Below are 115,343 nucleotides of genomic sequence, written 5' to 3'. Positions count from 1 at the left end.
AAAAAAAGATGCCCGGACAGGCATCACTGGAAGGATTACGATTTGACAGGCGCCTGATCGTCTGCTTTCTGAAAAACCATTTGCATCAGATCATCCCGATGATAGCCGACAACCAGGCGTTCTCCGTCCGTAAGTATCGGCCTTTTCAGCAGCCTGGGTTCTTCAGAGAGAAGACGAAGCGCCCGGCTCAGGGGAAGATTATCCAGATCAAAATCGAGCTGCTTATACGTTGTGCTTCGGGTAGCGAGAATATCTTCCACTCCTGATTTCGACAACTTAATTAACTCCATCAGCTCGGCAACATTCGGCCGGTTGCGGAAAAGGTGCCGTTCTTCATAACTGACTGCATGATCCCTTAGCCAGCCCTTCGTTTTTCTGCACGATGTACAACTCGGATACGTATAGAAAATCAGCTTTTTCATCAGCTTCCCTCCTCGAAATGATAGAAACAGGCTTGCTTTACGAATTCCCCGATTTTTCTAAAATTAAACACATTTTTCTTCTTTCCTCGTCCTTTTTCTGTGCCCGATGTAAAAGGTTCTCCGATCAGAATGAATTCAGGTTTCCTGACGCAGCCGGACGTATTGACTGCTCCAAAAACCGTTCCTTTATCAGACCGTTTTATCGAATAAAATCCAGCCTGAAAAATCGATCAATTTCTGATCTCGGCAGGCAGTCACACGATATAAATGATAAAATATGATGATCCTTCTTATTCATCCAATCCGGCAAATAGCATTCCGTACCGATTACATGCATAATGATCGTTCCGCTGCCGTTGAAAACGGCACGATGTCTGTTAAAAAAATCTTTCTCAGTTCTGATTATTCACACTTATTTATTTTTTGACCGTTGGTCGATATTCGGTGCTTTGCCGATGATTTCTTGACTGTAACCGTTGATATCGGCCAGCTTACTAACGATAAGGCGTCAGTTATTGATGATAGGAGCAGCTTACCGCTGATTTTCCAACCTATATGAACGATTTCCGTCAGGATTTATCTGAATAGGCGACAGATATCGGCTGTTCAAATGTTAACGTCCGATCACATGGCTCAATAAAACCGGAAGAACGGGCTGCGTTCCGGCCATAGATATGAGTTGAAAGGATACCCATTTTATAAAATTCAATAAAATTTGTAAATCAAACATAACGAAAAGCTCTAAATTTTTTTATGGCAGTAAGTTCATCATGTGCCCAACGTTCAATGAGTGCCGGCCTTTCCATCGAAATTCAAAAATGTACCCTTAAGAACGTTCACTCCGCACTCTCCACATTCAATCGATAGCTAGGTTGGCATATCCCATTTTTCTGATTTTTATTGACGATAATTTTAAAATATTTTTTGTCGGATGGGCTCCATAACATTTTCAATAGATGAATGGAATCCAGATTTAATTTGCGGGCAATTTCGTCAGAATGGAGTGGTTTCTGTTCAGCATTCAAAAGCAAAATGATTTCTCTCAGTTCATTTTGATCATTGCAGGGTGCCAAATCAATCATCTCCTCATAGCGAATATCGCCTGTATTTGCTTAATTTAATGATAACTTTGCATCATTTTAAGGCCCTGAAAAAGGCCTATTTAAGTGATTCAAGTACTTATGATTCAGTCCTTTTTGATTAATCGCTTTAAAAGCTCCGCGAAGCTTTTCATAAAGCCTGTTTTGTTGCCGCCCGCGCGCTGATTTGCTTCTTCCAGTTATAGCTATGCCAGGCCCATCCGCCCGCATTTTAGATTTTCAATATCTTTCCGATAATAACAACAGTGGAGGTGAATATCTTGGACATTGCAGCTTTATCAACTAGCATGAGCCAAGCTTTACTTAGTCAGAATGTCGGAATTGATGTAGCCAAAATGACTTTGGATAATAAGCAACAGAATGCAGCTCAATTAACTAAAATGATACAGGCTTCAGATCCGAATCTAGGTAATTTTATCGACCTAAAAGGATAAATCAGTGAAGAAAATGTATTCTAACAGGATACATTTTCTTTTTTTCCCGGCACCAGAGCGAACATGGTCGCTTTGCGCCGCCGCAGCCAGCCGACAAAACAGGCACTATCATTCATCCATTTGTCCCCTTCATGATCGCCTGTCCGCTCATACAGTGTATTATCACGTGATAAGGAGGTGCTTTTCTTGGGATATGATGGCGGATACAGTGGCGGATACGGAGCCGGCAGCAGCTTTGCTCTAATTGTTGTGCTGTTCATTCTGTTAATTATTGTCGGAGCTTCTTTCGTTTATTAAAAACAAATTGCCGTATCCATTCATGCAAACCTCCTTTAAGGAGCATCCTGGCACCGGATGCTCCTTTTGGTTTGCTTTCCACCTTTTTTCTCTTTCCCCATCTAATTAATTTGCATTTTCACCCGCGCCTGTGCCATCCTGAGGATCGCCGGAATCTCTTTTGCTTTTCTATATAATCCCGTCGCGGTAAGGGCCAAGAAACAATATCTTAATCGATTCTCTTCGCGCAGTCCCCCGCTGAAACATCGCATATTTCATAATCCGGTCCAGTGCTATTCGTTCATAGCTTCCACAAATCAACACTGGCGCATCATAATCATTAATCACGCAATCACAATATCGAAGAGCAGGCTTCTTATCACGCTTCCGCGCCTTGAGATCGTGCTTCGGCGGCGGTTCATGCAGCCGCATCGGGCACTGCCCCTGCATGACGGAGTTGTCCGCCCCGTTCCGGCCGTGATAAAATAAATCAGTCAACATTCATTTTTGCTTATTGAAAAGTCACGGCCGACACTGGGGCTTTTCTATTTGTTTTCCGCACTTTTTTGCAGAATGCGTCACTTTGACCCTTGGCGCCCTTTTATCGGGGGTGAAAAAATACTTGGTTCATCTTCTCTTCACCGCGATTCCCAAAAGTCTTAAATGATCCAGTTGCCATCATCCGATTATGTTCCGCTTTATCTGCAAGCTCTTGGATTCGCTTATACGGCTGCACGAGAAAACAAATCGCAGACGTCCCGGAGCCGCCGAGCGCAGGCAAAAGGATGACTTGTCCAGTTTGGATTTATAAAAGTTAAAAATGTCAATCACGCCATAGACCAAAACTTTATTATCGAATTAAAAAAAGAAAGTGAATATCCCTCAACTCATGTATCCAGTCAGGCCGCGGCGTAAAAACGCTGTTGATTCTTCTGAAAAACGATCGTTTGGCCCGAACGGTGATTTATTCCGCTGAGAAAGGGAATATCCGGCATGGACAGGTGTTACCTGGCGGAAACAGCCGATCTTTTTCTTCGCCCTGCCGCGTACCGCTGTAAATCGTGGTGAAAATCGACAGTAACAGCCAAAAAATCAATGTTAAATGGACCGAAATCAATAAGTGTGAATAATTGGAACATCAAGATTGTACCTGATTGATTTAATTAATCGTGGCAAGCAGTTTATCAGCCGTTATTTTCGGCCTAAACTCTTGGTGGGGCGATACTCTGCCAAAATAGGGCGAATCGAGACCATTTCAGGGCGATCGTTCACTGTTGTAGGGCGATTCATTCTTTTTTCAGGGCGATAAACTCTTGGCGGGGCGATACTCCGCCAAAATAGGGCGAATCGGGACCATTTCGGGGCGATCGTTCGCTGCTGTAGAGCGATTCATTCTTTTTTCAGGGCGATAAACTCTTGACGGGGCGATACTCCGCCAAAATAGGGTGAATCGGGACCATTTCAGGGCGATCGTTCACTGCTGTAGGGCGATTCACTCTTTTTTCAGGGCGATTCACTCTTTTTTCAGGGCGATACTTACCGGCGGACCGGCCGTATGGATTGGATTCCAGTCCTTTATCAACCGTGGCAGGCAGTTGCCATTTGCCAGATCTGGAAGTTTACCGGCCGTTTTCGGGCTCTTTCCGGCCAGATCTGGAAGTTTATCGGCCGTTGCAAAAATTCATGGATCATGGAGCGTTCTCCGTCTTTCAAGAAATGGTTTCAGGAAGAATCGATCATCAATTGACGGAAGGACAACGAGCTAAAGGAATACTCGTAAAAAAGAATACAGTTCAGAGGATTAAAGCAGTCGGAGCTATGATAAATATGTAAGGAGGGAAAAAATAATTTTGAATAACCCGGCTCAAGAGATCTCTTCCCGCCTATCCGTTACCCTTGAAGATGTTGAAGACATAACGAATAGATATTTCGAAGAGGATGAAGCCGACAAGTTTAATCCCGTGGATATTCATCCTATTTTTTTGTTTCCGGACAGGATTTAGACTGGGAGAAATAATTGTGCTTAAGCGAAAGGATTATGACCAAGCGAACCGAATTATTAACATATCAAGAACACATGCAAGTCTGTCTCGGGAGTTTGAGTGAAGCCTGTTTTTGATTTCGACACAATAATCAGAAAAAGATCTTGTTAAAGCGGGGGAACAGAAGTGACGCAAGTGTTTCGCAAAGTAGACGGGTGGCTCGTCCTGATCGTTTGTCTGTCTCTGGTGCTTGACCTCTGGGGCGTCTGGACCATACAAATCGCCAACCCTTATTATACGGCGGCTATTACCAGTATGACCCGGAACTTTCATAATTTTTTCTTTGCCTCTTTTGATCCGGCCGGCTTTGTTACGGTGGACAAGCCGCCCCTGGCGTTCTGGATTCAAACGGTATCTGCTCTTGTCTTCGGCATTCACGGGTGGAGCGTCGTTCTCCCGCAGGCATTGGCCGAGGCGGGATCCGTGCTTCTCATCTATTTTTTGATTAAACCTTCCTTCGGCCGGTTCAGTGCACGTATCGCAGCGCTTCTCCTCGCCACAACCCCTGTGGCCGTCGCCGTTGCCCGGACGAACAATGTCGATTCCATTCTGATTCTCGTCCTCCTGATCGGGACGCTCTTTTTGTTCAAATCTGTTAAAACCAATAAAAACGGCTGGCTTTATGCCTCTTTTGCTATGCTCGGGCTCGGTTTCAATGTGAAAATGCTTCAGGCCTATATTGTCCTTCCGGCTTTTATTCTGTTTTATCTGGTCGCATCCAACGAAAACATGCGAAAAAGGCTGAGCAAGCTGACTGTCGCACTTGTGATTATGGTGCTGATCTCCTTTTCCTGGGCTTTTACTGTTGATCATATATCGAAATATGCCCGTCCCTACGTCGGCAGCAGCATGACGAATTCCGTAGCCGAGCTGGCTTTAGGATACAATGGATCCGAACGCTTTTTAGGCCAGTCGACCGGTCTCGGATCCGCAAAGCCGGCAGCAGCATCAACGCCGGTCAGCCGAATTTTAAGTTTTCCGCGGCTGTTGCGTGTCGGCTACGGAACACAGATCAGCTGGTTTCTTCCCTTTGTTTTTTTCGGTATGCCGGCACTTTATCTGACTCTTAAAGAAAAAGATCATAAAACATGGTTCAAAAGCAAAAAAGGACGGGAAACCGTATTTTGGGCGGCTTCATTCATTCCTGCTTTTATATTTTTTAATCTCGCGGGATTTTTCCACCGTTATTATTTCATTATGCTCGCGCCGTCCATTTCCGCTTTAAGCGGCATCGGATGGAAAACGATGAAGCAGCTTTATGAAGAAAAAAGGAATCGCTCGGCCTGGTTCTTTCCACTGTCCATTCTGACAACCGCGCTCCTGCAGAGCCTGTTCGTCGGGTACTATTTTAAACTGCCGGGAATGCTCATGGCGGCGGCAGGAATCATGATATCGTACGCTCTGTATAAGCGGAAAAAAAGCGGCCGGATCCACAGGCCCGGCCGCTTCCCGATAGCGGCTCTTATCGGGTTTCTTGTCTTCTTTCCGCTTTGCTGGGCTGTGACGCCTATTCTATTCGGCGGCAACAACGCCCTTCCCGAAGCCGGGCCTCAGCTTTCGCTTAAAAAAACGGCAAGCGGCTTATCCAATAACCATATCGACCCCGGATTAATCCGTTACCTGAACAAACATGAGTCCGGAACGACTTACCTGTTTGGAACAACGGATGCGCCGACAGCCGCCCCATACATTATAAAAACGGGAAAGGCCGTCATGGCAATCGGCGGTTACAACGGAACCGACCCGATATTAAGCCCGGGCAGGCTGACCCAGCTCGTCAAAAAAGGACAGATTCATTATTTTTATCTTCCGGCAAACAACAGAGCGCAGCAGACTCCGATCATTAAATGGATCGAGAAGAACGGCCGGCTGATTCCGACCTCAATGTGGGAAGATTCAGCAGTCACCGTGAAAAAGAGCCGCGGCCGGGGACTCGGTTCCAGTACGACAGGCCTGCTCTATCAGCTGGCTCCGGAAAACGCGCCGGACGGCGGAGCGGCGAAGCAGGCGGCTCGTTAAAACCGGTGCCGGCGTTTTTCGGGGCCTGAAAAAAAGACCGAAGTGTCTGTTCTTCGGTCTTTTTTCATAAAATACGCCATCTTTTTTCTGAAATAGCAGGCCCGGATTAATAACCGAGTTTTCGGTTAACGACATTGACAAGCGGCTTCCCGTCCCGGTAATTTCTGAGATTCCGGCTGATCAAAGCAGCCAGTTTTTCCAGCCTTTCCGGAGAAAGGCCGAGAGAGTGGGACGTAATCACGATGTTCGGCAGATCCCATAATTCACTCGTTTTCGGCAGAGGTTCTTCATAAGTGACGTCAAGGCCCGCGCCCCCGAGCCTCCCGTTTCTGAGCGCAAGAGCCAGGGCCCGTTCATCGACTGTCTGTCCCCTGCCTACATTAATAAAAAAGGCACCCGGCTTCATGCAGGAAAGCCGTTCGGAATCAAACAGCCCTTCCGTTTCATCCGTCTGAGGGAGCACATTAACAACAAAATCACTCTTGCCCAACACCTGATTCATCTCATCCATTCCATAAAGCGCGTCGACAAAATCCGGTTTGTCATGAACGTGCCGCCTGACTCCGATGACATGCGCTCCGAATGCTTTCAGACGAACAGCAGCTTCCGAACCGATGTCGCCAAGTCCGATGATTCCCACCGTCGCCCCCTCGATCAGAACAGGGCGTTCGTACGGCTGCCAGATATGTTTCGCCGTCTGGCCTATATGTACAGGCAGTCCTCTGGCAAAGGCAAGAATTAATGCAAGAATATGTTCGGCACCCGATACACCATAGACACCGCTGGCATTCGTTATCACCACATGATCCGCCAGCAGCGGATGATCCGAATAATGATTCGCTCCCGCGCTCGGCAGCTGCAGCCAATGCAGATTGGGCATAACCCGGAGCATTTTGTCGCTCGGCCAGCCGATGAAAACATCGGGGTCGGCCAGCCGGCCTAACTCACCGTCGCCGTTTACTTCAACGAAATGAAAAACATCTGTGAATTCTTCTTTTATTTTCTCCCTTAAAGAATCCGGCAGATTAAATTTCTCATCGATTCCGAATACGACCTCTTTTTTGGCCATTGTTTGTTCTCCCTTCGCCTCGTTTTCCCGCTTGATTTCTTTTAAAACTCCTGTTCCTCGCGGCATTTCTTTGGTTTCCCGCTTCATTATAGAATATTTCACCGTTTCTAATCTATTAAAACGGACTCTTAAAAAGGAATTCGTGCCGCGGAGCGCTAAAAAGTTAAAAAAAAGGCGCCTGGCGGCGTCATAAACGTTTTTTCAAATCAACCCATCTAATAATAAGTTTCGGCAGATCTCTGAAAATACCGCTGTTAGATGAAGAAGCGGCGGAGGACAATCAATCTTCAAGCGTTGACAGGTCTCCTGTCGGCAAATTAAGTTCCCAGGCTTTCAGTACGCGGCGCATGATCTTCCCGCTGCGCGTTTTCGGCAGCTTATCCTTGAAGGCAATCTGCCTCGGCGCAGCATGGGCGGCCAGGCCGTTTTTTACAAAATGATAGATATCTTCTTTCAATTTTTCATTCGCTTCGAATCCTTCTCTCAAGGAGATAAAGGCCTTAATGATTTCGCCGCGGATCGGATCGGGGATACCAATCACTCCGGCCTCGGAAACTGCCGGATGTTCGACCAGCTTGCTTTCAACTTCAAAAGGACCGATCCGCTCCCCGCTCGTCATAATTACATCATCCACTCTTCCCTGGAACCAGAAGTAGCCGTCTTCATCCATATAGGCAGAGTCTCCGGATACATACCATCCGTTTGCCGTGAAATAGGAATCATATTTTTCCGGATTATTCCAGATCGCCCGCATCATGGACGGCCACCCTTTTTTGATCGCCAGATTGCCCATTGTATTCGGAGGAAGCTCCCGGCCGTTATCGTCGATGATGGCGGCAATAACCCCCGGAATCGGTTTTCCCATCGATCCGGCCTTGATATCGAGCGACGGATAATTGCAGATCAGCTGAGCCCCCGTTTCCGTCATCCACCACGTGTCATGAATCCGCTTTTTGTAGACTTCCCAACCCCATTTTACAACCTCCGGATTGAGCGGTTCCCCGACACTCAAAATATGGCGCAGACTCGACAGATCATGTTTTTCCGCCAAATCTTTTCCGGCGCTCATCAGCATGCGGAAGGCTGTCGGCGCACTGTACCAGACCGTCACTTTGTACTTCTCAATGGTTTGATACCAGTCCTCCGGGCTGAAGCGGCCGCCGCGGATGACATTGGTCGCTCCGTTCAGCCACGGCGCGAATACACCGTAGGATGTCCCGGTCACCCAGCCGGGATCGGCCGTGCACCAGTAAATATCGTCCTCCTTGAGATCGAGCACCCACCGGCCGGTCTGCGCATGCTGAACCATCGCCTGATGGACATGCAGGACGCCTTTCGGTTTTCCCGTCGATCCGGAAGTATAGTGCAGAATCAGACCGTCTTCCTTATCCATCCATTCAATGGAAAAAGGCTCATTTACACGGACCATGGCCTTGTTAAAATCAATAAAGTAGCCGTCTTCCTTGATTGAGTCGCCGAACAGGACAATGTGTTTAAGATGGGGAAGGGCTTTGTAGGGAACCCGGCTCAGAAGTTCCGGTGTCGTGCAGAGCACCTTCGCCTCACTGTCCTCAAGACGGTCTTTAACCGCCGCCTCCATGAATGCTTCGAACAGCGGACCGACAATCGCACCGGCTTTAATTGTTCCTAAAAACAGTTCATAGAGTTCCGGCGACCTCGGCATAAAAATAAAAACACGATCCCCTTTGTTGACTTCCGCTTCCTGTTTTAGAACAGCGGCGGCCTGATCGCTCAGAAGCTTCATTTCCGAAAAAGTAAAAGATTCATCCCTGTCCTGATCTGAATAATAAAGCGCAATTTTATCACCCTTGCCGTCCTCAACGTGCCGATCAATAGCTTCATAGGCAGCATTGATTTTTCCGGTCTTATACCAGCTGAAAAAAGTCTCCGCCTGGCGCCAGTCAAAAGTCTCCCGCAGCTTTTCAACATCATCAAGGACATGTGTTCCGTGGTCGGCCGGTAAGACAAAATGATCTAACATCTAGTTACCTCCAGTCGATATAATTGTCACAGAATTGTCACATTAAGCGCTTTCATCATTATACGATGGAATGTTCTTTTTATCAAAAAGAACGACTCAACGCGTCCGCCCATTTCGGGCACAGTCTTTCAAAAACCTGTTTAAAATTGACATAATTTATGAATCCGTATACAATTAATTCACTTAAATTAACAACCTAATCTTACTTGGTATTACATAGTCAGCTAGTTTGCATAGATAAGGAGAGAGGTTTGACGATGCCACTACAGTTCGTACAAAGAATTGCCCCGCAGGAATATGTCTCGGAAATAAATGCCTATGATCGGTTGGCTGACGGATTGAGGGCCCGTTTTATCAAACGCGTCCTTTTTCTGCACGGCACAAAGGCGCTGCAGAAAGCACGCCGCTATTTGCCCGATCTGTCAGAAGCGGGCATTGCAACGGTCGATGTACCGTTCGGGGGAGAATGTTCAAAAAACGAAATCAGCCGGGTAATCGGCATCATGAAAGAAGAACGGGTCGACGGGATCATCGGACTGGGCGGCGGAAAGGTCCTGGACACTGCTAAGGCTGCAGGCTATAAGGCCGGCTCGTTTCCCGTGATTCTCCTGCCGACCATGGCCAGCAATTGTGCGGCATGGTCTCCTCTGAGCGTCCTGTACACGGACAGCGGCGCCTCAATCGGCCATGAAATTTACCCCCATTCGTCAAGTCTCGTACTTGTCGAACCAAGAGTGATTCTCGATTCGCCGCTTGATTACTTTATCGCCGGCGTTGCCGATACCCTCGCAAAATGGTATGAATCGGATTTTCTGCTGACACACACAGCTAAAAATCGGCTGGCTCTGAGACTTTCCCGGGAAGCTGCCCGGCTGTGCCGCGATATCCCTTTGAAATTTGCCGAACAAGCGATCGATGACATGAAGAACGGCCGGCTGTCCGATGAATGGATCAACGTCATGGAAACAAACATAATGGCAGGCGGGCTGGTCGGAGGTTTCGGCGATGAATACGGCCGTGCAACGGCAGCTCACTCGATTCACGATGCCATCACGGCACGCCCGGAAACGCATCAGTTCCTGCACGGAATCAAGGTTGCTTACGGGATCATGGTTCAGCTGGTCATCGAAAATAAATGGGATGAAATGGAACGCCTTCTTCCCTTTTACAAATCTTTCAACCTTCCGATTTCACTAGCAGATCTCAATCTGGATTCGCTTTCACAAAGCGAGCTGCGGGTGATTGCAGACGAGACAGTCAGGCCAAAGGCCCTGATCCATCTTCATCCGCTGAACATCACTGCTCAGAATGTGCTGGATGCGATACTTCAACTTGAAGACTGGGCGGGAAAAAATCATTACAAAATCAGAGATTTATCCAATTAAGGAGCGCTTACAAAGAATTATGATCCGGGCGAATGTGAAATGCCCGGACCACAGTAAGCGGCTGTATTTTATGAAATGAAGGGGCATCGCGCCGTCGGAGATCGATCGGTGAGATGCCCCTGTGATTATCCCATCAAGATCCGGGGTCCCTCTGCACTGTCCTCCAGCCTCTCTTCAGATTTATCGAATCGTTCTGCCGTAAAAACATGAATAACACCGGGTGTGGAAGTCCTGTATGACTTTACGTGCTTGGCGGCTGGCTTCTAAAATAGAATGCACCGGAAAGCGAATGCTTTCCGATGCATTTTTACCAGACGGATCCCGCTATTGAGCGGCTCTTTTCTTAACCAAGCGGGAACCAGCCCGAAGGTTGAGTGATGATCTTCCAAAGACGATCGGGTACAACCAGTTCCTTTTGACGCGACGCAGAAAGGGTCACATCGATCTTATCAATCTGCTGATCGCGGACTTTCTGCGTCCAATCCGGATCCATGATGGCTTCGCGGCCGAGGGCTATGATATCGGCACCGTCCTTCAGACCGTTCACCGCTTCTTCGGGCAAATGAATGCCTCCGACCGCGACCAGCGGAACACGGCCGTGAATGTGCTCCGCCAATTCATGAACAATCGTTTCACTGCCCGCTTCACTGCCGTGCGGCGTTGTTTTGATATCCTGCTGCGAAGCATGAAGATAATGAACGCCCCGTTCGATCAGCCCGTCGACCAAATGCAGCGTGTCATCGACACTGTATCCGTAGGCACGATGAATTTCTTCAGGTGAGAAGCGATAGCCGACAATAAACGAATCGTCAGCGTATTTTTTGACGACCGACTGCACTTCTTCAAGAACGGCGAAAGGAAAACGGAGCCGTTTATCGAGCGTTCCGCCCCATTCATCGCTGCGCTGGTTAAAGTGTGCGGATACAAATTGCTGAATCAGATAATGATTCGCTCCATGAATCTCTATTCCGTCAAAACCGGCTCTGATGGCTTGTCTTGCGGCAAAACCGAATTCTTTGATAATCGTCTCGATTTGTTCCTCCGACAAGGCAACCGGTACTTCTTCAGGTTTTGAGAAGGACGGCACCGCACTCGCACTGACTGTCTGATCAAAGATGACAAGATTTTTATCCGCCTCGCTGCCGCCGTGCTGAATCTGCAGAATCGCTTTGCTTCCTCCGGATTTCATTGCTTCCGCCAGTTTTTTCAATCTCGGAAGCACGGCATCGTCGAAAGCAATAAACTGATGATCAAAGGCAAGCCCTGTCGGCGACACGGCAATGCAGGCCGAAACAAACAAAGAGGCCAGCGCCGCACGGCGTTTATAGTAGGCCAGCTCCTGGTCGGAAACGGTACCGTTCAGATTGCCCGACCAGGTCGTCATCGGTGCGATCGCGATCCGATTGGAAAGATGCACACCATTGGGCAGATCAAGCGGCTGAAATAATTCATTGTAAGATGACATCAATAACATTCCCTCTTCCCGAAGATGATCGATAGAAAAACTGCTCAAAGATTATTATAGATGAATCATCCACTCGGTAACAACGATATGCCCTGCTGCCGCCTTTAAAAGTCCCCTGTCCCGGCGCGAAAACAGCCGGGACTGTTTATTGAGCGATATCAAGCTCCACCGGACAATGATCGGATCCGGGGATATCGCTTAAAATTTTGGCGTCTTCCACCTTTGAAGTCAGGCGATCGGAAACAACAAAGTAGTCGATTCGCCATCCGATATTCCGCTTCCGTGCATTTCCCATGTAGGACCACCATGAATAAGCACCTTCCCGATCAGGATAAAGATACCTGAAACTATCGGAAAATCCCGCAGCCAGCAGCCGGGAAAAATCTTCTCTTTCTTCTGCCGTGAATCCGGCGTTTTTCATGTTGCTTTTCGGATTTCTCAGGTCAATTTTCTCGTGGGCGACGTTCAGATCCCCGCAAAAAATAACCGGTTTCCGGCTGTCCAGCCCGCAAATGAAATGGACAAAATCTTCTCCCCATTCAAGCCGATAGCCCAGCCGTTTCAGATCCCGGCGTGCATTCGGCGTGTAAACGGTGATCAAATAAAACGATTCATATTCCAGCGTGATGACGCGGCCCTCGTGATCATGCTTTTCAATCCCCATGCCGTAGACGACATTCAAAGGCTCTTCTCTGGTAAAAATGGCCGTGCCTGAGTAGCCCTTTCTTTCCGCATCATTCCAAAACTGATAATAGCCGGGCAGCTGCACGTCGACCTGATCGCGCTGCAGCTTTGTTTCCTGAATGCATAATGCATCCGCGCCCGTCTTCTCCAGCCACTCCGGCAGATCCATTTTTCTCTGCAGAGCGCGGAAGCCGTTGACATTCCAAGATAAAAATTTCAAATTCCAGTCTCTCCTCGCTTGGTCCATCTTTATCTGCCGCGATTCTATTGCATAGAATCGATTTCAATCCACGTACCTCAAGGTAAAAAAAACGGCTTCCCCCGCCGTCTCGACCTTCGAACCCTCTCGCCGGCCTTGATCCGTAAGCCGGCTCCGTCATTCGCTGATAAAAAAACTTGGCTGTTTTCTGTGAGATGTTTCACAAAAAGAATTTAATCATCCGTCCGAACTGAAACATTTCACAAGCACCGCATCATTTCGCAGAAAGCCGCCTGCTTATTTCCCGCTGAATTGTTCCGAGTAACTGTTCAGCAGACGATGTTTCGTATCCCATACCTTTCTGGACAGATCCACATAATAGTTATGCGGATTTTCAAAACGCAGCACTTCGGCCCATTGCCGTTCGACCTGTTCCCCCGCGATCTTTCGTATCTCCCGCACTGAAGGGCTCTTGTAGCAGAGCCGGCCGCCGTCGAAAATTTGTTCGCGCAGCAGTTCCACCTTATAGTTCGTCAAGGTTTTCTTTTTCCATGTATAGACGGGATCAAAAATGGTCAGGGACCGGCTGGCGTCCAGCGATTCATCATGATCGCAGATCAGATCGGCGATCGCTTTATCGGCCTCTTTTTCATAGATTCTGTAGATTTTTTTAAACCCGGGATTTGTAATCTTTTCTTCATTTTCACTGATTTTTATACGGGGAATAATTTTTCCGCCCTTTTCAACGGCAACCATTTTATAAACGCCGCCGAAAACCGGTTCGGACCTGGCCGTAATCAGCCGTTCACCGACACCGAAAGAATTAATCCGGGCACCCTCGGCAAGCACATCCTTGATAATATGCTCGTCCAGTGAATTTGAAATGACAATAATAGCATCCGGGAATCCGGCTTCATCCAAAGCTTTTCTGACCTTTCTTGTCAGATAAGTAATATCTCCGGAATCAATCCGGATACCAAGCGCCTTATGCCCCTTTTCTTTCAATTCGCGGAATACGGTGATCGCGTTCGGCAGCCCGGATTTCAACACATTATAAGTATCAATCAGAAGCAGGCACTGGTCCGGATAGGCATTCGCCCAGGCACGGAAAGACTCCAGCTCGCTATCAAACAGCTGGATCCAGCTGTGCGCCATCGTCCCTGAAACAGGAATATCAAACATCATTCCGGCCAGCGTATTAGCCGTGGCGGAGCAGCCCCCGATGACCGCGGCCCGTGCTCCGTAAATCGCGCCGTCATAACCCTGTGCCCGTCTGGATCCGAATTCCATCACCGGCCGCTTCCCGGCAACCCGGCAAATCCGATTCGCTTTCGTCGCAATCAGCGTCTGGTGATTGATGGTGACAAGCACCATTGTTTCCAGGAGCTGCGCCTGTATGACAGGGCCTCTGACCGTCACAAGCGGCTCATTCGGAAAAACCGGGTAACCTTCAGGAATCGCCCAGACATCACAGGAAAACTTGAAATTCGCAAGATAATCCAAAAATTTCTCAGAAAACTGGCCGGTCGACCTGAGATAATCGATATCAGCTTCCGTGAAATAAAGACTTTTTAAATAGTCGATCAGCTGATCGACGCCGGCCATGATACAATAGCCGCCGCCGTCAGGTACCCGGCGGAAATACATATCAAAATAGACGATCTGGTCGCCCACTCCTTCCTCCAGATAACTGTTTCCCATCGTGAGCTCATAGAAATCCACCAACATTGTCAGATCTCTGTCGTTTCTCACGTCAAACCTGCTCTCCATGTCGTATTTCCCCCAATATGGTCGGTTATATAAGTCAAACTTTGTTTTGAGTATACTATTGCCGGGCCGTCTTGTAAAACGGAAGGCACGCGCCGAATTCAATCATGTCTTTTCAATCTCATGATCGCTTGTGACAGGATCGCAGTCATTCAGGCCTCCGGCTCCCACTTCGAAAGAGAAAGCAGTATACTTAACTTATTATGAAAAGTGCTCTTTCATGGAGGAAAAATGAATGATTAAACTAATCGCTATTGATCTGGACGGAACCTTGCTGAATGATCAGAAAACCATTACAGCGAAAACGCAGGCTGTACTGAAAGAAGCCAAAAAACAGGGGGTCCGGGTGGTTCTGTGTTCGGGCAGGCCGCTGCTCGGCATCGCCCATTATTTGGATGAGTTGGGGCTGAGAGAAAACGGCGACTACGCCATTACCTACAACGGCGGCCTCGTACAGAAAACGGACACGGGAGAAGTTTTATCCGAGAAGATTCTGACCAAAAGCGACGTCGTTTCGCTCTATGACCTGAGCCGCGAGCTGGGTGTGCCGATGAACTTTATTGATCTGGAAAAAATATACAGCCCGGCGCCGCCCAAAGGGAGGCCTTCATTGTACGGAAATATCATGACGGCGCTTCCGTTCGTCCGTGTATCGATGAATACATTGCCGGACGATCTGAAAATCAACAAAGCGATTTTCTGTACCGATCAGCCGACCCTTGATCAGGCGATCAGCCGGATTCCCTCCTTTTTTACGGAGAGATACACCCTTATGAAATCGAGGCCGATCCTCCTGGAAATTATGAATAAAGAAGTCGATAAAGGCAAAGGTCTGCAGGCGCTCGGCCGCCGCCTCGGCATTCACGCCGATGAAATGATGGCGCTTGGCGACCAGGAAAACGATCTGGCTATGATTCGCTATGCAGGCCTGGGTGTGGCTATGGGAAATGCAATTGACCGTGTGAAAGCAACGGCTCAATTTATCACCGGAACCAATACGGAAGACGGCGTCGCTTACGCTGTCGAAAGATTCGTGCTGAACCGGTGAATCACTCGATTCAAGAAAAGCACCTCAATCAATAGAAGCGGCCGGCATGAGCATTTTCACTCATGCCGGCCGCTTCTATTCCCGATCTTGGTTTATCAGGCCAAAACTTTCTGATACTTTACGTAACATTGGAATAAAGCATCCCAGCTTTTTTTAAGTTTCATCCTTAATCGCATTGAAATCCATTGATGAACAATCCGGCGAAAGAGCTGGCTCAACAGTTTCTCAGATTCAAAAACAGGCGATCTGAAAATATGTCTCACCTCTTCAAATGGAACGGAACTGTCGTGACAACCACATCTTTGTGCAGAACCAGCCAGGTGCGGAGAATCAATGCGCTCTGATTGTGCAGCAGGTTGTGCCAGCCCTTCCTCATAATGAATTGGGGCAGCAGAATATGGATATAATCTTCTTTGCCCTTTTCAGCCTCCAGTTTGCGGATAAAAGACGCGATCGGTGCGAGCAGAGAGCGATACTGGCTTTTAAGCACGATCAGTTCGCACGGTGAGCCCCATTCCTGCCAGCGCTTCCGGACCTTTTCTATCGACGCATCGTCAAAGCCGACATAGACGGCAATGACATGGGTATCGAGACTCTTGGCAAACGACAGGGTATTATTGACCACACGATGGATACCGGAAATAAGGACAATCGAGGTGACTTTATGAGCGGCCGGGCGATCATTCACCAGGTCAATGCGAAGCTGCCCGGCGACTTCCCGATAGTGCCGCGATATAGTCAATGAAAAATGGACAAAAAGCGGCAGAATGACAGTAATCAGCCAGGCACCGCCCATAAACTTCGTCACTGCGAAAATGAGCGCAACCACCGCTGTCACGACGGCACCGAAGCCGTTAATCGCCCGGTATATCCTCCAATGGCGACGCCCTTTCACACGATTCCAGCGGCGGACAAGGCCCGTCTGGGCAATCGTAAAAGAAATAAATACGCCGATCGCATAAAGCGGGATCAGACTGTTTGTTTCAGAATGAAAGATGGCGACCAGCAGACCGGCAAGCGCCGCCACCATCAGGATGCCGTTGGAATAGGACAGGCGATCGCCGCGCTGTGCCAGCTTGCGCGGAAGATAGCCGTCTGAAGCAACGATCGCCGCCAGCTGTGAAAAACCATTAAATGCTGCATTGGCAGCCAGGATAAGAACCGCAAAGGTTGACCAGATAATCAGCTGGTAAACCCATCCATGCCCGAAAGTGACACCCGCCAGTTGCGACAGCATCGTATTGTTTGGATTAACGGATATGCCGCGGACATACAGATGATAGGCAAAGCCAAGCAGCGTCACGGCTTCGAGGATTCCCAGGGCCACATAGGTTTTTATCGCATTTTTTTGTTTGGGCACACGGAAAATCGGCAGTGAGTTGGAAATCGTATCGATGCCGGTCAGAGCCGAGCAAGTGGAACTGAACGCCTTTAAAACCAGCAGGACGGTCAGATCCTTCGGCACCGTTCCGAACGCAGGCGTTGCCGCCTGGACGAAGCCGTGCCGCACTTCATCGGCAAAGCCGAAAAAGATCAGGGTAAGCATGCCGGCCATGAATAAAAAGGTCGGCCAGGCGAGCAGACTGGCCGCCTCGGCAACGCCGCGCAGGTTGATAATGACCAGCGCGAGAATACAAATGAGAGCAAGCGTTGTCCGGTAAGGGGCAATCGCGGGATAAGCGGAGGCAACGGAGGCCATGGCCGCCGAGACAGAGACAGCCACCGTCAGTACATAATCGATAAGCAGCGCGCTGGATGACGTAACGGCCACCCACGGCTGCTTAAAATTGTTCTTCGCAATCGCATAGGCGCCGCCGCCGTTCGGATAGGCGATGACACCCATAATATAGGAGCTGATTAACATCGCAAGCAGCACGACCGTTGCAAGCGCCAGAGGAAGAATCAGCCACTTCGCCCCCGGACCCAGCTGAACGAGTTCGGTCATGCCTGACTCGGGTCCATACGCGACTGAGGAATACAGATCTGCAGACAAAACCGGCAGAGCGATCCACCATAATAACAGCGTACGGTTGGATCGTAACGCTTCACTCTTCATCGGCCGGCCGATCAGCAGGTGCTTCACAAAGTTAAAATGCGAAATGGCCTGCCAGCCTACAAAAGCGACAACGATAATCACAAAAATATTTAACCACTCAACCTCACCCATGAATACCTCACCTTTCCTTAATTCCCAAACTGTTTTCAAAGAGAGGCAAAAACCGCAGAGCACAGGCTCTGCGGTTTCATTCAGACTATACCAGCTGCCGCAACCTTCTCCTTGAACGCTGGCGAGGTTAGCTGACGGATTCGGGCATAAGAGTTGCCCTTCCCTGTAAAAGGATTCACCCCATGCGGCTTTCGCCGCCACTGGTTCCCCCGCTTCGTAATGAATTAAGCGATTTAAGATTTAAGCTATGATTAGATTATAGTCTAGCTTAGTTCCAAAAGTTTCGTTTGTAAAGAAAAAAAATTCCATTTCTATTTATAATTTTCCCCGAATAAAGCGGAAAAATGAGCGGAAAACAGAGACTTCCGAACAATATCCTTTTTTACTGAAGGTTTATAATTATTATTTATAACCAAATTATCAATTATAACATAATTAAATATTTTGCCCTATTGTCATGTAATTATTTTGATGGATGTGACAATTGGCCTGCTTATATAACATTTAATGCGGGGATTCCGATATATCAACTGACGGGGAGGTGAAAATATGCCAGTAAGCGGTGTTTCAAGCCCTTCTTCTTTTGCTGTTTATCAGCAATCTCAAACTCAGCGTTCGCAGCAGACTGCCGTACAGAACCAGGCTGTTTCTACAGACCAGGATCACGACAATGATAGTGACAAAGCGGGCAGCCGGGACATTGACAACAGCGGAACGACGGGAAAATTCATTGACGTACGTGCCTGATTTTTTTTTGAAACATCTGGATTTATGTCCGGGTGTTTTTTATTTTTCAGCTAAACAGTTCTGACAGCGCCGTTTCGGATCGTCTCCTGATTCTTTGCCTCCTTCTCGCTGCTTTGTAAAATATTTCTCCTTCTTTTTCTCCGATTCAACAAACAGGTACTGAAAAAAGATGCGGTTTCTGCATGATAATTTGTACAAACGTTAAATCTTGTCCCCTGGGGAACGTATATTTTAATAAATAGGTTTTTTCTGTCGAGCGCTTTTCCGCGGCCGACGCTTAGCAGAGAAGGGATCGGCCGTCACGTTATTGAAATAAAAATTAAGCAAAAAAATTCGCCTTTCACCAGCGTCAGCATGGAATGATTCAGCAAAGCCCAACCGGGTTCCTTTTTATCCGGAGAAACTCTCAGACCACATATAAAGGAGATAAATCAAATGGAAGAACAAGAACAGGAATACAAAGAAAAGCTGCCGATCGGATCCGAGCAGCTCAGGTCGTTTTATGGCCTCAGCTACAAAGAATTATTCAATGAGCTTGTCGCCTTTCATATGATCGATGAAACCGGCAGGCCGACAGAACTTGCGATCCAGAACGGCTGGATGAATCTGATCGAAATCGGGCAGGGCAGCAGCGATTCTTCAATCTGATTTTATATAAGCCGTTCAGTGCCCGGAATTCGCCGGTGCAGCGACAGTCGATCAGCCTCTCTCCTGCGCTTTGAAAAAAGGGCATTAAAAAGGCCGGTTCTGACGATACCGGCACGTGATTTCGATGATTTATTTAATAAGGCAAGGCGGATTCCCGATAGAAAATCATCCGTATCTGCCCCACACTTTCTCGGCTGCTGCATGTTCCCACGAATCATCCAGATCCGCGAGTTCTGTCCGGCCGTACTTGCGATCGAGTGCATTGCCGATAAGAAAATCAGCAATGGAAGGATTTTTCGGAAGAACGGGGCCGTGGAGATACGTTCCGATTAAATGTTTATAGACGAGCCCCTCTTTCTTATCCCTTTTGTTGTTTCCATAGCCTTTAATAACCGTACCGAGCGGTTCGTAAGGGTGGAAGGTCTGGCCCGCATGGTTCTCAAATCCGACCAGTCTACCAAACGTTTCCGACTCGATCAGGACGTCTCCGACCAGCCGGTTTTCCTTTGAAATCGTGTAAAAATCGACAATACCCAGCCCCTCAAGTTTCTCGCCGTTCAGCATCTGATAATAGTTGCCCAGAAACTGGTATCCGCCGCATACAGCCAGACAAGAGGTCCCGTCTTCTACAGCAGATTTGAAACCATCCCTGATCTTTTTTAATTCTTCCGTACAAAGAGCCTGTTCCCGGTCGCTCCCGCCGCCGATAAAAAGAATATCGGCCTGGGAGAGCGGAACGTCGCTCGCCTGATCAATTTTATTAATAGGTACGATGTTCAATGAGATTTCACGCCATTCGCACCTTTTCTTCAATGTTAGAATATTCCCCCGGTCGCCATAAAGGTTTAACTTATCCGGGAAGAAATGAAAAAGAGTCAGCGATTTCAATTTAAGAACTCCTTCTTATTGTGTAGCGGCGCTTGCCTCGCCCTCTGCCATCCGCTTTCCCCGGAATCACGTCTGATTGCGGACCATCCTTTTTTCCGGGACGGAAAGAGACTGATCGGACTGTGTCCTTAATTCCAGATAACTTCTGACATGTTCAAGCGGTGTATAGTTCGGCAGGTAGTAGGTCAGGGAAGCGGATTCGAGAGCCTGGTCGATTGCTTTTTTCAGATTGGGAATGATTCTGACCTTTTCTTCCCCGATCTCGGCGTATTTCAGCCTGATGGCCAGATCATACGCCCTCGTGCCGCTGCAAATAATCTGCCACACTTTCTCATTTCTGAATTTCTCAAAATCCACATCCCAGATCCAGGAAATATCCTCGCCGTCTGCTGCAAAATCGTTTAGAAAGAGCACAATTTGTTTTTTTTGAGGATCATCGTTGACCTCTGAAATCGTTATATTATAGCCGGCAGGATTTTTCACAAGGTTCAGTACTTGACGCGTATGATTGAACAGATACGTCGTCATTCTGCCGTTCCTGACGCTGTATGTCTCTAATCCCTCTCTGACAGCTTCAATAGGAATCCTGATTTCCTGGGCGACAGAAAAAGCCGCCAGTGCATTATAAATGTTGTGGACGCCTGAAAGACCGAGGATATAGTCCGATTGATTAATGGTCAGTTGATAGCCGTGTTCCGCTTTTCGGACGTTCTCCACCTCAAACTTCGGATCGTGTCTTTTAAAACCGCATTCACAGGAGTAGTAACCGAGCTGTCCGTAAAAAGTTTGCGAATAATGAAGCGGTCTGCCGCAATTCGGGCAATATTTTGAATCCGCCATACTGTTTTTTTCAAAATGAATCGCATCGGCACCGATGCCGAAGTATATTTTTTCATTCTTGAGATCGGAAAAACGGTTGACAAACGGATCATCGGCATTTAAAACAAGCTTGGCGTCGACTTTTTCAATCGCTTTATAAATTTTTTCAATCAATAAATCAATTTCTCCGTAGCGATCGAGCTGGTCTCTGAAAAAATTATTAATCACAATGATTTTGGGCGTAATTTCTTTCAGAAAAGGAACCATTGTCGCCTCATCGACTTCAACGATCGCCCACTTATCCTTCATTTTTCCGTTAAGCCCGGCGTCGTCAATAAATGCCGTCGTAATGCCCGACATGAGATTATTGCCTAAAGAGTTGTGGACCGACGGGATGTGCCCGGACTTAAAAATATTCGAAATCAAATTGCAGGTCGTGGTTTTTCCGTTCGTTCCGGTCACTGCAATCACATTCATTGTACTGGATAGCTTTTTCAAAATGCGGGGATCAATCATTCTTGCCAATTCTCCGGACAGGGTATTCCCATGTCCCTGATGCATCAGCTGGATAAACTTTTTTACCCCTCTGTTTGTCAATATTGCCATATACGTATTAATAGCCGGCAAAGGATGTCGACCTCCTCTCATCTGATCTCCGAAAATAAGATCGGCCCGGACAAATCTCAACAATTTGTCCCATTTTTTTAACAGACACATGTATAAAACGGTATCAATTGTTCCAGAATGGTTCTAATGAACGGCAGTGCCTTCAATGACACGTTTCAGGCGGCTTTTAAGTGTATATGCTTCAAGCCGAAACAAAAATACCAAAACATTTTCCGCCGTTTATAATCTGTATTTTTCTTAGTTTGAGAAATCGATTCATTTTTATGCCTGGTTTTTCCCCTGAAGTCCGTTCCGACATATGAATCTTAAATAGCACAAGCAGGCCGGCCTGTACGGATGAACAGATCGTTGCCGCAAAAAGCCTTACACATATTTCATTATCGTCCATGTCATTTACGGAGTCAATCGGCATCTGAAAGATTTTTGTCACTTTCTATCTAATTTCGTCCGCTTATACTGTATCCTTAAAAATCCTTAAAAATTTTCTTTTTTTGATACAAAAAGAGAGCGTCCGTTATAAAGCGGGCGCTCTCTCCTGACTGAAAATCAACTGTTTTATTGTGGAATGACAAGCTGCTGATTCGGATAAATCGTCGTTGAAGTCAGGTTGTTCGCCTGAATCAGCCGGCTGACGGTAATCCCGTGAGACGTAGCAATACCCCAGAGTGTGTCGTTCTTCTTAATTGTATATTTTTGCGCGGGATTCTGAAAAGACAGTTTCTGACCCGGATAGATCGTTGTCGATTTCAAATGATTAATCCACTGGATCTTCTGAATGCTGATGCCATTATCCCGCGAAATGGCCCAGAGCGTGTCTCCGGTACTGACGATATAAGTATTTTTAGCCGCTGTTTTCGTCGTGGAAACGGTTGTTCCGGTCGGAGCGGATGCCGTCGTGCTCGCTTTTGTGCTGCTTGCCGGCTGAGAAGAAGCGGACGACGATGCCGCAGCGGGAGCTGCGGTTGCCGCCGTGCTTTTCTGCGGAAGAGCCTGTCCCTTCAGATTCAGAGTTTGTCCGGCTTTGATGCTGTCTGAAGAAAGCCCGTTAATTGCTTTTAGATTGGAGACGGACACGTTCACTTTCAGGCTGATGGCCGATAAAGTGTCTCCCGTCTGTACTTTATAGGTCGACGCGCTTGCGGCAGATACTGACGATGTCTGCGTCTGCGCGGACGCCGGCTGCTGAGAAGAAGCGGACGTCTGAGCAGCAGAAGACGGCTGGGAAGCCGCTTTCGACTGAGTCGATGCCGCCGGAGCCGCTGTGCTGACCGATTTAACAGCCGGCTGAGCCGCTGCTGCCGCAGTAGTATTTGATGAACCGCTGCTGATCAGACGACGTGCGGTTATATATCTCGGCGCCCAGTAACTTGAAGCACCGCCCCCGAAAATCTGCGTTTCGCGGACGCCGACCTTTTCATTTTCAGAACTGATCATGTAGCCGCCGCCTACATAGATACCAACATGCGTAATACCGGGTGCATACGTACTGAAGAATACAAGATCGCCCGGCTGAAGGTTACTTTGGCTGACGTAGGTTCCGTAATTAGCCTGTGCCGCGGCGCTGTGCGGCAGGCTGATTCCGAACTGGCTGAATACCTTCATTGTAAACCCTGAGCAGTCATTTCCTCCCCAGACATACTTCTGTCCGATGTCCTGCTGAGCAACCGATACAGGGGTGGCAGCCAGGGCATAATGACCGCCAACTGTTCCTGATAAAACGAGACCGCCGACAATCGCAATAGGCAAAGCTGATTTTTTCATACAAAAACCCCTCCGAATTTTATGTTCCAAATTTCGCGTTATACTGCAACACCTGAACCGCTATGTAGTCATTCAGTTCGAATTTCATCGACGGATTAATAGTAACACATTTATCTGTTAATACCGATTACAACTCTTTAACAGTTAATTTATTATAAATTTATTGGTTTTGATATTTCAGAAAACAAGGCAGGAATAATAAGGAAAACGTGGTGTGAAAAGAATTCTTTATGTTAAATCCATTTTTGCAAGTGAAGAAAGATAGATTTCATTTTAAACATTGATCAATATTTATTTTTTCCTAATAATTCCATAGGTACACAAACAGCCTATTTTTCCGCCGATCTCCGATTCGACATTTTATCCGCAAAAGAAAAACGCCCTTCCGCTGTTTCTATTTTAAAACAGAAAACGGAAAGGCGTTCGTTGCATCATTGGCTGCCCTTATTAACAGCCCCAATATTCCGAGTAATTATTTGAACAGTGCTTCATCGCGGCCGGACGGCGAGGCTGCAAATAATCCCAGCTTTTTCAGCTGGCCGATCATGGCGACTTTCTCTTCGTCGTTCAGGCCTCCCGTAATTTGAACGACTGCCTGTTCATGTTCGGGAAAAATTTGTTCCATTAGTTTCCGGCCTTTCCCTGTAAGCGCCGCATAAGTGATCCGGCGGTCCTGCGGACAGGGTACTCTTTTTAACAATTTTTTCTTTTCCAGCTGATCGATGACATACGTCGTGCTGCTGCTGGCGATCAGAATTTTTCCGCCGATCTTCTGGATCGGCTGATCCCCTTTGTGAAAGAGCAGTTCGAGTACGCTGAACTCCGTCAGATTCAGTCCGTGCCGTTTAATATCCTCTTCGATCCGTTTCCTGACCGACTGTGTTGCCCGAGTCAAAACGACCCATAATTTTAATGCGGTATCCTTTTTATCTGGAATCCCTTTATTCGGCTCTTCATCCATTGTCCGTCGTCCTCACTTTTATCTCTAATTCGAGATAATTATATAATGAAACCGGTACAGAATCAAGTGATCGGTCATCGCGGGGTTGAGTGGCTGTGTTCGTCCGTATGTCAAATATCCAGAGGTTCCAGCCGTTCTTCAATGAATGCGCGGCGATCTTCCAGAAACGGCGGAAGAGAAAGGGTCTGTCCGAGTTCCGATTCCTTTTCATCTGTCGCAAAACCCGGCCCGTCCGTCGCAAATTCAAACAGGATACCGTTGAATTCCCGGACATACAGAGACTGGAAGTAAAACCTGTCGACAAAGCCCGAATTCGGCAGGCCCGTTTTTCCGATCGTACCGATCCACTCATCCAGAGCGTCCCGGTCGGCGACACGCCAGGCAAGATGATGGACACTGCCGTATCCCGGCATTTCCGGTGCATGAGCCGTGTCTTCCCGGACTATCAGCTGGGCTCCGTGCCCGCCTTCTCCCACTTCAAACAAAGTATCTTCACCTTCACGGGCTGCTTCCCGGAAATGGAGCACATCCTGCAGAAAGGTGCGGATTAACTCAAGCCGCGACACGGTAAGGGTTACCGTACCCAATCCATAAATCGCATGTTCAACCGGTACCGGTCCGTTTGTCCAGGGAATGCCGGGGATACCCGCATTCTTTTCGTCCGAAATCAATCGCAGCGGGGTACCGTCAAAGTCTTCAAACTCCAGGGCTTTGTGACCGAACAGCATCGTGATCTCCCGGTGGGCAACATGCAGCGCATCAAATCGCCGGGCCCAAAAAGCGAGCGAGCGGTCGGCGGGAACACGCAGAGAAACCCGGGATATTGAATTTGTCCCCTTCCTCGTCGGCTGCGTGCCCGGAAACTCGAAGAAGGTCAGGTCTGTTCCGGGACTTCCCTTCTGATCCGCATAAAACAGGTGGTAGACAGAAATGTCGTCCTGATTGACCGTTTTTTTAACTAATCTCATACCGAGCACCTTCGTGTAAAAGGCAACGTTTCTTTTGGCGCTGCTCGTCACCAAAGAGATGTGATGCAATCCAAGCAGCTGATTCATAGGGTTTCCCTCCTTCAGTCTATTCAATAGTGCATGCTTCGCTTTCTTGTCCCGCTCTTTTTTTAAACGGTCCTGAACGATCTTCGCTTTATGCGGAGTGACATTGTTTCCCTTTTCATCAATGACGGTGACATTGAGCAGATTTTGTCGGAAAGCCCCTCGGAAGATGCTCAGGTATTGCTAGGTATTGCTGCCTCAGCTCATCCCTTTTTTCCAATTCCCGGGCAGTCAGTGTCCTTTCTTTGGCGGCTCCGGCCAAATCGTTGATCTCTTTAAGGAGCTTTTTCATCGCCGGACCTCCGATAAAAGATTGAAACCACTTCGCCGATGCCTGCACTTCACTGTCTGTCAGCTGATGGCCTGAATGGGACCAATATGCCTGTACCGCAGCTTCAGCCTTTTCAAAACCGGCAATCATCCGCCTGGCAGACTCAGGCGGAACGAGCGGATCACTGCTTCCGGCCGCCGCAAAAATCGATCGCCCCTTTAAATCGTGAAAACTGTCCAGAGGGCGATAATCTGTCCCGCGAAACAGGATCGCCCCATCAAAGATCGGATTTATATGATGAAAATGGCTGACGATCATGTTCGCCCCGTTTGAGTAACCGACCGCGACAACCGGCCTCTTGTCAAATTGATGCTCCGCGGCAAAATCGGTCAGAAACCGATAAAGCCGATCCGTTTCTTCTGTTAAATCCGCCACATCAATCTGCCCGTCCGGATAGCGGTTAAAAAACCGGTTCATCCCGTTTTCGGTCCGATTGCCGCGGAGACTGAGCACTGCGGCTTCCGGAGCAACCGTCTCAGCCAGGGGCAGCAGCGAATATTCATCTCCGCCTGTCCCGTGCAATAAGACAAGAACAGGCGACAGCGCCGTTTTTCCTTCATTATAAATGTATCGATAAGTCACATGGTTCACCTCCCGATGATATTGTTATTCCTAATTCATATATCTCTATTTCGAGATAATGGTATCTCAATAGCTATTTTTTGTCAATCCTGTGAACTGGCGTCGGTAGTGAATCAGGTTATATTCAAGAATGAATCAACAGTCCTTCGTTAAGATCAGTGCTCATTCAAAAAAGAGCCGTTGATTCAGACAGCTGTTCCATGATTGACGCACAGATTTGATCAAAAAAATCCTTTACTGCTTCTCTATACCAAAGAAATGAACGGCTACGCAGTTAACGGAACCTGCGCAGCCTCCCGATCGAATTTAGAAAGCCGCATTCCAAGGGCAAACTGCACCGGATCAGATTGCAGCCGCACCGAACATGAGCGGTCGCTCCGAATCGGGTTAAAGGTGCTCCGAAACGTCGAAAAGTTGCTCCTAATTGCCAAAATGCCGCACCGAATTTTAAATTGAACCGGCTGAGTTAATATGACTAAAAAATCGATTCATTTCACCTGTCTTTTTAATTTTTTACTTCAATGCACCAGCCGATGCCGCCCAACATTCGCCTTCGGACTTGCTATCCGGTAATCCACTTCTTTGTAATTAATGAACAGCTATAGATCAGGTTATAATTAAAGGATCGGGCCGGCGCTTTATCATGAACCGGCCGCACATACTGTCATGGGCCGTGCTTCCTGCAAATCGAATGACCATTCCCGCGTGCCGATAACCCGGCTGCGGATGCCTTGGGCTTACGCGCCTTTTGAGCCCACGAAAACCGGCTTGCCATTCTGTCCGGGCAGTCCTTTTTGCTGCCCCGTCGATCCATGATTAACCCTATTTATTTGATTACAGCCTTAACACAGAAAAAACTTAAGCCCATTTTCATCTTTTTTCAGTAATTTTTCATATTTGACTGATATAATGAAGATGTTTGTGGAAAGTGAGGGTTTTTGCTGATTTTTGCAGAGCGGCGTTGCTGAATGATGGGTTTTTTATTTTCTCTGTCCGATTGACAACGCCCGTCTTTTAAAAAAATCGGCGGGAATGGACAACCCGGAAGCTCTTTTCGTTACATTCTGGTTAAAACGCCTGACGGCTGCCGCCGGCGTTAAAACTAACCCAATAGGAGTGCCGTGACATGAAGATTATCGTTGCAGGTGGAGACGGATTCTGCGGATGGCCGACCGCTCTTTATCTTTCGAAAAAGGGCCATGAAGTATCGATTATTGATAATTATTTCAGGAGAAAATGGGACAAAGAGCTGCATTCCAATTCACTGACTCCGATTCTGACATTAAAAGAGAGAGTCGCAAAATGGAAAGAACTCACCGGAAAAACCATCAGATTATATGAAGGGGATCTGAATCACTATGATTTTCTGAGCCAGGTTCTCAGGCAGGCTCGTCCCGATGCCTTCGTCCATTTTGCGGAGCAGCGCTCGGCGCCTTACTCTATGATCGATCGTGAACACGCTGTTTTTACACAGGTGAATAATGTGGCCGGTACGCTGAATGTGATTTACGGTATTAAGGAAATCGTTCCCGAGTGCCATTTGATCAAGCTGGGAACGATGGGCGAATACGGAAATCCGAATATCCCGATTGAAGAAGGTTATATCCGCATTCAGCACGAAGGGCGCGAAGATGTCCTGCCTTTCCCAAAACAGCCGGGTTCGATGTATCACCTGTCCAAAGTCCACGACAGCCATAATATCATGTTTGCCTGTAAAACGTTCGGAATCCGGGCAACCGATTTGAACCAGGGAATTGTGTATGGCCTGCACACCGATGAAACACTGATCGATCCTGCTCTGATCAACCGCCTTGATTATGACGGCGTATTCGGGACGGCTCTTAACCGTTTCATCATTCAAACCGCGATCGGACATCCGCTGACTGTCTACGGAAAAGGCGGACAGACCCGCGGGTTTCTCAACATCATGGATACGGTCCGCTGCATTGAAATCGCGACGGAAAATCCCGCAGATTTCGGCGAATTCCGTGTTTTTAACCAGTTTACCGAAGAATTCTCCGTTCTGGATCTGGCCCGGAGCGTCCAGCATGTCGCCGAAGAAGAAGGAATGCCTGTAAAAATCGATCATCTCAAAGACCCGCGCGTCGAGTTGGAAGAGCACTTCTTTCACGCGAAGAATACAAAACTACAGAAACTGGGATTGAAGCCTCACTTGCTGACCGATGAGGTCATTCGCAACATCCTGCATGCGGTCATCCAGTACAAAGAACGTGTAATCGCTGAGAACGTCCTGCCGACCATCACATGGCGATGAACCGGCGGGAGGATTCCAGGATGAAAATAGCGATCGTTACGGAAACTTTTCTCCCCTCCACGGACGGAATTGTGACCCGGCTGTGCGAAAGCGTCAGATGGCTTAAGGCTCAGGGACATCAGATTCTGATTATCGCTCCCGATCTGGGCGTGTCCGAGTATAATGGGATACCGGTCAAGGGAATTCCCGCTCACCGGCTGTTCTTTTACCGAACAAAAAAATTTGCCCTGCCGCATCCGCTCGTCAAAAAATACCTGGAATCTTTTCAGCCCGATATCGTTCATGTCGTGAATCCGGCTCTTCTCGGCCTGGCCGGCATTTTTTTTGCGAAGCGGCTCGGGCTTTCCTTAATTGCCTCCTATCACACGAATGTGGCCCGGTACATGGATTATTATCACCTGTCTCTTTTTAAGCCTTTAATCTGGCGATATTTCCGTGCCATGCACAATCAGGCGGAAATCAATCTGTGTACATCTCAGACTGTGAGAGAAGAGCTGGAAGAACGGAAATTCCGGAATGTCCGCCTTTGGAAACGGGGAGTGGATCTACAGAGGTTCCGCCCGGAAATGAAAAGTGCGGCCATGCGCAGCCGACTGACGGACGGACATCCGGATAAAACGCTGCTTCTTTATGTGGGAAGGCTGGCGGCCGAAAAGGAAATCGAAAAAGTCAGAGAAATTTTGGAGGCTTCTCCCGGCTTATGGCTGGCCCTCGTAGGGGACGGACCGTATCGGAAAGAGCTGGAAGCTTATTTCAGCCATTCCAATGTCACCTTCACCGGCTTTTTGCACGATCAGGCGCTGGCCGAAGCCTATGCTTCATCCGATCTGTTTGTGTTTCCGTCGACAACGGAAACGCTCGGTCTGGTTATCCTGGAAGCCATGGCTTCCGGCCTTCCGGTGGTTGCCGCGGACAGCGGCCCTTCGCGCGAGCAGATTGAAAACGGAAAAAGCGGCGTGCTTTATGATCCGGAACGCCCCGGCGATTTCCTTCAAAAAGTGTTGTCGATTGTTAACGACGCCGAATATCTCGAGACGATGAAAATAACGGCCAGGCAGGAAAGCATTCACCTGGGCTGGAATAAAGCGTCCGAACAGCTGCTCGGATTTTATAAACAAGTAGTGGATCGTGTGCCTCTGCACACGAATAAAAGAAAAATCATATGATTTAAAAGGTTTGTCGCATGGACGGTACTTTTCCAATTTGAATTGTCTCGGGTCCGAACCAGCGTGCCAGGAGAGGAGGCCCTTCCCTTGTTTCAGTTTACGCAGTTTGTGATCATCGGAATGACCAATGCCGTCGTCGATCTTGGCTCGATGAATCTGTTGCTTATTTGTTTCCCGACTAAGCTGCATCTTCTGCTGCTTTTATATAATTCAGCCGCCTATACTCTGACGATGATTAACAGTTACATTCTGAATTCACGAATCACCTTTAAAAAACATTCCGACCGGACGGCAATACAAAGATTTCATTACATTGTCCAGGTGGTGATCTGTTTTCTCGTGAGCAACGCCGTCTTCATCGGCAGTGTATTCGTTGCCGAGAGGCTCTTCGAAAGTGCGTGGCTCGCACAGAACATCTCAAAACTGATGTCAATGGTGTTGTCTTCCTTAACAAGTTTCTACCTGATGAAGTATTACGTTTTTCATAAAAGAAAATCAAAATCATTATGACAGGCCGGTCCCCTCTCCTCGTTCGAGAGGGATCGGCTTGTTGTTTACCTCCCCGATATATTTTATCCGACCTGGTCAATCACCCCGCTTTAATTAGTCAATTCTAATTAGCGTCTGTTTTCCATGACATCCGTTTCTCTCAGAGCTAAGCAATAGATAAATTCTATTGTACACAAAAAAAATCCAATTAGACTGCGCTGATTGGCGGGTTTACGATAAAGAGTGTTAGAGAAATGGTCGATCATTTCAATTAAACAAATCTAAATGAAGATTGATAGATCGCGAAGGAGAGTGGAAAAATGGATTGGGAAGAGATTTATCACAAGCGGACAATGACTGCGGAAGAAGCCGTCAGTCAAGCGGTCAAATCCGGGGATCATATTTTTGTCGCACAGTCCGTTGCTGAACCCTTTTCACTGACAGATGCTTTAGCGGCCGATTATAAGCGTTTGAAAGATGTTGAGATTTTTCAAAACAGGCCCATTAAAGATTCTTTTTTTATTACACCCGAATCGGAGGGACACATAAAGTATAATCTGATTTTTGTAGGCGGAACGACACGAAAAGCTGTCGTTGAAGGAAAAGCAGATTTCACGCCCATTTTTTATTATGAGCTCCCGGAACTATTTGATCATCAGTATCCCCTGGATGTTGCTTTTGTCCAGGTTTCCCGTCCTGATCAACACGGCCTCGTCAGTTTTGGAATTAACGTCGACTATCAACTGGCTGCCGCCAGAAAGGCACGGATCGTTGTCGCCGAAGTCAATGATCAAATGCCGTTCACCCTGGGCGATTCGACAATGCATATAAAGGATATCGATTATTTTGTTGAAACAAGCCGACCACTTCCAGAAGAACCGGCTGCTATCGCCGATGAAGTCGGAAAAGCAATTGGACGTAATGTTGCATCATTAATTGACAACGGCTGCAATCTTCAGTTCGGATACGGCGCCGTTCCTGAAGCAGCAATCGAATTTTTAAAAGATCGGAAAGACTTGGGGATCTATACCGAAATGTTTTCCGATCATACGCTTGAATTGATTGAATCCGGTGCCGTGACCAATAAATACAATCCCGTCCATCCAGGAAAGGTTATCTCTTCTGTTATTTTAGGCTCAAAAAAGCTCTACGATTTCGTCGATAAAAATAACGATGTATTCATGTATCCGGTTGAGTTCGTCAACAATCCGGTTAATCTGGCGAAAGTGCCTAAATTGATTTCTGTTAATGCCTGCGTCCAGGTTGACTTTATGGGCCAGGTCAATGCCGAGACCATCGGGCCTACCCAGATCAGCGGCATTGGGGGCCAGCTTGATTTTGTCCGGGGTGCTACAATGTCGCCGGGCGGAAAAGCGATCATTGTTTGTCCTTCTACTGCCAAAAAAGGTACAGTATCCCGTATTGTTCCGTCCCTCGATCCAGGTGCGGCCGTGACGACTTCCCGTCACGATGTCAATTATGTCGTGACCGAATACGGCATTGCGGAGCTTAAGGGCAAATCAATCCGGCAAAGGGCTGAAAGTTTAATAAAGATTGCCCATCCGAAATTCCGCAGCGAACTGGCCGAGGCTTTTGAAGCAAGATTTAAACAACCCTACAAGGCCATATAATGCCACCATAAGTGCTTATTAATAAAGAAGAATAAAAGAGCACCGCAACAATTACGCAGGCGAAAGTGATTGTCGCGGCGTTTCTTTGTCCGCAGTTTTCGATGCTTGGTTTTTACAATGCTTGTGGCTTACAAGAGGACGCAAAACAGACTCCTATCTTCCCACTTAAACATACTGTGAAATCAATTCAAACTCTATGTTCAGTAATTTATAAATAAAACCAGGAAGAAATATCCTGGAAAAAGTACGCATGAATTTACATTAAAAAATATCTGAAATTGAAAGAAGAAGGAATGTAAATTTCAGATAATCTTATAGCGATCCGACTCTTTTCCACCATTCATTAACGTTTCAGTCAGCCGATCCCCACTTCTTACCGATTGTCAGTACCTCTGTCCCTTCTTTCCAGTAAACCCTCTTTTTCCAATTTCGAAAGAATATCTCGATACAATTGATTTTTTTTTATTTTACATGTAGCTGACCGGGGCAACCGATCGATTATTTCAATGCGTTCCGGATATTTATACTTCGCAACTTTTAGTTTTTCAAAGAAATTCTGAATATCTTTCAGATTTAGCTTTTGGGTCGGATCATTCAGAACGACATAGGCGCAGGCACGCTCTCCCAACCGCCGATCGGGCATAGGAACGACACAGGCTTCATGGATATTCGGATGGCAGAGAAGTAAACCCTCGATTTCACTGCTGCTGATATTTTCACCGCCTCGTATAATAATATCCTTTTTTCTCCCTGTTATCTTTATATAACCGTCCTTATCCATCACGCAGAGATCGCCGCTATAATACCATCCCTCATCATCTAGTGCATGATTCGTTAGCTCCGGTTCATCTAAATAACCAACAAAAACATTGGGTCCCCGTGAAGCCTCTTCGCCTTGGATACCCACTGGAACGGTGTGGCGAAATGGATCAACGGCTTTAATTTCAACTCCCCGCATCGCCTTTCCGTCTGTATGGATAAATTTATCCATTGGTGCATCGATACCGACCGCTGTATGCGGTACACTTTCAGTCGAGCCGTATACGCTTATGACTTTCAGCCCTGCACCAAGCGCTTTTTTTATCACATAAGAATGGAGTGGCGAACCGCCGCATAAAAAGAATCTCAATGATGAAATATCATATCTCTTTTTCTCCAATGAACGGAGAATATCGTAAACAAATGGAGTAGCGCCAATGATGCAGGTACATTGATATCTTTCGATCAGTTTGAGACATGTATCAGCTTCGAAATGATCCTGAAGAATACACGTTGCACCTGTAAGCAAGCCGTTAACAAAAGCATGATGAAAACCTGTGGCATGCGCGATCGGTGCAGGCATCAGTAGACGATCGAATGAAGTGATATTGAATGAAGCCGAATAAGCGCGCTCGCTGGAAATAATATTATTATGTGTCAGCATCACACCTTTTGGCTCCCCTTCCGATCCGGAGGTAAACAACACAGCGGCCACATCATCGGCACTGACTGATGCACATTCATTCAGCGTATTGGAACAGGAAAGTATTTCTTCAAGGGTTGTCCCATATTCTTTTAGCAGATTATTTCCCTTATTGACAATCACAATGTCTTTCAGTTCCGGTATTTCTGGAATAATCTCATTCAACATCTTACTATAATAGAATTTTCGAAAGAAATAGGGAATAAACATCATCTTAGTCCTACATTTATTGAGAATATGCACCAGTTCATGTCCACGGTAATTAGGCAATATAGGATTAATAACGGCGCCTATTTTAAAGCAGGCAATGCCTATAATAAAGAACTCCGACCATGCCGGCAGCTGCACGGAAATAACATCCCCGGGTATGATACCTCTTTTCTTCATATAAGAGGCGAGTTTTCCCGCCAGATGATCAACTTCCTTAAACCTCTGACAGCTGCCTAGATTATCCCTCACGAATACCTTGTTTGGATATGCAGAAACTGCCATTTGCCAGTAATCATTCAGTGTCGCGTCGCCCCAATATCCATTTTTTCTGTATTCATCTCTTCTCAGATTATTGATTTTCACTTTCAACGATTTAGGCATAATAATCTGCCTCCTACAACTTGCTAAAAATCTCCTCGGCTCTTACCTGATAGAAGTTGATGCAAAACCGTATTTTGCTTTCAAGGCGAGATCCGATGCCTCTGGTACTAATTCTGTAACATCTCCGCCATATTTTGAAATTCCTTTTACAATAGTTGAGCTTAAAAAGGAATAAGTTTTGTCAGCCATCATAAAACAGGTCTCCACAGAATCCGACAAATGATTGTTCGTTTCTGCAATTTGTAATTCATATTCAAAATCAGAGATAGCGCGTAACCCGCGTAAAATAATGTGGATATTTTGTTCTCTCATAAAATCGACAAGTAATCCGTTGAAACTCATGATCACAACATTAGTCATTTCGGCGGTTGCCTGCTTCAGAAGAGTTATCCGTTCTTCCAATGTAAAAAGCGGTTTCTTGTTGCTGTTATTAAGAACAGCAACAACAAGTTGATCAAATATTTTCATCCCTCTTCGCATCATATCCAGATGACCATTGGTTACGGGGTCAAAACTGCCCGGATAAACCGCCCGTTTCTTCATCTTTTATGCTTCTCTCTATTTTCAATTTTTCGTCCAGATTTAATTCAATTTTGGTTTTTAGCTATTCTGTCCCACAGAACGTCTGAGCAATTTTCTGTACCGGTAATTAATAAACAAGCCGCAAAAAACGGCAATAATATTTATGATTAAAGAAAAAACAAAAACCGAATGAATCGTGCCATAACGGAGAATTATCCCGGTAATGAAAGGTATCCCCGCTTGAGCAATACCTGTCGCTGTATCGACTGCTCCAGTAACTTTTCCTTTAATATTCCAGAAAAACTGACAAATTACGGTCAAGCATAACTGAAAAATACCCGCTGTAAAAACACCGATAAAGAAAGCTGCTATCTGCGCTAAAAGGCTGTTTGTCGAACCCATTAAACCGATAGTCGCCAGAATGGATAATACCGGATAAGCGAGTAAAAAAGTCACTGGTTTAATCCCTTTTGCAAGTAAAAAAGTCATGCCAATAACTGAAAGAATAGCTCCGACATTATAAAAAGAAACCAATTTCAAGGATTCACTAAGACCCATTCCTATTATTTTTTGCCCGTAAGTCGGAAGCCAGGTCTGCATAAGATACAAAAGACCGGGCGCTGTAAAACCAATTAATATAAGCGAAGTCCCATCCAGCCAAAAATTAGGTTTCTTTACAAAATGGATATTAGGAGGAGATTCTGCAGATACCGCCGCTGAATTCTTATCCGGAAAAGAGGAGCGGAATAAAAAAACGGCAGAAATCAGAAAAACCAAGGCTATTGCAAAAAATGGAATGCCCAAGAATAAATGCCGATTATAACAGAACACCGTTACAAGCGGCAGGACAGAAGAACCAAAAGATACAATAAGCTTAAGTACAACCGTAGCGATTCCGGCATTATTCGGGAAAAATTCAATGAGGGACGGATACGTGCTCGTGTCCAGGCATCCTATCGAAAATCCGCCGAACAGTGAAAAAAACATCGCCATTTGGTAACTTGGGGATAATGGAACACCTACCAGAAAAACAATCATTAATAAACAACCTGCAATCATAATACGTTTTCTTCCTAAACGGTCCACGAGAATTCCATCAACAAAAACTGTGCACAACCGTCCTAATCCAAATAAAGCAATAAGAAAGCTGATATCTGTGCTGTCTACTTGAAACTGCTTACCCAAAAAGGACATATTCTGCGCAAGTATGATGTACGCCATGCCGTAAAGAAAATAGTCAAGATAACAAAGTGAAGCAGAACGGGCATACCTATGTTTCAAAATATTCATCTATCTTCACCTCTACAGAATTTAATTTGCAGATTCATTAACGAATAGCGTCTGTTGACGTTGTCATGCCTTATAAAAGATCCGATAATAAAAACGTTAAGTTGAATAAAGCTATCCGTTTATCCAACTTAACCATTCATTTTTGCATGCTGCGGATTTTGTTTCTTGTTAATTTCCACTAGTCGCTGTTTTTACTTTAGATGAAGATGAAAATCCGATCACTTTATGGCAGCGATAAGCAATAATCAGCGCAAGAACAAAGCCCGCGACAGAAATCCACATATCAAAAACCATGATGCTCGAGATATTTTTGTTTGACATTTGTCCGGTAATTAAGGGGATCGTGAAGGAAGCAATACTTCCTAAAGTATAGAAGACGCCTGTCATCGTCCCTTTTCCTTTCGGGAACACTTCCGCCATCAGAGTCAGTGCTAGCTGCATCACACCTCCGGCTGCCGAGAAGCCGATAACGAAGGAAAAGAGGGTGGTTACTACCGCCGTTGGATGCAGGACAAGGACAGTCAGAGCCAACATCGAAATAAAGGTGTACACAATCATTAAGTAAGTGGAGTGTATCCTTGTCGCAATTACTGCGGTCACAAATACACACACGATAGAACCAATCGCGTAATAACTCATCAGGGCATGCGCCGCGGTATCACCCATATGGGCAACACTGGAGCCATATTGAGTCAGCCACTGGCTGACTAGGTAAAAGGTTGCCTGAGAAATATAGCCATAGAGGCAGAAGGCGATTCCTTCTATATAAAACTTGGGTTTTCCGATAAACTGAATAGGCGATTTTTCGGCCGCTTTACCTGCCTCGTCTGACACTTGCATTGGCGGAAATTTACGCCTAAACAGATAAATCGCATTGAAGGCAAGAAGCACAATGCAAAGGATGAATGACCAGCCGAACCATAGATTAGCAGCAACAAGGAAGCTGATAATCAACGGCAGTAAAAATTGACCGGCGGAAACAAACGCTTTAATGAAAACATTGGCACTGCTTGCCGCATTAGGAAAGGATTCCATCAGAGCCGGATACGTTCCGCAGTCAAGGAATGAATTCGCAGCGCCGGCAAGAATTCCGAATACAAAGGCAATCCAAATGTTCGGACTGATCAAGACGCCGACAAAGAAAAGTACGTAGATCGAAGAACCTAGATAAACAAACGGTTTTCTGCCGAATTTATCAGACAAAATTCCGGCAAAGAAATAGACAACTAAACGTCCGATGCCTAAAGCCGAAATGACCGTCGCAACACCTGCTAAATTCGTGTTCCAATGCCTTGACAAAGCATCCATATTTTGCGCCAGAATGATGACACCCATTCCGTGAACAAGATAGTTGATATAGAGGCCGATAGCTGTCGGCATATACTTATTCTTCATTACTTTCCATCTCCTCAAGGGTGTTGACACAATTGAATTTATTAAGAACTCTGTAAACAGAAATGTTAAATTTTTTCTCTCATCGTGCTAAAATAAAATTGTACTGACAAATCATACTTTTAAAACAGCATCTTTTTGTTGCTGCTTTTTTTTACGCTTCTATCCGTGAAACGCAGACACCCAATGAAAAGTTCTTCAACTCCATCACGGGGTTTGGCTGGAAAATAAGGATTATCCATTTCCATACACTCAAGAAAAACAGAGGCGGGGTTTATTTAGCCAACCCGCTATGAACGATATCAAGTGCTTTTTTCAAGGAATCGACAGGAATTTGCCCCGGAGCAGATGCTTGATCACCTGAGCCGAAAGTCATAGACGATCCGAATATTTCTCCCGATATACGGCTGATCACTCCAAGCCCCCCCATCGACATTGTAAAGATAGGGCGATCCGCATAATTCTTCTTCATCTCGGCAGTCGCTTCAAGCAAAGTCAGTACATCCGTCTCCTGCTGAGGCATAACGGCAATCTTCGGAATGTCGGCGCCATATTCCTGCATTTTCCGCAAGCGAGCAACGATTTCATCTTTATTCGGGGTCTTCTGGAAATCATGATTCGACATCACAACATACACACCGTTTGCTTTTGCCGCTGCAACAATCTCTCTTACCTCTGTTTCTCCGGCAAAGAGTTCAACATCGACCAAGTCAATCTGATGCGTTTCAATAGCGGTCTTGTTAATAGCAACGTAATCTTCCTTACTGATTTCTTTGTAGCCGCCTTCTTGTTTGCTCCTGAACGTAAACAGCAACAGTTTATCTGTAGAGAGAGAATGCAGATAAGCAATGACTTCTTTTACTGCATCTGGATCGCCGAATTCCTCAAACGCATCGACGCGCCACTCAATGGCTTCGGGCTGCAATGATTTTGCGTGTTCAGCCTCCTCAAAAATTTTGTTTTTCGTTTTTCCGACTAAAGGAATAATAACTTTAGGTTTGCCCTTCCCAATCGTTGTTTTTTTAATCTGCAGTACTTTTTCACTCATTCTCTTGCCCCTCCATAAGATGTTTTCACTGTGTCAATTAAAAACCCATTTGCTGCTTGACCAAATCAATCGGCATTTCTTTCCCAAACCAAATCTCAAAAGCCTTAGCACCCTGAAACAGCATCATATTTAAGCCATTGATCGCTGCTTTACAGCCTGCTTCCTCCGCCAATTCCAACAGTTTCGTCTTGCGAGGGCTATAAATTGTATCAGAAACAACCAGATCTTTACGGAGCCAGCTTGCATCTGTAATCAAGCTTTTACCTTCAAGCGGATTCATTCCCACACCCGTCGCGTTAGTCAAAATATCACACGTGCTGATCTCCTCTTTCAATTTCTCTGTATCTTCCAGCGGATAAAAATGTGCTTTGCAGTTGATATTCTCCATCTCTTCGTTAATAACCCGGACGTTTCTCTTCGCATTTTCTGTAAATTGGTCCTCGCAGTTGAAAATTGAGATCTCGGCCAGGCCATCAAGGGCCGTCTGAATGGCAATGGCCGTGGCAGCTCCTCCCGCGCCGAGCAGTACCATTTTCTTATCTGTAATATCGACACCTGCTTCTTTTAAACCGCGGACATAACCAACACCATCCGTATTATGACCAATCAATTTCCCATTTTCATTAACAACCGTATTCACCGCTCCGTCAAATTTAGCCGCCGGTGACAATTCGTCCAGATAAGGAATAATCTTCATTTTGTTCGGCATTGAAACATTCCATCCGCGAAGGTTCAATGCACGGAAGCCTTTAATCACATCTTCCAGCTGCTCATTGCCGACTTCAAAAGCCATGTATGTGTAATTCAATCCCAGTTTCTTCATCGACATATTGTGCATCCGCGGTGACAGGGAATGGCCAATCGGTGTCGCAATCAGGCCAATTAGTTTAGTTCTTCCGTCAATTCTATCTTCATTAAATTTTTCCACAGCGCTTCAGACCCTTCATCGTATTTTTCATTTATTCTCAATTCCCCTGCAAAGCCTGCAATCTTAAAATCTATTTAGAACACAAGCTGTCTGACTTTGCGGCGGTAAGCCGTATAAATACCGGCAATTTGCATATAACGAGGTTTTATTGCCTCTGCCGAAGCCAAGGCAAAATAGGTGTTGTCGGCAGAAACCGGAACTTCGTCCGTATTCGCATCCGTGATCTGAAATCCGGCTAATTTGGCGACCCTTTCGATAAGAGAAAGATCAGTAACCTTTCCAGTAATATAGCAATCCGCCCGCAATTTTTTCAATGCGGATGCAATCACCAAGGCATTAGCCGCCTCCTCGCCACTTGTCTGAAAAAGCACGGCATCATCGGCCCCCATGGCAAAAGCTTCACGCAACTGGGTATCAGCCGTCTCGTCACCGACAGCAAACGCGATAACCGTTGCACCCGTTTTTTGTTTCTGCCGAAGAGCCGCTTCAATCGCTGCTCTATCGTTTTCACTGATATTCGTACAAGCAATACCGTCATTCTCGAGCTGCTCTTTTTCATCGAATGGCTTTAAATAGACAACGATATTCATCTGTTTAACTCCTTTCCAATCTGTTATAGTACAGGCAGGCCCCGACTGAGTAATCCGAGTCACAAAAGTCAACTTAAATCACGCATGAACCGATTCTTTTTTCTCCTCCGATTTTCTCGGCTTTCTTGTTTTTAATCCCATACCTCTGGAAATAACAATCTTTTGTACCTCATTTGTCCCTTCATAGATTTCCAGCAACTTGGCATCACGCATAAACTTCTCACCTATATAGCGATCGGTATAGCCAAACTGTCCCAGCAAATCTATACAGGCACTCGCGATGTCGTTCGCTGTTTTAGTGGCAAAATACTTTGCTTGAGAAGCTTCAAGATTGCAAGGAAGACCCTCATCCATCATAGAGGCAGCATTATAGGTTAATAATCGCGCACAATCCACCTGTGTCTGCATTTCAGCAAATTTAAACTGTACATTTTGATATCTTGCTAAAAGTTTACCGTTCCATGTAGTGGAATTAATAAATTTCTTGACTTCATCCAGCATGCCCTGAGCGTTTCCAATGGCCTCTCCGGCAACATCGACACGGCCTCCCTCGAGTCCGCCAAGTGCAACTTTCAGTCCGTCGCCTTCCTGCCCGAGAATATTATCTATCGGAATCTTCACATTATTAAGGATAATTTCACAGATAGATGCTTCTCTAAATCCCATCATTTTTTCTTTTTTTCCAATCGTTACTCCAGGCGTATGAACATCAAGAATAAAAGCAGATTTTCCCTTGCTTCCATAGATGGCCGGATCGGTAACTGCAACGAGAATAAAAATCTCTGCCGTTCCGCCGTTTGTCGCAAAACACTTCGTTCCATTTACCAAATAATAATTTCCCTGGCGGATTGCCGTTGTCCGGACACCATTACTGTCGGATCCGGCAGTCGGCTCGGTCATCGAAAATCCTCCCAGCTTTCTGCCCTCCCGCAGAAGTTGCGGCAAATAAGTTTCTTTCTGTTTCTTCGTTCCCCACTTTGCAATGGCGGCAATGGTCGCCTCATTATGGCCGGACAAAATGCCGGCGGTCGGTGTATCGACTTTAGCAAATTCCTCCATCGTCAGGACATATCCTAAATGATCGCCTCCTGATCCGCCAAGTTCCGGTGCCAAATGAAATCCCATAAATCCATTTTCAAAGAATTTTTTCAAAGTCTCATAGGGATAATGTTCTTCACGATCCAGTTCGGCTGCGATCGGCCTGATTTCGTTTTGCGCAAACTGTCTGAGCATCTGCCTTAACAGTTGATGCGTTTTTGAAAGTTTATAATACATCATACCCCTCCCTTTTTTGCTGATTCACATTTTTGCAAACGATTTCACGTTCCAGTATCTATTCCTGTTTAACGTGAGCACACCTGCACTCATAAACTTGTGAATCATCTTACATTTCAATTTTTATCTTTTTCACTAAGATTGTCTAATGCGTTTTTTTACTGAACCAATAAATTATCTACATATATCAATATCGTGAACTTCAAAGCAAGAAACTTATCAGCACGTTGCCCTATAAATAAAATAGCAAGAAGAACGGCCTGCACTTCAGGTGCCGGCTGAATCTATTTTTCGTCATTCCGTTTTTATGTTACTGGTTATCAATTAAAAAAGGCAGGATCTGTTTTTCACGTTCACAAGATTATAACTATTATTTGAACTTTAAAAGTACTTTTGTATGTTTGTGAATAAAGTCACATATTTATATAAATAATAAATTTATGTTTAATGGTAGTAAATAATAAATATTTTTTTAATGACAGTAAATAATAAATGTATCTTTAAGATTAATAATCAATAAACTTAGAAGAGCGTTGTAATCGCTTTCTTTTTCATTATTTGGGGGAGGGTAAATAATAATGAATCTGAATCAGTTAAAATACTTTAGTGTTTTAGCCCAAACGGAACATTTTACCCGTGCATCTGAAAAGTTATTTATTACCCAGCCGACTCTGACACATGCGATTAAAGAATTGGAAAAAGAAATGAATGTTTCTTTCTTTGATAAAGATGGCCGTAATATAAAATTGAACCGTTACGGCAAAGTGTTCTTGCAATATGTGAATGGTGCTCTCGAAACCCTTAAAAAGGGGGAAGGCGAGATGCAGAAACTATTAAATCCAGAACATGGAGTTGTAAATTTAGGCTTTCTGCCCTCGTTAGCAGAAGAGACAGTGCCAGCATTATTGGAGAAGTTCAAGAACGATGTGGTTCCTTCTAATATCAACTTTAATTTCTCTGAAGGGACAACAAAAGAGATCGCCAAAAAATTACTCGCCGGTGAAATTGATGTTGCGCTTTCTTCATCAATTTCGAACAATAGTGTTACAAGCATACCGATTTTTGAACAGGAATTGTTTTTGATTACGCCGGCCAGCCACCCGCTTGCTGATAAAAAGATTATTAATTTCAAAGAAATTGAAGAAGATCCGTTTATTATTTATAAGAAATCGAGCGGAATTCGTCCAATTGTAGAGGATATTCTGCAAAAAATCCATATTGAACCAAAGATCGCTTTCGAGCTTGAAAACGATGACACGATCTGCGGTTTTGTAGCAGCGAAACTGGGCATTGCCATCGTTCCTAAGATTTATGGCATCAATCATTACAACATTGTTCTTCACAAAATTCCGAAGAATTTATATCATCGTTACATCTATCTGAACTATTTGTCAAATAAAGCCCTTTCTCCTTCTGTTGATTTATTTCGAAAGTATGTAGAAAAGATAGCCTGCATTAAATCTACTGAGCAGAAGGTTAATTTACCCGTATAAATAAAAAAGCACGGACAATACCCTGATAGGCAATGGTCACGTGCTTTATCTCTCACTTTATTTTTCCGGACAAGAAGCGGGTTGGGCCGCTGCCAATCAGCCAAAACGGAACTCTACACCAAAAGTGCCGGCGGGAAATTCCCATTTATTAAGCACTGTCTTCCCGCATAAAACGCGGCACGTTCCACATTCTAGACATCCGGCGTAATCAAAGCGAAGAGTCCCGTCATCATTTAATTTGTATAAGGCCGCCGGACACGCATTAATCAGTTTTTTTATTTCTTTTTTGTCAATATTGCCTGTTTTCAAAACTATATGCGGATTGCTTTCGTCTACATTATATTTATTGTTTCCAAGTTTTTGCTCAACATTTATGCTCATAATGCTCGAACTCCCTTAAAAACATCCTTCATGAGATTCATGAGGCCCGCCTTCTTCACTTCGTGCATGATCTTTTTACGAAGAGGTAGAGTCTCCCCACCGTCAATAGTAAATAGATCTTTCATAATATCGGCCGCCAATTGTGGATAATCATTAAAAATACGCCTATTCTCCATAAATTTCGGGAATTTCCGGTATAGTTTCAGATCTTTCATCACAAAACTTTGATCAAGCAGTTCCTTATATTTAGAAAGAGAGGTTTCACTGTAATCCCTTCTTTCTTTAGCGTAAAGAATCGCCTTAGCAGCTGCCTCAGCTGATCCAATTGCCAAATCCATTCCGCGGACCGCATAGCCAATATTAATGCAGAACCCTGCTGCGTCACCGATGACAAGCACACCATTGCCGACAATCCTGGGTACCATGTTCAAGCCGGCCTCTGGCACAAGATGGGCCGAATATTCTGCAGTTTTCCCGTCTGCAATCAAAGGAGCAATTGCTTTGTGTATCTTGAAATTTTCCATCATTTGCGGCAATGGCACCGGTGAATCGCTCAGATCTGAAAGAGTGCAGACGATCCCGAGTGACAGACTCGACTTATTCGTATAAAGAAATCCGCCACCGATTCGTCCCGCCGATACGCTCCCATCAAAAAGCCAGGCAACCCCTTCGCTTTCGCTCAGATTGAATCGATCTTCAATAGTTTTCTTAGGAAGTTCAATAATTTCTTTTACGCCGACCGCAACTTGATCCGGTCTCAGCTCGCTGCGCATGCCCAACTTTTGGGCAAGCAGCGAATTGACGCCGTCCGCCAAAATAACGACCTCCGATTCCATCTCTTCCCCTCCGGCACTTATACCGCAGACATGCCCATCTTTAACCAACAAATCATCTACACGAATTCCCGGAACAATTTGAGCCCCTGCTTCTTCTGCCTGTTCAGCAAGCCATGGATCGAATTTGCTTCTAAGGACGGAATAAGAAGCGGTTCCACGTGCACCTAAGTCTTCCGACTGATAATCAACGGTCACTAAACTGTCTTCTGTTATCATACTGATTTTTTCTGTTGTTATTTTTCTCTCCAATGGTGCTTTTTCAGCAAAATCGGGGATAATTTTTTCCAAACTGTGACTGTACAGACGTCCGCCGGTCATATTCTTGCTGCCTGGATAGTTTCCTCTTTCAATAATCAGGACATCCAGTCCTTCTTTGGCCAGTAGATAACCAGCCGTGCTTCCGGCTACACCCGCACCGACGATGATTGCATCGAATTTATCCGACAAAATAAACACCTCATTTCAATCCAGTTCAGCAAGGCACAATCTATTATTTCAGTGCCGCGCTGATTTCCGGCAGTATTTCTACGAGATCACCAACAATGTAATAATCCGAAACTTTAAAAATCGGCGCATTCTCATCTTTATTAATTGCGACAATTCTTTTCGCATCCCGTATGCCATATACATGCTGGATCTGCCCAGAAATACCGGCACAAAGATATAAGTCCGGCTTAATCACCTGACCGGAGATGCCAAGATAGCGTTCTTCCGGCATCCAGTGAAGATCCTCCGTCACCGGCCTTGAACAGGCCACTTCACCGCCCAAAAGATCGGCCAATTCTTTTGCATACCGGATATTGCCTTCAGAACCGAAGCCGCGGCCGACACCGATCACAATATCTGCATCAGCCAGATTAACTGAAGCCTTTTCTTTTTGTGTTCGTTCCAGCAATACAGGTGAATTTTCTATGCGGGGCGAAAGAAAAGCAACATTGCCGCTGGTATCATTGACAACTTTTTTATTGAAACTCCCTGTGTCTGCCGTGACAATAACGCTTTTGTTCATGGAAATCACTAGCTGTTTTTCGGCAAGTCCGCCATAAATTGCTCGCGAAACAAGCAATTTACCTTCTTCCTGTTTCAGCGATTTGATTTCTGTCAGAACGGGTCCGTCAATCAGCCCCCCCAGATAGGCGGCTAATGTTTTTCCGCGTTTCGTCGCTGATATGAGAATCAGTTCCGGCTTCTCACGAAGTGCAAGCGGTGCTAATGCAACCGCATATTGTTCCCACAACGTTTCTTCCGGTAATTTTAGAAGAGTGACTTCCGAAGCGCCGTACTTATAACATTCAGCTGCTTGTTCAGACGTACCGCCTGTGAAAACTGCAATTTTTTCTCCCATTTCCGATGCTTTGCTGATGAATCCGAAAGCCTCGTTCGCTGTTTCTGTAATGACCCAAATTAATTTCATTTTTCGTCACCTTTCTTTCAAACTTTTTTGCTCAGGAGAACCTTTCTTGTTGACTATTTTTTTGCCTCCGATCATTTAAATAACTTTGTCATTTCTCAAAAACTGTACCAGTTTGACAGCAGCTTCTTTAATTGATGTATCACCATTATTCAACTTTACCTGTTTACGATCCATGATTGACGCCCCTTCTTTGACAACGGCAACGGGAGAAACTCTTTCAGAGGGTGAAAGGCCCAGATCTTCAATTTTTAATTCTTCTGAAGGTTTTTTCCTTGCCGACAGAATTTGCTTCATTCCCGGGATCTTGGGTTCATTGATCTCGGAAACAACCGTCAGCACAAGCGGCGTTTTCGCTTTAACTGTTTCAATTTCATCTTCTAATTTTCTCACAATTCTAAAATCTGAATCTTCCGGACTGACTTCAGAGGCATAGGTAACAAGTTGATAGCCAAGCAAACCGGCCAGCCGAGGACCGACTTGCTGGGAATAATTATCGCTGGATCCCTCTCCGCAGATTACAAGATCCACATCTCCTATTTTCCTAATGGCTGCAGCTAAAATCCTTGCCGTATCTGAACTTTCCAGTGTCTCTGATTCAATGTAATAGGCCTTATCGATGCCGCGGGAAAGAACATCTTTCAAAGAACTTTTGACGCCCTTTCCCACTGTCAGAGAAATGATGTCACAACCTAGCTTTTCTTTTAACGTTGATCCTAATTCAATCGCATTACGATCAATTTCACTGATTTTATATTTTGCACGACTCGTATCCATTATTCTTTTTTCCTGATCAACTGTAATGTCCGTCTCATCTAGCACCCATTTATAGTTTATTAATATCTTCACGTTTGTCCATCTCCTAATGAAGAATCTGTTCTTTCTTTGTTTAAAATCGTTTTTATACTTCGATAGCCTCTGCTGCGATATTCAGGATTAACGGTTTCGTTTGTGATTCAATAACTTTCAATCCTTCCATATCTCTGTAGAGTGTCTCTATGCCCAGATCTCTTGTATACCCGTATCCCCCATGAATCTGAATGGCTTCGCGGCAATTATTAATGCCGGTTGTCAGAGCATGGTACCGGGCAATTTTTGCTACTTGTGCGAGTGGTTCTCCTTCATCTTTGTTCACTGCCGCCTTATAGGTTAATAATCGAGTCGCTTCAATATTGACGGACATAATGCCTATTTTTTCCTGAAGAGCATCAAATGAAATGACCGGACGGCCAAATTGAATGCGCTGTTTCCCGTAAGCAATTGCCTTCTCACGTGCTGTTTCCGATAGGCCTGCAGCAATAGCTGCAATGCCCACACTAAACAGCTCATTTACACCCTGGGCAATCGATTCACCATCGCCTTCTTCACCGAGTAAATTATCTTTCGGTACTCGTACATTTTTAAATGTAACGGTCACTGCTGATAACCCGTCCAGTCCCATTTTTCTGTATGGATCGCTAATCGTCACGCCCTGTTGCACCCTATCGACGACGAACACGCTTAAGCGACCGTCTACTGTTGCAAAAGCAATTAGAAAATCGTTTTTATCCGCATTAATGACAAAAGTCTTCGTACCATTGAGTAGATAAAAATCGTCCTGTTTCTTAGCAACGGTATCAATTGCTATTTGATCGGAGCCGATGCCTTGTTCACTGTATGCGTACGTCCCTGTCTTTCCACCGCCATTCAAGGCAATCAGATAACGTTCCCTTAATTTTGATGAACCCCAGTTGAACAAGGAATAAGCTACTTGTGTACTTTGAATCGCCAAAGCAAGCGCGCTTGAAGCCGAGACTTTCGCCAATGTTTCAAGATTTATAATAAAGCTTAAAAAATCACCCTCAGACCCACCAAAGCCTTCAGGATAAAATAGTCCAATAAAGCCCATTCCGGCTAAATCTTTTAAAAGATCATTAGGATCTTTCTTCTCTGCGCCAGCAACAGTTTCTTCCATACTTTTTCTTATAAGTTCCTGTTCTTCCGAAAATTTGAAATTCATAAATATCCCCTCTTTACAATTATTTTCCCGAGCACTGCATGCCGCCAGATTCATTCGATTCGTTTTACCAGAATTGGCGAATGAGTTCGCGAATTTATTAGAATTAAGAATCTCCCTTTGTTTCATTGTTGCATTGGTCTTCGCTAACGTCTAATGCTCTATTTTTATGAATTTCACAAAATTTTTCATGCATTTTCGATTCAAAAATAAGTGGATCAATCTGATAATCAGGCTAACCCGACAATAAAAGTCAAAATGGCGACAGACTGCATCCAGCATAAAAAAAACCGGCTTCCGTTCAATTCAGGATATACCGGGCAGGCCGTCCCCCTTTAAATCGGGTAACCCCTTAGACGACTCATCGATAATATACCGGGCTTTTGAGAACTGCATCCGCAGAACTTTATCGTGCGCTGCATGCAGAAAAAGAATAATTTTTTTCAGAACCCGTCTTCTTTTAAAATTAAGATATTACCGATACCCAGGATATGGATTTTTCTGTCGTATTCTGTCAAAATAAAATAAGGGATACCTCTCTTATTTCTGAATCTCATGCGAATATTTAAAGATGAGTACTTTTCAGGATACATAATTGGGGCTGTCTCTCGTTCGGTTGACTGAAACTTTGAAATCGTTTAATCAGGAAATAGTCGTCGGCCTTTAAAATCTAAAAGTGTTTTTATTTGCTAAATCAGATTTTATAGATCAATCAGTTTCAAACTCTATCTATCTATTGATAAGCGGAACGGAAAGGGAGCAAAAATGATACAAAAACAATTGGATATGAAATACCGCAAGCCAAACAAAAAACCTAAAAAGAGCCATAGACGTCTTCGCTATACGTTACTGATTCTGGCGATATTGCTTCTCAGCCTGACGGGGTTCGGAGCTTACGCCTATCAAAGACTGAATCCGCAGAATCATTTTCAAAATCTGAAAGCGATCAGCGGCAACACGACAAGCGACTATCAGGCAAGGGCCGGTGTATTCAATGTGCTCCTGATCGGAACCGATGCCAGAAAGGGCGATCCCGCGGGACATACGGATTCAATGGTCCTTATCAATGCCGACCTTAATAAGCACACATATAATGTGCTTAGTATTCCCCGCGACGCAAGGGTTTATCTGGAAGGTTACGGTTATACAAAAATGACAAGTGTTCAGTACGTTTCTCAGCTTAAACACGGAAGCCGGACGGGAATTGTCGACACGGTGAAAACCATTTCCAATCTGACAGGCGTGCCGATCAATTTTTATGCAGAAACAAACTATTGGGGGCTTCAGTATATGGTCGATGCGATCGGCGGCATCAGCATGAAACTTCCTTTTGACGTTACACTGACACACCCGTGGTATCCGGAAGACAAGGGATTGACTTTTAAAGCCGGCACCCATTCGCTCAATGGAAAAATGGTTACCGAAATCGTGCATGAGCGCTATTCACTGCCCGGAACCGATTACGGACGGCAGCAGCTGCAGGAAGAAGCGCTGATCGGCATTGCCAAGAAAATCGTCCAGCCGTCTAATGTGACAAAATACCCGGCTCTGTCAAATTCACTTTCCAAGTTTCTTATTGCGACCAATATGAGCCAGGAAGATATGATCAGCATCGGGCTCGGCGTCAAAAGCGATTTCCACCCGAATCAGCAGATCCATTACCGTCAGGTTAAAGGGGCCAATGGCACGATGTACGACGATGTGCTTCAGTCCTACAACGACGAGGTTGTCCTCGATCCCGGTCAGCTTCAGTCCGTTATTCAGAAATACTTTTCTCTCGATGCTAGCAATTAAACAGCAGAGCCCGTGATCGAGTGAAAAGAGACCTGTTCCGGAAACCGGACTTTCTGCAGTAAACAATCCTATTCCTGCGCTTTTAAATCAAAAAAATTAATAAAACGGAGCGGCGCCGGGCGATATTTTCCAGGGCCGCCGCTTTCTAGATAAATAAAGATCGAGAGAAAATAAACCTCTCGATTTTTATTTTTATTCGACGGATGGCTATTTCGACTGCTTGCATGAGAAAATCCCGATTTCCATTCGGATTGTCGGCGGCGATTCACCATCTTCTGAAGAAAGTCCGAAGAGTTTTCCCGCCAACAGGCATTCAAAAAAACACAAGGAAGGTCCGGATCATTTTCAGATGAATTTTCTCCGGCCTCATCCTTTAAAAGGTTTCTGCTTAAATATCCGCATTCTCTGTTCACAGTTAACAGTTTGCGAACCGGGTTCAGACAAAGTCCGTCACCGGAACTTTGTCTGAACAGCTTTCCTGTTCAGCGGCGCCTGTACGCTGCACCCCTTAGCTTCAGCAATCCATGGGGCATCCTGCCGTCTGTTTTTCGGCCGGATGCCCCTAAAAGCAAATCATGAAATTTTCATGCAGGCTCAGACAGGTTCCGCCCCTGAATCGCCGCGATCATTACAGCGGACCGAAGACCGATTCCGCCAGGATTTCGGCGATGTCTTTCGTTTTAACCGAGTCTTCGATGCCCTTCATTTTCGTTCCATCGGACAGCATCGTCAGGCAATAAGGACAGGCGCTGCCGATAATGGTCGGGCGGACCTCGAGCGCCTGTTCCGTGCGTGCCAGATTCACGCGTTTGCCGGCGTTTTCTTCCATCCACATTCTGCCCCCGCCGGCTCCGCAGCACATTGCGTTCTCCCGCGAACGTTTCATTTCAATCAGTTCCACACCCGGAATGGCTTTCAGTATATTTCGCGGTGCATCAAAAACGCCGTTGTAGCGCCCGAGATAGCAGGAGTCATGGTAGGTGATCCGTTCGTTCATCCGGTACCGGGGCTTAAGCCTGCCTGTCTTGACTAATTGTTCGAGCAATTGCGTATGATGAAGCACTTCCGCTTTCAGTCCGAATTCCGGATATTCATTTTTAAATGTATTGAATGTGTGCGGGCAGGCAGTCACAATCCTGCGGACACGATACTTTTCGAAAACCGCTATATTTTCCTTGCAAAGCTGCTGAAACAAGAACTCGTTGCCTAAACGGCGCGGCGTATCGCCGGAGCCTTTCTCCTCGTTGCCGAGTACGGCAAAATTGACACCGGCTTCGTTAAGCAGACGGACCAACGAACGGGTCACTTTAATACTGCGGCTGTCGTAAGAACCCATGCTGCCGATAAAAAAGAGATAATCGAAATCCGGATTCTCCCGGACCGTTGGAACAGACAGGCCGTCCATCCATTTTGAGCGGTCGCTGCGGCTCATTCCCCATGGATTGCCCTGCCGTTCGATATTCTGCATCGCCCGCTGTCCTTCCTGAGGTACTTTTCCTTCCGTCAGGACGAGATAACGGCGCAGGTCGATGATTTTATCGACATGCTCATTGCCGACTGGGCACTGATCCTCGCAGTTACGGCATGTTGTACAGGACCATATTTCCTCTTCCGTAATCACGTCTCCGATCAGATTCACATCCCTGACATCGCTGCCAGGCGATTGGCCCCAGGAAAATTTATGCCATTTGATCGTCGGTTCGATATCCGTAACCGGCGCAAGCGGAGCAGCGGCCGGAATCGCTGCCGTTTCTGCTGCGGAACGTGCGGCCGCCTCTTCAGTCATTTTTGCCATCTTCCAGGTGCCGTTTCCATCCGGCCTACTCTTTACCATGTGTGCGCCCGCGGTGCTGCCGAGATTGGGTATCCAAGGTGATTTCGAAGTCACCGCCGCCCCTTTTTCCGTCAGATGATCCCTCATTTTCGTGATCAGGTGCATCGGCGACAGGACCTTACCGGTCGCCGCAGCGGGACACATATTTGTACAGCGCCCGCATTCGACGCAGGCGTAAAGATCCAGCAGCTGTGTCCGTTCAAAGTCCTCAATTCTGCCCGTCCCGAATGATTCCGCTTCCTCGTCATCGAAATCGATGGAACGCAGCCTGCCCGCGGGATCCGTACGGTGAAGAAAGATATTGATCGGCGCCGTGATCAGATGAAAATGCTTGGACTGGGGAATATAGAGGGCAAAGGAAAGCAGAATCAGCAGATGCGCCCACCAGGAAACATAGTAGAGGACTGCCGCCGAGTTTGCCGGCAGTCCGGAAAATGCCAGGGCAATGAGCGACGATATCGGAGCATACAAAGCCGCCCCTTCATTCAAGCGCATACGATCAAATGCTAATGTAAACAGGACGGCAAGCATCAGAAAAAAGATGAAGAAAATCACAAGACTGGGCTTCCATCCTCTTTTCAGGCGTTTCAGTTTCTCTCCGTAGCGCCGATAAACGGCATAGGCCGCGGCAATCAGTACGAGGAAAACCGTCAGCTCCTGCGAAAATTGAAAATAGCGGAAACCCGGAATCGGCAAGTGGTGTCCGCTCAGTCCCCTGAAGATAATGTCCAGTGCCCCGAATTGCAAAATAATGAAGCCATAGAACATGACCACATGCATGACGCCGCTTTTTCGGTCTTTGAGTAATTTTTTCTGGCCGAATACTTGTGCGAGCAGCGCCATGATTCTTTCTGTTAATCTCCCGTGCAAAACGGCCGGCTTTCCGAGTTTAATATACGTGTAGCGGCGATAGATGACTTTAACTGTCAGATAGATTCCGCACCCGGCTACGAGCAGGAAGAGGAAAAATTGGATCAGCTGCCACATAGCTCTCAACTCCCATACAGAATAAATGGAATGGATCATGTTATTGTTTTTCCGACAACACCTTTTTGAATGCCTCCGTTAATTTGGGCACTACCTCGAACAAATCTCCGACAATGCCGTAATCGGCAACTTGAAAAATCGGAGCTTCCGGATCTTTATTAATCGCCACAATCACTTTCGATTGCGACATGCCCGCCAGATGCTGAATCGCACCTGATATGCCGCAGGCTATATATAATTCGGGGGTCACGACCTTGCCCGTCTGGCCGATCTGCAGAGCATAATCACAATAGCCGGCGTCGCAGGCTGCACGCGATGCCCCGATTGCGCCTCCCAGAACATCGGCCAGTTCCTGAAGCAGCTTAAATCCGTCGGAGCTTTTTATCCCGCGCCCGCCGGATACAACGACTTTCGCTTCGCTGAGATCGACACCCTCCGCGGTTCGCCGAACCACTTCCTTAACCGTGGAGCGCAGGTTCCTGATTTCGACGTTGACAGGAATGACTTCAGGCGATCTTTCATTTTCTTTCGGCTGAATATTATTCGGACGGATGGTGACGAACAGCTTTTGCTCCGTGAATTTTTTCTTTTGAAAAGCTTTCCCTGCGAAAATCGGACGGACAAAAATCGGATCGCCGCCTGCAACCTGCACATCCGTACAATCCGTGATCAGGCCGAGACCGAGACGGGCCGCCAGCCGTGGAGCGATGTCTTTGCCGATTCCCGTATGCCCGAGCACGATCGCCGCCGGATCCGCTTTTTCAATCACCTGCAGCATCGCCTGCTTATATGCATCCGGCGTGTACTGCTTCAGATCATCGTGAGCAACGGCATACACCCGATCCGCCCCGTATTTTCCCAGTTCTTCCACCTGTCCGTCCCGAATGCCGCCAAACAGGACGGCAGCCACTTCGCCCCCCTCGGCAATCCGGGCGGCAGCCGTCAGACTCTCAAAAGACACATTTCTGAGCCGGCCGTTTTTCTGTTCAGTAAAAACCAACGTCGTTCTGCCCATTTGTACATCTCCCCTTTTACGAAATTAACAGGCTCCCGTTCTGCGCCGGCCCCCTGAAGATAACAGGAACAGCCAGTTGATCGATCAGATGATGGGCCGCAAGACTTCAACCAGCTCTTTAACCTGATCATCCGGCTCTCCGCTCAGTATTCTGCCGGGTTCTTTCTTCGGCGGCAAATAGGTTTCAACGACGGATGTTTTCACTTGGAAAGCGTCCTTCACTCCCAGATCTTCTGCTGAGAGACGGGCAATTGTTTTTCTCTTTGCCTTCATGATCCCGGGAAGAGAAGGATAGCGCGGTTCATTCAGCCCCTGCTGCGCCGTCACAAGAACGGGGAGCGCACTCTCGACGACCTCCGTTCCGCCTTCAGCATCCCTTTCCGCGGTAACCCGGCCGCCTGCTGCTGTCAATTTTGTGACTGCGCCGATATGCGGTATATCCAGCTCTTCCGCTGCCCGGATGGCGACCTGGCCCGAACCGCTGTCAACATCGAAGTTTCCGCCGAGAATGAGATCGGCTGCTTCCTTCCGGGCGAATTCAGCAAGCAGTCGGGCCAAAACGTATTCATCCTCCGGAAGAGACACATCGCTGATCAGAGCGGCCTTGTCCGCCCCCATCGCAAGCGCCGTACGCAATGCACTTTCCGAGCGCTCCGGTCCGGCCGTGACGACGGTCACCTGCCCGCCGTGCTCATCGCGAATCCGAAGCGCTTCTTCAATTGCGTATTCATCATAGGGGTTGATGATAAATTTCACGTCGGATTGATCAATCGTTCCGTTTTTAAGGGTTATTTTCTCCTCGGTATCGAAAGTCTGCCTGATACAAACAAGAATGTTCATCGCGAGTCTCACTCCTTATCCATCTTTTTGTTAAAACCGGACTGCCGTTATTCGGCAGAGCTTGCGCCTGTTTTCCGATTGACTGAAGGGGGCCGCCTTCACCTCCGAATCCATTCTGAATCCGCTTTCAAACATCTTTTTAACGAACAGGGACCGGGCGCTTTGAACCCGGGGACAGTCCCTGAAAAAACGCCCATGTCTCCGTCACAATGTTTTTCGGATCAGGCTTATTGCATTCTCCTCATCATATGCATTTTATTTGTGAATAGACTGATCGGCCGAATCAATGAAATCATCGAATTTTTTCCGACCCGTTCAAGGTCTGCCTAGTAAGTGTTTTCATTTTTTCGCGGTTTACACCTCCCGATCAGCTTAATCTATTCGGTTTTCATGGCGCTTCAGCGATTAACCGTCTAGAATTTTCTGATCGCGGACTTTTCCTTTTGAAAGATAAACGGCGGCCGGGACGATTTACCGGCGACTGCCTGATGGCCGTTCTCGTTCTCCGGAATCTTAATTTTTTCCTACGGGATTTGCAGTGGATCGATTCGATGGATCTGACATTGACGAGTGACATGCCGGAACATTTTATCGATGGGCTGAAGATTTAACAGCGAAAGTCGATCACACGAGAAAACGGCTATTTTCGGAACAGCAATCGTCTGCTTCAGATGGGTAGGCTGTAACGTACGTCCGACTCGACAGAAAGGAATTATGTGATGAAAGTCACTGCACGAATGAAATTCTATAAGCCAGGATTGCATTTGCCGACACAATCCGTGTATTTGTTCATTCGGAGAAATTCCGTACAGGTAGCTTTCTGATTGCATCCAGCGCTCCTGATGCGGAAGCATAAACCGTTTCGCGGACGGAAAATGGCTTCGCCGGGATACGGTGAAGCCGAATGGAGAGTCATCTCCGATTGTTCTCATTTCAGTTTGAAAAAATCATTAAGAATGGGCACCGATCATCGGATGGAAGCGCCCGATGCCGTTCCCGTCAGAAAAAATGCGATTTTTATCAGAGCCATAGGACAGCTTCTGCCTAAGTCAATGATCGATGTTAATCAGGAGATCCCTTTATAGGCGATTTCGAACCAGGCGATCTCGCTTTCCGCAGCATGAAACGTTAATTTTAACGTATGGCGGCCCTCCGGCAGCCTGACATCAATCGTTTCCCCGTTCTCCCGGCTCCGGCCGCTTTCCGTCCCTGCCCTTCTCTGCATCGATTGCCCGATCCGGCGTCCGTCCAGGAAGATCTCGATCCTCCGACGGCCATTTCCTGCCGGGATCCCGGGTGTAAAAGTATAAGTTCCGGTTTTCTCAACAAAAATGAAATAACGCAGCCATTCTCCGTTAGCCGCCCGCACGATTTTTAATCCGGATTCTTCGTCCGTGCGGTTTTTAATGCCGGTTCCTGCGCTCGCATCAAGAAAAGCCGCGGCTTCTATCCGTGCCGCTCCCGCTCCGCCGACTGCGACCGGAATCTGTCTCGGCCGAAATTTCTTAAAGGCCGGTGTTGCCATGATCATTTTTAAAATCGGACGGACATTATTTTGCAAATCTTTTCTGGTGATCGTTCCCTCCTGCAAAGCCATCAGCAAATGTTCGGCCGTTGTACTGCCGAAAGGCATCCGGACGTGATTACCGGCCAGGATTTCTTTTTCAAACGCGGCCGTATTGTTCCAATCGCTGGTCACGACACCATGATAGTCCCACTCATGTTTAAGAATATCAGTTAGAAGATCCTTGTTCTCCGAGGCGCGGACGCCGTTAATCAGATTGTAAGCACTCATGACTAATCGCGGGTGCGACTCTTTGATTGCGATTTCAAACCCTTTCAAATAAATTTCGCGCAAGGCTCTTTCAGACACTCTGCTGTCCGATTCGCGCCGGTTCGTTTCTCTGCCGTTGACTGCGAAATGTTTGATTTCTGCCGCAACGCCGCGGGACTGCACCCCCTCAATCAAAGCCGCCCCCATTTTGCCGGCCATCAGCGGATCTTCCGACCAGTATTCAAAATTTCGGCCGTTCAGCGGGTCCCTGTGAATATTCATCCCCGGCGCCAGCCAGATATCGACAGCATTTAAGACCGCTTCCCGGCCCGCCGCTTCCCCGACCGACCGAATCAGCTCCGGATTCCACGTTGCAGCAAGCAGAGTCTCGATCGGCCAGGCCGTTGTCCGGCTGGCGATTCTTAAGCCGGCCGGTCCGTCGGCTGTCTGAACATTCGGAATGCCGTATTCGTTAAGATTCCCAATGCCCCCGGCTCCGCCGGCCACCGTCGCTTGGGTTCCTCTTGAAAGGCCGATCAACTGATCATCTTCCAATTGCTCAATAAAAGCATCGAGGCCGGCCGACCTCCGGGCAACGTCCTGCAGCATGATTTTGGCCTTTTTCCTATAAAATTCCGGCTTTTTTTCTTCCTTCTTACCGGTTGAATCGTCCGGTTTCTTTTTCTTCTCTTCTTTTCGAATATCGCCCGCGTGCAGCAGGTCATACGATCCGTCCGCCAGCAGGCGTTTCGGCAACCGGACCGGAGCTGCGCATGCTGTCAGCTGCCGGACTATTTTTGTTTCGTTTATTTTGACCGTTCCCTGCACGCCTCTTCGATCGGCATCAGACAGAGAATTCCCGACAAAAAGGCGATAGCTGCCCCTTTCTAGCAGCCAGGCCGATTTTCTGATGCGGCCGGTGTCGTCATAGCTGGCCATATCGGCAATCGGAAAGTTCATCGAGAGGACCTCCGAACGTCCCCGTTTCAATAATCCGGTTTTCTGAAAAGCAGCTAATTGTCTCGCGGCTTTCCCAAGCTTTCCGCGGGGTGCGCTGTAATAGACCTGAACAACCTCTTTTCCGGAGCACCCGCCCGTATTCGTGACTCTCACCGTGATTTTGACGCGTTTTCCCGAAACGTATAGTTTTATTTTTGACAAATTAAAAGTTGTATAAGAAAGTCCGTATCCGAAACTGTAGTTCACTCTTTTATGATTCGGATCAAAAGTTTCAAAATAGCGGTATCCCGTAAAAATGTCTTCCTCATAGTTGACATAATCGCTATGCCGGCCGAAATTCCCGGAACTCGGATATTCGTCATAAGAAGCAGCAAATGTATCGGCCAGCTTTCCCGACGGATTGACCGCGCCGCACAAAACGTCCGCAACGGCATGCCCGCCTTCCATCCCCGGCATCCAGGAAATAAGAAGGGAAACATCGGGAAAGCGGGACATCCAGGAGGTATCGATAACACCGGGAATGTTCAGTACGACGGCGACCTGTTTAAAACCGGCAGCAATGATTCTTTCGAGCGTGCGATTTTCCCAATCGGACAAATAATAATCACCCTTGACCGCGCGGCGGTCGGATCCTTCCGAAGCGTAGCGCGAAATCGTGAAAATTGCCGTATCGGCCTTTTTCACGGCCTTCTTCAACAACTCGTCCGAAAGCGGCATTTCGCCACGGCCGCCCTTTTGAAAGTAGGTGCGGTAAGCTTCAATGATCGGCCGATAGAGAGAAATTTGATTTTTGGATGCCTTGTCCTCCATTCCCTGAAGTAAATTGACGTTTTCAAAGGCATTGGGAACGGACCCCGACCCGCCCCCGTGGAGATGAAATTTTATCTGACCGGCGCCGAAAAGAGCCACTGCCGTTCCTTTCTTAATCGGCAGGGTTTTTTTATGATTCTGCAGCAAAACCATGCCCTCGCCGGCAGCTTTTCTCGAAAGCCGGGCATTTTTCTTCTGCAGGGAATCAGCCCCCCTTTTTCGCAGAATCCCGGCGTTCGGCCCCTTCAAAGAAAACCAGGCCATCTGTTCGATCACCTCGCTGTTCAAGTAAAAAAGTTATCATTCGGATGATAGATGAATACGGAGAAGAGACAGATGAAAAAAAAGGGTGTTAAAATCTATGCGAGCGTCCGATTGTTAGAACCCTGCTTCCTTTCAAACAGCGAAGTTATGCTCCGTATTGATTCCATTTTTTTTCAATCCCGAATAGTTTCCAGATTGCGTAAGAAATCAGCCAGAGTCCTAAAAAAATGACAATCAGTCCATAGCCCATCCAGTTGAAATTCAGGCCCTCAATCCAGCTCCAGAAACCGCCTTTCAGATTCAGCGCTCCCGCAATCATTTGGATTAATTCAATACCGCCGATGAAAAGGGCGGCCAATACGGATATCGCCGTAATCGTTATGTTGTAATAAATTTTCCGGACAGGTGTATCGAATGCCCATTTATAGGCCTTGGACATCATGATTGAATCCAGCGTATCCATGAGATTCATTCCCGCTGCAAACAGCAGCGGCAGAGCAAGAATGCCGGAAAAAGAGATCGTGCTTCTCGATGCCCCAGCGGAAAGAGCAAGCAGTGCGACTTCGGTCGCGGTGTCGAAGCCGAGCCCGAATAAAAATCCGAGCGGATACACGTGCCAGCTCTTATTAATGAATTTTAAAAGCGGACGGAACAGTTTTGAGAGAAATCCCCGTGAAAGTAAAAGATCTTCAAACTTTTCACGGTCAAATCCCCGCCGTCTCAATGCGAAAAACATTTTCTGCAGATCAACCAGAATAATCAGATTAAACAGAGCAATAAGAATCAGGAAAACACCGGAAACGATCGAACCGACCGTACCGCCGACCTGTTCGAACAGCGGCATATGTTTCTCCGCCCAGCGGACTGAGAAGCCGAGTGCCACTGCCATCAGGAACACGACGGTCGAATGGCCGAGAGAGAAAAAGAAACCGACACCTATCGGATTGCTTTTCTGCTGAATCAGCTTTCGTACCGTATTATCGATCGCGGCAATATGATCGGCATCGAAAGCATGGCGCAGGCCCAGTGTATAAGCAACCGCTGCAAAGCCGACCAGCATCGGGTACTGGTGGGCTGAAAGGGTCAAAAACACGATCCCGGCCAGGTGCAGGAATAATGTTCCTGTCATATAGGGCAGCCACTCATAACGGGAAAGAAAATTTCTGTTGTTCATAAGCATTCTCCTCGCAATCAAATCTGAAGCCGGGTTCCGGTTTTCCTAATACGGCAATAAAATTTGACTGAATTTCGCCACTCTTTTCTTTACAAAAACAAACCACGAAAATTGATCGCCCCATTTTCAGAGCCATTAACCTTCGTGGTTAGAACCTATTGTCTTCTATCATTTATGTACCACACACCGGCGCCTTGCCGCTGCGAACTCCCGGCAAAGGCCTTTCGCAAAGATCCGGAACAAGGCTTCGTGCCCTGCATTACAAGATTACCTCATTAGAAAACTTATGTAAACCTGTTTTTACATTTTGAAAAAATCCGCTCCATCATAAAGAGCGACTGGAACATGCCCGGAGCGGTTTTACTGCTTTTTCTTCACAGATTCTTTATAATTAACCCGTATAATATGTATAGAACCGGTGAAGGATAGGCTGAACCGGCCGGAACCGGGGATCATGCTGAACAGATTATTTAAGAAAGGTCCGTGATGACTTTGTATGGATGGAACGGCGGAATGATGGGCGGCTGGGGATTCGGCCTCGGCTGGCTGCTGCAGTTGCTGGTTTTTGTTGTTGTCATTTACCTTGCCTTCATTTTGATAAAAAGGCTGAATGTGCCGTCAAATGCCGACAGGCGAGAAAATCGCAGTGAAGACATCTTAAAAGAGCGCTTTGCTAAAGGGGAGATAACCGAGGAAGAGTACAAAAAAATGAAAGAAGTTCTGAAAGACTGAGCAAACGTCCGGAACCGCGCCGCCCTCTTTTCAAAACGGGCGGTTTTTTTCAGCTCGGCTCTTAAATAGCCGATTAAAAAACAGTGATGAATCCGGCCGCCAACAGAGGCAGAAAAATGTCAGCCCCGCTTCGTAAAACCCGAAGGAGACTGATAAAAGTGAACAGGAAAACTTCTACATGTCACGGGGATGATTCGGAGGCCTGTATCCGGCGGCACGGGCCGGTCCTTGAAACGTTATATTATTCATGATGACGGCAAGCTCTTTCGCCGATTCTTTCATTCCGTTTTCCAGCCAGAGCTGAACGATCCCGAAATCCGCAGAAATCAAGTAGGCGGCAATGTACTCGATCGGGACACTGCTTTCGCCGCTCTGCCATTCTTTTAATTTCAGGATCAAATGTCTGCTCATGATGTCTTTTAGCTTAATATGAAAAGAAAGATCTCCCCTCGGACCGAGTATGACTTTCATAAAGTCCGAATTCGAGCCTAAATAGACAAGCAAGTGTACAAGAAAAGGAATCTGTTTCTCCATTTTTTCATACTGTACCGGGCTATCGTCATTCAATTGTTCCATAGACATTTCGCTGATTGCTTCTATGTCGGCAAGAATTTCCTCTTCACTCTGCCTCAATAGATCATATTTATCTCGATAATGAAGATAGAATGTCCCCCGGTTGATATCCGCCCTTTCCGTCAAATCACTGACGGTAATGGCATCAAAGCCTTTCTCTTCGATCAGTTTTGTCAGAGCGTCCCTGATCATCCGCCTCGTGCGGGCAATTCTTCTGTCTATCTGCTGTCCTGTCATTTTCATTAACCTCCGATTTTTTCGATCTTATTCATGCTGTTGGATGAGGCCATTCCCCGCGGCCGCCTGCGTTTGGCGGATTCGCATCTCATCAGATTTCGCATCCGAAGTGGAGAAAAGATTGTAAATAATGGAATTTTTTTCTCTGCCTGATGTTATTTTATTCGATTTATATTATAATAAACATGAAGATGATTAATCAACAACTTGTCTATTAAAAGACAATTCGTTGAAATTCCAATACTTGAATGGAGGTTGAAAAAATGAACGATGTAGCTGGCAAATGGTTTGGATGGTTAGGCATTATTGCTGGAGTGATCGGATTCTTTGTCGCGCGTTACTGGCTCGGCGGCCTCGCAGTCATTCTCGGAATCATCGGCCTATTTACACCGCAAAAAACATTAAACTGGGTGGCCATCGCTGCAGGAGTCGTTGCGATCATTATCGGTGCCGTTGTCCATTGAAGGAGCAAAAAGATCTTATTTTATTATTTCTGCCGAATGAATGATTCAAAAATATTATTGAGGAAGACTGGGGCACGAAAGAACGCCCCGCTTTTTTTTAAAAGGGAAAAAGGGCTTTTTCAAGCCTTTTTCTTTTACATACGGGACGGCACAACCGTCCGTTTGGATTCAGAAAGCTGAACCCAATCAGGGAAAATTGAACTCGAAAATGAGCAGCGAAGTATCAGAAAGCCGTGGCCAAATGATTAAAGGGCCGATCCGAAATCCGAAAAAATTGAACTGAAATGCAAGAAAGCCGAGCCGGATTCACATTAAACCCGGCTGAGTGGCATAACAAAAGAATTGATCATCCCTATTCTGTTTTCTTGATTTTATGCAAGTCCGGCATCTGCACCTTGAATCGCCGGTCCGGCGGACTTAGTTGGTCTCTGGGCAGAGAATACCGGGTCAGGCAGCCGGTCTATCCGAATTTTCTTCTAAAATGAGCGAGCGCCAGCAGCGGCCAGATAAGATCGTAACTGTGATAATGAATGTAGAACGCACCGGCCATCCCCCTTCCTTTCGGATAGTCCGCCGTCCAGTCCGGCGCTGCACCTGCAGCGATGAGAAATTGGATGCCGCGTTCTATTTCGGGCGTCAGAGCGGCGGAACTTGAAATCAACGCATCCAGCGCCCAGGCTGTATGTGTCCGCGTGCTGGCCCCAAGCGCTGTATAATGCTTGTTCACGTCGCTCTTGCACGATTCGCCCCAGCCTCCGTCGGGATTCTGGATCCTCCGCAGCCAGCCGGCCGCTCTTCTCACCGCGGAATGTTCCGGTTTCACGCCCGCGGCAGTCAGGCCGGTCACGGCCCCCCAGGTCCCGTAAATAAAACAGATGCCCCAGCGGCCGATCCAGGAACCGTCTTTTTCCTGGTTGCGGAGCAGCCAGTCGATTCCCCGTCCGATCAGAGGATTCCGGGTGTCAAGATCGGTACATTCTCCGAAAAAATTCAATGTTCTTCCCGTCAAATCGGGCGACGACGGATCAAGCAGAATGTCCTGCGGCTGCTCAATCGGCAGCCAAACCAGATACGGTTTGTCAATTCCTTTTTCAAAGGCCGGCCATCCCCCGTCGCTGTTCTGCATGGATACAACCCACTGGATCCCCCGGTCCCACGCCCGGCGAAATGTTTCGTTTTCGCGGGCGGAAAATCGAATCGACCGCAGGACGGCAGCCGTGTCATCGACATCCGGATTGATCGTGTTTGCGTCGGAGAATCCCCAGCCTCCCGGCCGCCCCTCCGGATTATGGATCGCCCAGTCGCCGAATTTCGCATGCCGGCGCTGCCATAAATAGTGATTCGCCCGGCGGATCACTTCCGACGAATCGGCAATGCCCGCCTCCTGCAGGGTACTGCCGATCAGAGCCGTGTTCCAGACGGTCGCCGTCGTATATTGAACATGCGGATAGCCTTTAATCCGGCAGATCATTGACTTCAGACCGCGGACCGCTCTTGAAATAACCGGATCTCCTTTTGAATACCCGCGGGCCAGCAAGGCAAAGACCATAAGGAACGTGGCGCTGAAGTAGCATTCAAGTGTTCCGTCCGCTTCAATCCTTTTCAGCATATAATGCTCCGCCTGTTCTAAAGCGTCTGTGTGTACCGGCTCGATCTGACTGGAAAGCACCTGTATGCCCTGCCTGATCAGAGCGAGTATCGGCTGCCAGGGATCGGAATCCGGAAGATCGGCGCCGGCTACCCCGTCCGCATCCAAATCCGACAAATCGGGTGTCATGCTCGTCTTAACATGGTAGCGTCTGTCCGAAAGGATCAGTATCGGTGCAAAATTGGCCCGGGTAAATACAGATAAATCAAAAAAACTGACAGGAAAAGAAGGCGGGAGAAGGATGGCTTCAACCGGAATCTGAAAAAGATCGGACCAGTCGTACTGCCCGATAAGGGCCAGCATGATTTTTGTGAACGTATTTGTTTTTTTCAGACCGCCGTTGGCACGGATAAAATGCTTTGCCGCCTGAATGCGGTCATCGTCCTTTGACCGATAACCGGAATAAAGCAGTGCCGTATAGGCTTCCACCGTCGCCGACAGATTTCCGTCCGTCTCGTCATAAAACAATTTCCACGAACCGTTTCTCTCCTGTTTCTGCACAATGCGTTCAGCCAGTGCCTGAATCAAAGACTCCTCTCTTATTTCCAGCGACCGAAGTAAAATGATAAAATAACAATCTGTGACAATTCCCGTTTCAAAAGGATAGTTCCATGATCCATTCGGCAATTGATCTCTTATTAAAATACGGACAATCCGACTGATTTCGGCGGACACATCGGCTGCCATCCTCGTCATCCTCCCCTTCCGCAAAGATGCTTCTATAAGCATATTTTAAAAAGAGGAAGGACATTCATCCAAACGGGAATGGGAAAGCATCCTGTGCCGGGTGCCGCCGATTGATTTCCGACAGGTCAGGTTTTATACCGCAGGTGCTGTCTGAAGGAGAAAAATGGGTACATGGCGAATGTTACATGAAGTACGGCCTGCAATAGAATTCTCAGAAAGCATAGATCCGGAGAAAATTTTTCAAAACACTATTTTGGGAAAGGGCAGAAAATCGTAAAGGGCTGATTATGTGAAAAAAGAGGCTGTTATTTTTCATGAGCTTCAGGGATTCTGGAATTCACCGATCCTTTTTTGGCCGGTTATTTTGATCGCTGCCTCTGCCTGGATTACATATTTTCTGCAATATCTTTTTAATATCAGCTTAATCCGCAGTACGTCTGCACACGGGCTGTTTATTTATTGGCTGCTCCTCGGCATTTTATTGCCGCTCCTGCTATGTACGCTGACATTCGCTATAGAAGTACGAATGGATGGCCTGTATATTCGATTGTTTCCTCTCAACATGCACTACAAAAAAATTTCCTATGAAACCATTGCCTACTACTATCCGGTTCATTATAGTACGATTGCACGCTTCGGAGGAATCGGCATCCGCGTTAACTTACAGGGCGAGAAAGTATATAATTTAGGGGGAAATAAAGGAATTGAGATTGGGCTGACAACAGGGGAAAAAATAGTCATAGGTACAAATCAGGATGAAGCACTTAACAGGGCAATAGACAAAGTCAGGTTTAGGTAAAAATTTTTCGGGAAAATTTTCGCTCAAGTCACATTTATAGAAATCGGGTCTGATTTTTATTAGAATAGGAATATTGATAAACAGGGGGTGCCGAAATGGCTTCGTTAATCGATAAAATCAATGCATATAAGGCTTCTTCCGACAGAAAGGCATCGCCGGAGAAGAAACGGATTCATGCGCAGGCTACCAAAGAACTGGAGGAGTCCGGCATTGCCAAAGGCCTGAAAAAGGGTGATCACGCCCCCGATTTTACACTGCCGGATGCAACCGGCCGCGATGTCTCTTTGTCGGATCAGCTTGCCGAAGGCCCGGTCATCCTATCATTCTACCGCGGCGGCTGGTGCCCTTACTGCAATCTTGAACTCAGAGCCTACCAGCGGGTGCTGCCTGAAATTAAGAACGCGGGTGCTGAACTGATCGCCATCAGCCCTCAGACACCCGATGCTTCCCTTTCAACCAAAGAAGAAGACGAGCTGGATTTTTTTGTTTTAAGCGACGAGGGCGGAGAAATAGCCAGAGCGTATGATCTGCTCTTTAAGCTGCCGGATGAACTGATCGAACTCTACAAAAAATCCGGGATCGATCTGCCCGCCCACAACGGGAACGAGAGCTGGGAACTGCCGAAACCGGCGACTTTTGTTGTCAATCGACAGGGAACAATCGTATTTTCCCATGTCGATTCGGACTATAAGAAGCGGACAGACCCGGAAGAAGTCATCGCTATTATCAAAGCCCTGCAATAACGATTCAAAACGGATCCGTGTCTCCCCCAAATCAAGAGTCGGGGGACTATTTTTTACCAGAATTTTTAAACTAGTGCTCCAAACAAAACACTATAAGTGTGAACCGATAAATACAACCAAGATGTGCCGAAACGGCACGAATCAGCGGCCTTTCGTAAAAATAAGCAGCCATTCATAACTGACGCATAGATTTGTTGGGAAAAAGTTCTTTACTGCTCCATAACAAAAGGAAGGAACCACTACGCAGTAAACGGGATCTGCACAACCGTCCGATCGAATTTAGCAAGCTGCGCCGAAGCCGAACGGTCGCTCCGAATCAGGTCAAGGCCGCTCCGAACCCGAGCGGTCGCTCCAAAATCCAGATTGAACCCGGTGAATCAACATGATTAAAAAGTTCCTCCTTTCCATTTAGTTCTTTCTTTTATCCCTATTGATTTTATTTACAGTCCGGGTGCCGTGCACGATCATTCGCTCTCAGCAATTTTATTGACACGCACACGCGGCAGAAACGGCTATCTAACTTCGACTGAATAGCTTTTAAGACTTCGCGGAAGCATGCTTCCCTTTCATAGATAAAATGAAAATCGTACTCATTACAAAAAGCGCTCCGACATAATCATAAAAGCCGAAAGAAACGTGGAGCCAGATCAGCGACAGCAGGGCAGCGGACAAGGGTTCAGCCGTTGCGAGCACACTCGTTTCGGAAGCACTCAAATATCTCAGGCTTTCCAAATAGCAAACGAAGGCGATCAGTGTCCCGAAAATAATGATAAAGGCAATAGAAACGATTGAATGAAAGGTAAATTCACCGGCAACCAGCCAGGGAGGATGAATAAAACTTAAACCCGCTCCTCCGATCAGCATGCCCCAGCCGACAACAACGACGGATCCCCATTTTCTAAGAAGCTTCCTAGGCTGGAGCGTGTAGAAAGCAGCAGCAAAAGCCGAACACAGGCCCCAAAAAAGAGTTAAGCCGGAGACCGACAGCCGGTGAATACTGCCGTGAGTCACTAAAAAGAACGTTCCGAGAACCGCCAGAGCGACAGCGATGATTTCTCTGAATCCGGGCAGTCTTCTCAGATTAAACGCCAGATAACAAGTAATGATCACAGGTCCCAGGCTTTGAAGAACCGTTGCCGTCGCCGCATTGCTGTTTTTAATCGCAGCAAAATAAGTATACTGTACACCCGGCATTCCCAATAACCCAAACAGAATGATGCTGGCTCTTCCGCTTTTATCCTGCCAAATGCCCCAGATTCTTTCCTTTTCCTTCCTATAGTAAAGCCCCAGAAGCAGGAGCCCTGAGGCCAGTAGCCGAAAGACGGTCAGCCACTCCACATTTATTTTTGCATTCTGAAATAAAAATTGAGCGGCGGTGCCGGAGACGCCCCAGAGAATCGCCCCTGTTAAGACAAGGGCAACGCCCCTGGCTCTGGAATAGCCGCCGTCTCGGTATAAAATTTTTGTTTCCGGTCTTGCCATGATCATCCCGTCTTTACCGAACTAAGTGATATTTTCTGACTATCGTATTAAAAACTCTGCTTCAATGTTGAAAACATAATACAATTATATTGATATATAACGTTTTTTTCTACAAATATATTAACCTATAATAGTGTTATATTGACTGAGGCGATAGCATGCAGAAAAAAGAGATATTGATTGACGAAAATCACCGGGAAACAACCCTGCACGGGAGTTATGAATTCCCGATGGCTGTTTATGTGGATCAGCTCGATAAAAATGCCTTAGGGTTCGTCAACTGGCACTGGCACGATGAAATTCAGTTTTCACTGGTAACGAAGGGAGACATGGAGTTTTGCGTTAATCAAAAGACATATGTCTTAAAAGCAGGACAGGGCATTTTTATCAACAGCGGATGCCTGCACAGGTCAAAGCCGGTATCAACGCCCGACAGCACGTTTATCTGCCTGGACGTTGCCGTTAAAATGCTTTCCTTCTTTCAAGGCAGTGCCATAGAACAGAAGTATGTCAAACCTTATCTGAAACTTGAAGGCTTTTCAGCGGTCACATTAGACGATCAAGTGGAATGGCAGAAAATCATACTGACAAAAATAAAGGAAGTTTATCGACTTTACACGCAAAAGAATTATGGATACGAACTCGATATATGTATCCTATTAGCGGCTGTCTGGAGGCAGCTTATTTCTAAACAGGATGAGCTGAAAGCGGATACGAATGCGAATGAGCCGATCAACCAGCAGAGAATAAAAACAATCATGTCCTATATACAGACACACTATATGGAAAAAATGACACTTCAGGAGATCGCGGCAATCGTCCACATCAGCAAAGGAGAATGCTGCCGCTTTTTTAAGCGGACGGTCAAATGCACGGTGTTCGATTATATCGCAAACTGCCGGATCAACAAAAGCATCGAGCTGCTGCGGACAACCGATCTGACGGTCAGCGAGATTGCCGGTTTTGTAGGATTTGGAAGCACAAGTTACTATATTGAGCGTTTTAAGAGGCAAGTTTCGTGTACACCGAGAGAATACAGAGTGCAGCACGTCAATTTACCCATAGTTCAGTGACAGCGTCCTTACCTGATCAGATGATGGATCCTATACGGCTCTGCTCATAAAAGGAAGCGGGTGCAATGGATTTTATACAGACGGCGCTTCTCGTTTCCAATTCTCCGGTCACCTTCAAAAAAGCGGAAACAGATCGTACGGAAACCCACTGCGCATGGCGGATTTCTTACATTCAGCTCAGCTCTCAGCATGAAAACAAAAAATCAGGCTTTTGCATTTGATCGTTCTTCATCCAGCACTTTTTCATTTGCGGATCCTGTCTTTAGCAGGAGCAGAGACAGCGTAATCAACAGGAAGGCGGTTCCCGACATAAAAGGAATCGTAACGAACCCGAAGACAGAGAAATCCTGGCTGGTACACGGATCGGCAAGTGAACAGGTCCGGACATAATACAGGTTGGGAAAATGCTGAATCGTAAAATGATAGGAGGCAATGATGAAGCCGAGGATCGAAATGGGCAGGACATACTTTCTGATTGAAAAATCTTTTCTAAAGAAAGCGATTCCGAGAATGATCACGAGCGGATACATCAGGATCCTTTGATACCAGCAGAGCGTGCAGGGAATAAAGTGCCTGATTTCGCTGAAATATAAGCTTCCGAAAGTGGCGGCGACAGCGATCATCCACGAGAAGAACAAAAACAAACGATTAGATAAATACTTTCTGATCACAAAAAATCATCTCCCCATGAAAAATCCCATCTGATCGGCGTCCGAAATGTGAATCGATCCGATCTTCTCCCGTTCGTACAGCATCGATATCTTCATTTTACAATGTTCTATTGAATTTGCACGTAAAGAGAACGCCTGATTCGGAGAGATGATCCAAAGTGACACCCTTCTTCTCATGTATCGAAAAATCCGATTCATGATAGATGACGCAGATTAAAATGGCTAGAAACCCGGCGCGAAAGCGAATACTCGCTTTCGCGCCGGGTTTCTATGCCTTGACAATCTTCCGGACAGGCTGTATCTTTTTTAATTGAGATAATCCTCTTTTTCGGCGACCCGTCTGCCGATACGGTTTTTTACAGTCAAAGAATCAAACGGTGGCCGGTGTGTTAATTTTTCTAAAACAGCCAGCCGCTGAAGCAAGGAATCCCCTTCTTCGATATGGACCAGCGTTTCTTTAGCAAGGTCCCCTATCTTGTCAAATCCTTCATTCACGAACACACGCATCATATCGAGCGCATTTCCCGCTTTTTCCTCTCCCAGCTTCTCAAGACGTTTCAGAGAACGCAGAGAAACGCTGTCTATGGCATAAATCCGGATAATCATATCACTAAGGCAGGCCAGCACCTGCTGCTCCTGCTGCAATTGGCGGTCGTACTTCCTTATGGCCAGCCCGAGAACATATAAAAAGATTTTTTTCGCGGAAGATATAAGATCTGCTTCCGGTTTTTCGCTGCCGTTCCCCGTTTTTTTCTGCAGCAGCTCGTGAATTTCAGATTCCAGCGTGCCCAGCTTTCTGAGCAGCGGCAGTTCGCCCTTTTCCGCTTTCTTCAGGAGAGTGCCGATAATCAGCAATCGATTAATCTCATTTGTTCCTTCAAAAATGCGGTTGATGCGCGAATCCCTGTAAATGCGTTCGATCTTATAATCCTGGGTATAACCGTATCCGCCATGAATCTGCAGACCTTCATCGGCAATAAAATCCAGAGCTTCGGAACCGAATACTTTGTTGATAGAGCATTCGATCGCATATTCGGACATCCCCCTGGCCGACTTCAGACCCGCGTCCGGACTGCTGTAATCCAGATCCTTCAACGATTGATCAATCAGTCCGGCCGTACGGTAAACCATGCTCTCCAGCGCATAAGCCTTTGTGTTCATGTCGGCAAGCTTCTGGCGGATGATCGGGAAAGCGGCAATCGGCTGCCGAAACTGTTTGCGCTCATTGGCGAATTTGGCCGCAAGTCTGATGGCTTCCTTCGAGGCGCCAAGCGCCCCGGCGGCCAGTTTGAAGCGGCCGATATTCAGGATATTGAAGGCAATAATGTGCCCCCTGCCCGGTTCGCCGAGCAGGTTTTCGACAGGCACCCTGACGTCTTCCAAAATGACCGGCCGGGTTGAAGAACCTTTGATTCCCATCTTCTTTTCTTCCGGGCCGAGGCTGACGCCTTCCATCGTCCGTTCAACGAGAAAAGCCGAAAAATCCTTTCCGTCGATTTTGGCGTAGACGGTAAAAAGATCGGCGAATCCTGCGTTTGTGATAAACTGCTTTTGTCCGTTCAGGAGATAATACTTGCCGTCTTCGGAAAGTTTTGCTGTCGTTTTTGCGCTGAGAGAGTCCGAACCCGAAGACGGTTCCGTCAGACAGTAGGCCGCCAGTTTCGTACCGTTTGCTAATCCGGGCAGGTATTTTTCCTTTTGCTGTCTGTTTCCGAAGAAAACAGTGGGCAGCGTTCCGATCCCTGAATGCGCCGAAGCGGATAAGGAAAAAGAGGAGCTCCGGACCAGTGATTCGGTGATTAAAGTCGAGCTGACTTTATCCACTCCCAAACCGCCGAAAGATTCTGGTACATCCGCACCGAGCAGGCCGAGCGCCCCTGCCTGACGCAGCAATTTTACGGTCAGATCATAATCGAGACTTTCAATCTGTTTGTCGTTCGGAATGACCGATTTCTCCACGAAATTCCGCGTTGTTTCCGCAAACATGCGCTGTTCTTCCGAAAAATCTTCAGGCGTCAGCACATCGGCCGTGCCCGTTTCTTCTATTAAAAAACGGGCGCCTGTTCCTTCGCTTTTCAAAACCATCTTCCAACTCTCCCTTCATTTTTTGAACGGCAAGTCTGACGCAGCGGTAAACGGTTTGACGTATCAGGAAGCGTGCACTTCAAAAACACCGGCCGCACCCATTCCGCCGCCGATACACATTGAGACCACGCCGATTCCGCCGCCGCGCCGTCTCAGCTCATAGATCAAGCTGGAGGTCAGTTTGGCGCCCGTACAGCCGAGCGGATGGCCCAGGGCAATCGCGCCGCCGTTTACATTGACCTTTTCCTCGTCGAGCTGCAATTCGCGAATGACCTGCAGGCATTGAGAAGCAAACGCCTCATTGATTTCGAACAGGTCGATGTCTTTCAAAGCCAGGCCGGCTATTTTCAGTGCTTTAGGAATAGCTTTGATCGGACCGATGCCCATAATTTCCGGCTCCACGCCGGCAACCGCAAACGAACGGAACGTAGCGAGCGGGCTCAGGTCCAGGGCCTCGGCTTTTTCTTTGCTCATGACGACTGCGGCGGCGGCGCCGTCGCTCATTTGTGATGAATTACCGGCAGTCACCGAACCCGAAATTGAAAAGGAAGGCCGCAGATTCGCCAGTTTTTCTGCAGAAGTGTCCGGCCGCACTCCTTCATCTTCGCTGAATGTGAAGGCCTTATGCCATGGGCTCCCATTTTCATCAATTCCTTTTAACTGAGTATGGACAGGTGCAATTTCTTCCTTGAATTTCCCGTCCCTGAGGGCGGCGGCGGCCTTTCTGTGGCTGGAAGCGGCAAACCGATCCTGATCCTCGCGGCTGACCCCGAAGCGCTCCGCTACATTTTCCGCCGTATGGCCCATACTGATGTATATTTGAGGCATCTCTTCCTCAATTCTCAAGTGGGGCGACGGCCGGAAGCCGGCCATCGGAACGTGGCTCATGCTCTCCACGCCGCCGGCCACGACGATATCCGAATGGCCGAGCATAATCCGTTCGGCGGCAAACGCAATGGCCTGCAGCCCCGAGGAGCAGAAACGGTTGACGGTCAGCGCCGGAACAGATTCCGGATAGCCGGCGTAGAGCGAGATGATGCGGGCAACATTCAGTCCCTGCGGTCCTTCCGGCATGGCGCAGCCGAGGACAATATCCTCGACGTCCTTCTTCTGCAGTCCGGGTGCACGTTCGATCACGGCGTCCAGAACCGTCCGGCCAAGGTCTTCCGGCCTTGTCTGCGCCAGACTTCCTTTTTTCGCTTTGCCCACAGGCGTGCGGGCCGCCGCGACAATGACGGCTTCATTCATTCTCTCCACCTCTTTCATTTCATCGTGAATCGTCAGTTTCGCAGCGGCTTGCCGCGGACGAGCATATGGCGAATCCGATCCTGTGTTTTTGTTTCGCCGCACAAGCTGAGAAATGCCTCCCTCTCCAGATCGAGCAAATATTGTTCCGTCACCGAGGCGCCGGGCGGAACATTTCCGCCTGAAAGAATGTGAGCCAGCTTGCCGGTAATGGTCCGGTCATAATCGCTGATATAGCCGCTCCTGCGCAAGTGGTCGGCGCCCAGAAGCAGCAAGGCTTTCCCGTTTTCGCCGACGACTTTGATCTTTTCTTCCCTGGGCGCTGCATAACCGAGGGCATCCAGAGATAAAACCGTTTTCTTGGCCTCATAAACCAAGTGATCTCTGTTTGCAATCACGCGATCGCTTTTTCTCAGCCATCCGAGATTTTTCGCTTCATAGGCGCTGGCCGATACTTTTGCCGCTCCGATCATTTCAAACGGCCTGTTTATAAACGGCTGCAGATCGGCCTCCGGATAGCCTTTAATGACTGCTGCGGCGCGGGCAGCCATCTCCTTGCAGCCTCCTCCGGCTGGGATGAGGCCGACCCCCGTTTCGACCAGACCGGCGTACGTCTCGGCTGCCGGATTGACCTGATCCGCAGCGAGACAGATTTCAACACCCCCGCCGAGTGTCATCTGATGCGGCGCGGCGACTACTGGTTTTTCAAAATATTTTAATCGCAGCAGTGTACTCTGAAGAGCTTGAATCATTTTGTCGATGGCCGGCCAATCTTTTTTCTCCGCACTGCCGAGCAGCAGTTTGAGGTCGGCCCCGACACAGAAATTTTTTCCTTCATTGGCGATCACGAGTCCTTTGAAACCGCGTCTGACCTCCTCCATGCTTTTCTCGATCATTTCGATGATCCCGTCGCCGATCGCGTTGTTCGGCGAATGAAATTCCAGGCAGGCGACGCCGGCTCCAAGGTCGATCAGGCTCGCATCCCGGTTGGACAGGACGGCCGGATTCCGTTCCTTCAAAGACCGGAGCGAGATAGATTCCGGATCTTGCTCAAGCACCGCGTAGCGCTGTCTCCGCGAGTGTGTTCCAACATCTGAGCTGTATGCTTCCGATCGATCGCCGTGCTGAACGGCAGGCGCATCGGCAACGGCCTGGAAATGATAGATTCGCCCGTTCTGCCATTTGTAAAATGAGTGATTGCCCGCGGTGATCCATTGTTTCACCCATTCGGGTATCGCGAGTCCTTCCGCTTCCATACGTGATACGGACGCTTCAAGTCCAATAGCATCCCAGATTTCGAAAGGGCCCAGTTCCCAGTTGAATCCCCATTTCATCGCCCGGTCGATTTCGACAATAGAATCCGAGATCTCATCCAGCTTTTCCGCCGAGTAAAGCAGCACTTTTTTAGTTGCATTCCAGGCAAGCCTCGCGTACCGGTCTTCCCCATTAATTAAAGTCCGGATTCTTTCCCCGGCTTCTCTGATTTTTCCGGCCCTCGCCAGAGTCTCGGAGTCAATCTTCCGCCGCGGTTGATATTCCATGGAATCGATGTCCAGAGCCAGGATCTCTTTTCCCCTCTTTGTCGGGATGCTTTTATAGAAACCCTGCCCTCTTTTAGCGCCGTTCCAACCGCGGGCGACCATTTCCCGCACGTACTCTGGAACGTTAAAAACGGCTTTCTCTCCTTCGTCGGCAACATGATCGTGTACATTCTGGGCAACATGCACAAAAGTATCGAGGCCGACTACATCGAGTGTCCGGAGGGTGGCGCTTTTGGGGCGGCCCAATGCCGGACCTGTTACGGCATCCACTTCATCGACGCTGCAGCCCGCTTCCCGCATCTCCTGCAATGTCACAAGCAGGCCGTACGTTCCGATGCGATTGCCGATAAAGTTCGGCGTATCCTTAGTCTTGACAACACCCTTCCCCAGCGCCTTATTGCAAAAAGAAGACATGAAGTCGACAATGGCGGGATCCGTTTCTTCTCCCGGAATGATTTCCAGCAATTTCAGATAGCGCGGAGGATTAAAGAAATGGGTGCCCAGAAAATGCCTTTTAAAAGCCTTGCTCCTTCCCCGAACCATTTCATTAATGGAAATCCCCGATGTATTGGAACTGACGATCGTCCCCTCCTGCCAGTTGCTTTCGATCTTCTCAAGCAGGCTTCTTTTGACCGCCAGATCCTCCACAACCACTTCGATAATCCAGTCGACTTCTTTCAGCTGTTCCAGATTGTCTTCAATGTTCCCCGCGGTAATCAGTTCAGAGAAAGCGCTGTCATATAAAGGCGCCGGATGGGTTTTTCTTAATCCGGCAACAGCCGAAACGGCCAGGCGATTCCGTACTTTCGTATCCGTCAGATTCAAACCTCTTGCCGCTTCTTCGGCTGTCAGCGTCTCCGGAACAATGTCCAGCAGCAGACAGGCGATTCCCGAATTCGCTAAATGGGCGGCGATTCCCGAACCCATGACCCCCGATCCGATCACCGCCGCTCTGCGTATCATTCGGCTCATGAACTCTCCTCCCGTTCCTTACTATTTTTATTTTTCACCGTCAGCTTAACGTACGCCGGCTTGTAACTGTTAATTCACCTTTTTTTTCTTATCCGCCCAGAACGGCTCACGCAGTTCCATTTTGCGTACCTTTCCTGTTGCCGTCCTTGGAAAACTTTTTACAAAGGAGCAGGATTTCGGCGATTTAAAAGAGGGCAGATGATTCCGGCAAAAGGCAATTAGTTCCTCTTCCGACACGTTTCGGCCCTCTTTCGGGATACAGACAGCATGCGGCACTTCTCCCCATTTATCATCGGGAACGGCGATGACCGCTGCCTCAAGAACGGCAGGATGCCGGGCCATGACGCCTTCTATTTCGATCGAAGAAATATTTTCGCCTCCGCTGATAATAATATCTTTTTTGCGGTCGACAATATCGACATACCCTTCCTCATCAATCGTCGCCATATCGCCGCTATAGTACCATCCGTCTTTGATCACCCGATCCGTTTCTTCCTGCTGCCGCCAGTAACCTTCCATTACGTTGTTGCCTCTGACGATCAGCTCGCCGATCTGTTTCCCGTCATGGGAGACATCGCGCCCTGCGTCATCAACTACTCTGACATCCACGTTCATCAGGCACATACCGGCTTTGGCCTTGATACGGCGCACGTTTTCAATACTCGGATCCATATGGGATTTGAATTGAGTGAGCAGCACAAGGGGCGCTGTCTCCGTCGCCCCGTATCCCTGGATAAACTCCCAGTTCAATAAGTCTTCCACCTTTTCAATATAAGACGGAGGCGGGGCCGCACCGGCGACAATGGCTCTTAAATGATGGCTGATCCGCGCTGTTTTCGCTTTCGGTTCATGGAGCAGCATATTAACGACCGTCGGCGCCATGCACGCCAGACTGACTTTCTCCCGCTCGATCAGTTCAAAAATGTGAGCGGGGTCGATCTTTCGGAGCATCACATGCGTCCCGCCCATACTTGTAATCATAAAAGGCGTGCCCCAGCCGTTCACGTGAAATAAAGGAAGGATATGCAGCAAAACATCGCGGTCCGTGACCCGGACATGAATCAGGCCGTTTATTGCGTTAAAGTACAGGCTTCTGTGAGAATGCATTGCTCCTTTCGGAAGGCCCGTCGTTCCGCTTGTGTAAAGGATGCTGGCCAGATCCATTTCATCCATTTCCGGAATCGGCGGCGTCTCGGCCGAATACTTTTCAAGCAATTTTTCGTAACTGATCCAGCCTTCTCTCTCTTCACAGTCAGGAGAGGGGAGCAGAATAAAATGGTCAACGCAGCCCAGTTCCTTTCTCACCGGTTCAACAAGAGGCGCCAGCTCCGCATCCGCCATTAGAATTTTGGCACCGCTGTGATTAATGATGTAGGCATATGCAGAAGGAATCAGGCGGATATTCAGCGGAACGGTCGCCGCACCGACCTGTGTCACGCCAAACATCCCCTCAAGCTTCTGCAGGGTGTTGGGCGCAAGATAGGCGACACGATCCCCTTTCTTAATGCCGAGATCAATAAGCATATTGGACAGCCGGTTCACCCGTTCGCCCAGCTGGCGATACGTTAATCGGATCTCTCCGTCTACCACGGCCGTTTTATCCGGATAATACGTGACCGCCCGCTTCAAAAAATCCGGAATAAACATACGGTGTTTCATGAAAGTCCCTCCAGTCATTCTTCGTTCAACAGAACGTTCACATTCGGATTATTAAGGGTCATTGAGTTTTCTGCCTTCCCCCGCCTCAAAAAAATCGTTTTCAATATTTCCGCTGCCGTGACCGGCTGATTCTGTTTCTGACAATAAAAGAAACAGCAGTTTGGTAAACGCTTACATTTTCCCGACTTTTTTTTACCTGACGTTTATTTTGCGGCTCATAAACAATTAACATTGATGGAGTGAATTTTCCGGATAATGAAGACAACCATCTATTTTTTTAACTGTTATCCGGTCTGCGAATGCTGGAAGATATTCTGATCTGAAGGGTTGTCAGTCTGATTGCTGGAGATTATTGGATTGGAATTCATGATGAGTCGGCGATCCGGCGGGCGGATCCGCTAAAAAAATAAATCCGAGCTTTCTTTGAACACACGATGAAAGGGAAAGGCTTTCACTCGAACAACAAAACAACTTGCTTCCACAGTCTAAAAGCAAACCATCAATTTGTCAAGAAAAATTCACATTTTAGCGGTCATCCTTTCTCGCATGTTCTATCTAAACACTGTTGTCAGACGGATTTCCTGGGCCGGCATTTTTAATTACAAGTTTCCCTTCGGCTCATTTTCCGCTGTACCGTCAATTGATGGCCGCCTTCTCCTGAAACCATCGATCGCTCGAAAGACGGAGAGTGTTTCCGCGACCGATAAACTGCTCCGAACGGCCGATAAGCCGTACGCAACGGCCGATCAATCACGCACAACGACCGATAAATCCGGCATAATGACCGATCAACTCCCGGCAACGGCCGATAAATCCGGCATAATGACCGATCAACTCCCGGCAACGACCGATAAATCCAGCATAATGACCGATCAACTCCCGGCAACGACCGATAAACTCCCGGCAACGACCGATAAAACCGGCATAATGACCGATAAACTCCCGGCAACGATCGATAAAACCGGCACGACGACCGATAAACTCCCGGCAACGACCGATAAATCCGGCATAATGATCGATAAACTCCCGGTGATCGATAAATCCGGCATAATGACCGATAGACTCCCGGCAATGACCGATAAAACCGGCATAATGACCGATAAACTCCCGGCAATGACCGATAAAACCGGCATAATGACCGATAAACTCCCGGGCGCGGTTGGTCCATCAGTCAGAGATGATCTCTATGCTCTGATTATTCTCATTTATTGATTCTAGTCCGTTTACTGTCGATTATTTGGTCGTTACTGACGATTTTCTGCCGGTTACTTTTGATATTTTGCACTTTGCTGATGATAAGCGGCGATTTTCACCACAACCTACGGGGATACGTGGCGGACCGAAGAGAAGGATCGGGTGTTTCCGTCATTTAACGCTTGTCCGCGCAGGATAGCTCCCTTTTCAGCGGAATACATCGCCTCCGCAGGAACATTCGGGGGAATAGACTGCCGCCCCTGCAAACCTAATGCATTCACGCCTTGTTTCGACTGGATATATGAGTTGAGGCGATACCCGTGATTTTAATTTTTCATCTGCCTCATGTGTTTTCCACAAATCGATAGCCGACTCCCGGTTCCGTGATGATCACTTTGGGTTTTGTCGGATTTTCTTCTATTTTCTTGCGTATATGCCCGATGTAGACACGAAGATAGTTGCTGTCGGTATTGATCAGCTGTCCGCCCCAGACCTGCTTAAGCAGCTGGCGATGTGTCATGACACGTCCGGCATGTGTGGCCAGCAGCCTGAGCAGCTCATATTCTGTGGGCGTGAATTTGACTGATTTCTTGTCGACCCAGACCATCCGGCGGGACAGATCGATCACCAGGCGTCCGAAATCGAGCACCGGTTTTTCTTCCGTTTTAGCCGTATGTCTTAAGGCGACCTTGATCCTGGCAATAAGCTCGCCCATGCCGAACGGTTTGGTTACATAATCGTCGGCTCCGCTTTCCAGAGCCAGAATCTTATCCTCTTCGCGTTCTTTGACCGTCAGAATGATCACGGGGATCTGCGACCATTCACGAATCGTCTTTAATACGCCGATACCCGAGCCGTCCGGCAATCCCAAATCGAGCACGATGAGATCCGGACGGACTGTCGAAGCCTGGCGGATGCCCTCCTCGCCGTTTGCTGCTTCAAAAATTTCAAAATGGTAGGCGCGCAGCGCGACACTCAATAATTTGCGTATCTGTGCTTCATCGTCAATAATTAATAATCTTGCTCCTGAACTGTCCGTCAACAGTCGACACCTCCGTTTGCAATCGTCCCCGCCTCATTTTTCATTGACGTCTTCCGCAGGAAGGCTGATGAAGACGGTGATGCCCCGATCAGGATTCTGCTTCGCCCGGATGTTCCCGCCGTGAGCCTTTATGATTCCCCTGGCAATGGCTAACCCGAGCCCGGTCCCCGGGACGTGCGCATCCGTTTTCAGCCGGTAAAATTTATCAAAAATATGATCCAGCTCGTTGAGCGGAACGCCGATGCCCTGATCTTTAACACTAATTTCAATAGTATCACCTTTTTGATAGGCTGAAAGACTGATCCGGCTGTCGGCGGCAGAATATTTAACTGCATTGCTCAGTATATTGACCAGCATCTGTTCAATTAACAGTTCATCAACCTGCACAGGCGGCAGCGATTCGTTGATTTCCACCTTCAATTCACGATTTTCAAGAGAATCTTCGATCTGCCGGATTGAAACGCCTATGATATCTTCCAGGTCGCACCAATGGCGGTTTAAATGAAGCATACCGCTTTCCAGACGGACCATGCCGAGTAAATTTGTAATCAGCCGGTTCATTCTCGCGGCGCCCTGGCGTATCGTCGCCAGCAGCTCCCGTCTGTCCTCCGGAGTGAAAACTTCATCCGGATCGGACAGAGCCGTGACCGAGCCGGTGATAGTTGAAAGCGGCGTCCGCAGCTCATGAGAAATCGAATCGAGAAGAATGGTGCGCAGCTTCTCCGACTCTGCGGCCAGCTGCGCTTTCTTCGCCTCCTCCTGCAGTTTAATGCGCGCAACGGCCGTCGCAACCAGATCGGCGATTGCTTCGACCATTTTTTTGTGTTCCAGCGAAGAACCGGGGAAGGGAAAATCTCCGTAATGAATCACAAAAACACCGTGGACCTGGTCTTCCGTCCGCAGCGGTAAAAATAAGCCGGAAGATTCGCCCAGCGTTTGTGTGCCGCGGCCGGCCATTTCCCCATGGCGGTACACCCACTTGGCGATGAAATCGCTCCCTTTCAGCTTTGCCCAGTCGGCCGTGTCCGAACAGGCCGCCATGTCCAGTTCATCGCTTTTATCGGGTAAATAGATGGCCGCCTGAAAACCGATCTTATCCGCTATCTGCAAAACGATGCGATGAAGCGTCGATTTCAATTCATCGACAACCGTCATCTCACGGCTCAGTGTATACAGAGTCAGAGTCATTTTTTCATTTTCCCTGGCTTCTTTCAGCTGATTTCTCAATTTCGACGATAAGCTTGCCGTCAGCATCGCAACAATCAGGAAGACGGCAAATGAAAGCAGATAACGCAGGTCCGCGACCGTAAAGCTCTGAACAGGCGGGACGAAGAAAAAATCAAAAGAAAGCATGCTGACCAATGAAGCATAAACTCCCGGCCCCATGCCCCATCGCGTGGATCCTACCAGAACGGGCAATAAAAATAAAAGAGCGACGTTGACGAGATCATTGGCCGATCCGATCAGCCGCAGCAGCAAAGTCAGCACGATGATCATGCCCGTTAAAATCAAATAGGGTGTCCATTCAGCGGAATGCTCCGGAAAGATATAATTGATCGAGTCTGTCCGGCTTTCCCGCCGTCCCGGGATCACATGGAACGTTATGTCCTCTCCTTTTCGAATGACTTGATCAACGACAGAAGGACGCACCCATTCCATGATTCTCGAATATTTCGGTTTGCCGATCACAATATGCCGGACATCGTGTTTCCTCGCAAAAGAGATAATTTCGTCGGATATTCGGGTTCCGGAAACTGTAAACGTTTCGGCGCCCAGGTTCTCGGCGGTCCGTAGATTCCTGGATATTTCCATACGATCCTTCATTGTTTTCGGCACCCTTTGCGGGGTATCTACATACAGGGCGATCCACTTTATTTTTAAATCAACGGCCATCTGCCGCGCCGACCGGATCAATTCTCTGGAAAAAGGACTGCCGCTGACGCAAACCATCATTTTCCCCCCGGCCGTATTTCGGCCTTCCATTTGTTCTTCACCTGCCTTCGTTTCTTTATCGATTCGTGCATTCCCCGACTGCCGCCTTTTTTGAGCCATTTTCACCGTTTTCCTCCCTCGTATTGATCGGAAGCCGACTGTCTGTCTCGAAATCCCTCAAAAAAGAAGAAACATCAGTCCCCTGATGTTTTCAATTTTTTTCCCTTGCCGCTTGTTTAATTTATGCTATCATTTTGATCGTTCTTTGGAAAGACCTCCAGTAATTTAATACGATGTGACTGGTCTACCTTTTGAATAAAATCGGCAACATCCTCTCGATTTTCACACACAGCCGTGTGAACGAGCCAGGTTGAGAATCTTTTAACGTGGACGGCCGATATATAGAGCGGGTAGTGTTTTCTTGAACGGACAACATACCAGCCGGGCTTCATTTTTTTCCAGGGCGATTCCCGGACGCCGAAAAGGCGGAGCCGCGACCGTTTGCCCCAGTCCTCATCTTTTTGCGTCTTTCTAATGAATGCATAGATCTCCTGCAGGTGGGCGTCGTCCCGCCGGGCAGGCGCTCCGTTCCGGATCTTTGTTCTTACTGCCTTTTCATTATCCGCAAAAGCATAACTCGTAACGATAATCTCTTCCGCATCGACTGTCCAGGCGGCCCCGAACCAGCGATAATGCAAAGAAAAAATATCCAGATAGTCTTGGCCTGTTCCGAAATAAAGACGTTTAAAATTTCTATTCATGATCATTACCTCTTGAATTGGCGACGACGTGCAGATTGACAAACTCCGCGTGCAGCAGGACATAAACCACCGGATTGCGTTTAAACTTATCAAGAAAACGGCGGACGGGAAGCGGCTGGCCGAGAACGATTTGTTCCGCTTGCAGTTCTGCGGCCGTTTTTACAATCGTTTCTCCCACCCGGTTTTCAGGTGCTTCTTTGCTGAGAAACGTTGCCTGAAGCTGTTCGCTGAGCTGCTTCATGGTCTCCAGATCCCGTTTTTCTTTTTCCAGCAAAGGTTCATCCGATACGACCGCAAGGACATACAGTTCTGCGTGGTAACGGTCGGCAATGCGCCAGCCTCTTCGGATCAATTTCTCCGAATGGGGCCGGTAGTTGACGCAGGTAAGAATCCGGGGGATTTTCCCAAGGCCGCCGCGCTGCCGGTCCAGACTCTGATCGACATTGTCGGCGACTTCAAACAGAGCCAGTTCGCGAAGGACCGATAAGTTTCCCAGGCGGAAAAAGTGATCCATCGCATAGTCGATCTTATCTTTTGCATAAACTTTGCCTTGTGCCAGCCGAAGCTGAAGCAGTTCGGGAGTAACATCCATCAGCCTGATTTCTTCCGCCTGATCGATAAACCAGTCGGGGACGCGTTCTTTGACTTTTATGCCGGTAATATGTTCCACTGTGTCGCGCAGGCTTTCGAGATGCTGAATATTGACGGCCGTCACCACATCGATACCGTGTTCCAGAATATACAGGATATCCTGATACCTTTTCTCTCTCTCGCTGCCGGGAACATTCGTATGGGCCAGCTCATCAATCAGGACAATTTTCGGATGGCGGCGGATGATTGCTTCGGTATCCAGCTCCTTATAGCGACGCCCGTTATAATCAACCACCCGCTGCGGAAGCTGTTCCAGACGGCCGGTCTGATCGGCCGTTTCTTTTCTTCCGTGGGTTTCAATCAGCCCGATCACGATATCTGCACCTTTTAACAGCCGCTCATTGGCATCCTGCAGCATTTTATAGGTCTTTCCGACACCCGGTGCCGAACCGATATAAATCGTCAGCCGTCCCCGGCGGTTTTTCCGATCGTGTGAAAGGCCGGTCTGCTGAATCGGGCGGGTCGCATCCCTGAATAGATAGGGCCTGCCCCCTTCTTTCCAGCCGATGATATGAAGATCGGCGTATTTCATATTCAGCAATAAATACTTAACCGGATTGGAGTCCCAGAATCTCCAGCTTCGCGTAGAATGGGTCTGGCCGACGACAATCTGTGTCACGCCGAGGCGGCCGGCAACGTCCATCACGACCTTGCCGAGTGCCCGGCCGCCGCGCTGTTCGACAAGGTACCTGGCCCGGCAGAAGTCCGCCAGGCTTCTGAGTTTGTTAATTCTATCTTTATTTTTTTTAGATAAATCCTCCTCGGGCATTTCCAGGATGGTCAGAATAAACAGATCGGCCTTCATTCTTCGGGCCATCCGGCAGCCCTTTCTGATCAGGACCGCCGAACGCGCCAGAAAACTTGTACAGACGAGAATCACTTCTTTGGCGCCGACCGGTCCCGGTATGTTCCGGCGCTCAAACGATCTCTGAAATTGATTGTCGACGGTATCGGCAACGACACGTAACGTCAGCTCGCGCAGCGCAGACAGATTCTCTTTCTTGAAAAAGTGATTCAGCGCCTGATTAACCATCCCTTTGCGAAAAATATTTCCGTCTCTCATTCTCTGCCGCAGTGTTTCCGGCGGTACATCGATCACTTCGATTTCGTCGGCGCTTTCGATCAAAGACTGGGGAACAATTTCCCGGACTTCGACTCCCGTTATTTTTTCCGCTTCGCGATAGGTGCCTTCAAGATGCTGAACATTAACCGTCGTCAGGACATCGATGCCGTGTTCCAGAATATATTCGACATCCATGTACCGCTTGGAAAACCGTGAACCCGTCAGATTCGTATGGGCCAATTCATCGACAACAACGGCGGCCGGCCGCCGTTCAATAATGGCGTCGACATCCATCTCTTCGAACAGCCGCTTCTGGAATGTCACTTTTTTACGCGCGATAATTTCCAGATCGCCTATCTGTTCCGCCGTTTCTTTCCGGTGATGGAGCTCGACGAAACCGACGACAACATCCGTCCCTTTCCGCAAAAGGTCATTGGCCTCTTTCAGCAGTTTATAGGTTTTCCCCGAACCGGCAGCCGCCCCGATAATGATTTTTAAATTTCCTTTTCGCTTAACCGAATGATTTTCTTCAAGGCTCTTTTCATCCAGCTGTTCCGGATTCTTCTCCACGTACGCTCACTCCTTATCATTTCCGGAGGATCGGATTGGAAGGACATCGGAAAAGGGCAGGGTTCCCGAACAATTTCCCAGGAGAATAGGGATCACGTTCGCTTACCGGCCCAGCTTCGTCTGAAGCGCCAGATTCAGATCGAGCACATTCACGGCCGGCTCTCCGAAAATCCCCAGAAACCGATTATTGGTCCCTTTTGAAACGAGATCCTGCAAATATTTTTCACTCAACCCGGTCGCTTTTGCTATACGCGGGATTTGCAGCCGGGCATTTTCGATCGAGATATCCGGATCAAGGCCGGACCCGGAGGTTTCAACCATATCCGCCGGTATCGACTGACTCGCCGGTGCGCCGTCCTGCTTCTTCACAAGCGCGATATTCCCGCCGATCTCTTTAATCAGAGCCGGATTGGTCGGACCGAGATTCGATCCCGCCGAACCATTGGCGGCATAGTCAACCGCCGACGGCCTCGAATGAAAATAACGCGCACTGGTAAACGACTGAGCAATTAATCGGGAGCCGACAATGGTTCCGTTGTGCTTCTCCATACTCCCCTGTGCCTGATAGGGAAACAGTAAATTACCGATCAGACCGATAACAAGCGGATAGATCAAGCCTAATAAAACTGCGAAAACGACGGTGACTCTGATGGAACGCCAGACATTTGTCATCCGTGTACCCTCCTAAATGTTTGCTATTCCCAAAGCAGTGATTATGATGTCGATCAGCTTAATGCCTAGAAACGGAGCAATGATGCCGCCGACGCCGTAGATCATCAGGTTTCTCATCAACAAGGCGGTGGCGCCGATCGGCTTGTATTTGCTGCCCTTCATGGCCAGCGGAATCAGCGCCGGAATAATTAAAGCGTTAAAAATGATAGCCGACAGGATCGCGCTTTTCGGGCTTGTCAATCCCATGATATTCAAAACCTGCAGCTGCGGAAGGATGGTCGCGAACATGGCCGGAAGAATGGCAAAATACTTGGCAACGTCGTTGGCGATCGAAAATGTCGTAATGTTGCCCCGGGTGATGAGCAGCTGTTTCCCGATCGAAACGACTTCAATCAGCTTCGTCGGATCGGAATCGAGATCGACCATATTGCCGGCTTCTTTGGCAGCCGTCGTGCCGGTATTCATCGCCAGGCCGACGTCCGCCTGCGCAAGAGCGGGCGCATCGTTTGTCCCGTCTCCGGACATCGCCACCAATTTTCCCTGGCTCTGTTCCTGCTTAATCAGGCGCATCTTGTCTTCCGGCTTCGCTTCTGCGATAAAATCATCGACACCTGCTTCGAGAGCAATCGTTGCGGCGGTCAATGGATTATCGCCCGTACACATCACCGTTTTGATCCCCATCTTCCGCAATTCTTCAAAGCGCTGGCGCATGCCCGGCTTAATAATGTCTTTCAGATAAATCAGGCCGAAAACTTCCTGGTTTTTAATAACGGCGAGCGGCGTCCCGCCTTCTTTAGCAATCTGTTCCGTTTTCGCATCAAGATCTTCCGGGATGCGGCCGCCTTTATTTTTGACATATTGTTTGATCGCGTCAACCGCCCCTTTGCGGACCACGGTTCCATCGGGCAGATTCAGACCGCTCATGCGTGTATCCGCACTGAATGCGACATTCTCGGCATCGTTATAATCTTCGCGCAGCAGGCCGACATCGTTTTTCTTGGCCAGATCGACAACCGACCGTCCTTCCGGCGTTTCGTCAAACAATGACGAAAGGACGGCCACATTGACTAGTTCTTTTAAATTGTGGGAACCGACAGGAATAAAATCGCTCGCCAGCCGGTTGCCGATCGTAATCGTACCGGTTTTATCAAGAATCAGCGTATTCACATCACCGGCCGCTTCAACGGCTTTGCCTGATTTGGCCACGACATTGAAGCGGATGATCCGGTCCATTCCGGCAATGCCGATTGCCGAAAGCAGCGCGCCGATCGTCGTCGGAATCAGGCAGACAAGCAGAGCAATCAATGACACAGTGTCAATGGAGCCCTTAACAAAATTAGCAAACGGACTCAGCGTTATGACGACAATCAGGAAGATTAAAGTCAGACCGGCAAGCAGAACGGTCAATGCGATTTCATTCGGCGTCTTCTGCCGGGTTGCACCCTCGACCAGCCCGATCATTTTATCAAGGAAGGATTCCCCGGGATTGACCGCCACTTCAATTACCAATTGGTCGGACAGCAATTTCGTTCCTCCGGTCACCGAACTGAAATCGCCGCCCGCGCCGCGGATGACCGGAGCCGATTCGCCTGTGATTGCCGATTCGTCCACACTTCCGATCCCCTCTTTAACCTCGCCGTCAGCCGGTATCATTTCTCCGGCCAGGACGCGGATGACGTCGCCCTTGCGCAGCGTCGAGGCCGGGACGCTTTCATAAGTACCGTCCGGGCGCCGCCGCTGGGCCGTCAGATCCGTCTTGGTCCGGCGCAGCGATTCTGCCTGCGCCTTCCCGCGCCCCTCCGCAATTGCTTCGGCAAAATTCCCGAATAAGACGGTGATTAGCAAAATGAAACTGATAACGGCATTAAACGGAATCTGCGCTGCACCGTAATGGCCGCCGAAAAGATTGGGGACGAAACTGAGCAGCAAGGTTACGACAAAACCGATTTCAACGACGGACATGACAGGATTTTTAACCATCACGCGCGGATCAAGTTTTTTAAATGAATCGACAACTGCCATCTTAAAAATGCCTTTATTAATCGATTGATTTTTGTTTGACATTCGTTAGGACTCCTCCCTATTCGTTCCTATTCATCACAGCTACTTACTCAGCATTCCGGACCACATCTGTAAGTGCTCGGCAATGGGTCCGAGAGCAAGGGCCGGAAAGAACGTCAAGGCACCGACGATCAGGGCAACGGCCACGAAGACACCGCCGAATGCAAAGGTGTCCGTTCTCAGTGTGCCCGCCGATTCCGGGACGACCGGTTTTCGTATCAATGAACCGGCAATCGCAAACATGGCAGCGATGCTTATATAGCGTCCTAAGAGCATCACAAGGCCAAGCATGATGTTATAAAAGGGTGTGTTTCCGCTCAGCCCGCCGAAAGCCGAGCCGTTATTCGCCGCCGCCGAGCTGAAGGCATAAAGAACCTCCGAAAAACCATGCAGACCCGGATTGGCAATACTCGCCACACCGGTTTTTGTCACCAGCGCAATAGCGCTCGCAAACAGAATGAGGAAGGGGTGGACCAGCAGGGCCAGTGTCGCCAGCTTGATTTCCCGCGCTTCGATCTTCTTGCCGAAAATTTCCGGTGTCCGACCGACCACCAGGCCGCAGATGAATACGGTAATGATCAGGTACATGATAATATTCAGCAGGCCGACCCCTTTCCCGCCGAAGACCATGTTCAGCATCATGAACAGCATCGGGACGAATCCGCCGAGCGGCGTCAGGCTGTCATGCATCATATTGACAGCACCGGTTGTGAATGCGGTCGTCGCACCGGCGAATAGGCTGTCAAGCGGCAGCCCGAAACGCACTTCCTTTCCTTCCATCGAGACATTCGAAATCCCGAGCAGCTTGTGCAGAATCGGGTTGCCGGCCGTCTCGCTCCAATAAACGAGCAGGACCCCAAGGAAGAGCATCCCGACGAGGCAGGCGTAAAGAATAAAGGCCTGACGCCGCTTTTTCAAAAAACGGCCGAATGTAAAAAGCAATGCGGTCGGAATTACAGCCATGGCTAAAATCTCAAGAATATTGGTGATTGTATTTGGATTTTCGAACGGGTGAGCCGAATTGGCGTTAAAAAAACCGCCGCCGTTTGTTCCCAGTTGCTTGATTGCTTCGAGTGAGGCAACCGGTCCGCGGGAAATCGTCTGGACCGCGCCCTGCAGTGTGTGCGCCGTCTGGGCGCCGCTGAACGTCTGCGGCAGGCCAAGGCCGACAAAGACGATCGCCAGGATAAAGGCAAGCGGCAGGAGCAGCCGTGTATGCACTTTGACAAAGTCGACCCAGAAATTGCCGAACGACTTTCCTCTGTTGCCGACGAGTCCGCGCAAAAACGCAATCACGGCAACAAGCCCGGTGGCCGCCGCCGTAAATTGCAAATACGTGATCGCCATCGTCTGGCTCAGATAGGAGAGCGTCGATTCGCCGCCGTAGTTCTGCCAGTTCGTATTGGTAATAAACGAAGCGGCCGTATTAAAAGCCAGGTCCCAAGGTACGGCAGCCTGATGATCGGGGTTAAGCGGCAGCCATTGCTGCAGCCTCAGAATCAGGTAAACAAAAATGACCATTACAAAGTTAACGAGGAGCAAAGCTTTTAAGTAGCTCTTCCAATTCATTTCTACGGCAGGCTTAATCCCCGACAACCTGTAGATCAGTTTTTCACAGGGCGCATAGACAACTTCCAGCCTGCTGCGCCGGTCCGTGAACATCTTGTAAATGTAACCGCCTAATGGAACGGCGATTAGGAGTATAAGCCCAAGCACCAGCAGAATTTGTATGATTCCCAGCCAAGTCAACTACATCCTCTCCTTTTCGCGAAGAACGCCGTGTTCTTTCAAAACTTTTCCGGATAGAAAATTACATAAGTCAAATACATCATCAGCAGAATGGAAAGAATCAGCAGTACCCACATTTTTCTCACCTCACGTCAAGCTTTGTCGAATATCCGGATGAACAGAGCAAACAGCAAAAAAGTAACAACAAAGAGTCCCAGTGATACAAGATCGCCCATCAGTGATTCACTCCCCCGTTTCGTAAGATGCAGAAGCCACTTTGCCTATTGCCCATTTATTTTAAAATGCTTTTGCGTAAAAATAGTGTGAAGGATTTGAGCCGCGGTATAAAAAAAACGTAAAAATAGATGGATGATTCCATAGAAACGGCCGCAACGGCTGCGGCTGTCTGATCGATCATCCGAATTATGTTGTAGATTTCCCTGTTCGGGGCGGATTATTAGTCCGGGCGGATTTTCCGGCAAATCCGGATAATAACAGTCAGCAGCCGGGAAAAGTCTTTTTGAGGAGCCGAATTCTCAGCGATCTGTTAATGCTGTTTAATAGATAACCGCTGCTGACGAGGGGCTGATATATATCAGCTTTGTTGAAAGCAAGGATGGGAAAAAACAGGAAGGCGAAACAAAATCATAAAAGCGGCCCGTACCGCACCATAACGAACTCCCCGGGCAATTTCCCGTTTAACGTGACAGCGGCTTCGGGACGGCGGCACAAATAAAGCGGACGGCCGCAGAAGATGAGCAGAAAATGAACAAAGTACCCGGCTGAGGACGGCGGTACAATAGCAGAAAGACAAAAACCCGAGTCTCGTTTAATTCTCATCAGTTTCTAATCAAATGTTTCTTAAAATTACTTTATAATAGGGTATCGGGAACAGGCAATCACAGATAGAGACGGAATTTAAATGTTTTTCGTCCGGACAAGCATTATGAATTCAATTCAGAAGGGATCCATTCATTTATGACCATTTTGCAAACATTGATTTTTGCGATCATTCAGGGAATCTCCGAATTATTTCCAGTCAGCAGCGTTGCCCACGGAGTTTTTGTCCCGTACGTGTTTCATTGGAATTTAGGTCCTGAATTTCTTCAGCAGCACTTTCTGTCCTACGTCGTGATGCTTCATCTGGGTACAGCGATTGCCCTGTTTATATTTTTCTGGAGGGAATGGGTTGACATGATCCGTTCGATCTTCATAGGCAACAGAAAAGTCCTGCTGCTCCTGATTGTGGCAACGATTCCGGCGGCGGTGATCGGTTTGGTGCTTGAAAAACCGCTGACGCGAATTTTCAGCAACGTGACCAGCGCATCCATTTTTCTGATTCTTAACGGCTTCTTCCTTTTCTATGGAGAAAAACTCCGGTCGAAAGGAACCAAAGAAATTCAGGATCTGACAATGAAACAGGCTCTTATTGTCGGCCTGTTCCAATCACTGGCGCTTGTCCCCGGTTTCTCCCGTTCCGGATCCAGTATGACCGCCGGATTCTGGATGGGGTTAAAACATGAATCAGCCGCCCGCTTCTCGATGCTGATGGCAACGCCGATCATTGCCGGCGCGAGCATACTGGAAATTCCGAAATTAGTCAAGTCGGGAACGCACGGACTGCTTCAAATGTCTTTATTAGGCGGTTTTGCGGCAGGTATTTTCGCTTTCCTCAGTGTCTGGATTCTGATGAAATGGTTTAAGAGAAAGGAAATCCAGGCCATGCGCCCGTTTGCCTATTATTGCTGGATTGCCGGGGCGCTCATTTTACTCAGCCGGCTTCTGTTCGCCTGAGCGAACAGACACTGATCAGCGGGCAGGCCGCGGAAAGATAACCGGCGTTTCTTTTACCGTCCTGATCCACTGCCGGTCAAAAAAAGAAAAGGAGTATCTTTGCAGCTCATTGACTCTTTTGCAGAACAATAATCGGCACGGGCGGCAGTATCTCCCTTGAAAGGCGATATCATGCACGAAAAGGCATTAAATTCCGGAAGCATCCGATATTTTTTCCGATCGGCCGCACATTTCAGATGAAATTGTGCCGAAAATCGACAGCAACCAGCAGAGTATCGCCAGTCAGCCGCCAAAGCTGCCGTAAGACACAAACGATCAACAGAAAGAGCCAAAGAATCGACAAGTTCGAATAATCAGAACTATAAAGGGACCCTTTGTAGACGTTAATTGCTTGATTTTAACAGCAGCGGGACCATCATCCTGAGCGGGCCGATGCGTGACAGAAACATTGGATTGTATTTTACCGACTCGAGTGAGCAAGAAGGATCATCATTAACAAAAATACGCGAAATAGCGGAACCCTCCTTTATATGCTGTATATCCGGTAAAAGGAGGGGGTTTTTTATACCGAAATGTTTCTAGACGTCGAGCCGTCTGACTCTGAATAAATAATTTCCCGAGGATTTTCTGATCGATAAAAGGATGCCGATCAGGATCATATTGGAAAAAACAGAGCTTCCCCCATAGGACAAAAAAGGCAGCGATATGCCTTTCACCGGCATCAGGCCGACATTCATACCGATGTTTTGAAAAATCTGGAGAGCCAATATGACCATCGCCGCGGAGCAGAAACAAGTGCCGAACAGTGATTCCGCCAGGCAGGCAATCACGAGCATGCGGTACATCAGCAGGATAAACAGAAAGATAACAAGGCCGACAACGAGAAAACCGCCCTCCTCAGCAATCGAAGCAAAAATAAAATCTGTCGGTTTTTCAGGGATATAAACATTCCCCTTTCCGATCCCCTTCCCGCCTAATTCACCGCTTCCTACCGCAATTAGCGCCTGCTGCGCCTGATACGACTGATCGGAGTGCCCGGCCGGAGAAAGCCAGCCGACAATACGCGCCTGCTGATGCGGGCTCAGCAGAGGAATCAGCTTGTGATAGAGAATGTCAGGCCGCTGAAAATAGATGTACATCAGCAGAACGGCCAAAGCAGCCGGAATCATCGTCAGAAACAGGATTATCTTTTTCTGCACCCCGGACATCAGAATGACCGTGATACTGCCGGCCAGATACAAAAACACCATGCCCGTGTCCGGCTGCACATAAACAAAGAAGGACGGCGGAAGCGTGATCAATAAAATTTTAGCGATTAACAGAAAATCCGAGCGGACCGTCCTGATCGGATAAGCGGAATGATGTTTGCCGGCGATGCTTGCCGCCAGGATCAGAAGCGCAACCTTAAAAAATTCAGACGGTTGCAGGGAACCCAGAAAAGGGATACTGTACCATCTTTTAGCGCCGAGAATGTAAGGCGCAATCGAAGAAGGCAAAAGCGGAAGCAGGACGATGGCCGCAAAACTGATCAGATAAAAGGGCCACGCCAACTTTTCAATCTGATCCGAATCAAGGCAGACAAAAAGAACCAGCAGTATGATGCCGATCGCATAGTTGATCCCCTGTTTCAGGGCAAAATTTTGATTTCCGTAAAACCCCGATTGCTGGCTGCTGTGAATAAAAACGATGCTCAGGATGGCCAGCGCACTGACAATCAGCAGGATGGGCAGATCTATTTTTCTGGCGAGCGTATGTACCATGTTTGTGGCTCCTCATTGGCTCGTTTGCAAGCGCAGCCGTCTTTTTTGCATCAGACTGACCGGACGCAAACGACACCTTAAGACTATTATTCAACAGTGAATAGTGATTTCTGCATGAAACGGTCTTTTTTATTTTACCACTTTGAAAGCGCCTTTCATGGCGCTTTTTTAAGGAAAAACGTATGAATGGTGATAAACGCAGGCAGGATTCGTAATGACGGCGTCCGGAACGGATTCGTTTTGAGCCGGCTCTTGTCATTTCCGATACCTTGTTCTATACTGATAACTGTGCATAGTGTGTATTCCGTATATTATCCTGTATAACAGTTATCAAGAGGTTATTTCATGAAAATTGTCTTAACAAACATCTCCGATCAACCTTTATATCAACAAATTAAAGAACAGATCAAGACGGCCGTTTTCAATAAGGATTTAAAAGAAGGCGAACAGCTGCCCTCGATCCGCTCATTGGCCAATGATCTGCATGTCAGCGTTCTGACGACGAAGAGAGCCTATACGGAGCTGGAGGCCGAAGGATTCGTGATTACCCGGGCAGGCAAGGGGTCTTATGTGGCTCCGGAGAACTTGGAACTGTTCATGGAATCGAAACGGCGCCGGGTAGAGGCAGGGCTTGCCGAGGTCTGCCGGACGGCGCGCAGCTTAGGTATAAGCAAAGAAGACCTTCACACGATGCTGGATCTGCTATTTGAGGAGGACGATGGAAAATGACCCCGGTTTTAGAAGTCATGAATCTCAATAAAACATTCGCGAACTTCCGATTGAAAAATGTTACCTTTTCACTTAATCAAGGCTGCATCACCGGATTTATCGGTACGAACGGTTCCGGAAAAACGACAACGATCAAGGCGATTCTCGGCCTCATTCTCAAAGATTCCGGAAGCATCAAGTTTTTGGGCAAGGACATGGCAAAATACGAAAGGAAGGCGAAAGACCGGATCGGTTTTGTCTTCGATGAAGGCTACTTTTATGAAGAGATGACGCTTAAAGAAATGAAAAGTGTGATTGCCCCCGCTTACAGCGGCTGGGACGAAACCGTTTTTTTAAACTACATCAAAAGCTTCGGCTTAAAATTAAACCAGAAAATCGCGACGCTGTCCAAGGGGATGCGGATGAAGTATGCAGTCGCTCTGGCGCTTTCGCACCACGCGGACCTGCTGATCATGGACGAACCGACGAGCGGCCTCGACCCGTTAATCCGGAGTGAATTAATGGACATACTGCTCGATTTCATGAAGGAGGATGGGAAAAGCGTCTTTTTTTCCACGCATATTACCTCGGACCTTGATAAAATCGCCGATATGCTCATTTTGATCGATGACGGCAAAATCTTATTCAACGAAGAGAAAGATACCCTGCTCGAGACCCACGCACGGGTGAAGGGCGACAACCGGCTGATCACTGACGAAACGCGCCGATTATTTTTGACCCTGCACCAGTCCCCGTACGGCTTTGAAGGCATCGCCCGCGATAAGACAAACGTGTGCCGGTTGATGCCTGACGCATGGATCGAAAAGCCGGCAATAGAGGATATCATGCTGGCCTACATCGGAGGCGAAAAAAATGCTGATTAATCTTGTCAAAAAAGACTTTCTCCTGATTAAGAAATACCTGCTCTTTTTTATACTTTTTGTTGCCGTTGCGCCGGTCTATATGTCCTGGCAATCATCATCCAGCAGCTTTCATTCGCTTATTTTTTTTCTGGTCGCCATTGTGACGGAACTGGTCCTTTATCTTCAGATCGCAAAGCTTGAGGATCAATATAAAGGAGCCGCCCTGCTCTGTGCAACACCGTACACGCGGAATACCTTTATCGAAGCAAAATATCTTTTTCTCTTTATCGTTTTTATAGCGATGGTCGCCATCCAGATGATCATCTCGCTTATCGCGCCGACGGTCCTGGGCCGGTTAACCGTTCAGGCAGTCGCCATCACTTTCATGGCACTCAGCCTGCTGTTCGCGGTGCTGATACCTGTTCAAATCAAAATCGGCTTTGATAAAGCCAAATTGATTTTTCTTGTTATTATTTTCTTTGTACCTTTTACTATCTCTCCGGTCATTAAATGGTTCCAATCGCTGAATCTCCATTTTACAGTCCCGCTGCCCCTGCCGACGGGCATTCAGGCATGGCTTCCCATTTTCATCGGAATGGTCTTTGCGGTTGTCTCCATGCTTATCTCGCTGAAAATTTATGCAAAGAAGGATCTCTGATTTTCCTCACTGATGAAAGCGGCAAATAAGACCTTGAAAGGACGATCAATCGTGATGTGAACGGTCCCATGAGAACCCAAAGTTCCCTCGACAGAGCAGATCCGGAGCCGGAATGAATGAATGAAGGTTCCGGTATCTGGATCAAAGTGGAGGGAACTTTTATATGCAGCATCAGCATCCGGTCGGGAATCTAATCAACCGTCGTTTTATGGAAAAATGTTGCTTCTCTAATGCCCTTCAATTATTTCATCATCATTTCAAGATGGTGTTCGACTTCCGATACAATTTCTCTGACTTTAGCGCCCGCCGGCATTCTCCTGCTTAGCCGCGGGCCCTGGCCGGACCACATCGACATCCATTCCGGCCGATTAACCTTGCCTGCCGCCGCCCGGATATCTTTTGTCAATGCATTCTGAACCGGATAATCAGGCAGCAGTTTTTCTTTTCCTTCCATTAAATCAATAAAAGCGTTGCGGATGCCTCTGGCCGGTTTGCCGCTGAAGGCCGATGTGATCGCGGTTTCATTCTCAGCGCTTTTTAAGATCATCTCTTTATGGCGTTCATCAGCTCCGCTTTCCTCGCATGTGACAAACGCCGTCCCCATCTGAACCGCCTCCGCGCCCAGAACCAGCGCGGCCAGAACTCCGCGTCCGTCCATGATTCCGCCCGCCGCGATCACAGGAATATGAACCTGATCGGCAGCCTGAGGAACCAGCGCCATCGTTCCGATCATTCCCTGTTCATAAGGAACGGCAAAACTCCCGCGATGCCCGCCTGCTTCGCTTCCCTGAACAACCACCATATCCATTCCGGCCGTTTCATTCAGGATTGCCTCTTCTACCGTCGTGGCCGTACCGATCACCGCAATATGGCGATCCTTTAATCGATCGATTACGCGCTTGTCCGGAATGCCGAATGTGAATGTACAGGCCGGGACGCCTGTCTGCACAATAATTTCGATCTGCTTCAAAAATGTTTCTGACGACGGCTTAGAGGAAACGGAAGGATTGTCCAGATTCAATTTTTCACGCACAGGTCTTAAGAGCCGGTTTGATGCTTCGACTTTCCCTTCGTCCCATTCGAAGGCCTCGGGTACAAAAAGGTTAACTCCAAAAGAATGCCCGGTCAGCCGCCTGATTTCTTCGATAGCGGACCGTGTCTGCTCCGGCGTCATATAGCCGGCACCCAGCGTACCCAGTCCGCCTGCATTAGAAACGGCGGAAACGAGCTGAGGGGTTGTCGGACCGCCGGCCATCCCGGCCTGAATAATAGGATAATTAATTTTCAATCGTTTGCTGATTTCATTTTGCTGCCACATCGTCTCATCCCTCTGTTTGATATTTAGGTGGCAGCGACGAACGATTAGTGAAACAGGACTTTATTATGAAACGTCCCGGGCTGCCGAGAACGGCATAATACCGTTAAATGAAGAGTTCTTCATCCGGAAGTTTAAGTCCTTTCAGAAAAATATTTTCTTGAAAAAGCAGAAAACAAAAGGTGCTGATTGGCCAAAACCCTTAGTATACAGGCTTCGATCGGAAAATAATTCGAAACGAGTGGAATCCTGTTACTTGATTTTTGCTGATATAGTTATTACAATAACTATATTAATTGATATTATTTCCATAGATATCATATTTTCTAAGGATGTGGTCTGTATGGATCTCAGGCAGGAGGTCGTAGAATTAATCTTCAAAGTTGCCAAAAGAGGTAAGTTAAAATTAAACAGACGGCTGGCTCAACGAGGTCTGACACTGCCGCAGTATTTTGTGATGAAGGTGCTTTACGAAAGAGCACACAAAGAAAAAAGGACGATTTCCCCGGCGGATCTTTCAGCCCTGACAGGTATTTCCCGCTCAACCATGACGGGCATTATCGATCGGCTCGAAAAAAACCGGCTCATCGAGCGAAAACAAAATCCTCAGGATCGCCGATCGCAGAATATTATATTTACCGAAAAGGGCCGGAAACTTGTTCAGGAACTCGGCCTGATAGCGGATGAGATCAGAAACGAGCCGCTCAGGGCGCTCTCCGAAGAACAGCTGCTGAACTTAAGAGAGGACCTGGTTCTTATTGAAAGTTATTTAAAAGATCATGAAACCGAAGAAAACAGACATCTTAAAAGTGAGGAGCCGAAATGCTGAAACAATGAGCGCCTCATCTTATTATGATGCTTTTATCCCATGAAAAATTATTTAATAAAGGAGAATGAATCATTGACCGAAAAAACACGGCCTGTTGATCTTGACGGCAAGGCCTATAATCGCACTTTTCTTATTATCGTCTTACTGGTAGGCGCCTTCTGCACGATTCTCAATCAGACGCTGCTGTCCACGGCGCTTCCAAAAATCATGTCGGATTTTCACATCACCGCTTCGACAGGCCAGTGGCTGACGACGGCTTTCCTGCTGATGAACGGGATCATGATTCCCGTAACGGCTCTGATGATTAATAAAATCAGTTCAAAGACGCTTTATATTATCTCAATGACCGTCTTTCTGATCGGGACCATCATGGCGGCGTTTGCTCCTAATTTCTCTATCCTGCTGACAGGACGGATCGTTCAGGCAGCCGGCGCCGGGATCATGATGCCGCTGATGCAGACTATTTTTCTGTTGATTTTCCCAAGGGAAAAACGCGGCGTTGCTATGGGAATGGCCGGGCTGGTCATCGCTTTTGCTCCGGCGATCGGGCCGACACTGTCCGGCTGGATTGTCGACAGCTTCAGCTGGCGCGTCCTTTTTTACATGATTATTCCGATTACAATCCTCGTCATCCTTCTCGCCTTTATGGCGATGAGAAAGGTGGTCCCTTTAACCAATCCGAGCATCGATTTTCTCTCGGTTGTCCTTTCGACGATCGGATTCGGCGGCCTTCTGTACGGATTCAGCAGCGTCGGCAATGACGGCTGGTCGAGTCCCGAAGTGATCTGGTGGCTGATTATAGGCGTTATCTTTGTCATTCTGTTTGCCTGGCGCCAGCTGAGGATGAAAGAACCCATGCTGGAATTAAGAGTGTTCCGCTCGCCGATCTTCAGTTTATCGGTGGCAATCAGCAGTATTGTCATGATGGCAATGATCGGAGCCGAGCTCGTTCTCCCGCTTTATATTCAGAATCTGCGCGGTCAGAGCGCTCTTCATTCCGGCCTCATGCTGCTTCCCGGAGCCATTGTCATGGGACTGATGAGTCCTGTGACCGGCATGATTTTCGACCGAATCGGGGCCCGCAAACTGGCGATCGCCGGAGTATCTTTGCTGACGCTCGGTACGATACCGTTTGCTTTCTTTACCGAAAACACATCTTTTGTATCGATCATTGTCTTCTATGCCATCCGCTTCCTCGGCATATCCATGATCATGATGCCGGTAACGACTGCGGGAATGAATGCCCTCCCCAATAATCTCATGAGTCATGGCACAGCCGTCAATAATACGATCCGCACCGTGGCCGGTTCCATTGGTACAGCGATTCTGGTCAGCGTTCTGACTAATGTGACTAAAAACACGATGCCGGCAAAAAGCATGCTCTCAACCGATCCGGCCGCTTACGGACAAAAAACGATTGATGCCGGCCTGCACGGAATGACGGCAGCATTTTGGGTCGCCGTCTGCTTCTGCCTGGCCACCCTGTTTCTGACCTTCTTCATAAAAGGAAAAGAGAAGGAACGGGAAAAACATGATCTGCAGCAGGCCGGCTGACCGCCCGCTGCCGTTCATCGATTCTTAATCTCAACACTCAGGAAGTGAAAATATTGATTCTGTTCACCCTCATCATCGGCGCCGTTCTTTTTGTGATTTTTGTTCTTATGAGCGGCGACAAATGGTTTTCAAAACATAAATGGATCAACGGTTTTTTGGTGGCCCTGTCGCTGATTGTTCTGATCGGAAGTGAATGCCTGATCGTACTGAATGATTATCAGCACTTTGGCATGAAAAACGTTGTCCAATCACAGAAAGTAAAAATTTATTCAACCGTTCCGCAGACAGCCGGACAGCCGTCCGCCGTCCCGTTTCTCCTTCTCCACCAGGATGTCGGAAAAGATAAACTGTATATTTATAATATCAGCGAAACAAACAAAACAAAAATGAAGCACACCGCCATCACCGATCAGAGTCAGATCCGGACAACGGATCAGTCGCCCTATCTCTCCGTCAGGAAGACGAAGCGCGTCTATGCGAATGCGTTTTATCGGAATCTGTTCGCTTTAAGCGGAAACAACGATGTGCTCGTATCTACGCAGAACGTTTTCTATCTTCCGAAAAACCGTCTGGTGCTCAGCACCGCCCAGGCCAAAAAAATGCAGCAGCAGATGAAACAGAAGCAGCAGGCGATGAAAAAGGCAGCAGGCAGGACCCTTCGTCAATGATCCGGATATCGCTTCGGTCTATCCGGGAAAGGAAATCGGTATTTCTCCGGTTTCTTTTTTTTTTGAGGCATTGATCCGCCCCCCGCTTCAATTCCGGCATCCATCGCCGGCCTGTAAGCATGGCTGCAAATCGGCTTAAATCCGCTGCGGATTGTCTGCGGCAAATGATGGAGCCGCTCAGTCAATCTTTTCGGCATGTTCGGCACCCTTTTTACAATGCCGCTTTCATTGCCTGGTTTCATCGGAATCACCCGGCATGATCTACTGCGGCCGCTTCAGTCCCGGGCACGGGATGATCGGGCTGCCTGAATCGTCAAAAAGAGCCATGAAGAGCCCGCATGTCTGTATAAAAAAAGCCGATGATTAGGCATTGCCTTTTTAACGGCTGTGCGGAGCAAGCATCAAAATCGGCGTTGATGCATGCAGGACATACTCGAATATTCGTGAATCCCTACTTAAGCGCGCCCCGGCTTTCACATTGAGCGGCGAGCGGGCAATGCTCACAGCTGGGTACAGCCCTGCAATGCGTTTTGGCGTGGGCGACAATCAGGGCATGGAATTCCTGATACACGGTCAGGTCGTCAGGAAGATCTTTTTCCACCTGTGCCCGGAGCGCGCCGTATGTTTTCGGTACCCGGTCTCCGAGCCTTGTGAACAGGCGGCGAGCATAGGCATCCGCAATAAAAAACGGCTTGCCGAACGCATAGACAAGCATGGCATCGGCCGTCTCTTCGCCGATTCCCTTCACATCGAGCAATTCCTTACGAAGCTCGCAGCCGTCCTCCGCTCCCGCCTTTCCGGGATCATAATCATAGCGTCTGTACCAGTTCAGGAAAGAACGGATTCTCTGCGCTTTCAACCTGTAGAAGCCGGATGATCGAATCAGTCCGGCCAATTCATCGATTTCCAGCCGCTCCATCTTTTCGGGAGTCAGAAAAGGCGCCAGCTTTTTCAAACTGATCGCAACATTTTTCCAATTTGTATTTTGCGTCAGAATCGCCCCGATCAGCATTTCAAAAATCGATCCGGCGGGCCACCAGTGCTGCGGTCCGTAATAATCGAGCAAAATGCCGAATCTTTCCATATAATCGGCTTTCATTTGCACATAACCTCGAATAGGAATTTTTTTATTCAGAAACCGGCCCTCGAAAATGGCTTTTAAAAGACCACGGCCTCTTTATCTGCAGCACCCGGAACAAACGGCAGAGAACGAAGACGCAGAACCTCTGCAGATGGCGTTCCTATCCGCAGCACCCGGAGCAGACGGCACGGATCCCTTTCCTTTCAGATTCAGCGGCCGCTCGCCATTTTGCTGATCGATTCCTGCAGATACGCTTTGATGCGCTGTCTTTCCACGTGAAAAGATCGGGCGGGAGAATAAATAATCGGGCATCCGATCGAAATCGATCTTTTCTGTTTATTTATAAAAACGGGATAAAACGGAAGCCGATTTCCCGTTTTCTGATAGCTGAGTTTGCCCAGATGAATAAATCCGACATCGAAATCATCGATAACCGGCGAAAACGGCTTTTCCTCATTTTCCGGGAAAATAACCAGATTTTCTCCTTTTTTAATTGCGTCTAAGCTCTCTTCAAGCGTCCGCGTTATGCGAAGCGACCCTCCGTAGACCGGAATCGCCCCAGTAGCTCGGACTATATGTATACAAAGAGGAGCGATGATCACCGCCGCCCATCTGCTGAACGGGCGGCGCAGCTTCAGCTCTGTCTGCGCAAAATGGGCTTCAAGATAATCCGCACATTTTCCTTTTGTAACAATGTGATAAGTGACCCAGGGCCTGAACGGATAAGGAAAGAAAAGTTCCATCATGATCGGCGCATAAGAGCCAAGATGATTACATACAAAAACGGCCGGCAGATCCCGGCGCACATTCTCAGCTCCGATAAGCGTTCGTCGGCGAAAAAATAATCGGACAACCCTCTTCAGACTTTTAAATAGCGGATGGCTGGATTTCTTTTGAACGCTCATGGAAAACCCTTCATTATTTTTTCGTTTTTGAAAAACAATTTTAAAAATATACTTGCGAAACAGTTGAGAAACGACAAGTTTTATTCACGAATCAAATGAAAAACTCCGGTTATTTATTATATCACGAAGACGCCTGAGAGGATCAGAACTTTCTAGATAAAGAGCATCTACGAACCGGCCGGCACTTGAACAGCCAGCCCCGCCTTCCAAATGATAAGACCGATAGCTGTCTCTGCGACGACCGACCATTCTGCTAATGATCGATAGTGGCCGAAGACCGATAAATTGCCCGCGGCGACCGATAACGGGCTGCCTATGACCGATAAACTGCCCGCAGCGACCGATAACGGGCTGCCTATGACCGATAAATTGCCCGCAGCGACCGATAACGGAGCTGCCGACAACCGATAAACTGCCCGCAGCGACCGATAACGGGCTGCCGACAACCGAAAACCCGCTGAAGACAGCCTTACAGCGGACAGTATCATGGCTGAAAGGCAAATATTTTTTCTGCGAACTAATAATTGCTTAGTGATATTTTCTCGTAAAACGCCATGCATGCGACCCGCAGATATGAATAGTGGCCGAAAACGGGAAAAAATTGCCCGCTCCCTATCTAAGATAAGGGAACAGGCAGTTTGCTTTTATCTTTTATTTATAATGTTGCAGGTTTTCAATCCGACAGGATCAGCGTACGGCCGATGCCGGTGTTTTGCTTTTTACATCCGGCCGCGCGATCTGCAAATATCCGACGAGGACGACAATAATCATCGTTAAAACAAGGCTGACTCCGCCCTCTCCAAAACCGATTCCGCCGAGGTTGTGCGACTTGGAAAGCCAATCGGAAAAAGAAGCGCCTACCGGACGTGTCATAACGTAAGCAAACCAGAAAGCGAAAATTGGATGGAGACCGAACAGCCGATAGCCGATAGCCGGCAAAATAAGAAGGACGGCAAACAATATTCCGGAAGAGAAGTAACCGAGATGCAGGGTCATCGCCGTCATGTCTCCGGAAGCCGTACCGAGCGCAAATGTTCCCAATACGGCAGCCCAGTAAAACAGTTCGCGGCGAAAAGTATAAATGCTGTGTATCGACAGCGTCTTCTCGGCTGCGTACCAGATCAGGAAGACGGCGGCCAGTGCCGCTGCAAAAAACAGGGTCGATATCAGATAGGGGACGCCGAGCACGACGTGGACAACGTCTGCGGCCATCGTTCCGAATATGCTGACCATGACGACAACCAGCCAGTAAATCCAGGCAATATAGCGTCTCACCCGGAATTGAAGAATGATCGCGGCTGCAAGGCCCAATCCGCCGAGAATAACGGCAATCACCGGATTGATCTGTTTAACCAGATAATCGGAGAACACCTCCCCCATTCCGGTTGTCAGCAGCTTGGTGATCCAAAAATAGGCCGTAATCTCAGGAACTTTAGAAAAAACGCTCTGCTGATGAAGCGCATCGGCCAGCAATGGTTTATTCATTGACTCACTCTTTTCTTTTTTTTGCTATCCGTTTAGAAAAATATTTTTTCTTCTATAGATTGAATTCGGCGGATTCGGCTTAAATTCCGATCCCCGGCACTGCTCTTCACAGACCTTCAGGAACCAGCCGGATTCGGATTTCTGCAGCAGCGTGATTCGGCATTTCTTTGCCGCGGCGATGCCGACCGTATTCTGCAACCGATACAGGGCCACATGACGCCGAATTCTATCGCTTCCTCGATCGTTTGCAGCAGTCATTATAATCGCAATGTACGAACGTCCTCTGTCCGTGTCTTTTGAGAAACAGGATCACCTGAACATTAGAATTTTTTAATAAATGGATAGCGATCGATCAAACGATGACCGGGCAAAATCATCGCATTAAGACCGGCAAAAAATTTTATAAAAAATCGGCTGCAAAACGATTTGCACCGATTGTTCTTTTTAAAAAAATAAGGATCACTTCATAAATACAAATTTTCAAACGAGTCTAAGCTATTTGATGCCTTTACCAAACAAAACACTCATGATCATGCATTCAGAATAAAAAACAGCCGCGGAACCTTCCGCCCGAACATTGACGTGAAACCTTTTGGTGTTATATTATTAAGTGAAACCAAAAGGTTTTATTTGAAAATGAAAGGGAGAAAATAATGACCGACAAGAATCAGACTGCCCTACCGGCAATCGAACAAACTGTTTTGATCAATGCCCCCATTCAAAAAGTATGGGATTTTGTATCCACATCGAAGGGGATTGAATCCTGGTTCATGCCCAATGATTTTGAAACGAAAGCGGGGCATCTTTTTCATTTGCGAACGCCCTACGGGTCCTCGCCGTGCAAAGTCATTGAACTCGATCCGCCGCATCGTCTTTCTTTCACCTGGGATGAAGACGGCTGGATTGTTTCGTTTATTCTGAAAAGCGAGGGGGACAGAACAGCCTTTACACTGATTCACGACGGCTGGAAAAATCCCGAGGACATCGTTCCGAAAGCCGGCCGCAGAAACGACGCGGTTCGTCAAACGATGGCCGGCGGCTGGAACGGAATCTGCAAACAGCTCAGAAAGATCGCGGAAACGTGATGGCCACGGCGAAGCAGGAACACGATGTCTTTCAAGCGATTGCCGATCCGACACGCAGAAAAATCCTGCGCCTGCTGGCCGAAGAAGAATTGCCGATATCCGCAATCACCGGCCGTTTCGCGATGAGCCGCACGGCTATCGCCAAGCATCTCCGCATTCTCTCTGAAGCGCATCTGGTGCGCGGTGAAAAGATCGGAAGAAAAAAATATTACCGGCTCAGGCCGGAATCGTTTGCGGAAGTGCAAGAATGGCTCTCTTATTTCAAGCAATTCTGGAGCAATAAATTATCGATGCTCAAATATCAGGCTGAGCATCAGAGAGCCACGATGAAAATACCTCCGACATCCCGGAGAGGCGAAAATCATTGAATCACCGGAAAAAATTTCACCGATTTTTCTCAGTGATAGAAAAAGGCGGCAGCGCGCTGCCGGACAGGCTACATGGAATACCCTGACAATGGTTAAAAAGGTCGCTGCCGAAAAAAGGCCTGTGAAACAGAGTTTCTGAGGCCGGGTAAAAAAAACAGCCCGCCCTTTTTGTGATCGTCCTTATTGAGTTACGGTCTGGTACGCTCGGAATCTGTATCTCAGATTTTCTCGGCAGGCCGATCATAATGTTAAGATGCAAAAATCAGCCCGGATTAGGAAGTTTATTCCAATTATTTGCAGACATTAAATTTAAATTCCAGAATCCATATCCTGCTAAATGATAATCCTGGATCAGCTGTAAATAGGATTGAAGCGATTGGTCATTCATAAGCCAGGCCTTATACTGTTTTCCCCCCACCGAATAAGAAACATAGGAAGTTCCTGTAGTTGAATTCCATTGCCCGCTGTGATGTTCTTTTAACATCAGGTTATTGAAATCTTCACTGGAGACGGCCTGGCTCTGAATCGTTGCTCCGTTTGCATCGACCTGCCAAACTCTTGTATAGGAAGGCAAACCCAATAATAATTTTTGAGCGGATATACCTGTTTTTATGAATTGCTGCACGTTATTTTTCAGCCATTGCAGAGATGTCACAGGGCCGGGTGTCGGATCAGTTGCCCAGTGTTCGTCATAGCCCATGAAAACAACATAATCACTATATTGATTCAGCACTTGATTAAAAGACGATATATTTTGCACTCCCCCTGTTTCCGGCTGCAGATCAACCGATAATAGAATATGATTCGGTTTTAACGCATTTGAAAGAGCGACGATAAAACTCATGAAAGCTTTTCTATCATTTGCACCGATATTTTCAATATCCACGTTTATCCCGTCCATACGGCTTTTTACCGCATTGCTTCCGATCTCCTGAGCGGTCTGATTGATCCTGCCCGGATTTTCTAAAAACTGACGGGTTGCCGCGCTGGTCTGTGCTTCCATCGTTACACGTCCCCACACTTTTTTCCCTTCGCCATGCATCTTTGAAATAAGAGGCGATGCTGTTTCTACCTTCAGAGGACTTGAAGCCCCAATCGACGCAAACAGCGGAGACACGATTTGAAGATTGTTATAATTCGCTAAGTTACTATAATTACCCGTCACCCAACCAAAAGACAGGGTATGTAAAGGAGCCGGTGTTGGACTGCTTTTTGTCGTACGCTTGGCCGTGCTTTCCGATTTCGCCGGATTGGCAACATTTTTTTCTAAAGACGTGTCGACGATATTTTTCCCCGGGTCGGCCGAATCAGAATGAAAGAGGACAATAGCTGAAGGGATGCCAATGACGATAGCAGCGATGAAAAGACTGTAAATGAGAAATAGTTTTGCAAGGCGGTCAGCAAGGACAGGCAAGTTATTCATGATTCTCCCTCCCGAAAGGCATCTGCTACTACTCTATGTAAAATCCTTGATGATTAGACGGGCAGAATCGGATGTTGGAGCACCGGCAGGAGAATCGGCAATCGCTCGGCCCAGTGATCGCAAGCGAAGATTGATAGAGGCCGGATCAATTTTGAATTTATTAAATACGTAGTGTGCCAACTAAAAAAGAACCGAAATCCGGTTCCTATATCGGTCGGCGCAGGCGGGTTATCGGTCGTTGGCTGCACGTTATCAGTCGGCACAGACAGCTTATCGCAGCAGCAAATTTATCGGTCATTACGGCTATTTTATCGGTCGGCGCAGACGGTTTATCGGTCGTTGACAGTCCGTTATCGGTCGACAAAGGCGGGTTATCGACCAGCAGCAAATTTATCGGTCATTACGGCTATTTTATCGGTCGACGCAGGCGGGTTATCGGTCGCTGACTGCGCGTTATCGGTCGGCACAGACAGCTTATCGGTCAGCAGCACTTTTATCGGTCATTACGGCTATTTTATCGGTCAGCGCAGGCGATTTATCGGTCGCTGACTGCACGTTATCGGTCGGCGCAGGCGGGTTATCGGTCGCTGACTGCGTGTTATCGGTCTCACAGGCAGGTTATCGGCCGTTGTAGGTGGATCATCGGTAGTGCCAGATAGGTTATCAGCTGTCACCGGCGGTTTATCAATCTCCACCAAGGTATATCGGCAATTGTGTGCTTAGCATCGAGGCTGCCTCTTGGGACTCATAGTCGGAGGATGGAACTGCTTCAGATGCTTCCGCAGCTGTTCCGGCAACTTGCTCTGGGTCTTATAGTCACAAATTTAAATCTATATCCGGTCCCGCAGCGGACGAAAAAAGGCACGAATCTCTTCGGCAAGCAATTCAGGTTCTTCAAAAGCAGCAAAATGGCCGCCTCTCGGCAATGCGGTCCAGCGCTGCACGTTATACGTGCGTTCCGCCCATTCGCGCGGTGCCTGATTTACGGATTCCACTGTCAAAGTGACTCCGGTCGGCACCCCAACACGCTGAAATAGTGATGCGGATTTTTCATAATACCGGTGGTCGTAATATAAGCGAATGGAAGAATTAATGGTTTCGGTCACCCAATAGATCGTTAAATTGGTTAACAATTCATCCTTGCTGAACCTTCGTTCTATATCGCTGCCGCAATCACTCCAGGATCTGAATTTTTCAAGAATCCAGGCTGCGAGGCCGGCGGGTGAATCATTGAGACCGTAAGCAAGCGTCTGCGGCCGAGTCGACTGCTGGTGCTCGTAGGCTCCCTCTTCCTGTTCCCAGGAACGGACTTTGGATTGATAGGCAAGCTCCGCCGGTGTCAGCGGCGCAGCGCCCCGGCCAAGAAACGGACTGCCGACAGCCAGAATGTGAATTCCTGTTAGATACTCGGAATGGCTGCGCCCGAGGCTGGTAGCGACGCCGGCGCCGATGTCTCCCCCATGGGCTCCGAACCGCTGATACCCCAATGCATTGATCATCAGTTCTGCCCAGATGTCCGATATCGCTTTCAGTGTCATTTTCCGACGAATGGGACGCTGTGAAAATCCGCATCCGGGAAGCGACGGAACCACGACATCAAAAGCATCTGCTGCATCGCCTCCGAATGAGACCGGATCAGTCAGAAGAGGAATGATTTTTGTCATTTCGAAAAAAGAACTCGGCCACCCATGGGTGAGAATCAGAGGCATGGGCCGGGGCCCGCGGCCGCGCTCGCGGATAAAATGAATCGCCAGCCCGCCGACATCAGCACGAAATTGCGAAAATCCATTCAGATATTTTTCCTGTTTGCGCCAGTCAAATTCCCGGCTCCAGTATGAGAGGATTTCCTGCAGGTATTCCCTGTTGGTCCCGTAATTCCAACCTGCCTCTTCCGCAGCGTCAGGCCATCTCGTCTGTTCCAGTCGTGTCCGCAAATCATTAAGCACGGACTGAGCGATATGGATTTGAAAAGGCTCTACCGGCATGATTACTCCTCCTTGACTCGTTCCTTGTAACCCTCTAAAATATGTTTTAATGGTTTCATTATACGAAGAAGATCTGCAACCTGTCAATTTAGATTCTAACGGTTTCACGCAATAGGAGGTAATCAATAATCATGGCTGAAAAAATCTTTGAATATATTGCCGGTGCCATCTGCCTGGACTTCGCCAACACCATCAGCGGCGCACGCGGTCAGACAAACGTTTCGGAGCATCTTAACAGCTATCGGGATCTGCTGAATTGGGGACAGCAGGCGGGATTATTAAGCGCAGAGCAGGCTGTTTATCTGGAAAAAAAATCGAAAGAACATAAAATTGTGTCAAACAGGGTATTGGATCGGGCCAGAAATCTGAGGGAATCGATATATCGGATCTTTTCAGCCGTTGCCGTCCAGAAAAAGCCGGCCGCCCCTGATCTTGCAGTGATCAATAACGAACTTGCTCGCGGTCTCTGCCAGTCGCGCATTATTTCAACACCGTCCGGCTTCATGTGGGGATGGGAAGAGCCTGTCCGTCTCGACTCGATAATCGCTCCCCCGGCCCGTTCCGCCGCCGACCTACTGGCTTCCGCCGTTCCATTTCGCGTCAGAGAGTGCGCCAACCCTTCCTGCACCTGGCTGTTTATCGACGAAACAAAAAATCATAGCCGCCGCTGGTGCAATATGAGAACCTGCGGCAATGCAGACAAAATCAGACGGTTCCGCTCGCGTCATCGCCAATGATGGTCCACGGAATCCGCCTGCTCTCTTTTTTTATTCTCCCGCCGCCCGCCTGCATTTTCTATGACTTTCTGTATAAGAATCAGCCGAACTGAGCGGGGACATGATCCTCGGAAAAAACAAACCGCCCCGCCGGTCGATATTTCCGACTGCGGGACGGTCCTTTCTTCGTCTGATTTTTAGCGTATAAGTTATCTTTCACTCCGGACTCCACAGCGTTTCCAAACCCGGAAAAAGATCAATGGAATGCTCCGGACATTTCAAGAATGCGATAAAATGCCAGAATGACCATGGCGATCAGATAAAAGCGCAGTGTCACCAGTGAAAACTTAACACTTCTCGTCATTTTCATTTTTCCAAGATTGTCAGGATTCAACTTTTTTTCCGGTTTATCAAATAAAGGGTGTACGACATAAAATTCCTTCTTATAGCCGTTTCCCATTTCTGTATTATGCATTGCCTGATTCATCATTTTCATTTTAATAACCTCCTTACTCTATTACCTATTCATTTAAGAAAACAGGCCGGGCAGCATAACCTGTACCGCCAGGATTGCCGAAAGAATGAATAAAATCGTAATAATCACCCAGTTGATCGCATTGTTCCACGGCTTGTTCGAAAATCTTTCCCCGAGCAGCTCCTTATCATTTAAAAGCAGCTGCAAGAATACGATCGCCGACGGAAGCATCAAACCGGCCAGCACCTGAACGCCGACAATAATCAGCTGCAAGGGTGCATTGGGAATTAAGACGATGCCGGCTGCAGAAGCAATGGCCCCGACAAAGAAGCAATAAAACTGCGGTGCTTCTCTAAACTTTTTGCGCAGCGTGTGTTCCCATCCGACGACTTCGCCGTAAGCCCATGAACTTGACAGAGAGATAGCCATTGTTCCGAGAACGGCCGCATTGCACATCAGCAAAAGGACGGCGTTCTTTCCGAAGCTTCCGAGCACAGGTCCGAGAACGCCGGCCATCTGCGCCGGATCCCGATAACCGATGCCCTTTTGAAAAAGTACATTTCCTATTAGCATCATGCTGCCGGCAATGATCACCGTGAACACGGCTCCGATCAGCGTATCGAGCCGTTCGAACGGCAGATCCTTAAACCGCAGTTTCTTATCCGCGATGCAGCTCTGCTGAAAAAATAATTGCCAGGGCGCCACCGTCGTCCCGATAATCGCAATAATCATAAAGACCAGATTGCCTGTCATCCCTCCGCCCGGCACGCCGGGAACCACCAGATCATGGGCCACACGGCCGAAAGCGGGATGCGACATAAAAGCCAGCAGAAGCCAGACGGCATCCAGCAGGCAAAGAACGATCGTTACCCGCTCCCATCTCAGATATCCGCCTGAAACAACCAGAAAAATCAGGCCGATCGCTGAGACAGGAACAGACAGATAGGGGGAAATGCCCATTTTGCTTAACGCCAGCGATATCGCCGCAAATTCGGTAATCAGTGTCAGAAAGTTAACCAGTTCCAGATCAAACAATGAAAACCTTCCCCACCATTTTCCGAAACGTTTATATATCATCGCCGCATGTCCTTCGCCCGTCGCGATCCCCAGTCTGACCACCATTTCCTGGCAAAAATACGTCACCGGAAGAAGAATGAGCAGTACCCAAAGCAATCTTGTGCCGTACTGTGCACCTGCCTGGGTATAGGTAGACACCGCTCCGGCATCATTATCCGCTTCCATCACGATAAGTCCCGGTCCGAATACCATTAGAAAGGTAAGCAGCCGTCCTGCTGCCGGACTTTTGACGACCCGTGCTTTAGTCAGTTTGTCTTCCGCTACATGAGTACCATTTTTCATCTCCGCTTCCATAATTGTTCACCTCGTTACTCATCTATCGCCATTACCAATCCGAACTTTTTGTCAGCAGAACAAGGGATGGTAATTGGCCATGGCACCACCAGTATAAGATTGTTTCAAAGACAGCTTATAATGACTACTACCGGGAACATCATCCATGCCAATCACCTCCTTAATATCAAAAAATCTCTCCACAACAAAGTGAAGAGATTTTCAAATCATCTAAAAGCATCGGAAAAACCGAATCCTCCCCACTCGTTGAGTTTTAGCACTGTAAAGCTTTGAGCATAAGCACCCGCATTTCTGCGCGTGTAGTCAGCTACATTAAGTAAAACCTTAGTCCGGTAATACCTGCTGACCCATTGGCGTCTCTCGACATTTTTGGGCAGTAGCGTGTATCTTTACAGTAGCCTCACCTAACAAGGATATGCAGTTGTCTTTTGAAAATAATTATTAATTAAGATTAAGTTTAATATATCTTATATCCATGATTTATACTATGCCACAAATCTAATTGTGTCAACCTTTTCCACAAAAAAGGTACAAAAATACATGGACCATTCAGCATTCGGATTTTGATAAATGATAAGTCAAAACGGCTGGAATACACTTTACGGGCTCAAGCAGTCCGGGCATTGACGGTTCAATGATCCATCGCATCCGGATCAGAGGCTTTTTTTACACAGGCCGGGTTAATTCAAAGATTTCCCCCAGTTTTGTATAGGAACTTCCCGCCAGCCGGCCGACAGGCTTTAAACCTTGAGGATCAATCCTTCCGTTTTTATATAAATCATCTCTGATATGGTAAAAAACGACACGGCCGATTAATAAGTCACACGAAGGATGAGGGGCCGTTCCACCGAGCGCGACGGCCCTTTCAAGGACACATTCCAGACGAATACTTGCTTCTTTTACCCCTTGAACGCCTATCTTGGTACTCTCGACGGGAGTTAACCCGGTAATGCTGACTTCACTTTCATCCGGCGGCAAGGATCGGGCCGTCTGATTGATTTGAGCGATATAGCGTTCATCGGATATATGCACAACAAATGCTTTCATTGCGATCGCATTTCTCGCTGTATCTTTCATGTTCCCATTTACACGCTGAACGGAAACCGCAACCATCGGCGGTTCGTCGGTCACAATATTAAAAAAGCTGAAAGGGGCGGCGTTCAGCACCCCTTCCGGCGATTTCGTGGTCACAAAAGCGACCGGTCTCGGAATAATGCTGCCCGTTAAAAACTTATAGTTGTCCCGTTCGGATAAGGCGGACGGATCCAGTCCGATCATGATTGATTCCTCCCTTTTTTATAAACGGGGCTTCCCCTTTTATAATGAAGTTTCTCCTAAAGTGGATAACATCTTTATTTAAAAAATCCCTTACCGAGAACGGATGATAGTGCGCAGCAGTATCTGGCTTTAAATAAACCGGATGAACTTTTTTTGTCATGCCGACTCAACGCAGGCCAACATGAATTTGGACTCAGCTGTTTAATTCGGTGATTCGGAGCGATATTTTGACGTTTCGGTGCATCTAGAGCCGGATTCGGTGCGGCTTTCTCCCGGTTCGGTGCGGTTTTTCAGCATTTTGGCGCGACTTTAGCCTGATTTGGTGCGACCGCTCAGATTTGGTGCGAGTTCTGCCGGATTCGGTGCAACTTTCTCCCAGTTCGGTGCGGCTTTTCAGCATTTCGGTGCGACTTTCTCCTGATTTGGTGCGACCGCTCAGATTCGGTGCAAGTTCTGCCGGATTCGGTGCGGCTTTTTCCCGGTTCGGTGCGGTTTTTCAGCATTTCGGTGCGACTTTAGCCCGGTTCGGTGCGGTTTTTCAGCATTTCGGTGCGACTCTCTCCTGATTTGGTGCGACCGCTCAGATTCGGTGCGGCTTTTCAGCATTTCGGTGCGACTTTAGCCTGATTTTGTGCGACTGCTCGATTCGGCGCGACTGGCATGCCTGTGCATTTTTCTAATTTAATTATAAACCAGAAAAGGTTTTTTTTTCAGCAAATCTGTACGTCAGCCATAAAATAGCTATAGCTGCTGAGTAAACAATCATTTTTTGAACTGCTTATCTTAGCGAAAGGCTGCTGATCCGTGCCTTTCCGAGTACATATCTTTATTTGTAACGATCCTATCATTCTGATTCCATACCTACAGATCCTGCAATCAAGATCGGTTCTGCTTCTTTGAAAAAAATAAAAGCACCTGTAAAGGTGCTGCACGATCAGTCATCATAAACAATCATCACGGAATAAAACAATTTCTCATCATTTCCATTTACCATTTCATCCATATCTTTTAATGAAGTGCTGAAAGCGATCTTTTTAATCGGCGCATGTTTACTTAAGAAGTTGTTCACTGCTTTTTCTACTTTACTGGGTTCGTGGTCTGAAAATATTTTTATTTTCAATACATCTCATCTCCAATTGCAGGGATAATTTATCGTTACTCAAATGAAGGGATTTTTATACATGAGTAAGGCGCTGCACGGACATGTATCCAGAGGCGCCATCATAAAGCGGTGCAACGCTCTATCCTAATCCGGTCGATTCGATTCATTGCCCGTTACTTAAACTCCTGATTCCGCGGCTTAATGATAAGATATGAAGGTTCTGCAAATTTCTGATCCTCCCCCTTTTATCGCGGCATCGAAGCGCTGCTGTTTTTACTTCTTTTCATCACAGCGAACGACATTGAAATTTTCGCGGCCGTATCATCCTGAATGAAGTCATCCCGTTTTTTTATTCAATTCAGGATGCACCGCCGATCTGGTGCATCCTGAATTTCTACCGTCCGCGCTGCTCAATCTGCTTCATTTTTTCAAAATGGCGGCCGACATTTGATTGAGAATATTTGCTGAAACTGCGCTTCTCACAAATAGGTTTTTTCACTCATCAATTTGTACCTTTCGCCGACCGCCTGTCCATTCATATATTAAATTATTCCCTGACAAGGAGGTGCTTCTCTTGGGATATGATGGTGGATACAGCACAGGCAGCGGATTCGCTCTGATCGTTGTGCTGTTCATTCTGTTGATCATTGTCGGCACTGCTTTCGTGTATTAATGACATCTGATCTGTCCCTCGGCACTCAGCATTCCTCCTGTATCAAGGGCACCCGGCACAAGGTGCCCTGTTTATTATTAGATTATTTTTTTAAAGGAGCCGAAGCGGCCGCCCATTTCGGATGATTGGGCCTCCCGAACCGGCTCTCCCCAGTCCGGATATAAGCCTTGCGAGCCGGGAAATGCCAGATGCGTCCGGCAGAATGCGGCGGCATAAGCCGTTGCAAGCGGCGCCTGCCGAAGCGGGCAGATTTCCTGAAGCGTGATACCGTATTCAGCGATTTACATCCGTCCGGCCCATATTCATGCCGCCCGGCAGCCCGGGCAGGCAAGTCCGGCAGCACGTCGCTGCGCGCCGCCTGTTTCGTGCCGGAGGCAGGTTCGAAACCGTGCCGCCGGACATTTTTCCCGCTTGAAATTACAATCCGTTAACGATATTTTCCGGCCTTTTGCCTTCATCCACACGCCTGATATTCGTCCAGGCAAACGTGTGCATCTTTTTAAAGGCCTGTTCCGTCACTCCGCCGATATGAGGCGAAAATGTGATTCTCTCGGAAATCTCTTCCGGCAGATGCAGAAGTGCGTTATCCGGCCGGACAGGTTCCGGTGAAATCGTATCCAGCCCTGCTCCGGCAATCAGCCCTTCTTTCAGAGCGATAATCAGGTCGTCCTGATCGACCACTTCTCCCCGCGCCGTATTGATCAGGACAGAGGATTTTTTCATCAGGCGAAGGCGGTTCAAATTAATAAAATTTTTCGTCTCGGCATTCGAAGGCAAGTGAAGGCTGATAATATCGCATGTGCTTAGAAGTTCATTGAGCGGCAAATAGTCGGCCCGCAGCTCACGCTCCCGCTCTTCCGGAAGCCGGTGCCTGCTGTAGTAGCTGACTTTTGCCTCAAAGCCTTTGAGCCGCCCGGCCGTTTCCTGTCCAATGGCGCCCATGCCGATAATGCCGACATGGCAGTTCCAAAGCTCTCGGATTCCTTCCAGGCTCCAGTTGCTTTTGGCCTCGATCTGGCGCGCCTCCCGCACCATTCTGTCGCCCTCCACCGTTCGGCGCAGCACCGCCAGCATGAGCAGAACGGCCTGTTCCGCGACGGCCTTGCTGTTTGCTGCGGCATTATTGCAGACAAAGACGCCCTTTTCCTTTGCAGCGCGGATGTCGATCCAATCATAACCGACGCCCTCTGACTGGATCATTTTTAAATGAGGCATCGCATCAATTAATTTCTTTCGGACTGGCTGCATCGCATCGGCAAAAATCACATCGGCATCGCCGCCGATTGTCAACAGCTTCCGCGTATCGGTTTCAAAATCCGCAAAGACGAGTTCCCATGATTCCGGTATCGCCGCCAGATCGGAAAATCTTTCTATTCTTTTTTTTAACGTCATCAGCAGAATCTTCATACTTGTTCTCCCTCCCGTAATTTTGCTCAATTGAAATAGTCATTCCATTTTTAGATGCGATCTATTCAGAAGGCTCCGGCACCGCCTCCTCCGGAAGACGGTCCGCCGCCAAAAGATGTACCGCTCCCCGTATCTCCTGACGCCGCCGGGTCCGTCGCTGCAAAATAGTAAAGAAAACAGCTCGGGTAAAAGCTTGCGGCTGTTACATCTGCCTGCTCCATCCAGGGAGCCGTCATACTTGGTTTCATCAGATTTTTATATCCATAAATAAATGATTGGCCGACATTTAACGAAACAGAAAGCGCGAACAGATGGTCCAATTGAGCTTGAGTGACGGATGGCTCCGTATGCGGCCGTGATATGTCTTCTTTCCATTTCTTAAGCATCCGCCGTTCCGCGGCTTTATCCGGGCGCCATTTTTTACTTGGGAAGAAGCCAAATAAAATTGAAGCGGCAAGGATAAATAAAGAAGCAGCAACTTTGAGATCCGGATCATGAAGGCTCATCAGTTCAAAAAAAGCAGCGGCAAAGAAAACATAAAATCCTGCCTTCCACCTTGGAGAAATGAAATAAATAACAAACGCAGCAATCAACAGGCCGGCAAGGACCATGTTCAGGCCGGTCACCGTCTTTGACTGTGTCGCATCGATCCGCCATAAACAATTGGCAAAGACGAAAATACCTCCTGTAAAAATAAGGGCAATAAGCGGAAAAAATTTCATCTTCGGCTGAAACAGATCTCTGGAGAAAGGTGCTTCCTTCTTCAGAAGGTCCTTCCAGACCGTGAGCTTGCTTTTAAACCGTTCAGCTTTTTTTTGATAGATTGCGAGCACCTTCCCGGACTTCTTTTCCTTCCCGGTCGGCCCGTAAATCTGATCAAGGGTAAATCCGGCCTTGCCATCATACTTCGAGGTGAACAGCCAATTTATTAAATAGTTTTCAGCTTTTGTCAGTTTTACCGTTTGCTGTTTTCGCGTGAACCTTATAGTTTTCTCAGGAAAATCTTTGTCTTTTTTGTACTTTTCATGAATCGGAACGACAGCCATATCGGCAATATTTTTCCGCACAAGAGACAGCAGCCCCGCAATGATTGCGTCATTTGAGAAGCGTAATCGATGATCCAGATAATGAGCGTAGAGCGGATCCATTTTTTCTAAAAAATGCAGATCAATGTCAGAAGGGCCGGCCGGCCGTCGCAGACGTCGGATCAGCAGCCATACGGCCGAAACAAGAAAGAGGATCCATGTTAAATCGTTTAAAAGCCTCTTAGCGGCGGCCACATAGCCCTTTCGGTGGACCAGCCTCTGCTGAAAGGCGTCTTCATTTTTCTTTAATGCCATGTACCGATCGATGTCATGATCGGTCGACTTCTGGGGAAAATAGGCAGACGGAAGAAGAAAATGCGTCTCCGTCGATTCTCCAGCCGGGAGACGGTTTATCGTGTAGGCATAATAGTTTTGCTGCTTTGTCAGAACGGCCTGACCGGAATAATCGTATAAATATGCATTTACCTGATTGTTCAGCGTTCCGGGAAACTGATAATGAATGGATAAGTGCTGTAAATCCGTCCGGTTGTCATGATCAAAGAAACTGTAATTGATAAAGGCGGCATCACGGGACTTGCTGACCACATTTTTTACAGTATAAACATACAGGATCTTCTTTGTTTCATTCACCGACCTTGTGTAAATTTTATATGTATGGTCTTCTAAGGACGTTTTTAAAAGATTTGATTCGTCGGGTTGAAAAAAATCCCCGTTCTTTGAAATCAGATACGCTTTAAAGCCCGTGATATCGGAATTTATCGAACGGGTCGTTCCATTGAAAGAGCCGTGAAACGTGTAATCGTAAAGTTCCTTCACCTGCATTGAACCATCCGGCCGCACAGCGGCATGAATAGCCACCTGATTGATCCGGAATGTTTTATTTTCCCCGGAACCGCTGCATCCGCTTACAAGCAGCAGAATTAACAGGAAGAGAACAGGAAAGATTCTTCCCTTTTTCATCGCTTCACGACCTTTCCGCTCTTTAACATCATACCGTGAACAGCCATTAAATCGGATTATTGCCTGATTCTGTCAATTGTCTGCTTTTCTCTGAACAGGGCCTCCAGCTGCCTGCGTCCCGGCCGCACTTCAGCCAGCTCCTTCATCACGTCCATCCAGGCCTTCTGGTGGTCTCCCCCTAATGATGAAAAAATTTCTTTCATTTGTTCCTTTTGCACCCGGCTCAGTCCCTGTTCCAGCCGGTACCCTTTCTCGGTCAGAAACAGCTGCTTATATCGCTTATCGAATTTTGCCTGCTCCGACTCAATAAATCCTTTCTCGTACAGCTGCCTCAAAGGTACATTGACCGCCTGTTTTGACACTTCCAAAACGGTAAACAGCTCGTTCACCGTAATACCCGGGATACGGGCGATAAAAAACAGAATACGGTGATGCACCCTTTGAATTCCGTACTTCGCGATCATTTGATCCGGTTTTTCAGTAAATGTCCGGTAAGCAAAATAAAATAGCATTAATACTTCATTTAGTTTCTGCTGTTCATCATTCAAAATGTTTAGACTCCTTTCACTTCGGAATAGTAGTATACCATAAAGTTGCGCCTTCTTCCTTATCATTTTGCATGAATTGAAAAAATCAGGCGTCCTATTAGGTCAAGTATGTTGACCTAAATGTATTTTTGCCTTACACTGGTTTTATAGGTCAATGATGTTGACCTATAAAACCAGATTTTTTTCTGCCTGAGACCTGTTTTGTTCCAAACGAAAATTTTATAAAGCGAGGCGAAGACAAAAGATGAGCGGCAATTATACAATCGGACGATATCTCA

General features: G+C 47.7%; 94 protein-coding genes, 1 pseudogene and 2 riboswitches (1 of these 97 running past the window's edge). Of the genes and pseudogenes, 33 read left to right on the top strand and 62 right to left on the bottom strand.

The window, feature by feature from the left end:
• Positions 1-35: 35 nt before the first annotated feature.
• Positions 36-422: a Spx/MgsR family RNA polymerase-binding regulatory protein gene (locus Q6A92_RS01285; protein ID WP_274400232.1), complete on the bottom strand. Its 387-nt coding sequence runs from the start codon at positions 420-422 to the stop codon at positions 36-38.
• A 1,360-nt stretch (positions 423-1,782) separates the two neighbouring features.
• Here Q6A92_RS01285 and Q6A92_RS01280 point away from each other — a divergent pair.
• Positions 1,783-1,956 (top strand): YjfB family protein, encoded by a 174-nt coding sequence (locus Q6A92_RS01280; RefSeq protein ID WP_332236790.1) that lies wholly within the window; start codon positions 1,783-1,785, stop codon positions 1,954-1,956.
• Positions 1,957-2,133: 177 nt separating this feature from the next.
• A complete protein-coding gene (locus Q6A92_RS01275) occupies positions 2,134-2,253 on the top strand; it encodes a YjcZ family sporulation protein (RefSeq protein WP_443029666.1) in 120 nt (39 codons plus the stop codon).
• 168 nt (positions 2,254-2,421) lie between these two features.
• Here the strand turns inward: Q6A92_RS01275 and Q6A92_RS01270 are convergent, their stop codons facing one another.
• Entirely contained in the window at positions 2,422-2,733 is a 312-nt protein-coding gene (locus tag Q6A92_RS01270) for a hypothetical protein (RefSeq protein WP_332236789.1), read from the bottom strand.
• 1,054 nt (positions 2,734-3,787) lie between these two features.
• Here Q6A92_RS01270 and Q6A92_RS01265 point away from each other — a divergent pair.
• Together Q6A92_RS01265 and Q6A92_RS01260 are read left to right on the top strand one after the other, a co-directional pair.
• Positions 3,788-3,979 carry a hypothetical protein gene (locus tag Q6A92_RS01265; RefSeq protein ID WP_332236788.1) on the top strand — a complete coding sequence of 64 codons (192 nt, stop codon included), beginning with the start codon at positions 3,788-3,790 and terminating at the stop codon, positions 3,977-3,979.
• Positions 3,980-4,400: 421 nt separating this feature from the next.
• Positions 4,401-6,293 carry a glycosyltransferase family 39 protein gene (locus tag Q6A92_RS01260; RefSeq protein WP_332236787.1) on the top strand — a complete coding sequence of 631 codons (1,893 nt, stop codon included), beginning with the start codon at positions 4,401-4,403 and terminating at the stop codon, positions 6,291-6,293.
• 106 nt (positions 6,294-6,399) lie between these two features.
• Here Q6A92_RS01260 and Q6A92_RS01255 read toward each other — a convergent pair whose 3' ends face one another.
• A complete protein-coding gene (locus Q6A92_RS01255) occupies positions 6,400-7,362 on the bottom strand; it encodes a D-2-hydroxyacid dehydrogenase (protein WP_332236786.1) in 963 nt (320 codons plus the stop codon).
• A 280-nt stretch (positions 7,363-7,642) separates the two neighbouring features.
• Positions 7,643-9,364, bottom strand: a complete 1,722-nt coding sequence (acsA, locus tag Q6A92_RS01250; RefSeq protein ID WP_332236785.1) for an acetate--CoA ligase — start codon at positions 9,362-9,364, stop codon at positions 7,643-7,645.
• Between the two features lie 257 nt (positions 9,365-9,621).
• Between acsA and Q6A92_RS01245 the strand changes: the two genes are divergently transcribed.
• Positions 9,622-10,749 (top strand): iron-containing alcohol dehydrogenase family protein, encoded by a 1,128-nt coding sequence (locus Q6A92_RS01245; protein ID WP_274400222.1) that lies wholly within the window; start codon positions 9,622-9,624, stop codon positions 10,747-10,749.
• Between the two features lie 343 nt (positions 10,750-11,092).
• Here the strand turns inward: Q6A92_RS01245 and Q6A92_RS01240 are convergent, their stop codons facing one another.
• The 3 genes from Q6A92_RS01240 to Q6A92_RS01230 form a co-directional block, all read right to left on the bottom strand.
• Positions 11,093-12,214 (bottom strand): NADH-dependent flavin oxidoreductase, encoded by a 1,122-nt coding sequence (locus tag Q6A92_RS01240; RefSeq protein WP_274400221.1) that lies wholly within the window; start codon positions 12,212-12,214, stop codon positions 11,093-11,095.
• 145 nt (positions 12,215-12,359) lie between these two features.
• Positions 12,360-13,118 (bottom strand): exodeoxyribonuclease III, encoded by a 759-nt coding sequence (locus tag Q6A92_RS01235; protein WP_332236784.1) that lies wholly within the window; start codon positions 13,116-13,118, stop codon positions 12,360-12,362.
• Between the two features lie 276 nt (positions 13,119-13,394).
• A complete protein-coding gene (locus Q6A92_RS01230; protein ID WP_332236782.1) occupies positions 13,395-14,867 on the bottom strand; it encodes a nicotinate phosphoribosyltransferase in 1,473 nt (490 codons plus the stop codon).
• Positions 14,868-15,099: 232 nt separating this feature from the next.
• Here Q6A92_RS01230 and yidA point away from each other — a divergent pair, with 232 nt between their 5' ends.
• On the top strand, positions 15,100-15,912 hold the full coding sequence (yidA, locus tag Q6A92_RS01225; RefSeq protein ID WP_332236781.1) for a sugar-phosphatase: 813 nt from the start codon (positions 15,100-15,102) through the stop codon (positions 15,910-15,912).
• A gap of 259 nt (positions 15,913-16,171) precedes the next feature.
• Here yidA and Q6A92_RS01220 read toward each other — a convergent pair whose 3' ends face one another.
• Positions 16,172-18,079 carry an APC family permease gene (locus Q6A92_RS01220; RefSeq protein WP_332236780.1) on the bottom strand — a complete coding sequence of 636 codons (1,908 nt, stop codon included), beginning with the start codon at positions 18,077-18,079 and terminating at the stop codon, positions 16,172-16,174.
• Positions 18,080-18,181: 102 nt separating this feature from the next.
• Positions 18,182-18,320: riboswitch (cyclic di-AMP (ydaO/yuaA leader) on the bottom strand.
• Between the two features lie 308 nt (positions 18,321-18,628).
• Between Q6A92_RS01220 and Q6A92_RS01215 the strand changes: the two genes are divergently transcribed.
• Both Q6A92_RS01215 and Q6A92_RS01210 read left to right on the top strand, forming a co-directional pair.
• On the top strand, positions 18,629-18,826 hold the full coding sequence (locus tag Q6A92_RS01215; RefSeq protein WP_274400213.1) for a hypothetical protein: 198 nt from the start codon (positions 18,629-18,631) through the stop codon (positions 18,824-18,826).
• A gap of 435 nt (positions 18,827-19,261) precedes the next feature.
• Positions 19,262-19,474, top strand: coding sequence for a hypothetical protein (locus Q6A92_RS01210; protein ID WP_274400211.1), 213 nt, complete (start codon positions 19,262-19,264; stop codon positions 19,472-19,474).
• A 165-nt stretch (positions 19,475-19,639) separates the two neighbouring features.
• On the opposite strand, the gene Q6A92_RS01205 is transcribed toward Q6A92_RS01210, so the two are convergent.
• From Q6A92_RS01205 to Q6A92_RS01180, 6 genes and pseudogenes are all read right to left on the bottom strand, one after another.
• Complete coding sequence (locus tag Q6A92_RS01205) at positions 19,640-20,362, bottom strand: type 1 glutamine amidotransferase (RefSeq protein WP_274400210.1); 723 nt, start codon at positions 20,360-20,362, stop codon at positions 19,640-19,642.
• A 66-nt stretch (positions 20,363-20,428) separates the two neighbouring features.
• On the bottom strand, positions 20,429-21,808 hold the full coding sequence (locus Q6A92_RS01200) for a MurT ligase domain-containing protein (RefSeq protein WP_332236779.1): 1,380 nt from the start codon (positions 21,806-21,808) through the stop codon (positions 20,429-20,431).
• 555 nt (positions 21,809-22,363) lie between these two features.
• A complete protein-coding gene (locus tag Q6A92_RS01195; protein WP_332236778.1) occupies positions 22,364-23,569 on the bottom strand; it encodes a LysM peptidoglycan-binding domain-containing protein in 1,206 nt (401 codons plus the stop codon).
• A 472-nt stretch (positions 23,570-24,041) separates the two neighbouring features.
• Positions 24,042-24,530, bottom strand: a complete 489-nt coding sequence (locus Q6A92_RS01190; RefSeq protein ID WP_332236777.1) for a MarR family winged helix-turn-helix transcriptional regulator — start codon at positions 24,528-24,530, stop codon at positions 24,042-24,044.
• Positions 24,531-24,640: 110 nt separating this feature from the next.
• On the bottom strand, positions 24,641-25,585 hold the full coding sequence (locus tag Q6A92_RS01185) for a ring-cleaving dioxygenase (RefSeq protein ID WP_332236776.1): 945 nt from the start codon (positions 25,583-25,585) through the stop codon (positions 24,641-24,643).
• A 202-nt stretch (positions 25,586-25,787) separates the two neighbouring features.
• A pseudogene (locus Q6A92_RS01180) lies at positions 25,788-26,330 on the bottom strand (alpha/beta hydrolase); the annotation flags it as partial.
• Positions 26,331-27,621: 1,291 nt separating this feature from the next.
• Here Q6A92_RS01180 and Q6A92_RS01175 point away from each other — a divergent pair.
• The 4 genes from Q6A92_RS01175 (at position 27,622) to Q6A92_RS01160 (ending at position 32,056) form a co-directional block, all read left to right on the top strand.
• Positions 27,622-28,770, top strand: coding sequence for an NAD-dependent epimerase/dehydratase family protein (locus tag Q6A92_RS01175; protein WP_332236774.1), 1,149 nt, complete (start codon positions 27,622-27,624; stop codon positions 28,768-28,770).
• Between the two features lie 20 nt (positions 28,771-28,790).
• Positions 28,791-29,936 (top strand): glycosyltransferase family 4 protein, encoded by a 1,146-nt coding sequence (locus Q6A92_RS01170; RefSeq protein ID WP_332236773.1) that lies wholly within the window; start codon positions 28,791-28,793, stop codon positions 29,934-29,936.
• An 87-nt stretch (positions 29,937-30,023) separates the two neighbouring features.
• Positions 30,024-30,446 carry a GtrA family protein gene (locus tag Q6A92_RS01165; RefSeq protein WP_274400201.1) on the top strand — a complete coding sequence of 141 codons (423 nt, stop codon included), beginning with the start codon at positions 30,024-30,026 and terminating at the stop codon, positions 30,444-30,446.
• A 299-nt stretch (positions 30,447-30,745) separates the two neighbouring features.
• Positions 30,746-32,056 (top strand): acetyl-CoA hydrolase/transferase family protein, encoded by a 1,311-nt coding sequence (locus Q6A92_RS01160; RefSeq protein ID WP_332236772.1) that lies wholly within the window; start codon positions 30,746-30,748, stop codon positions 32,054-32,056.
• Between the two features lie 373 nt (positions 32,057-32,429).
• Here the strand turns inward: Q6A92_RS01160 and fadK are convergent, their stop codons facing one another.
• The 8 genes from fadK to Q6A92_RS01120 form a co-directional block, all read right to left on the bottom strand.
• The gene (gene fadK / locus Q6A92_RS01155) at positions 32,430-34,109 is read right to left on the bottom strand and encodes a medium-chain fatty-acid--CoA ligase (RefSeq protein WP_332236771.1); all 1,680 of its coding nucleotides are present in this window, start codon (positions 34,107-34,109) and stop codon (positions 32,430-32,432) included.
• A gap of 42 nt (positions 34,110-34,151) precedes the next feature.
• Positions 34,152-34,652 carry a pantetheine-phosphate adenylyltransferase gene (gene coaD, locus Q6A92_RS01150; protein WP_332236770.1) on the bottom strand — a complete coding sequence of 167 codons (501 nt, stop codon included), beginning with the start codon at positions 34,650-34,652 and terminating at the stop codon, positions 34,152-34,154.
• Between the two features lie 57 nt (positions 34,653-34,709).
• A complete protein-coding gene (locus Q6A92_RS01145; protein WP_274400196.1) occupies positions 34,710-35,921 on the bottom strand; it encodes an MFS transporter in 1,212 nt (403 codons plus the stop codon).
• 168 nt (positions 35,922-36,089) lie between these two features.
• Positions 36,090-37,316, bottom strand: a complete 1,227-nt coding sequence (locus tag Q6A92_RS01140) for an MFS transporter (protein ID WP_274400195.1) — start codon at positions 37,314-37,316, stop codon at positions 36,090-36,092.
• Positions 37,317-37,587: 271 nt separating this feature from the next.
• The gene (aroD, locus tag Q6A92_RS01135; protein WP_274400192.1) at positions 37,588-38,361 is read right to left on the bottom strand and encodes a type I 3-dehydroquinate dehydratase; all 774 of its coding nucleotides are present in this window, start codon (positions 38,359-38,361) and stop codon (positions 37,588-37,590) included.
• Between the two features lie 37 nt (positions 38,362-38,398).
• Positions 38,399-39,289, bottom strand: coding sequence for a shikimate dehydrogenase (locus Q6A92_RS01130; RefSeq protein WP_274400191.1), 891 nt, complete (start codon positions 39,287-39,289; stop codon positions 38,399-38,401).
• Between the two features lie 74 nt (positions 39,290-39,363).
• On the bottom strand, positions 39,364-39,879 hold the full coding sequence (locus Q6A92_RS01125) for a hypothetical protein (protein ID WP_274400190.1): 516 nt from the start codon (positions 39,877-39,879) through the stop codon (positions 39,364-39,366).
• Positions 39,880-39,957: 78 nt separating this feature from the next.
• Positions 39,958-41,154, bottom strand: coding sequence for an acyl-CoA dehydrogenase family protein (locus Q6A92_RS01120; RefSeq protein WP_332236769.1), 1,197 nt, complete (start codon positions 41,152-41,154; stop codon positions 39,958-39,960).
• A gap of 578 nt (positions 41,155-41,732) precedes the next feature.
• On the opposite strand from Q6A92_RS01120, the gene Q6A92_RS01115 reads away from it, so the two are divergent.
• Positions 41,733-42,647, top strand: a complete 915-nt coding sequence (locus Q6A92_RS01115; protein ID WP_332236768.1) for a LysR family transcriptional regulator — start codon at positions 41,733-41,735, stop codon at positions 42,645-42,647.
• 377 nt (positions 42,648-43,024) lie between these two features.
• Here Q6A92_RS01115 and Q6A92_RS01105 read toward each other — a convergent pair whose 3' ends face one another.
• From Q6A92_RS01105 to Q6A92_RS01090, 4 genes are all read right to left on the bottom strand, one after another.
• Positions 43,025-44,320, bottom strand: a complete 1,296-nt coding sequence (locus Q6A92_RS01105; RefSeq protein WP_332236766.1) for an FAD-dependent oxidoreductase — start codon at positions 44,318-44,320, stop codon at positions 43,025-43,027.
• A gap of 34 nt (positions 44,321-44,354) precedes the next feature.
• On the bottom strand, positions 44,355-45,278 hold the full coding sequence (locus Q6A92_RS01100) for an electron transfer flavoprotein subunit alpha/FixB family protein (RefSeq protein WP_332236765.1): 924 nt from the start codon (positions 45,276-45,278) through the stop codon (positions 44,355-44,357).
• Positions 45,279-45,353: 75 nt separating this feature from the next.
• The gene (locus tag Q6A92_RS01095; RefSeq protein ID WP_332236764.1) at positions 45,354-46,124 is read right to left on the bottom strand and encodes an electron transfer flavoprotein subunit beta/FixA family protein; all 771 of its coding nucleotides are present in this window, start codon (positions 46,122-46,124) and stop codon (positions 45,354-45,356) included.
• Between the two features lie 52 nt (positions 46,125-46,176).
• On the bottom strand, positions 46,177-47,400 hold the full coding sequence (locus Q6A92_RS01090) for an acyl-CoA dehydrogenase family protein (protein ID WP_332236763.1): 1,224 nt from the start codon (positions 47,398-47,400) through the stop codon (positions 46,177-46,179).
• A gap of 636 nt (positions 47,401-48,036) precedes the next feature.
• Here Q6A92_RS01090 and Q6A92_RS01085 point away from each other — a divergent pair.
• Complete coding sequence (locus tag Q6A92_RS01085; RefSeq protein ID WP_332236762.1) at positions 48,037-49,065, top strand: LCP family protein; 1,029 nt, start codon at positions 48,037-48,039, stop codon at positions 49,063-49,065.
• 628 nt (positions 49,066-49,693) lie between these two features.
• Here the strand turns inward: Q6A92_RS01085 and Q6A92_RS01080 are convergent.
• The 5 genes from Q6A92_RS01080 to Q6A92_RS01060 all read right to left on the bottom strand — a co-directional run bounded on the left by Q6A92_RS01080 (position 49,694) and on the right by Q6A92_RS01060 (position 58,729).
• Complete coding sequence (locus tag Q6A92_RS01080; RefSeq protein WP_332236761.1) at positions 49,694-51,886, bottom strand: (Fe-S)-binding protein; 2,193 nt, start codon at positions 51,884-51,886, stop codon at positions 49,694-49,696.
• Positions 51,887-51,926: 40 nt separating this feature from the next.
• A complete protein-coding gene (locus tag Q6A92_RS01075; protein WP_332236760.1) occupies positions 51,927-52,901 on the bottom strand; it encodes an electron transfer flavoprotein subunit alpha/FixB family protein in 975 nt (324 codons plus the stop codon).
• An 84-nt stretch (positions 52,902-52,985) separates the two neighbouring features.
• Positions 52,986-53,741 carry an electron transfer flavoprotein subunit beta/FixA family protein gene (locus Q6A92_RS01070; RefSeq protein ID WP_332236759.1) on the bottom strand — a complete coding sequence of 252 codons (756 nt, stop codon included), beginning with the start codon at positions 53,739-53,741 and terminating at the stop codon, positions 52,986-52,988.
• Between the two features lie 1,066 nt (positions 53,742-54,807).
• Positions 54,808-57,549: a glycoside hydrolase family 3 N-terminal domain-containing protein gene (locus tag Q6A92_RS01065; protein ID WP_332236758.1), complete on the bottom strand. Its 2,742-nt coding sequence runs from the start codon at positions 57,547-57,549 to the stop codon at positions 54,808-54,810.
• Positions 57,550-57,694: 145 nt separating this feature from the next.
• A complete protein-coding gene (locus Q6A92_RS01060) occupies positions 57,695-58,729 on the bottom strand; it encodes a HoxN/HupN/NixA family nickel/cobalt transporter (RefSeq protein WP_443029665.1) in 1,035 nt (344 codons plus the stop codon).
• A 480-nt stretch (positions 58,730-59,209) separates the two neighbouring features.
• On the opposite strand from Q6A92_RS01060, the gene Q6A92_RS01055 reads away from it, so the two are divergent.
• Positions 59,210-59,455: an SHOCT domain-containing protein gene (locus Q6A92_RS01055; protein ID WP_274400169.1), complete on the top strand. Its 246-nt coding sequence runs from the start codon at positions 59,210-59,212 to the stop codon at positions 59,453-59,455.
• Positions 59,456-59,629: 174 nt separating this feature from the next.
• Here Q6A92_RS01055 and Q6A92_RS01050 read toward each other — a convergent pair whose 3' ends face one another.
• The gene (locus Q6A92_RS01050; RefSeq protein WP_332236756.1) at positions 59,630-60,265 is read right to left on the bottom strand and encodes a TetR/AcrR family transcriptional regulator; all 636 of its coding nucleotides are present in this window, start codon (positions 60,263-60,265) and stop codon (positions 59,630-59,632) included.
• Positions 60,266-60,528: 263 nt separating this feature from the next.
• Between Q6A92_RS01050 and Q6A92_RS01045 the strand changes: the two genes are divergently transcribed.
• Positions 60,529-60,729, top strand: a complete 201-nt coding sequence (locus Q6A92_RS01045) for a hypothetical protein (protein WP_274400165.1) — start codon at positions 60,529-60,531, stop codon at positions 60,727-60,729.
• A 460-nt stretch (positions 60,730-61,189) separates the two neighbouring features.
• On the opposite strand, the gene shc is transcribed toward Q6A92_RS01045, so the two are convergent.
• The gene (shc, locus tag Q6A92_RS01040; protein ID WP_332236755.1) at positions 61,190-63,064 is read right to left on the bottom strand and encodes a squalene--hopene cyclase; all 1,875 of its coding nucleotides are present in this window, start codon (positions 63,062-63,064) and stop codon (positions 61,190-61,192) included.
• Positions 63,065-63,353: 289 nt separating this feature from the next.
• Between shc and Q6A92_RS01035 the strand changes: the two genes are divergently transcribed.
• A complete protein-coding gene (locus Q6A92_RS01035; protein ID WP_332236753.1) occupies positions 63,354-63,863 on the top strand; it encodes a DUF6141 family protein in 510 nt (169 codons plus the stop codon).
• Between the two features lie 95 nt (positions 63,864-63,958).
• Positions 63,959-64,606 (top strand): peroxiredoxin-like family protein, encoded by a 648-nt coding sequence (locus Q6A92_RS01030; protein ID WP_332236752.1) that lies wholly within the window; start codon positions 63,959-63,961, stop codon positions 64,604-64,606.
• 537 nt (positions 64,607-65,143) lie between these two features.
• Here the strand turns inward: Q6A92_RS01030 and Q6A92_RS01025 are convergent.
• A complete protein-coding gene (locus Q6A92_RS01025; RefSeq protein ID WP_332236751.1) occupies positions 65,144-66,088 on the bottom strand; it encodes a DMT family transporter in 945 nt (314 codons plus the stop codon).
• A 158-nt stretch (positions 66,089-66,246) separates the two neighbouring features.
• Between Q6A92_RS01025 and Q6A92_RS01020 the strand changes: the two genes are divergently transcribed.
• Positions 66,247-67,161, top strand: coding sequence for an AraC family transcriptional regulator (locus Q6A92_RS01020; protein WP_332236750.1), 915 nt, complete (start codon positions 66,247-66,249; stop codon positions 67,159-67,161).
• A gap of 203 nt (positions 67,162-67,364) precedes the next feature.
• On the opposite strand, the gene Q6A92_RS01015 is transcribed toward Q6A92_RS01020, so the two are convergent.
• The 5 genes from Q6A92_RS01015 to Q6A92_RS00995 all read right to left on the bottom strand — a co-directional run bounded on the left by Q6A92_RS01015 (position 67,365) and on the right by Q6A92_RS00995 (position 75,334).
• On the bottom strand, positions 67,365-67,832 hold the full coding sequence (locus Q6A92_RS01015) for a disulfide oxidoreductase (protein ID WP_274400157.1): 468 nt from the start codon (positions 67,830-67,832) through the stop codon (positions 67,365-67,367).
• Positions 67,833-68,138: 306 nt separating this feature from the next.
• Positions 68,139-69,917: an acyl-CoA dehydrogenase family protein gene (locus Q6A92_RS01010; protein WP_332236749.1), complete on the bottom strand. Its 1,779-nt coding sequence runs from the start codon at positions 69,915-69,917 to the stop codon at positions 68,139-68,141.
• A 63-nt stretch (positions 69,918-69,980) separates the two neighbouring features.
• Complete coding sequence (locus Q6A92_RS01005) at positions 69,981-71,165, bottom strand: acetyl-CoA C-acyltransferase (RefSeq protein WP_332236747.1); 1,185 nt, start codon at positions 71,163-71,165, stop codon at positions 69,981-69,983.
• A gap of 32 nt (positions 71,166-71,197) precedes the next feature.
• Positions 71,198-73,675, bottom strand: a complete 2,478-nt coding sequence (locus Q6A92_RS01000) for a 3-hydroxyacyl-CoA dehydrogenase/enoyl-CoA hydratase family protein (protein ID WP_332236746.1) — start codon at positions 73,673-73,675, stop codon at positions 71,198-71,200.
• Positions 73,676-73,744: 69 nt separating this feature from the next.
• Positions 73,745-75,334, bottom strand: a complete 1,590-nt coding sequence (locus Q6A92_RS00995; protein ID WP_332236745.1) for a long-chain-fatty-acid--CoA ligase — start codon at positions 75,332-75,334, stop codon at positions 73,745-73,747.
• 546 nt (positions 75,335-75,880) lie between these two features.
• Between Q6A92_RS00995 and Q6A92_RS00990 the strand changes: the two genes are divergently transcribed.
• Positions 75,881-76,546 (top strand): hypothetical protein, encoded by a 666-nt coding sequence (locus tag Q6A92_RS00990; RefSeq protein WP_332236744.1) that lies wholly within the window; start codon positions 75,881-75,883, stop codon positions 76,544-76,546.
• 325 nt (positions 76,547-76,871) lie between these two features.
• On the opposite strand, the gene Q6A92_RS00985 is transcribed toward Q6A92_RS00990, so the two are convergent.
• From Q6A92_RS00985 to kdpF, 8 genes are all read right to left on the bottom strand, one after another.
• On the bottom strand, positions 76,872-77,573 hold the full coding sequence (locus Q6A92_RS00985; RefSeq protein ID WP_443029670.1) for a response regulator: 702 nt from the start codon (positions 77,571-77,573) through the stop codon (positions 76,872-76,874).
• Positions 77,574-77,603: 30 nt separating this feature from the next.
• Positions 77,604-79,622 (bottom strand): DUF4118 domain-containing protein, encoded by a 2,019-nt coding sequence (locus Q6A92_RS00980; protein ID WP_332236743.1) that lies wholly within the window; start codon positions 79,620-79,622, stop codon positions 77,604-77,606.
• A gap of 116 nt (positions 79,623-79,738) precedes the next feature.
• Positions 79,739-80,263, bottom strand: a complete 525-nt coding sequence (locus Q6A92_RS00975; RefSeq protein ID WP_332236741.1) for a hypothetical protein — start codon at positions 80,261-80,263, stop codon at positions 79,739-79,741.
• Positions 80,256-82,547 (bottom strand): universal stress protein, encoded by a 2,292-nt coding sequence (locus Q6A92_RS00970; protein WP_332236740.1) that lies wholly within the window; start codon positions 82,545-82,547, stop codon positions 80,256-80,258. The genes Q6A92_RS00975 and Q6A92_RS00970 overlap by 8 nt, the downstream gene beginning before the upstream one ends.
• 102 nt (positions 82,548-82,649) lie before the next feature.
• The gene (gene kdpC / locus Q6A92_RS00965) at positions 82,650-83,219 is read right to left on the bottom strand and encodes a potassium-transporting ATPase subunit KdpC (RefSeq protein WP_274400146.1); all 570 of its coding nucleotides are present in this window, start codon (positions 83,217-83,219) and stop codon (positions 82,650-82,652) included.
• Between the two features lie 12 nt (positions 83,220-83,231).
• Entirely contained in the window at positions 83,232-85,283 is a 2,052-nt protein-coding gene (gene kdpB / locus Q6A92_RS00960) for a potassium-transporting ATPase subunit KdpB (protein ID WP_274400145.1), read from the bottom strand.
• Between the two features lie 39 nt (positions 85,284-85,322).
• Positions 85,323-87,029 carry a potassium-transporting ATPase subunit KdpA gene (gene kdpA, locus Q6A92_RS00955; RefSeq protein WP_332236739.1) on the bottom strand — a complete coding sequence of 569 codons (1,707 nt, stop codon included), beginning with the start codon at positions 87,027-87,029 and terminating at the stop codon, positions 85,323-85,325.
• Between the two features lie 38 nt (positions 87,030-87,067).
• The gene (gene kdpF, locus Q6A92_RS20195; protein ID WP_443029669.1) at positions 87,068-87,145 is read right to left on the bottom strand and encodes a K(+)-transporting ATPase subunit F; all 78 of its coding nucleotides are present in this window, start codon (positions 87,143-87,145) and stop codon (positions 87,068-87,070) included.
• An 841-nt stretch (positions 87,146-87,986) separates the two neighbouring features.
• Here kdpF and Q6A92_RS00950 point away from each other — a divergent pair.
• The gene (locus Q6A92_RS00950; RefSeq protein WP_274400142.1) at positions 87,987-88,802 is read left to right on the top strand and encodes an undecaprenyl-diphosphate phosphatase; all 816 of its coding nucleotides are present in this window, start codon (positions 87,987-87,989) and stop codon (positions 88,800-88,802) included.
• 578 nt (positions 88,803-89,380) lie between these two features.
• On the opposite strand, the gene Q6A92_RS00945 is transcribed toward Q6A92_RS00950, so the two are convergent.
• On the bottom strand, positions 89,381-90,562 hold the full coding sequence (locus tag Q6A92_RS00945; RefSeq protein WP_332236738.1) for an FtsW/RodA/SpoVE family cell cycle protein: 1,182 nt from the start codon (positions 90,560-90,562) through the stop codon (positions 89,381-89,383).
• 345 nt (positions 90,563-90,907) lie between these two features.
• Here Q6A92_RS00945 and Q6A92_RS00940 point away from each other — a divergent pair, with 345 nt between their 5' ends.
• Genes Q6A92_RS00940 through Q6A92_RS00930 form a run of 3 tightly spaced genes read left to right on the top strand, consistent with a single transcriptional unit; the run spans position 90,908 to position 92,791 of the window.
• A complete protein-coding gene (locus Q6A92_RS00940; protein WP_274400140.1) occupies positions 90,908-91,291 on the top strand; it encodes a GntR family transcriptional regulator in 384 nt (127 codons plus the stop codon).
• On the top strand, positions 91,288-92,154 hold the full coding sequence (locus tag Q6A92_RS00935) for an ABC transporter ATP-binding protein (RefSeq protein WP_332236737.1): 867 nt from the start codon (positions 91,288-91,290) through the stop codon (positions 92,152-92,154). The genes Q6A92_RS00940 and Q6A92_RS00935 overlap by 4 nt, the downstream gene beginning before the upstream one ends.
• Complete coding sequence (locus Q6A92_RS00930; protein ID WP_332236736.1) at positions 92,144-92,791, top strand: ABC-2 transporter permease; 648 nt, start codon at positions 92,144-92,146, stop codon at positions 92,789-92,791. Before Q6A92_RS00935 ends, Q6A92_RS00930 begins: the two co-directional genes overlap by 11 nt.
• Positions 92,792-93,032: 241 nt before the next feature.
• Here Q6A92_RS00930 and Q6A92_RS00925 read toward each other — a convergent pair whose 3' ends face one another.
• Positions 93,033-94,109 carry an NAD(P)H-dependent flavin oxidoreductase gene (locus Q6A92_RS00925; protein ID WP_274400137.1) on the bottom strand — a complete coding sequence of 359 codons (1,077 nt, stop codon included), beginning with the start codon at positions 94,107-94,109 and terminating at the stop codon, positions 93,033-93,035.
• A gap of 340 nt (positions 94,110-94,449) precedes the next feature.
• On the opposite strand from Q6A92_RS00925, the gene Q6A92_RS00920 reads away from it, so the two are divergent.
• The 3 genes from Q6A92_RS00920 to Q6A92_RS00910 all read left to right on the top strand — a co-directional run bounded on the left by Q6A92_RS00920 (position 94,450) and on the right by Q6A92_RS00910 (position 97,157).
• The gene (locus tag Q6A92_RS00920) at positions 94,450-94,935 is read left to right on the top strand and encodes a MarR family winged helix-turn-helix transcriptional regulator (protein ID WP_274400136.1); all 486 of its coding nucleotides are present in this window, start codon (positions 94,450-94,452) and stop codon (positions 94,933-94,935) included.
• 72 nt (positions 94,936-95,007) lie between these two features.
• A complete protein-coding gene (locus Q6A92_RS00915; protein ID WP_274400135.1) occupies positions 95,008-96,489 on the top strand; it encodes an MDR family MFS transporter in 1,482 nt (493 codons plus the stop codon).
• Positions 96,490-96,542: 53 nt separating this feature from the next.
• Positions 96,543-97,157 carry a DUF4811 domain-containing protein gene (locus Q6A92_RS00910; protein WP_332236735.1) on the top strand — a complete coding sequence of 205 codons (615 nt, stop codon included), beginning with the start codon at positions 96,543-96,545 and terminating at the stop codon, positions 97,155-97,157.
• Between the two features lie 451 nt (positions 97,158-97,608).
• Here the strand turns inward: Q6A92_RS00910 and Q6A92_RS00905 are convergent, their stop codons facing one another.
• The 4 genes from Q6A92_RS00905 to Q6A92_RS00890 form a co-directional block, all read right to left on the bottom strand.
• On the bottom strand, positions 97,609-98,256 hold the full coding sequence (locus Q6A92_RS00905) for an endonuclease III domain-containing protein (RefSeq protein WP_332236734.1): 648 nt from the start codon (positions 98,254-98,256) through the stop codon (positions 97,609-97,611).
• A 191-nt stretch (positions 98,257-98,447) separates the two neighbouring features.
• Positions 98,448-99,143: a lysophospholipid acyltransferase family protein gene (locus tag Q6A92_RS00900; RefSeq protein ID WP_332236733.1), complete on the bottom strand. Its 696-nt coding sequence runs from the start codon at positions 99,141-99,143 to the stop codon at positions 98,448-98,450.
• Positions 99,144-99,310: 167 nt separating this feature from the next.
• Positions 99,311-99,589 carry a hypothetical protein gene (locus Q6A92_RS00895; protein WP_332236732.1) on the bottom strand — a complete coding sequence of 93 codons (279 nt, stop codon included), beginning with the start codon at positions 99,587-99,589 and terminating at the stop codon, positions 99,311-99,313.
• Positions 99,590-99,830: 241 nt separating this feature from the next.
• Positions 99,831-100,628 (bottom strand): COG4705 family protein, encoded by a 798-nt coding sequence (locus Q6A92_RS00890; RefSeq protein WP_274400130.1) that lies wholly within the window; start codon positions 100,626-100,628, stop codon positions 99,831-99,833.
• Between the two features lie 653 nt (positions 100,629-101,281).
• Between Q6A92_RS00890 and Q6A92_RS00885 the strand changes: the two genes are divergently transcribed.
• Positions 101,282-101,713: an SRPBCC family protein gene (locus tag Q6A92_RS00885; protein ID WP_332236731.1), complete on the top strand. Its 432-nt coding sequence runs from the start codon at positions 101,282-101,284 to the stop codon at positions 101,711-101,713.
• Positions 101,713-102,081 (top strand): ArsR/SmtB family transcription factor, encoded by a 369-nt coding sequence (locus Q6A92_RS00880; protein ID WP_274400127.1) that lies wholly within the window; start codon positions 101,713-101,715, stop codon positions 102,079-102,081. The genes Q6A92_RS00885 and Q6A92_RS00880 overlap by 1 nt, the downstream gene beginning before the upstream one ends.
• Positions 102,082-102,343: 262 nt before the next feature.
• On the opposite strand, the gene Q6A92_RS00875 is transcribed toward Q6A92_RS00880, so the two are convergent.
• On the bottom strand, positions 102,344-103,504 hold the full coding sequence (locus Q6A92_RS00875; protein ID WP_332236730.1) for a glycosyl hydrolase family 18 protein: 1,161 nt from the start codon (positions 103,502-103,504) through the stop codon (positions 102,344-102,346).
• Between the two features lie 339 nt (positions 103,505-103,843).
• Here Q6A92_RS00875 and Q6A92_RS00870 point away from each other — a divergent pair, with 339 nt between their 5' ends.
• Positions 103,844-104,053, top strand: a complete 210-nt coding sequence (locus tag Q6A92_RS00870) for a hypothetical protein (protein ID WP_332236729.1) — start codon at positions 103,844-103,846, stop codon at positions 104,051-104,053.
• Between the two features lie 281 nt (positions 104,054-104,334).
• On the opposite strand, the gene Q6A92_RS00865 is transcribed toward Q6A92_RS00870, so the two are convergent.
• Positions 104,335-105,489 carry an epoxide hydrolase family protein gene (locus Q6A92_RS00865; protein ID WP_332236728.1) on the bottom strand — a complete coding sequence of 385 codons (1,155 nt, stop codon included), beginning with the start codon at positions 105,487-105,489 and terminating at the stop codon, positions 104,335-104,337.
• 131 nt (positions 105,490-105,620) lie between these two features.
• Between Q6A92_RS00865 and Q6A92_RS00860 the strand changes: the two genes are divergently transcribed.
• Positions 105,621-106,226 carry a CGNR zinc finger domain-containing protein gene (locus Q6A92_RS00860; protein WP_332236727.1) on the top strand — a complete coding sequence of 202 codons (606 nt, stop codon included), beginning with the start codon at positions 105,621-105,623 and terminating at the stop codon, positions 106,224-106,226.
• 235 nt (positions 106,227-106,461) lie between these two features.
• Here the strand turns inward: Q6A92_RS00860 and Q6A92_RS00855 are convergent, their stop codons facing one another.
• The 4 genes from Q6A92_RS00855 to Q6A92_RS00840 all read right to left on the bottom strand — a co-directional run bounded on the left by Q6A92_RS00855 (position 106,462) and on the right by Q6A92_RS00840 (position 110,449).
• Positions 106,462-106,701, bottom strand: a complete 240-nt coding sequence (locus Q6A92_RS00855; RefSeq protein ID WP_274400119.1) for a hypothetical protein — start codon at positions 106,699-106,701, stop codon at positions 106,462-106,464.
• Between the two features lie 33 nt (positions 106,702-106,734).
• Positions 106,735-108,051, bottom strand: coding sequence for an Nramp family divalent metal transporter (locus Q6A92_RS00850; protein ID WP_274400118.1), 1,317 nt, complete (start codon positions 108,049-108,051; stop codon positions 106,735-106,737).
• 231 nt (positions 108,052-108,282) lie between these two features.
• Positions 108,283-108,470: riboswitch (M-box (ykoK) riboswitch) on the bottom strand.
• A gap of 247 nt (positions 108,471-108,717) precedes the next feature.
• A complete protein-coding gene (locus Q6A92_RS00845; protein ID WP_274400117.1) occupies positions 108,718-109,329 on the bottom strand; it encodes a flavin reductase family protein in 612 nt (203 codons plus the stop codon).
• A 934-nt stretch (positions 109,330-110,263) separates the two neighbouring features.
• A complete protein-coding gene (locus Q6A92_RS00840; RefSeq protein ID WP_274400114.1) occupies positions 110,264-110,449 on the bottom strand; it encodes a hypothetical protein in 186 nt (61 codons plus the stop codon).
• A gap of 556 nt (positions 110,450-111,005) precedes the next feature.
• Between Q6A92_RS00840 and Q6A92_RS00835 the strand changes: the two genes are divergently transcribed.
• The gene (locus tag Q6A92_RS00835; RefSeq protein WP_332236726.1) at positions 111,006-111,104 is read left to right on the top strand and encodes a YjcZ family sporulation protein; all 99 of its coding nucleotides are present in this window, start codon (positions 111,006-111,008) and stop codon (positions 111,102-111,104) included.
• A 417-nt stretch (positions 111,105-111,521) separates the two neighbouring features.
• Here the strand turns inward: Q6A92_RS00835 and Q6A92_RS00830 are convergent, their stop codons facing one another.
• From Q6A92_RS00830 to Q6A92_RS00820, 3 genes are all read right to left on the bottom strand, one after another.
• A complete protein-coding gene (locus tag Q6A92_RS00830; protein WP_332236725.1) occupies positions 111,522-112,511 on the bottom strand; it encodes a 2-hydroxyacid dehydrogenase in 990 nt (329 codons plus the stop codon).
• Positions 112,512-112,576: 65 nt separating this feature from the next.
• Entirely contained in the window at positions 112,577-114,517 is a 1,941-nt protein-coding gene (locus tag Q6A92_RS00825; protein ID WP_332236724.1) for a DUF2207 domain-containing protein, read from the bottom strand.
• 56 nt (positions 114,518-114,573) lie between these two features.
• Positions 114,574-115,029, bottom strand: a complete 456-nt coding sequence (locus Q6A92_RS00820; RefSeq protein WP_443029668.1) for a MarR family winged helix-turn-helix transcriptional regulator — start codon at positions 115,027-115,029, stop codon at positions 114,574-114,576.
• A gap of 280 nt (positions 115,030-115,309) precedes the next feature.
• Here Q6A92_RS00820 and Q6A92_RS00815 point away from each other — a divergent pair, with 280 nt between their 5' ends.
• A protein-coding gene (locus Q6A92_RS00815; RefSeq protein ID WP_332236723.1) for an alpha-keto acid decarboxylase family protein crosses the window boundary here: on the top strand, positions 115,310-115,343 show its 5' portion. The gene runs 1,646 nt beyond the window's last position; 34 of the gene's 1,680 nt are visible here — the first part of the coding sequence; it begins with the start codon at positions 115,310-115,312; its stop codon lies off the right edge, out of view.

Source organism: Sporolactobacillus sp. KGMB 08714 (genome assembly GCF_036598985.1).
Taxonomy (GTDB): Bacteria; Bacillota; Bacilli; order Bacillales; family Sporolactobacillaceae; genus Sporolactobacillus.
The sequence above is the reverse complement of the archived record's forward strand: the minus strand, read 5'-3'. Positions and strand labels throughout refer to the sequence as shown.

Excerpts from the sequence above, each read along its gene's own strand:
- Q6A92_RS01285 (WP_274400232.1), bottom strand. The coding sequence starts at position 422 with ATGAAAAAGCTGATTTTCTATACGTATCCGAGTTGTACATCGTGCAGA.
- Q6A92_RS01270 (WP_332236789.1), bottom strand. The coding sequence starts at position 2,733 with ATGTTGACTGATTTATTTTATCACGGCCGGAACGGGGCGGACAACTCC.
- Q6A92_RS01265 (WP_332236788.1), top strand. The coding sequence starts at position 3,788 with ATGGATTGGATTCCAGTCCTTTATCAACCGTGGCAGGCAGTTGCCATT.
- Q6A92_RS01255 (WP_332236786.1), bottom strand. The coding sequence starts at position 7,362 with ATGGCCAAAAAAGAGGTCGTATTCGGAATCGATGAGAAATTTAATCTG.
- acsA (WP_332236785.1), bottom strand. The coding sequence starts at position 9,364 with ATGTTAGATCATTTTGTCTTACCGGCCGACCACGGAACACATGTCCTT.
- Q6A92_RS01245 (WP_274400222.1), top strand. The coding sequence starts at position 9,622 with ATGCCACTACAGTTCGTACAAAGAATTGCCCCGCAGGAATATGTCTCG.
- Q6A92_RS01240 (WP_274400221.1), bottom strand. The coding sequence starts at position 12,214 with ATGTCATCTTACAATGAATTATTTCAGCCGCTTGATCTGCCCAATGGT.
- Q6A92_RS01230 (WP_332236782.1), bottom strand. The coding sequence starts at position 14,867 with ATGGAGAGCAGGTTTGACGTGAGAAACGACAGAGATCTGACAATGTTG.
- yidA (WP_332236781.1), top strand. The coding sequence starts at position 15,100 with ATGATTAAACTAATCGCTATTGATCTGGACGGAACCTTGCTGAATGAT.
- Q6A92_RS01220 (WP_332236780.1), bottom strand. The coding sequence starts at position 18,079 with ATGGGTGAGGTTGAGTGGTTAAATATTTTTGTGATTATCGTTGTCGCT.
- Q6A92_RS01215 (WP_274400213.1), top strand. The coding sequence starts at position 18,629 with ATGCCAGTAAGCGGTGTTTCAAGCCCTTCTTCTTTTGCTGTTTATCAG.
- Q6A92_RS01210 (WP_274400211.1), top strand. The coding sequence starts at position 19,262 with ATGGAAGAACAAGAACAGGAATACAAAGAAAAGCTGCCGATCGGATCC.
- Q6A92_RS01195 (WP_332236778.1), bottom strand. The coding sequence starts at position 23,569 with ATGAAAAAATCAGCTTTGCCTATTGCGATTGTCGGCGGTCTCGTTTTA.
- Q6A92_RS01190 (WP_332236777.1), bottom strand. The coding sequence starts at position 24,530 with ATGGATGAAGAGCCGAATAAAGGGATTCCAGATAAAAAGGATACCGCA.
- Q6A92_RS01185 (WP_332236776.1), bottom strand. The coding sequence starts at position 25,585 with ATGAATCAGCTGCTTGGATTGCATCACATCTCTTTGGTGACGAGCAGC.
- Q6A92_RS01175 (WP_332236774.1), top strand. The coding sequence starts at position 27,622 with ATGAAGATTATCGTTGCAGGTGGAGACGGATTCTGCGGATGGCCGACC.
- Q6A92_RS01170 (WP_332236773.1), top strand. The coding sequence starts at position 28,791 with ATGAAAATAGCGATCGTTACGGAAACTTTTCTCCCCTCCACGGACGGA.
- Q6A92_RS01160 (WP_332236772.1), top strand. The coding sequence starts at position 30,746 with ATGGATTGGGAAGAGATTTATCACAAGCGGACAATGACTGCGGAAGAA.
- fadK (WP_332236771.1), bottom strand. The coding sequence starts at position 34,109 with ATGCCTAAATCGTTGAAAGTGAAAATCAATAATCTGAGAAGAGATGAA.
- coaD (WP_332236770.1), bottom strand. The coding sequence starts at position 34,652 with ATGAAGAAACGGGCGGTTTATCCGGGCAGTTTTGACCCCGTAACCAAT.
- Q6A92_RS01145 (WP_274400196.1), bottom strand. The coding sequence starts at position 35,921 with ATGAATATTTTGAAACATAGGTATGCCCGTTCTGCTTCACTTTGTTAT.
- Q6A92_RS01140 (WP_274400195.1), bottom strand. The coding sequence starts at position 37,316 with ATGAAGAATAAGTATATGCCGACAGCTATCGGCCTCTATATCAACTAT.
- aroD (WP_274400192.1), bottom strand. The coding sequence starts at position 38,361 with ATGAGTGAAAAAGTACTGCAGATTAAAAAAACAACGATTGGGAAGGGC.
- Q6A92_RS01125 (WP_274400190.1), bottom strand. The coding sequence starts at position 39,879 with ATGAATATCGTTGTCTATTTAAAGCCATTCGATGAAAAAGAGCAGCTC.
- Q6A92_RS01120 (WP_332236769.1), bottom strand. The coding sequence starts at position 41,154 with ATGTATTATAAACTTTCAAAAACGCATCAACTGTTAAGGCAGATGCTC.
- Q6A92_RS01115 (WP_332236768.1), top strand. The coding sequence starts at position 41,733 with ATGAATCTGAATCAGTTAAAATACTTTAGTGTTTTAGCCCAAACGGAA.
- Q6A92_RS01100 (WP_332236765.1), bottom strand. The coding sequence starts at position 45,278 with ATGAAATTAATTTGGGTCATTACAGAAACAGCGAACGAGGCTTTCGGA.
- Q6A92_RS01090 (WP_332236763.1), bottom strand. The coding sequence starts at position 47,400 with ATGAAACAAAGGGAGATTCTTAATTCTAATAAATTCGCGAACTCATTC.
- Q6A92_RS01085 (WP_332236762.1), top strand. The coding sequence starts at position 48,037 with ATGATACAAAAACAATTGGATATGAAATACCGCAAGCCAAACAAAAAA.
- Q6A92_RS01080 (WP_332236761.1), bottom strand. The coding sequence starts at position 51,886 with ATGTGGCAGCTGATCCAATTTTTCCTCTTCCTGCTCGTAGCCGGGTGC.
- Q6A92_RS01075 (WP_332236760.1), bottom strand. The coding sequence starts at position 52,901 with ATGGGCAGAACGACGTTGGTTTTTACTGAACAGAAAAACGGCCGGCTC.
- Q6A92_RS01070 (WP_332236759.1), bottom strand. The coding sequence starts at position 53,741 with ATGAACATTCTTGTTTGTATCAGGCAGACTTTCGATACCGAGGAGAAA.
- Q6A92_RS01065 (WP_332236758.1), bottom strand. The coding sequence starts at position 57,549 with ATGGCCTGGTTTTCTTTGAAGGGGCCGAACGCCGGGATTCTGCGAAAA.
- Q6A92_RS01060 (WP_443029665.1), bottom strand. The coding sequence starts at position 58,729 with ATGCTTATGAACAACAGAAATTTTCTTTCCCGTTATGAGTGGCTGCCC.
- Q6A92_RS01055 (WP_274400169.1), top strand. The coding sequence starts at position 59,210 with ATGACTTTGTATGGATGGAACGGCGGAATGATGGGCGGCTGGGGATTC.
- Q6A92_RS01050 (WP_332236756.1), bottom strand. The coding sequence starts at position 60,265 with ATGACAGGACAGCAGATAGACAGAAGAATTGCCCGCACGAGGCGGATG.
- Q6A92_RS01045 (WP_274400165.1), top strand. The coding sequence starts at position 60,529 with ATGAACGATGTAGCTGGCAAATGGTTTGGATGGTTAGGCATTATTGCT.
- shc (WP_332236755.1), bottom strand. The coding sequence starts at position 63,064 with ATGGCAGCCGATGTGTCCGCCGAAATCAGTCGGATTGTCCGTATTTTA.
- Q6A92_RS01030 (WP_332236752.1), top strand. The coding sequence starts at position 63,959 with ATGGCTTCGTTAATCGATAAAATCAATGCATATAAGGCTTCTTCCGAC.
- Q6A92_RS01025 (WP_332236751.1), bottom strand. The coding sequence starts at position 66,088 with ATGGCAAGACCGGAAACAAAAATTTTATACCGAGACGGCGGCTATTCC.
- Q6A92_RS01020 (WP_332236750.1), top strand. The coding sequence starts at position 66,247 with ATGCAGAAAAAAGAGATATTGATTGACGAAAATCACCGGGAAACAACC.
- Q6A92_RS01010 (WP_332236749.1), bottom strand. The coding sequence starts at position 69,917 with ATGGTTTTGAAAAGCGAAGGAACAGGCGCCCGTTTTTTAATAGAAGAA.
- Q6A92_RS01005 (WP_332236747.1), bottom strand. The coding sequence starts at position 71,165 with ATGAATGAAGCCGTCATTGTCGCGGCGGCCCGCACGCCTGTGGGCAAA.
- Q6A92_RS01000 (WP_332236746.1), bottom strand. The coding sequence starts at position 73,675 with ATGAGCCGAATGATACGCAGAGCGGCGGTGATCGGATCGGGGGTCATG.
- Q6A92_RS00995 (WP_332236745.1), bottom strand. The coding sequence starts at position 75,334 with ATGAAACACCGTATGTTTATTCCGGATTTTTTGAAGCGGGCGGTCACG.
- Q6A92_RS00990 (WP_332236744.1), top strand. The coding sequence starts at position 75,881 with ATGTTCTATCTAAACACTGTTGTCAGACGGATTTCCTGGGCCGGCATT.
- Q6A92_RS00980 (WP_332236743.1), bottom strand. The coding sequence starts at position 79,622 with ATGGCTCAAAAAAGGCGGCAGTCGGGGAATGCACGAATCGATAAAGAA.
- Q6A92_RS00975 (WP_332236741.1), bottom strand. The coding sequence starts at position 80,263 with ATGAATAGAAATTTTAAACGTCTTTATTTCGGAACAGGCCAAGACTAT.
- kdpC (WP_274400146.1), bottom strand. The coding sequence starts at position 83,219 with ATGACAAATGTCTGGCGTTCCATCAGAGTCACCGTCGTTTTCGCAGTT.
- kdpB (WP_274400145.1), bottom strand. The coding sequence starts at position 85,283 with ATGTCAAACAAAAATCAATCGATTAATAAAGGCATTTTTAAGATGGCA.
- kdpF (WP_443029669.1), bottom strand. The coding sequence starts at position 87,145 with ATGTGGGTACTGCTGATTCTTTCCATTCTGCTGATGATGTATTTGACT.
- Q6A92_RS00950 (WP_274400142.1), top strand. The coding sequence starts at position 87,987 with ATGACCATTTTGCAAACATTGATTTTTGCGATCATTCAGGGAATCTCC.
- Q6A92_RS00945 (WP_332236738.1), bottom strand. The coding sequence starts at position 90,562 with ATGGTACATACGCTCGCCAGAAAAATAGATCTGCCCATCCTGCTGATT.
- Q6A92_RS00940 (WP_274400140.1), top strand. The coding sequence starts at position 90,908 with ATGAAAATTGTCTTAACAAACATCTCCGATCAACCTTTATATCAACAA.
- Q6A92_RS00935 (WP_332236737.1), top strand. The coding sequence starts at position 91,288 with ATGACCCCGGTTTTAGAAGTCATGAATCTCAATAAAACATTCGCGAAC.
- Q6A92_RS00930 (WP_332236736.1), top strand. The coding sequence starts at position 92,144 with ATGCTGATTAATCTTGTCAAAAAAGACTTTCTCCTGATTAAGAAATAC.
- Q6A92_RS00925 (WP_274400137.1), bottom strand. The coding sequence starts at position 94,109 with ATGTGGCAGCAAAATGAAATCAGCAAACGATTGAAAATTAATTATCCT.
- Q6A92_RS00920 (WP_274400136.1), top strand. The coding sequence starts at position 94,450 with ATGGATCTCAGGCAGGAGGTCGTAGAATTAATCTTCAAAGTTGCCAAA.
- Q6A92_RS00905 (WP_332236734.1), bottom strand. The coding sequence starts at position 98,256 with ATGAAAGCCGATTATATGGAAAGATTCGGCATTTTGCTCGATTATTAC.
- Q6A92_RS00900 (WP_332236733.1), bottom strand. The coding sequence starts at position 99,143 with ATGAGCGTTCAAAAGAAATCCAGCCATCCGCTATTTAAAAGTCTGAAG.
- Q6A92_RS00890 (WP_274400130.1), bottom strand. The coding sequence starts at position 100,628 with ATGAATAAACCATTGCTGGCCGATGCGCTTCATCAGCAGAGCGTTTTT.
- Q6A92_RS00885 (WP_332236731.1), top strand. The coding sequence starts at position 101,282 with ATGACCGACAAGAATCAGACTGCCCTACCGGCAATCGAACAAACTGTT.
- Q6A92_RS00880 (WP_274400127.1), top strand. The coding sequence starts at position 101,713 with ATGGCCACGGCGAAGCAGGAACACGATGTCTTTCAAGCGATTGCCGAT.
- Q6A92_RS00875 (WP_332236730.1), bottom strand. The coding sequence starts at position 103,504 with ATGAATAACTTGCCTGTCCTTGCTGACCGCCTTGCAAAACTATTTCTC.
- Q6A92_RS00865 (WP_332236728.1), bottom strand. The coding sequence starts at position 105,489 with ATGCCGGTAGAGCCTTTTCAAATCCATATCGCTCAGTCCGTGCTTAAT.
- Q6A92_RS00860 (WP_332236727.1), top strand. The coding sequence starts at position 105,621 with ATGGCTGAAAAAATCTTTGAATATATTGCCGGTGCCATCTGCCTGGAC.
- Q6A92_RS00855 (WP_274400119.1), bottom strand. The coding sequence starts at position 106,701 with ATGAAAATGATGAATCAGGCAATGCATAATACAGAAATGGGAAACGGC.
- Q6A92_RS00850 (WP_274400118.1), bottom strand. The coding sequence starts at position 108,051 with ATGGAAGCGGAGATGAAAAATGGTACTCATGTAGCGGAAGACAAACTG.
- Q6A92_RS00845 (WP_274400117.1), bottom strand. The coding sequence starts at position 109,329 with ATGATCGGACTGGATCCGTCCGCCTTATCCGAACGGGACAACTATAAG.
- Q6A92_RS00830 (WP_332236725.1), bottom strand. The coding sequence starts at position 112,511 with ATGAAGATTCTGCTGATGACGTTAAAAAAAAGAATAGAAAGATTTTCC.
- Q6A92_RS00825 (WP_332236724.1), bottom strand. The coding sequence starts at position 114,517 with ATGAAAAAGGGAAGAATCTTTCCTGTTCTCTTCCTGTTAATTCTGCTG.
- Q6A92_RS00820 (WP_443029668.1), bottom strand. The coding sequence starts at position 115,029 with ATGCTATTTTATTTTGCTTACCGGACATTTACTGAAAAACCGGATCAA.